This window comes from Polynucleobacter sinensis (genome assembly GCF_001595985.1).
Taxonomy (GTDB): Bacteria; Pseudomonadota; Gammaproteobacteria; order Burkholderiales; family Burkholderiaceae; genus Polynucleobacter; species Polynucleobacter sinensis.
The window spans coordinates 1-114,555 of the sequence record NZ_LOJJ01000009.1; the positions used below are offsets into that span (position 1 = coordinate 1).

At 45.7% G+C, this 114,555-nt stretch carries 111 protein-coding genes, 1 tRNA gene, 1 other RNA gene and 1 pseudogene (1 of these 114 only partly in view); 56 read left to right on the top strand and 58 right to left on the bottom strand.

Going from position 1 to position 114,555, the window contains the following annotated elements:
- The 4 genes and pseudogenes from AOB49_RS12170 to AOB49_RS08785 form a co-directional block, all read left to right on the top strand.
- Positions 1-236 (top strand): annotated as a pseudogene (locus AOB49_RS12170) (efflux RND transporter periplasmic adaptor subunit); the annotation flags it as partial.
- Positions 233-1,423 carry an ABC transporter permease gene (locus AOB49_RS08775; protein WP_062310078.1) on the top strand — a complete coding sequence of 397 codons (1,191 nt, stop codon included), beginning with the start codon at positions 233-235 and terminating at the stop codon, positions 1,421-1,423. The pseudogene AOB49_RS12170 and the gene AOB49_RS08775, both read left to right, overlap by 4 nt.
- Position 1,424: 1 nt before the next feature.
- Positions 1,425-2,126 (top strand): ABC transporter ATP-binding protein, encoded by a 702-nt coding sequence (locus tag AOB49_RS08780; protein WP_062310079.1) that lies wholly within the window; start codon positions 1,425-1,427, stop codon positions 2,124-2,126.
- Positions 2,127-2,279: 153 nt separating this feature from the next.
- On the top strand, positions 2,280-2,903 hold the full coding sequence (locus AOB49_RS08785; protein WP_062310081.1) for a tyrosine-type recombinase/integrase: 624 nt from the start codon (positions 2,280-2,282) through the stop codon (positions 2,901-2,903).
- A 160-nt stretch (positions 2,904-3,063) separates the two neighbouring features.
- On the opposite strand, the gene AOB49_RS08790 is transcribed toward AOB49_RS08785, so the two are convergent.
- From AOB49_RS08790 to AOB49_RS08850, 13 genes are all read right to left on the bottom strand, one after another.
- Positions 3,064-3,294 carry a DUF2789 family protein gene (locus AOB49_RS08790; protein ID WP_062310083.1) on the bottom strand — a complete coding sequence of 77 codons (231 nt, stop codon included), beginning with the start codon at positions 3,292-3,294 and terminating at the stop codon, positions 3,064-3,066.
- A 2-nt stretch (positions 3,295-3,296) separates the two neighbouring features.
- Positions 3,297-5,645, bottom strand: coding sequence for a heavy metal translocating P-type ATPase (locus tag AOB49_RS08795; protein WP_062310085.1), 2,349 nt, complete (start codon positions 5,643-5,645; stop codon positions 3,297-3,299).
- Positions 5,646-5,662: 17 nt separating this feature from the next.
- Complete coding sequence (locus AOB49_RS08800) at positions 5,663-6,157, bottom strand: TPM domain-containing protein (RefSeq protein ID WP_342667200.1); 495 nt, start codon at positions 6,155-6,157, stop codon at positions 5,663-5,665.
- 8 nt (positions 6,158-6,165) lie between these two features.
- Positions 6,166-7,041: a TPM domain-containing protein gene (locus tag AOB49_RS08805; RefSeq protein WP_062310090.1), complete on the bottom strand. Its 876-nt coding sequence runs from the start codon at positions 7,039-7,041 to the stop codon at positions 6,166-6,168.
- Positions 7,042-7,046: 5 nt separating this feature from the next.
- The gene (locus AOB49_RS08810) at positions 7,047-7,649 is read right to left on the bottom strand and encodes a LemA family protein (protein WP_062310092.1); all 603 of its coding nucleotides are present in this window, start codon (positions 7,647-7,649) and stop codon (positions 7,047-7,049) included.
- 86 nt (positions 7,650-7,735) lie between these two features.
- Positions 7,736-7,996 carry a heavy-metal-associated domain-containing protein gene (locus AOB49_RS08815; RefSeq protein ID WP_062310094.1) on the bottom strand — a complete coding sequence of 87 codons (261 nt, stop codon included), beginning with the start codon at positions 7,994-7,996 and terminating at the stop codon, positions 7,736-7,738.
- A gap of 2 nt (positions 7,997-7,998) precedes the next feature.
- On the bottom strand, positions 7,999-8,253 hold the full coding sequence (locus AOB49_RS08820; RefSeq protein WP_172793423.1) for a copper-binding protein: 255 nt from the start codon (positions 8,251-8,253) through the stop codon (positions 7,999-8,001).
- A gap of 64 nt (positions 8,254-8,317) precedes the next feature.
- Positions 8,318-8,785, bottom strand: coding sequence for a DUF411 domain-containing protein (locus tag AOB49_RS08825; protein ID WP_082784133.1), 468 nt, complete (start codon positions 8,783-8,785; stop codon positions 8,318-8,320).
- Complete coding sequence (locus tag AOB49_RS08830) at positions 8,766-9,245, bottom strand: cupredoxin domain-containing protein (protein WP_407070234.1); 480 nt, start codon at positions 9,243-9,245, stop codon at positions 8,766-8,768. Before AOB49_RS08830 ends, AOB49_RS08825 begins: the two co-directional genes overlap by 20 nt.
- Positions 9,246-9,598: 353 nt before the next feature.
- Positions 9,599-11,011, bottom strand: a complete 1,413-nt coding sequence (locus AOB49_RS08835; protein WP_062310099.1) for a multicopper oxidase family protein — start codon at positions 11,009-11,011, stop codon at positions 9,599-9,601.
- Between the two features lie 12 nt (positions 11,012-11,023).
- Positions 11,024-12,457, bottom strand: a complete 1,434-nt coding sequence (locus AOB49_RS08840) for a TolC family protein (RefSeq protein ID WP_062310567.1) — start codon at positions 12,455-12,457, stop codon at positions 11,024-11,026.
- On the bottom strand, positions 12,457-12,774 hold the full coding sequence (locus tag AOB49_RS08845) for a hypothetical protein (protein ID WP_062310101.1): 318 nt from the start codon (positions 12,772-12,774) through the stop codon (positions 12,457-12,459). The genes AOB49_RS08840 and AOB49_RS08845 overlap by 1 nt, the downstream gene beginning before the upstream one ends.
- Before the next feature lie 66 nt (positions 12,775-12,840).
- Positions 12,841-13,209 (bottom strand): hypothetical protein, encoded by a 369-nt coding sequence (locus AOB49_RS08850; protein ID WP_156471398.1) that lies wholly within the window; start codon positions 13,207-13,209, stop codon positions 12,841-12,843.
- Positions 13,210-13,420: 211 nt separating this feature from the next.
- On the opposite strand from AOB49_RS08850, the gene AOB49_RS08855 reads away from it, so the two are divergent.
- Entirely contained in the window at positions 13,421-14,689 is a 1,269-nt protein-coding gene (locus AOB49_RS08855) for a hypothetical protein (protein WP_062310106.1), read from the top strand.
- Between the two features lie 519 nt (positions 14,690-15,208).
- On the opposite strand, the gene queF is transcribed toward AOB49_RS08855, so the two are convergent.
- Genes queF through ilvA form a run of 3 tightly spaced genes read right to left on the bottom strand, consistent with a single transcriptional unit; the run spans position 15,209 to position 18,479 of the window.
- A complete protein-coding gene (gene queF / locus AOB49_RS08860) occupies positions 15,209-16,036 on the bottom strand; it encodes an NADPH-dependent 7-cyano-7-deazaguanine reductase QueF (RefSeq protein ID WP_062310109.1) in 828 nt (275 codons plus the stop codon).
- The gene (locus AOB49_RS08865; RefSeq protein WP_062310112.1) at positions 16,036-16,944 is read right to left on the bottom strand and encodes a 5'-nucleotidase; all 909 of its coding nucleotides are present in this window, start codon (positions 16,942-16,944) and stop codon (positions 16,036-16,038) included. Before AOB49_RS08865 ends, queF begins: the two co-directional genes overlap by 1 nt.
- 14 nt (positions 16,945-16,958) lie before the next feature.
- A complete protein-coding gene (gene ilvA / locus AOB49_RS08870; protein WP_062310114.1) occupies positions 16,959-18,479 on the bottom strand; it encodes a threonine ammonia-lyase, biosynthetic in 1,521 nt (506 codons plus the stop codon).
- 134 nt (positions 18,480-18,613) lie between these two features.
- Between ilvA and AOB49_RS08875 the strand changes: the two genes are divergently transcribed.
- The 13 genes from AOB49_RS08875 to rnpB all read left to right on the top strand — a co-directional run bounded on the left by AOB49_RS08875 (position 18,614) and on the right by rnpB (position 34,452).
- A complete protein-coding gene (locus AOB49_RS08875; RefSeq protein WP_062310115.1) occupies positions 18,614-22,453 on the top strand; it encodes a DUF3683 domain-containing protein in 3,840 nt (1,279 codons plus the stop codon).
- Positions 22,453-22,842 (top strand): gamma-butyrobetaine hydroxylase-like domain-containing protein, encoded by a 390-nt coding sequence (locus AOB49_RS08880; protein ID WP_062310118.1) that lies wholly within the window; start codon positions 22,453-22,455, stop codon positions 22,840-22,842. Before AOB49_RS08875 ends, AOB49_RS08880 begins: the two co-directional genes overlap by 1 nt.
- Before the next feature lie 21 nt (positions 22,843-22,863).
- On the top strand, positions 22,864-23,607 hold the full coding sequence (ubiE, locus tag AOB49_RS08885) for a bifunctional demethylmenaquinone methyltransferase/2-methoxy-6-polyprenyl-1,4-benzoquinol methylase UbiE (protein WP_062310120.1): 744 nt from the start codon (positions 22,864-22,866) through the stop codon (positions 23,605-23,607).
- A 56-nt stretch (positions 23,608-23,663) separates the two neighbouring features.
- Positions 23,664-24,569: a Tim44 domain-containing protein gene (locus AOB49_RS08890; RefSeq protein ID WP_062310122.1), complete on the top strand. Its 906-nt coding sequence runs from the start codon at positions 23,664-23,666 to the stop codon at positions 24,567-24,569.
- Positions 24,570-24,621: 52 nt separating this feature from the next.
- Complete coding sequence (locus tag AOB49_RS08895; RefSeq protein ID WP_062310125.1) at positions 24,622-25,239, top strand: ubiquinone biosynthesis accessory factor UbiJ; 618 nt, start codon at positions 24,622-24,624, stop codon at positions 25,237-25,239.
- A gap of 6 nt (positions 25,240-25,245) precedes the next feature.
- On the top strand, positions 25,246-26,838 hold the full coding sequence (gene ubiB / locus AOB49_RS08900; protein WP_062310126.1) for a ubiquinone biosynthesis regulatory protein kinase UbiB: 1,593 nt from the start codon (positions 25,246-25,248) through the stop codon (positions 26,836-26,838).
- Between the two features lie 64 nt (positions 26,839-26,902).
- Positions 26,903-27,556: a DUF502 domain-containing protein gene (locus AOB49_RS08905; RefSeq protein WP_062310128.1), complete on the top strand. Its 654-nt coding sequence runs from the start codon at positions 26,903-26,905 to the stop codon at positions 27,554-27,556.
- A 16-nt stretch (positions 27,557-27,572) separates the two neighbouring features.
- Positions 27,573-29,372, top strand: coding sequence for an aspartate--tRNA ligase (gene aspS / locus AOB49_RS08910; protein WP_062310130.1), 1,800 nt, complete (start codon positions 27,573-27,575; stop codon positions 29,370-29,372).
- Positions 29,373-29,378: 6 nt separating this feature from the next.
- Positions 29,379-29,822, top strand: coding sequence for a dihydroneopterin triphosphate diphosphatase (gene nudB / locus AOB49_RS08915; protein WP_062310132.1), 444 nt, complete (start codon positions 29,379-29,381; stop codon positions 29,820-29,822).
- Positions 29,823-29,846: 24 nt separating this feature from the next.
- The gene (locus AOB49_RS08920) at positions 29,847-31,670 is read left to right on the top strand and encodes an ABCB family ABC transporter ATP-binding protein/permease (protein ID WP_156471399.1); all 1,824 of its coding nucleotides are present in this window, start codon (positions 29,847-29,849) and stop codon (positions 31,668-31,670) included.
- A 9-nt stretch (positions 31,671-31,679) separates the two neighbouring features.
- On the top strand, positions 31,680-33,005 hold the full coding sequence (locus tag AOB49_RS08925) for a glycerate kinase type-2 family protein (protein WP_062310137.1): 1,326 nt from the start codon (positions 31,680-31,682) through the stop codon (positions 33,003-33,005).
- 12 nt (positions 33,006-33,017) lie between these two features.
- Positions 33,018-34,076 carry a dihydroorotase gene (pyrC, locus tag AOB49_RS08930; protein ID WP_062310139.1) on the top strand — a complete coding sequence of 353 codons (1,059 nt, stop codon included), beginning with the start codon at positions 33,018-33,020 and terminating at the stop codon, positions 34,074-34,076.
- Positions 34,077-34,145: 69 nt separating this feature from the next.
- Positions 34,146-34,452: RNase P RNA component class A (rnpB, locus tag AOB49_RS08935), an RNA gene on the top strand.
- On the opposite strand, the gene AOB49_RS08940 is transcribed toward rnpB, so the two are convergent.
- A complete protein-coding gene (locus AOB49_RS08940) occupies positions 34,453-34,875 on the bottom strand; it encodes an OsmC family protein (RefSeq protein ID WP_062310142.1) in 423 nt (140 codons plus the stop codon).
- Between the two features lie 416 nt (positions 34,876-35,291).
- Here AOB49_RS08940 and rplM point away from each other — a divergent pair, with 416 nt between their 5' ends.
- The 4 genes from rplM (at position 35,292) to erpA (ending at position 37,771) form a co-directional block, all read left to right on the top strand.
- Entirely contained in the window at positions 35,292-35,720 is a 429-nt protein-coding gene (gene rplM, locus AOB49_RS08945; RefSeq protein WP_011903721.1) for a 50S ribosomal protein L13, read from the top strand.
- Positions 35,721-35,729: 9 nt separating this feature from the next.
- Positions 35,730-36,131 carry a 30S ribosomal protein S9 gene (rpsI, locus tag AOB49_RS08950; RefSeq protein ID WP_062310144.1) on the top strand — a complete coding sequence of 134 codons (402 nt, stop codon included), beginning with the start codon at positions 35,730-35,732 and terminating at the stop codon, positions 36,129-36,131.
- A 113-nt stretch (positions 36,132-36,244) separates the two neighbouring features.
- Positions 36,245-37,303: an N-acetyl-gamma-glutamyl-phosphate reductase gene (gene argC, locus AOB49_RS08955; protein WP_062310145.1), complete on the top strand. Its 1,059-nt coding sequence runs from the start codon at positions 36,245-36,247 to the stop codon at positions 37,301-37,303.
- Between the two features lie 81 nt (positions 37,304-37,384).
- Complete coding sequence (gene erpA / locus AOB49_RS08960; protein ID WP_062310148.1) at positions 37,385-37,771, top strand: iron-sulfur cluster insertion protein ErpA; 387 nt, start codon at positions 37,385-37,387, stop codon at positions 37,769-37,771.
- Between the two features lie 17 nt (positions 37,772-37,788).
- Here erpA and AOB49_RS08965 read toward each other — a convergent pair whose 3' ends face one another.
- Positions 37,789-38,919, bottom strand: a complete 1,131-nt coding sequence (locus AOB49_RS08965; protein ID WP_062310149.1) for an anhydro-N-acetylmuramic acid kinase — start codon at positions 38,917-38,919, stop codon at positions 37,789-37,791.
- An 88-nt stretch (positions 38,920-39,007) separates the two neighbouring features.
- Between AOB49_RS08965 and tyrS the strand changes: the two genes are divergently transcribed.
- Positions 39,008-40,240 (top strand): tyrosine--tRNA ligase, encoded by a 1,233-nt coding sequence (tyrS, locus tag AOB49_RS08970; protein WP_062310151.1) that lies wholly within the window; start codon positions 39,008-39,010, stop codon positions 40,238-40,240.
- Positions 40,241-40,243: 3 nt separating this feature from the next.
- On the opposite strand, the gene ruvB is transcribed toward tyrS, so the two are convergent.
- The 10 genes from ruvB to AOB49_RS09020 all read right to left on the bottom strand — a co-directional run bounded on the left by ruvB (position 40,244) and on the right by AOB49_RS09020 (position 49,845).
- Complete coding sequence (gene ruvB / locus AOB49_RS08975) at positions 40,244-41,314, bottom strand: Holliday junction branch migration DNA helicase RuvB (protein ID WP_062310153.1); 1,071 nt, start codon at positions 41,312-41,314, stop codon at positions 40,244-40,246.
- Positions 41,315-41,347: 33 nt separating this feature from the next.
- Entirely contained in the window at positions 41,348-41,929 is a 582-nt protein-coding gene (gene ruvA, locus AOB49_RS08980) for a Holliday junction branch migration protein RuvA (protein ID WP_062310155.1), read from the bottom strand.
- A gap of 29 nt (positions 41,930-41,958) precedes the next feature.
- Complete coding sequence (gene ruvC, locus AOB49_RS08985) at positions 41,959-42,477, bottom strand: crossover junction endodeoxyribonuclease RuvC (RefSeq protein WP_062310156.1); 519 nt, start codon at positions 42,475-42,477, stop codon at positions 41,959-41,961.
- Positions 42,478-42,501: 24 nt separating this feature from the next.
- Positions 42,502-44,082 (bottom strand): bifunctional phosphoribosylaminoimidazolecarboxamide formyltransferase/IMP cyclohydrolase, encoded by a 1,581-nt coding sequence (gene purH, locus AOB49_RS08990; protein WP_062310158.1) that lies wholly within the window; start codon positions 44,080-44,082, stop codon positions 42,502-42,504.
- A 46-nt stretch (positions 44,083-44,128) separates the two neighbouring features.
- Positions 44,129-44,368, bottom strand: a complete 240-nt coding sequence (locus AOB49_RS08995; protein WP_062310160.1) for a helix-turn-helix domain-containing protein — start codon at positions 44,366-44,368, stop codon at positions 44,129-44,131.
- A gap of 30 nt (positions 44,369-44,398) precedes the next feature.
- Positions 44,399-45,415: a tRNA dihydrouridine synthase DusB gene (gene dusB, locus AOB49_RS09000; protein WP_062310161.1), complete on the bottom strand. Its 1,017-nt coding sequence runs from the start codon at positions 45,413-45,415 to the stop codon at positions 44,399-44,401.
- Between the two features lie 151 nt (positions 45,416-45,566).
- On the bottom strand, positions 45,567-46,724 hold the full coding sequence (locus AOB49_RS09005) for an FAD-dependent monooxygenase (protein WP_062310164.1): 1,158 nt from the start codon (positions 46,722-46,724) through the stop codon (positions 45,567-45,569).
- Between the two features lie 13 nt (positions 46,725-46,737).
- Complete coding sequence (gene pepP / locus AOB49_RS09010) at positions 46,738-48,111, bottom strand: Xaa-Pro aminopeptidase (RefSeq protein ID WP_062310166.1); 1,374 nt, start codon at positions 48,109-48,111, stop codon at positions 46,738-46,740.
- Entirely contained in the window at positions 48,104-48,829 is a 726-nt protein-coding gene (murU, locus tag AOB49_RS09015) for an N-acetylmuramate alpha-1-phosphate uridylyltransferase MurU (protein WP_062310168.1), read from the bottom strand. Before murU ends, pepP begins: the two co-directional genes overlap by 8 nt.
- Before the next feature lie 11 nt (positions 48,830-48,840).
- Entirely contained in the window at positions 48,841-49,845 is a 1,005-nt protein-coding gene (locus tag AOB49_RS09020) for an aminoglycoside phosphotransferase family protein (RefSeq protein ID WP_062310171.1), read from the bottom strand.
- Positions 49,846-49,878: 33 nt separating this feature from the next.
- Here AOB49_RS09020 and AOB49_RS09025 point away from each other — a divergent pair, with 33 nt between their 5' ends.
- From AOB49_RS09025 to rsmA, 4 genes are read left to right on the top strand one after another with little or no spacing between them, the layout of a single operon-like run.
- A complete protein-coding gene (locus tag AOB49_RS09025) occupies positions 49,879-52,413 on the top strand; it encodes an LPS-assembly protein LptD (RefSeq protein WP_062310174.1) in 2,535 nt (844 codons plus the stop codon).
- Complete coding sequence (locus tag AOB49_RS09030) at positions 52,410-53,864, top strand: peptidylprolyl isomerase (protein WP_062310177.1); 1,455 nt, start codon at positions 52,410-52,412, stop codon at positions 53,862-53,864. Before AOB49_RS09025 ends, AOB49_RS09030 begins: the two co-directional genes overlap by 4 nt.
- The gene (gene pdxA / locus AOB49_RS09035) at positions 53,839-54,855 is read left to right on the top strand and encodes a 4-hydroxythreonine-4-phosphate dehydrogenase PdxA (protein ID WP_062310179.1); all 1,017 of its coding nucleotides are present in this window, start codon (positions 53,839-53,841) and stop codon (positions 54,853-54,855) included. The genes AOB49_RS09030 and pdxA overlap by 26 nt, the downstream gene beginning before the upstream one ends.
- Positions 54,855-55,631, top strand: a complete 777-nt coding sequence (gene rsmA / locus AOB49_RS09040) for a 16S rRNA (adenine(1518)-N(6)/adenine(1519)-N(6))-dimethyltransferase RsmA (protein ID WP_082784141.1) — start codon at positions 54,855-54,857, stop codon at positions 55,629-55,631. The genes pdxA and rsmA overlap by 1 nt, the downstream gene beginning before the upstream one ends.
- Positions 55,632-55,650: 19 nt before the next feature.
- Here rsmA and AOB49_RS09045 read toward each other — a convergent pair whose 3' ends face one another.
- Genes AOB49_RS09045 through AOB49_RS09085 form a run of 9 tightly spaced genes read right to left on the bottom strand, consistent with a single transcriptional unit; the run spans position 55,651 to position 65,599 of the window.
- Positions 55,651-56,385, bottom strand: a complete 735-nt coding sequence (locus AOB49_RS09045; RefSeq protein ID WP_062310183.1) for a lysophospholipid acyltransferase family protein — start codon at positions 56,383-56,385, stop codon at positions 55,651-55,653.
- Between the two features lie 6 nt (positions 56,386-56,391).
- Positions 56,392-56,964 carry a D-glycero-beta-D-manno-heptose 1,7-bisphosphate 7-phosphatase gene (gene gmhB / locus AOB49_RS09050; protein WP_062310185.1) on the bottom strand — a complete coding sequence of 191 codons (573 nt, stop codon included), beginning with the start codon at positions 56,962-56,964 and terminating at the stop codon, positions 56,392-56,394.
- A complete protein-coding gene (gene glyS / locus AOB49_RS09055; protein WP_062310188.1) occupies positions 56,961-59,099 on the bottom strand; it encodes a glycine--tRNA ligase subunit beta in 2,139 nt (712 codons plus the stop codon). Before glyS ends, gmhB begins: the two co-directional genes overlap by 4 nt.
- Positions 59,100-59,115: 16 nt before the next feature.
- Entirely contained in the window at positions 59,116-60,000 is an 885-nt protein-coding gene (glyQ, locus tag AOB49_RS09060) for a glycine--tRNA ligase subunit alpha (RefSeq protein ID WP_062310189.1), read from the bottom strand.
- Between the two features lie 60 nt (positions 60,001-60,060).
- The gene (lnt, locus tag AOB49_RS09065) at positions 60,061-61,536 is read right to left on the bottom strand and encodes an apolipoprotein N-acyltransferase (RefSeq protein ID WP_062310570.1); all 1,476 of its coding nucleotides are present in this window, start codon (positions 61,534-61,536) and stop codon (positions 60,061-60,063) included.
- A 55-nt stretch (positions 61,537-61,591) separates the two neighbouring features.
- Complete coding sequence (locus AOB49_RS09070; protein ID WP_062310192.1) at positions 61,592-62,431, bottom strand: HlyC/CorC family transporter; 840 nt, start codon at positions 62,429-62,431, stop codon at positions 61,592-61,594.
- A 56-nt stretch (positions 62,432-62,487) separates the two neighbouring features.
- Positions 62,488-62,943: an rRNA maturation RNase YbeY gene (ybeY, locus tag AOB49_RS09075; RefSeq protein ID WP_062310195.1), complete on the bottom strand. Its 456-nt coding sequence runs from the start codon at positions 62,941-62,943 to the stop codon at positions 62,488-62,490.
- Positions 62,936-64,279 carry a tRNA (N6-isopentenyl adenosine(37)-C2)-methylthiotransferase MiaB gene (miaB, locus tag AOB49_RS09080; RefSeq protein ID WP_062310197.1) on the bottom strand — a complete coding sequence of 448 codons (1,344 nt, stop codon included), beginning with the start codon at positions 64,277-64,279 and terminating at the stop codon, positions 62,936-62,938. The genes ybeY and miaB overlap by 8 nt, the downstream gene beginning before the upstream one ends.
- Positions 64,280-64,336: 57 nt before the next feature.
- Positions 64,337-65,599, bottom strand: a complete 1,263-nt coding sequence (locus tag AOB49_RS09085) for a putative Na+/H+ antiporter (RefSeq protein WP_062310199.1) — start codon at positions 65,597-65,599, stop codon at positions 64,337-64,339.
- 83 nt (positions 65,600-65,682) lie between these two features.
- Between AOB49_RS09085 and AOB49_RS09090 the strand changes: the two genes are divergently transcribed.
- Positions 65,683-66,093, top strand: a complete 411-nt coding sequence (locus tag AOB49_RS09090; protein ID WP_062310201.1) for a rhodanese-like domain-containing protein — start codon at positions 65,683-65,685, stop codon at positions 66,091-66,093.
- A gap of 82 nt (positions 66,094-66,175) precedes the next feature.
- Positions 66,176-68,077 (top strand): molecular chaperone HtpG, encoded by a 1,902-nt coding sequence (gene htpG, locus AOB49_RS09095; RefSeq protein ID WP_062310203.1) that lies wholly within the window; start codon positions 66,176-66,178, stop codon positions 68,075-68,077.
- Between the two features lie 103 nt (positions 68,078-68,180).
- On the opposite strand, the gene AOB49_RS09100 is transcribed toward htpG, so the two are convergent.
- Both AOB49_RS09100 and AOB49_RS09105 read right to left on the bottom strand, forming a co-directional pair.
- A complete protein-coding gene (locus AOB49_RS09100) occupies positions 68,181-68,468 on the bottom strand; it encodes a glycine zipper domain-containing protein (protein ID WP_062310205.1) in 288 nt (95 codons plus the stop codon).
- 51 nt (positions 68,469-68,519) lie between these two features.
- Complete coding sequence (locus AOB49_RS09105) at positions 68,520-68,882, bottom strand: Rap1a/Tai family immunity protein (RefSeq protein ID WP_062310207.1); 363 nt, start codon at positions 68,880-68,882, stop codon at positions 68,520-68,522.
- 136 nt (positions 68,883-69,018) lie between these two features.
- On the opposite strand from AOB49_RS09105, the gene AOB49_RS09110 reads away from it, so the two are divergent.
- From AOB49_RS09110 to AOB49_RS09120, 3 genes are read left to right on the top strand one after another with little or no spacing between them, the layout of a single operon-like run.
- Entirely contained in the window at positions 69,019-70,221 is a 1,203-nt protein-coding gene (locus tag AOB49_RS09110) for an ammonium transporter (protein WP_062310210.1), read from the top strand.
- Positions 70,222-70,255: 34 nt separating this feature from the next.
- The gene (locus AOB49_RS09115) at positions 70,256-70,780 is read left to right on the top strand and encodes a gamma carbonic anhydrase family protein (RefSeq protein WP_062310212.1); all 525 of its coding nucleotides are present in this window, start codon (positions 70,256-70,258) and stop codon (positions 70,778-70,780) included.
- A 15-nt stretch (positions 70,781-70,795) separates the two neighbouring features.
- Positions 70,796-71,728, top strand: coding sequence for an AEC family transporter (locus AOB49_RS09120; RefSeq protein ID WP_062310214.1), 933 nt, complete (start codon positions 70,796-70,798; stop codon positions 71,726-71,728).
- Here the strand turns inward: AOB49_RS09120 and maiA are convergent.
- Positions 71,696-72,379, bottom strand: a complete 684-nt coding sequence (maiA, locus tag AOB49_RS09125) for a maleylacetoacetate isomerase (protein ID WP_062310217.1) — start codon at positions 72,377-72,379, stop codon at positions 71,696-71,698. The two genes, AOB49_RS09120 and maiA, sit on opposite strands and share 33 nt — an antisense overlap.
- 79 nt (positions 72,380-72,458) lie before the next feature.
- Between maiA and AOB49_RS09130 the strand changes: the two genes are divergently transcribed.
- Positions 72,459-73,088, top strand: coding sequence for a trimeric intracellular cation channel family protein (locus tag AOB49_RS09130; RefSeq protein ID WP_062310220.1), 630 nt, complete (start codon positions 72,459-72,461; stop codon positions 73,086-73,088).
- Here the strand turns inward: AOB49_RS09130 and AOB49_RS09135 are convergent.
- Positions 73,075-74,673: a gamma-glutamyltransferase family protein gene (locus tag AOB49_RS09135; protein WP_172793424.1), complete on the bottom strand. Its 1,599-nt coding sequence runs from the start codon at positions 74,671-74,673 to the stop codon at positions 73,075-73,077. The two genes, AOB49_RS09130 and AOB49_RS09135, sit on opposite strands and share 14 nt — an antisense overlap.
- 211 nt (positions 74,674-74,884) lie before the next feature.
- On the opposite strand from AOB49_RS09135, the gene AOB49_RS09140 reads away from it, so the two are divergent.
- Positions 74,885-76,555: an MFS transporter gene (locus AOB49_RS09140; RefSeq protein WP_062310223.1), complete on the top strand. Its 1,671-nt coding sequence runs from the start codon at positions 74,885-74,887 to the stop codon at positions 76,553-76,555.
- Between the two features lie 64 nt (positions 76,556-76,619).
- Here AOB49_RS09140 and AOB49_RS09145 read toward each other — a convergent pair whose 3' ends face one another.
- The gene (locus AOB49_RS09145) at positions 76,620-77,231 is read right to left on the bottom strand and encodes an MOSC domain-containing protein (protein ID WP_062310225.1); all 612 of its coding nucleotides are present in this window, start codon (positions 77,229-77,231) and stop codon (positions 76,620-76,622) included.
- 46 nt (positions 77,232-77,277) lie between these two features.
- Between AOB49_RS09145 and AOB49_RS09150 the strand changes: the two genes are divergently transcribed.
- Positions 77,278-77,688: a hypothetical protein gene (locus AOB49_RS09150; RefSeq protein ID WP_062310229.1), complete on the top strand. Its 411-nt coding sequence runs from the start codon at positions 77,278-77,280 to the stop codon at positions 77,686-77,688.
- A gap of 76 nt (positions 77,689-77,764) precedes the next feature.
- A tRNA-Met gene (locus AOB49_RS09155) sits at positions 77,765-77,841 on the top strand.
- A 53-nt stretch (positions 77,842-77,894) separates the two neighbouring features.
- Here AOB49_RS09155 and AOB49_RS09160 read toward each other — a convergent pair.
- Positions 77,895-78,893 carry a Bug family tripartite tricarboxylate transporter substrate binding protein gene (locus AOB49_RS09160; protein ID WP_062310232.1) on the bottom strand — a complete coding sequence of 333 codons (999 nt, stop codon included), beginning with the start codon at positions 78,891-78,893 and terminating at the stop codon, positions 77,895-77,897.
- Positions 78,894-79,033: 140 nt separating this feature from the next.
- On the opposite strand from AOB49_RS09160, the gene AOB49_RS09165 reads away from it, so the two are divergent.
- The 7 genes from AOB49_RS09165 (at position 79,034) to AOB49_RS09195 (ending at position 85,023) form a co-directional block, all read left to right on the top strand.
- The gene (locus AOB49_RS09165) at positions 79,034-79,570 is read left to right on the top strand and encodes a DUF2878 domain-containing protein (protein ID WP_062310235.1); all 537 of its coding nucleotides are present in this window, start codon (positions 79,034-79,036) and stop codon (positions 79,568-79,570) included.
- 121 nt (positions 79,571-79,691) lie between these two features.
- Entirely contained in the window at positions 79,692-80,774 is a 1,083-nt protein-coding gene (gene recA / locus AOB49_RS09170; RefSeq protein ID WP_062310575.1) for a recombinase RecA, read from the top strand.
- Positions 80,775-80,781: 7 nt separating this feature from the next.
- A complete protein-coding gene (locus tag AOB49_RS09175) occupies positions 80,782-81,318 on the top strand; it encodes a RecX family transcriptional regulator (protein ID WP_062310237.1) in 537 nt (178 codons plus the stop codon).
- 190 nt (positions 81,319-81,508) lie between these two features.
- A complete protein-coding gene (sucC, locus tag AOB49_RS09180; RefSeq protein ID WP_062310239.1) occupies positions 81,509-82,678 on the top strand; it encodes an ADP-forming succinate--CoA ligase subunit beta in 1,170 nt (389 codons plus the stop codon).
- A 15-nt stretch (positions 82,679-82,693) separates the two neighbouring features.
- Complete coding sequence (sucD, locus tag AOB49_RS09185) at positions 82,694-83,587, top strand: succinate--CoA ligase subunit alpha (protein ID WP_062310242.1); 894 nt, start codon at positions 82,694-82,696, stop codon at positions 83,585-83,587.
- Positions 83,588-83,669: 82 nt separating this feature from the next.
- The gene (locus AOB49_RS09190) at positions 83,670-84,377 is read left to right on the top strand and encodes a TerC family protein (RefSeq protein ID WP_062310244.1); all 708 of its coding nucleotides are present in this window, start codon (positions 83,670-83,672) and stop codon (positions 84,375-84,377) included.
- A gap of 133 nt (positions 84,378-84,510) precedes the next feature.
- Complete coding sequence (locus AOB49_RS09195) at positions 84,511-85,023, top strand: pilin (protein WP_062310247.1); 513 nt, start codon at positions 84,511-84,513, stop codon at positions 85,021-85,023.
- 53 nt (positions 85,024-85,076) lie between these two features.
- On the opposite strand, the gene moaC is transcribed toward AOB49_RS09195, so the two are convergent.
- The gene (gene moaC, locus AOB49_RS09200; RefSeq protein WP_062310249.1) at positions 85,077-85,553 is read right to left on the bottom strand and encodes a cyclic pyranopterin monophosphate synthase MoaC; all 477 of its coding nucleotides are present in this window, start codon (positions 85,551-85,553) and stop codon (positions 85,077-85,079) included.
- Positions 85,554-85,576: 23 nt separating this feature from the next.
- Here moaC and AOB49_RS09205 point away from each other — a divergent pair, with 23 nt between their 5' ends.
- Positions 85,577-87,292 carry a beta-barrel assembly-enhancing protease gene (locus AOB49_RS09205; protein WP_062310251.1) on the top strand — a complete coding sequence of 572 codons (1,716 nt, stop codon included), beginning with the start codon at positions 85,577-85,579 and terminating at the stop codon, positions 87,290-87,292.
- Here AOB49_RS09205 and AOB49_RS09210 read toward each other — a convergent pair.
- From AOB49_RS09210 to AOB49_RS09230, 5 genes are read right to left on the bottom strand one after another with little or no spacing between them, the layout of a single operon-like run.
- Positions 87,289-87,918 carry a DUF2946 family protein gene (locus tag AOB49_RS09210; RefSeq protein ID WP_062310254.1) on the bottom strand — a complete coding sequence of 210 codons (630 nt, stop codon included), beginning with the start codon at positions 87,916-87,918 and terminating at the stop codon, positions 87,289-87,291. The two genes, AOB49_RS09205 and AOB49_RS09210, sit on opposite strands and share 4 nt — an antisense overlap.
- 23 nt (positions 87,919-87,941) lie before the next feature.
- Positions 87,942-88,376, bottom strand: coding sequence for a YybH family protein (locus tag AOB49_RS09215; protein ID WP_062310257.1), 435 nt, complete (start codon positions 88,374-88,376; stop codon positions 87,942-87,944).
- A 17-nt stretch (positions 88,377-88,393) separates the two neighbouring features.
- Positions 88,394-89,431 carry a lipopolysaccharide heptosyltransferase II gene (waaF, locus tag AOB49_RS09220; protein ID WP_062310258.1) on the bottom strand — a complete coding sequence of 346 codons (1,038 nt, stop codon included), beginning with the start codon at positions 89,429-89,431 and terminating at the stop codon, positions 88,394-88,396.
- A 45-nt stretch (positions 89,432-89,476) separates the two neighbouring features.
- Positions 89,477-89,668, bottom strand: a complete 192-nt coding sequence (locus AOB49_RS09225) for a zinc-finger domain-containing protein (RefSeq protein ID WP_062310261.1) — start codon at positions 89,666-89,668, stop codon at positions 89,477-89,479.
- Between the two features lie 14 nt (positions 89,669-89,682).
- Positions 89,683-90,606 (bottom strand): branched-chain amino acid transaminase, encoded by a 924-nt coding sequence (locus tag AOB49_RS09230; protein WP_062310264.1) that lies wholly within the window; start codon positions 90,604-90,606, stop codon positions 89,683-89,685.
- Positions 90,607-90,806: 200 nt separating this feature from the next.
- On the opposite strand from AOB49_RS09230, the gene AOB49_RS09235 reads away from it, so the two are divergent.
- From AOB49_RS09235 to AOB49_RS09265, 7 genes are all read left to right on the top strand, one after another.
- Complete coding sequence (locus AOB49_RS09235; RefSeq protein ID WP_062310268.1) at positions 90,807-92,018, top strand: phosphoglycerate kinase; 1,212 nt, start codon at positions 90,807-90,809, stop codon at positions 92,016-92,018.
- A 2-nt stretch (positions 92,019-92,020) separates the two neighbouring features.
- Entirely contained in the window at positions 92,021-93,457 is a 1,437-nt protein-coding gene (gene pyk, locus AOB49_RS09240) for a pyruvate kinase (protein WP_062310271.1), read from the top strand.
- A gap of 55 nt (positions 93,458-93,512) precedes the next feature.
- Positions 93,513-94,577: a class II fructose-bisphosphate aldolase gene (gene fba, locus AOB49_RS09245; protein WP_062310274.1), complete on the top strand. Its 1,065-nt coding sequence runs from the start codon at positions 93,513-93,515 to the stop codon at positions 94,575-94,577.
- Positions 94,578-94,584: 7 nt separating this feature from the next.
- On the top strand, positions 94,585-95,481 hold the full coding sequence (locus tag AOB49_RS09250; protein WP_062310277.1) for a phosphoribosylaminoimidazolesuccinocarboxamide synthase: 897 nt from the start codon (positions 94,585-94,587) through the stop codon (positions 95,479-95,481).
- 81 nt (positions 95,482-95,562) lie between these two features.
- Positions 95,563-96,057, top strand: a complete 495-nt coding sequence (gene purE, locus AOB49_RS09255) for a 5-(carboxyamino)imidazole ribonucleotide mutase (protein WP_062310281.1) — start codon at positions 95,563-95,565, stop codon at positions 96,055-96,057.
- Positions 96,058-96,061: 4 nt separating this feature from the next.
- Positions 96,062-97,246, top strand: coding sequence for a 5-(carboxyamino)imidazole ribonucleotide synthase (locus AOB49_RS09260; protein WP_062310283.1), 1,185 nt, complete (start codon positions 96,062-96,064; stop codon positions 97,244-97,246).
- Positions 97,247-97,248: 2 nt separating this feature from the next.
- Positions 97,249-98,343: an L-threonylcarbamoyladenylate synthase gene (locus AOB49_RS09265; protein ID WP_062310287.1), complete on the top strand. Its 1,095-nt coding sequence runs from the start codon at positions 97,249-97,251 to the stop codon at positions 98,341-98,343.
- Here the strand turns inward: AOB49_RS09265 and dacB are convergent.
- Genes dacB through AOB49_RS09285 form a run of 4 tightly spaced genes read right to left on the bottom strand, consistent with a single transcriptional unit; the run spans position 98,289 to position 103,784 of the window.
- Positions 98,289-99,848 carry a D-alanyl-D-alanine carboxypeptidase/D-alanyl-D-alanine endopeptidase gene (dacB, locus tag AOB49_RS09270; protein ID WP_245640659.1) on the bottom strand — a complete coding sequence of 520 codons (1,560 nt, stop codon included), beginning with the start codon at positions 99,846-99,848 and terminating at the stop codon, positions 98,289-98,291. The genes AOB49_RS09265 and dacB overlap by 55 nt on opposite strands.
- Before the next feature lie 47 nt (positions 99,849-99,895).
- Positions 99,896-102,325 carry an ATP-binding protein gene (locus tag AOB49_RS09275; protein ID WP_062310290.1) on the bottom strand — a complete coding sequence of 810 codons (2,430 nt, stop codon included), beginning with the start codon at positions 102,323-102,325 and terminating at the stop codon, positions 99,896-99,898.
- 8 nt (positions 102,326-102,333) lie between these two features.
- On the bottom strand, positions 102,334-102,957 hold the full coding sequence (locus tag AOB49_RS09280) for a response regulator transcription factor (protein ID WP_062310292.1): 624 nt from the start codon (positions 102,955-102,957) through the stop codon (positions 102,334-102,336).
- Positions 102,954-103,784 carry a hypothetical protein gene (locus tag AOB49_RS09285; protein ID WP_062310294.1) on the bottom strand — a complete coding sequence of 277 codons (831 nt, stop codon included), beginning with the start codon at positions 103,782-103,784 and terminating at the stop codon, positions 102,954-102,956. The genes AOB49_RS09280 and AOB49_RS09285 overlap by 4 nt, the downstream gene beginning before the upstream one ends.
- A gap of 308 nt (positions 103,785-104,092) precedes the next feature.
- On the opposite strand from AOB49_RS09285, the gene AOB49_RS09290 reads away from it, so the two are divergent.
- Together AOB49_RS09290 and groL are read left to right on the top strand one after the other, a co-directional pair.
- Positions 104,093-104,383, top strand: coding sequence for a co-chaperone GroES (locus AOB49_RS09290; RefSeq protein WP_015421939.1), 291 nt, complete (start codon positions 104,093-104,095; stop codon positions 104,381-104,383).
- A gap of 26 nt (positions 104,384-104,409) precedes the next feature.
- Positions 104,410-106,062, top strand: a complete 1,653-nt coding sequence (gene groL, locus AOB49_RS09295; RefSeq protein ID WP_062310296.1) for a chaperonin GroEL — start codon at positions 104,410-104,412, stop codon at positions 106,060-106,062.
- Positions 106,063-106,265: 203 nt separating this feature from the next.
- Here groL and AOB49_RS09300 read toward each other — a convergent pair whose 3' ends face one another.
- Genes AOB49_RS09300 through AOB49_RS09310 form a run of 3 tightly spaced genes read right to left on the bottom strand, consistent with a single transcriptional unit; the run spans position 106,266 to position 109,162 of the window.
- Positions 106,266-107,633: an NAD(P)(+) transhydrogenase (Re/Si-specific) subunit beta gene (locus AOB49_RS09300; RefSeq protein WP_062310298.1), complete on the bottom strand. Its 1,368-nt coding sequence runs from the start codon at positions 107,631-107,633 to the stop codon at positions 106,266-106,268.
- A 34-nt stretch (positions 107,634-107,667) separates the two neighbouring features.
- Positions 107,668-108,006 (bottom strand): proton-translocating transhydrogenase family protein, encoded by a 339-nt coding sequence (locus tag AOB49_RS09305; RefSeq protein ID WP_011903634.1) that lies wholly within the window; start codon positions 108,004-108,006, stop codon positions 107,668-107,670.
- 25 nt (positions 108,007-108,031) lie between these two features.
- Positions 108,032-109,162, bottom strand: a complete 1,131-nt coding sequence (locus AOB49_RS09310) for a Re/Si-specific NAD(P)(+) transhydrogenase subunit alpha (protein ID WP_062310300.1) — start codon at positions 109,160-109,162, stop codon at positions 108,032-108,034.
- 174 nt (positions 109,163-109,336) lie between these two features.
- Here AOB49_RS09310 and mnmA point away from each other — a divergent pair, with 174 nt between their 5' ends.
- Entirely contained in the window at positions 109,337-110,452 is a 1,116-nt protein-coding gene (gene mnmA, locus AOB49_RS09315; protein ID WP_062310581.1) for a tRNA 2-thiouridine(34) synthase MnmA, read from the top strand.
- A 23-nt stretch (positions 110,453-110,475) separates the two neighbouring features.
- Here the strand turns inward: mnmA and AOB49_RS09320 are convergent, their stop codons facing one another.
- Positions 110,476-111,090 carry a glutathione S-transferase N-terminal domain-containing protein gene (locus AOB49_RS09320; RefSeq protein ID WP_062310302.1) on the bottom strand — a complete coding sequence of 205 codons (615 nt, stop codon included), beginning with the start codon at positions 111,088-111,090 and terminating at the stop codon, positions 110,476-110,478.
- Positions 111,091-111,186: 96 nt separating this feature from the next.
- Here AOB49_RS09320 and purB point away from each other — a divergent pair, with 96 nt between their 5' ends.
- Together purB and AOB49_RS09330 are read left to right on the top strand one after the other, a co-directional pair.
- Complete coding sequence (gene purB, locus AOB49_RS09325; RefSeq protein ID WP_062310304.1) at positions 111,187-112,566, top strand: adenylosuccinate lyase; 1,380 nt, start codon at positions 111,187-111,189, stop codon at positions 112,564-112,566.
- Between the two features lie 71 nt (positions 112,567-112,637).
- Entirely contained in the window at positions 112,638-113,945 is a 1,308-nt protein-coding gene (locus AOB49_RS09330) for a 3-deoxy-D-manno-octulosonic acid transferase (RefSeq protein ID WP_245640665.1), read from the top strand.
- 15 nt (positions 113,946-113,960) lie between these two features.
- On the opposite strand, the gene secF is transcribed toward AOB49_RS09330, so the two are convergent.
- Positions 113,961-114,555 carry the 3' portion of a protein translocase subunit SecF gene (secF, locus tag AOB49_RS09335; protein ID WP_062310310.1) on the bottom strand. Its footprint extends 380 nt past the window's final position, so 595 of the gene's 975 nt are visible here — the last part of the coding sequence; its start codon lies off the right edge, out of view; it ends in the stop codon at positions 113,961-113,963.

Genomic DNA, 114,555 nt, shown 5'->3' on the forward strand with positions numbered 1-114,555 from the left:
TTAGCTTGCCCAACGCAAGCATTAAAAAGAGGGGTGATGAAACTGGGGTATGGGTGCTCAAGGATGGCAAGCCCCATTTTGCTCGGGTACAAATTGGACAAAACGGCTTAAATGGTCAAGTGGTTATTCTGGGCGGACTTAAGAGTGGTGATGAAGTTGTTCTCTATAGCGATGCTGAAATTAAAGAAGGTCAGCGCATTAAGGTGGTAGATGCTTTGTTAAAGAAATCGCCGTGATTAGTCTAGCGGGTCGTGACATTGCTCATTCTTGGGGTAAGTTTGCTCTAACGGGATTGGGTCTCGGACTGCTAATCGGTGTCACTCTAACAATGGCGGGGGTATATCGAGGTATGGTGGATGATGCCATGGCCCTACTAAACAATAGTGGTGCAGATCTTTGGGTGGTACAAAAAGATACTCAAGGCCCTTACGCTGAAGCATCCAGTATTCGAGATGACTATGTAAGGGGTGTGCTGGGAATGCCAGGCGTTGCACGCGCAGCTAACATTACCTATCTCACAATGCAGGTTCGTAAAGGACAGAGTGATACTCGAGTCATGGTGGTTGGGGTAGAAAGTGGGCAGCTTGGTGAGCCGGCCTATTTGATTTCCGGTCGACATATTGTTCAGTCACACTATGAAGCATTGGCGGATGTTAAAACGGGGTTTGAGCTAAACGACCTCATTCAAATTAAGCGCCATCAGTATCGGGTAGTGGGTTTAACTCGCCGTATGGTCTCATCGGGTGGCGATCCAATGGTATTCATTCCAATTAAAGACGCACAAGAGGCGCAATTTCTAAAGGACAACGATGCGATTCTGAATGATCGTGCCAGAAACGTAGCCAATCCCAGTTTGAATCGCCCTATTCCTGGCTTATTAGATGCCATTACAGCATCGCAATCTACCAATCACAGCGTTAATGCCATCCTTGTTCAAATCCAAGCCGGCAGTAGTCCAGAGGAAGTAGCCAAACCAATCCGTCGCTGGAAACATCTTGAGGTGTATACAAGGGCGCAGATGGAAGAAATCCTTGTTGCCAAGTTGATCGCAAATTCTGCGAAACAAATTGGTATGTTTCTAGTGATCTTGGCGGTAGTAAGCGCTGCCATTGTGGCTTTCATTATCTACACCATGACCCTGGGAAAGATCAGGGAGATTGCCGTGTTGAAATTGATTGGCACTCAAAATAGTACTATTGGCAGCATGATCTTGCAGCAAGCCCTTGGCTTGGGGTTAATTGGTTTTGTTGTGGGAAAAACTTCTGCTACTTTTTGGGCGCCGCTGTTTCCAAAGTATGTTTTATTAGAGCCTGTAGACGCAATCATCGGATTCATTTTAGTGATGGTCATATGCGCTTTAGCTAGTACCTTGGCGATTAGAGCTGCTTTGCTGGTAGATCCCGCCCAAGCAATTGGAGGCTGATATGAGTACTTACAGCATTCAATTAGAAGGGCTTAGAAAAACTTACGGACATGGTGACGCTGCTGTAGATGCCCTCAAAAATGTCAATATGCAAATTGCTCCAGGTGAAGTGGTGGGGCTTATTGGCCCATCTGGATCCGGAAAAAGTACGCTACTGAAATGTCTAGGGGCAGTCATTGAGCCCACAGCAGGTCGCATGACTTTGGGTGGTGAAGTGATCTACGAGAATGGTTGGAAGATTAAGGACTTAAGGGCTCTGAGAAGAGACAAAATTGGCTTTATTTTCCAGGCCCCTTATTTAATTCCGTTTCTAAACGTTACCGATAACGTCGCACTATTGCCTATGCTTGCAGGCGTGCCTAATGCTCAGGCTAGAGCGCGCGCTAGAGAGTTGCTAGAGGCTCTAGATGTTGCACATAGGGCTAATGCAAGCCCATCTGAATTATCTGGGGGTGAGCAACAACGAGTTTCCATTGCAAGAGCTTTGGCAAATAGACCCCCAGTGATTTTGGCTGACGAACCTACTGCGCCTCTAGATAGCGAGAGGGCTCTAGGGGTAATGGGGATCTTAAATCAAATGGCCAGTCAATATCAGACTGCGATTATTGTGGTTACCCATGATGAAAAAATTATCCCACTATTTAAGCGCATTTATGCAATTCGAGACGGGCAAACCATTGAGGAATCTAGGCAGGGTCAATGAGTAACCTGAGAATTGCTTAAGTGGCGGCTAAGGGTCGATTTTTGCCTCCAGTAGCTAACTAGCTTGAATGACTGCTTTTGAGATTTCTAGAGTCCTTGCTGATGCCATTAATTCAGCGCAAAGTGGTATTCCCTTTCACATGAGGAGAATGTCATGGAACAGCTTATTGCAACTACGCATAAAGAACCCTGGAACAAAGGCAAACTGACAGGGCAGAAAGCACCACTTAAGTTAAAAGATATTTGGGCCATTCGGGTCCGACTTCAACTAAATGGCAACAAGCGGGATTTAGCTTTATTTAATTTGGCTATCGACAGCAAATTAAGAGCTTGTGACCTAGTGAAGTTAAAAGTTCGAGATATCGCGACTGGTGACCATGTTTCATCTAGAGCCAACATATTGCAACAAAAGACCCATCGACCAGTTCAGTTTGAAATTACTGAATTAACAAGGACTGCAGTTGAGCAATGGATTCAGGCGGATGGTTTGCACTTGGAGGATTATCTATTCCCCAGTCGGATTAAAGAATCCCCACATTTATCGACTAGGCAGTACGCTAGGATTGTGCATAGTTGGGTTAGCTCTATTGGCTTGGAATCAGCAAACTATGGAACGCACACCATGCGCCGCACTAAGGTTTCTTTAATCTATCGCCGGACTAAAAACCTACGAGCAATTCAGTTGCTGCTGGGTCATACCAAGCTGGAAAGTACAGTTCGTTACCTAGGCATTGAAGTGGATGATGCTTTAGAGATGGCAGAACAAACTGAGGTTTGAAATTGGGGGGGGCTGCGTTAATGCCATCGCCGCAGTCTACCCCTCTCTCATAAGCAGACAGTCAGATGGACTTTGGGCGATAGGCTCAATCCGACCCAAAGCAGACCATCAATTCAATAATCTGAGTACGCTAACTCTCACCCAAAACTGAGCGACCTGCTTAACGTAAGTCTTTATTTAACTGATCCACAATCTCGGCCCAATCAGCATCTAAAAGCAACTCATCACGAAGAAGCCTTGCTTGAGATGGTGTCCAGAATGGTGCATCCGCTAATTCAATCGCTTCATCTAAAGGCGCATGCCGATCAATGAATGCCTTAATACTATTACCATCAGAAGGTAGTCCTAATTGAAGGAATAACTCAGAGAATGGATGAAATGACTTTTCCATGATTAATTTCTCCTTAAACGTAACGCATTTGTAATGACCGAGGCTGAGCTCAAGCTCATGGCAAGTGCAGCAATTAATGGTGAGAGTAACCATCCAGTGAAAGGATATAAGAGACCAGCAGCAATAGGAATGCCCAGTGCGTTATAAAGAAACGCAAACACTAGGTTTTGCTTCATATTGCCTACCGTATCGTCTGAAAGCGACTTAGCAATCGCAATACCTCTGAGATCACCTTTAACTAAAGTAATTTGGGCGCTATTCATAGCAACGTCAGTACCGGTGCCCATAGCAATACCAACATTGGCTTTTGCTAAAGCTGGAGCATCATTGATGCCATCACCTGCCATTGCAACAATCCGACCTTCATTTTGTAGTCGAGTTACCAATTCGAGCTTATCTGCTGGCTTAACCTCTCCATAGACCTCTTCAATCCCAAGGCGCTTGCCAACAGATTTAGCAGTTGTTAATCCATCTCCAGTTGCCATCACAATTCGCAATCCCGCATCTCTTAAGGTTTGCAAAGCCTCTGGCGTAGTAGCCTTAATAGGATCAGAGACAGCTAAAAGTCCAGCAAGCTTTCCGTTGATAGCTAAATGCATCACGCTAGCGCCTTCAGAGCGGAGATCCTCTGCTTGGGCTTTCAAAATATCAACAGAAACTCCCAGCTTATCCATCAATGCAGTATTACCCAACGCCAAATGAAACAAGCCAAGGCTACCTTGAACTCCAATTCCTGAACTTGATTCAAAGTTTTCGGGTTTCTCTAATGGCAAATTGCGGTCTCTTGCGGCGCGAACAATTGCATCAGCAAGGGGATGCTCACTGCCCTGATCAAGACTTGCTGCAAGCTTTAAGACCTCATTACCATCAAAGCTGGGCGCAGGAATAACTCTATCAAAAATTGGCTTACCCTCTGTTAAGGTGCCTGTTTTATCAATAATGAGGGTGTTCACCTTACGAAGAGTTTCAATGGCCGCAGCGTCGCGGAACAAAATTCCCTTTGTCGCCCCTTTACCAGTAGCAACCATAATCGACATTGGCGTGGCAAGACCTAGGGCGCAAGGACACGCAATAATTAATACCGAAACCGCATTGATTAAACCAAAGACCCAACTTGGTTCGGGGCCAAAGATCCCCCAAATGAAAAAAGTCAGCAAAGCTATCGCTACAACAGTTACTACAAAATATCCCGCAACAATATCTGCCATTCGCTGCATTGGCGCTCTTGAGCGTTGGGCTTGAGCTACCATTTGTACAATTTGAGACAACATAGTTGATGAGCCAACACGCTCGGCTTTAATAATCAACGCACCGTTGGTGTTCATGGTTGCCCCAATGACACGATCACCGATGCGCTTAGTCACTGGCAATGGTTCCCCGGTAAGCATGGATTCATCAAGTGCGCTAGAGCCTTCAGTAATGACACCATCTACGGGTACTTTTTCACCTGGGCGCACCCTCAATAAGTCTTCAATATGCACATTTGATAAGGGGATGTCTTCCTCGGAGCCATCAGCCTTAATTCTTCTGGCTGTTTTAGGCGCTAAGCCCAACAAGGATTTAATTGCCGTAGAAGTTTGTGAACGTGCCTTTAGTTCCAACACCTGACCAAGCAGAGTCAATGAAATAATGACGGCGGCTGCCTCAAAATACACACCAATCCTGCCCATAGACATAAAGGAAGCAGGAAATACTTGTGGAGCTACCGTAGCAACAACGCTATACAAAAATGCAGCACCTGTTCCCAATCCAATCAAAGTCCACATATTTGGACTACGATTGGCTATGGATTGCCAGCCACGATGAAAAAACGGCCATCCTGCCCATAAAACAATTGGTAAGGATAGGAACAATTCAACCCAGGTTTGGGTTTGAGGCTCTAGTAGATTTAATTTATGACCAAACATCGCAAGGACAGTCACCACTACCGTCAAGGGCAGTGTCCACCAAAATCGCCTTTGAAAATCAACTAATTCTGGATTTTCTTCTTCCTCTAATTCAGGCAGCAGAGGCTCTAAACTCATCCCACAAATTGGGCAATTACCAGGATGATCTTGTCGAATTTGCGGATGCATGGGGCAGGTATAAATTGTGCCAGCCACCGAAGCAGAAGACTCTGAGTCCTGTAGCCCCCCATCTAGATACTTGCTGGGCGCTCCAATGAATTTTTCTTTACAACCATTACTGCAAAAGTAATACGCAACATCCTTAAGCGAGTAATTATGTTTAGACTGAGACGTGACCGTCATGCCACAAACAGGATCCTTTAAGGAATTTTCAACCAAAGAATGTTCGTGATGGGCGTGAGCCGGACCATGCTCATGATGATGGTTCTCATTGTGATTACTCATTCCAAATCCTTGTTTATCTAATCTATTAAAACTGGCGAATCTGGGATTTCATTATCTGAAGATGATTTCCCCGGGAATTGACTTTGCAATAGTTGACTCACCATTTCAATTCCAGACAAAATGCCAGCCTGATATTCATTGAGTGCAAATTTGGATTCGATCTCATGACAAATAACATCCCACGCACTGGCATCTGCGTTTGAATGAATACCTCTATCGGCAATTATCTCTACAGCATGATCGGCTAATAAAACATAAATGAGCACCCCATTATTGTGCTCAGTGTCCCAAACTCTTAGATTGGTAAAGACTTCAATTGCGCGATCTCTAGGGCTTAAGCCTTTTAACAAGGCAAGCGTATCCAGGGCACCTTCAACGGCAAAGCAAATTTGACCCGAATGCTGATCCTCACTATCTCGAATCGCTTTTGTTATAGCGGCGAGGTCTTGCTTAGAAAAGAATTTCCCTACCTTGCGACTATGAGACCAGAGATGTTTTATTAATCGATTCATGCTCATGCTTACCATCTCCCCGAAGAGCCGCCACCACCAAAGCCACCACCGCCACCACTAAATCCACCCCCACCACCATGACCTCCTCCACTGCTATAGCCGCCAAAGCCATGTCTACCCAACCCCATTCCGGATAGAGCAACGACTAATGCCACAACACCGGCGATTAAGGCCATAGAAAACGCACCGAACATAAACCAGGCGATAAGAGCTACAAATCCTCCGGTAACAAGGGAGCCAGGCAACCTGCCGAGCATTGATCGCAAGATTCCGCCAAGCACTAAGGCCACAATAAAGATGATTGGTAAAAATGAGCGAATATTCCCGGGGTCACGAATTTCGGTGTTAGCTGGGGTTGGTGCCGGTAACGCCTCACCATCAACCACGCCAATCACAGCGTTTACGCCATCAGTAATACCACCATAAAAATCCTGCTGCTTAAAGCGCGGCACAATGATTTGGTCGATGATTCGTTTACTAGTTGCATCCGTTAATACTCCCTCAAGGCCGTAGCCCACTTCAATCCGAAGGGTCCTATCCGCTTTAGCAATAATCAGAATCGCACCATCATCTATTTTTTTCCGCCCAATCTTCCATTGCTCAGCTACGCGAATGGCATATTGCTCAATCGCCTCAGGAGCGGTAGACGGCACTATCAACACTATAATTTGACTGCCCTTTTTAGCCTCAAAACTACTTAAGGCTTGATCTAGAGAAGCGATCTGACTGGGTGTAAGAGTGCCTGTTTGATCAATGACCCGCCCTGACAAAGCTGGCACCATCTGCTGTGCCACAGAAAACTGAGGCCAGCAGAGAAGCGCCAAAAGCGACAATATAGCCAAGCAGCGCCTAGGCAATTTGCAGATACGGCCAAAAACAGACATGCTGATTATTTCGGTGCAGGCGTATCAAATGAAACGCTAGGAGGGGTTGCCAGTTCCTTTTCATTCTCAACGGTAAAGTTTGCCTTGGCTTTATAACCAAAGACCATTGCTGTTAAGTTAGATGGGAATGAGCGAATCGTGACGTTGTACTCCTGTACAGATTTAATGTAACGATTACGAGCAACTGTAATGCGATTTTCAGTGCCCTCTAGTTGCGCTTGCAAATCTCTAAACCCTTGATTTGCTCGTAAGCTCGGGTAGTTTTCTGAAACGACTAATAGTCTGGATAAAGCCGAAGTGAGTTGTCGTTGTGCTTGCTGGAATTTCTGGAAAGCTTCTGGGTTATTTACCAAATCAGGAGTAGCTTGAATTGAGGTCGCTTTAGACCTGGCTTCTACAACTTTGGTGAGGGTATCTTGTTCGAACTTAGCCTCACCCTTAACAGTGCTCACTAAATTAGGAATCAGGTCGGCTCTACGCTGATATTGATTTAATACCTCAGACCAACTGGAGGTCACCTGCTCATCTTGAGACTGAATTTGGTTATACCCACAACCCGATAATAATACCGCTGCCATTGCCATCAGACCAATGAGAAATTTACGCATTTGTTACTCCTTCACTTAATTAAAGTTTGAATCTGTAAGAACAATCACCTTTTCAGGTGTCTAAAAATTAGGAATTAAAGAGAGTGTTAACCACAACAGCAACCACCAGATTTTTTCTGTGGCACTTGAACGCTACCATCAAGGTCCAAAGAAGAGGGGTAACCATCCTCATTTAGCGCATGAATCAAATCATCACTCTTCCAGCTCGTCCTATCTAAATGAACTTTGCCGTTTTGCAAGTCAACATGGATATTAGAAACGCCATCTAAAGATTCAAGCGCCTTGGTAACGTGTTTGACACAAGAGCCACAGGTCATACCGGCCACATTTAAATGAATTTGACTCATATTCAGTCTCCTTTTTTTAATTCGATGACATATAGCTTTCCACCTTCGCTTGATGCTACGAATTCCACTTGGTCTCCAGACTTAAGACCATTTAAAAGAGTTTTGTTTTTCACGTTAAAAATCATGGTCATTGGGGGCATATCTAAATTCTTGATTTCCTCGTGACGAATGGTGACTTTGCCTTGCTCCAAATCAACTTTGCGTACCTGACCAGCCGTATATGCACCAGTAGATTGGGCGCTTACTATATGAGTCAAGATTACTCCTGATAGTAGAAAAATAACACTCAAATATTTTTTTAGATTGTTCATAATTTAATTCCTATCGATAAGATTGATAAATTTGGGATTGACCATTTTTAGAGATCAATAAAACGTCATAAGGATCTTTTCTAGATCCATACTCAGGACCATCCATTCCTGGAGAGCCTATGGGCATCGCTGGTACAGCAATCCCTACAGCATTGGGCTTCTCGGCCAATAAACGCTTAATTTCCCTCGCCGGGACATGACCTTCGATTGCATAACCATCAATGACTGCGGTATGGCAAGACCCAAACTGAATGGGCATGCCCATCTTCTTTCTAATCTGGTCATTACCATCGCTGATCACTTTAGTAGCAAAGCCATTTTTCTCCACATACGAAATCCAATCCTTGCAACAGCCACAAGTTGGACTCTTCCATACTGTGATCAATGGTTTTTCACTGACAGCACTGGATGCAAACGGCACTAGCACCAATCCCATTGCTATAGCCCTTCTTGTTAAATTAATGTTGATGGGAGCCATGGCCGTCCCCTTTCTGTGCTGGTGAAACAGATTTAGGTCCAGCTACCGAAATTGATCCCTTCATTCCCGCATCGTAATGGCCTGGTTGTAGGCATGCAAATTGCACTTTTCCAGATTTCGTAAATTGCCAAATAATTTCACCTGTTTGACCAGCGCCTAAGGTAACCATGTTTGGCTCGGCATGCTCCATTTCTGGAAACTTCATCATCTGCTTATAGTGCTCTTGTAGCTCTTGATCTGTACCAAGCACCATTTCATGTTTTGTTTTACCCAGATTCTTGACTACAAAATGGATAGTTTCGCCTTGCTTGACTTGAATACTACTAGGATTAAATCTCATGTTGTCTGTCATGCGAACTCTAATTGTTCGATTTACTTTGGCTGCAATACCCGGCTGTCCAACACTAGAATTTTCGCTGCCATGATCATGACCACCACTAGCGCCATGGTCATGAGACATTGCGCCCATGCCACCCATAGCCCCCATGCCTACGCCTGATCCATGCATCTTGTCATGCATCGCCTTACATTGACTAGCACTCATCTCAGGATGCATTTGTTGACACATTGCCACCCTTTGTTCAGGAGTCATTTTTGCCATATTCTCGTGCATCGCCTTACATTGATCAGGACTCATTTCAGGATGCATTTTTTGACACATCGCTGCCATTGGATCTTGGTTCATGGCCCCTTGATTCATCATCCCCATACCGCCAGGTTGTGTTGCACCTTGCGCAAACACCAAACTAGATGCTGCCATCGCAATTGCTGCCAATGTAAATTGAATATTTTTCATTTTGTTTTCCTTAATTATTAATGTCCAGAATGCCCATTGGGCTTTCTTACTTGCACTTCGATTTCTTTTGTAGAGCTTGGTCTTGTTGATTGCATAGGTTTTGCAGCATTTAGTTGCGTTGGAGCTGTAGGTAATGCGCCTTTGTAAGCCTCTGCCACCGTACCAGCCGGATGCTTATACCAACCCGGATCTGCATAATCGCCAGGCTTTTGATCCTTACGTACTTTTAATACGCTAAACATACCACCCATCTCTACCGACCCAAAAGGACCCATACCCGTCATCATGCGAGCCGTGTTATCGGGAATAGGCATTTCCATTTCAGACATATCGCCCATACCCCTTTCACCCATCACCATATAGTCAGGTATCAGACTGTTAATCTTCTTGCCAACACCCCGGTGATCAACGCCAATCATGGTGGGGAGGTTATGCCCCATTGCATTCATGGTGTGGTGGCTCTTATGGCAATGGATCGCCCAGTCACCCTCTTCATCTGCAAGAAATTCAATTTGCCGCATCTGCCCAACAGCCACATCAGTGGTTACCTCAGGCCAACGAGCAGTTTTTGGAACAGGGCCTCCATCAGTGCCTGTGACCGAAAACTCATGCCCATGAAGATGAATTGGATGATTAGTCATTGTTAAGTTTCCTACTCTGATTCGGACCTTGTCATTTAGGGCGACATTCAAAGAATCTATGCCAGGAAAAACGCGGCTATTCCAGCTCCATATATTGAAGTCAACCATCGTGGCTACTTTTGGTGTGTAACTACCAGGATCAATGTCATATGAGCTCAATAAAAAACAAAAGTCCCTATTAACATCATCAATAAGTGGATTTTGATCTTTAGGATGCGTAATCCACATACCCATCATTCCCATTGCCATCTGTGTCATTTCATCGGCATGGGGATGGTACATAAATGTTCCCGGGCGGCGAGCAACAAACTCATACATGAAGGTTTTTCCGGGTGGAATACCTTTTTGAGTTAAGCCTGTTACACCATCCATACCATTTGGTAATCTTTGGCCATGCCAATGTACTGAAGTCTGCTCTGGTAACCGGTTAGTAACAAATATCCGAACTCGATCACCTTCCACCACTTCGATTGTTGGCCCAGGGCTTTGACCGTTGTAACCCCATAGGTGCGCCTTAAATCCAGGAGTCATTTCTCGCACTACTGGCTCAGCGACTAAATGAAACTCTTTAACGCCTTCATTCATTCTCCAGGGCAATGTCCAGCCATTTAAGGTAACAACTGGATTGTATGGGCGACCTGTACTAGGTGTTAATGGTGGCATCGTATTAGCGTTTACCTGCGTCACTAATTCTGGGGCACCAGATAAGGCATAGCGGCCAACTGCTGCAACCGCGACAGCACCGCCAGCAATACCGGCATATTTAAAAAAATCTCTTCTTGAACTCATTATTTTTCCTTATCAATGTCCGGCAGGGTTTGCTAACATCCCCGCCCCAGTAACGCTAGGCACCTGGAGTATTGTTGGTCTGCCAATTAAGGAGGACTGCAAAGCAGCATCTGTTAACCAAAATTGTTGCTGAGCATTAATTGCTGCAATTACTGCAGAGACCTGATCTCTTGAGTCGGCAATCAACTCAAAGACACCAATAATCATGCCGTTATAGCGAAGCTGACTTTCTTCAGCGATGGCTTTGCGTACAGGTATTACTTCTTTTCGATAGTGTTGGGATATATCGTATGCAGTTCGATAGGCCGAGTAAGTCTCCCTCAAATTGGAACTAGCGTTTCGAGTAACGCCCTCTAGCCGATTAAATGCGGCTAAAGTTTGGGCATTCATGGCATCCCTACTCATATTTCCCCAATCGAAAATTGGTAGTCGAATCGAAATTTCATAGCCCTGCTTTGGGGTACTCTCTCCAGTAGATGAATTAAATTTAGTGCCGCGATCAAAGCCTAATTCAATATCGGTAAAACTAGTGATGTTGTTAAGCCCCTGAGCTTTCGCTGCCGCCTCTAAAGTTGCTGTAGCCAAGCGTATATCTAGCCGCTCTACACCGGCTTGCTGCGCAATAAATTCAGTATTCGGCGGTTGCTTAGGTAGATCAGGTAAGCGATCTGGCAATTTCAGTTCTTTTGCCTGAGCTTCACTTAGCCCAAGAGCACGAACAAGCTCCTCCCTACGGCTTACTGAAGTCTGTTTTGCATTAGCAAACTGCGTGGCCGAGTCTGCATAAAAAGCTTGCTGCCTTGCACGAGTAATCTTATTGAGATTACCTACCGCCTCCATGCGCCTTGCTAGCTCAGCACTTGCTTCTGCACTTCGAAAAACTTGATCGGCATATTTGAGGGATTGCTCTGCTGCAACTGCACGAACCCAAGCCTGGCGAACCAAAGTAACTTGATCAATGATTTCGGTAGTTAAACGCAATTGAGCTTGTTCAATTCGCTTATCAGCTATTCCTTTGCGTTGAGGCAAAGTAATCAGATCTAATAATCCAAATACAAACCAGCGATTAAATTCGATCTCTGGACTAGTAACCATTCGCTCAAAAGCAAAATAAGGATTAGACATTCTGCCTGCTTGGGCAGCAGACGCTGCTTCAGACCAATTCTGGGCAATGAGTGCTTGAACAGCTGGACTATTAATTAAGGCAAGCTGAACAGCATCGCTTTGATTTAAATTCTTTGCCAGTAGCTGCTGGGCTCTTCCCTGAAGAACATCTCGCTCATCTGACGATTTTGCTAAAACAACCTGGCCATTAGTAAATTTACTCGAATCCAGATTCGTTTTTTGTAAGGCCTCATCAATATTGACGCTAGCGCATCCAGTAAGAGCACTCACGAATAAGATTGATACGAGTTTGTATCGCTTAGCGAAAGGAATGGTCATCATCATTTAACCCCCTCGTGATGATTTCTTGAATGCCCTTCGCTTGTTGGCACCGTATCAGCCTGAGCAGCTTCTTTGGCATACGCTTTCCATCCGCCGATCTTTTGGACGGTAGCGTTAGCCTGCTTCCAAGGAATGATCTCCTCCTCCGAATAAGGCTGATAATTTTTAAATACTGACGTGTACTGCAGCGACTCGGCAATAGACTTTGCCGAAGAACCATTTACCGCCGCATCTTGCGCCGATGCAACTGGACTACCTAGTAATGTGAGCGCTAATAGAAACATTCCATTGCCCCACATGCTTTTAAACATGCTCATAATTTCTCCAATAGACAAACGTAGCGACAAGACTTGTCGCCAAAATCTACTTACTACTGAGGAAATTTAAATCCGAGGGGGTTTGTAAATATTGCCTAGCGATTGGCCGAGGGCCAAAGTAGGAGCGTAAGGTAGTAGATTGTCCGCATACTGCAATGGAGCAATCGCGGAAGAAGAGGCTGTTAAATCAGCAATACCAACGCAGCACTGAGAAGCGGTATGGCACTTTGTAGCCACTTTCTTTGCCGACTTTTCTATCGATGAAGTGCAATCGTTACATTGCTTATGCTGCATATGAGAGTCAGCATTATCAGCATGAGTCGCAGCTTGGGACTGGTGCGCATGGTGTAGATCGGAAACGAATACGGGCATACTAGCCGCATGAATCAGGCTAATAAAAAAACTTAAGCATAAGAAAACGCATACTTTCCGCATTTCTTAACATTACACTGAATTTGGCGTTTTGTCAGCCTCACCCTTCACTTTTTTGAGTCTAGGCATTAACTTATTAAGCTATTGAGGCTATAAACCCAAGCAAATTCAAGAAGATGTGAATAATCCATTGGGTTTGGGAAGGTGCGTTTATCGTAAAGTGCTACAAGAAACCCCACCATCCCCACCGAAGAGATAGTAGATACGAAAATCCATGTCAGATAAAGCCACCAAACTCAATGCCCAGTGCAACTGCATCAGCGTTGACAAGCAGAAACTAGATATTGAGGTTCATCGCCTTATTAGTGATCTGGAGCTTGCTGATTCAACCGCTACAACGATAGGCTCGATGCTCTCAAGTAGCGGAGTATTTATTGACAAAGCCGCCTTAGATCAGATGAAAGCATTAGTAAAGGCGGTCTATAAAGTTTGCGAAATGCCTTTATTTCAAAAATTAGTTCTTGAGCAAGCTCCATTGATTGCTAAGCATCAACAAAGTACAAGTGGTGTTTTTTATGGATTTGATTTTCACCTAGGGGTAAATGGCCCGCAATTAATTGAAATCAATACCAATGCAGGCGGCGCTATGATTTCTGCCCTTGAAATTGGGGCATCGAAAAATTGCTGTGAGCCAGTAGAGAGACGCTTGGGAGTAAGAAATATGCCCAATGAAATTTATGAGACTTTTCTGGATATGTTTACCCAGGAGTGGAGGTCCTTCAATAAGGATCCTTCTGCCCAATTAAAGACAATTGCAATCGTTGATGAGAATCCAACTGAACAATTCTTATATCCTGAGTTTCAACTCTTCCAAGCCCTGTTTCAAAAGCATGGAATCACGACAATCATCACCTCTCCAGACGGCCTCACCATTAAAGACAAAAAGGTTTACTTCGGTAAAATTCAAATTGACTTAATCTACAACCGAACGACTGACTTTTATTTTCAAGATTCGTCATACGAAGTGCTTAGAGACGCTTATCTTCAAGATTATGCGGCTATCACCCCAAACCCCTTTAATCATGCAGTATTTGCCAATAAAGATAACCTTTGCATCTTAAGCAATCGGGAACATCTTGACTCCCTAGGGGTTGACTTGTCTATACAAGAAATACTCCTGAGTCACATTCCGGAGACTGTAAAAGTTTCCTCTAAAAACGAAGAATCTCTTTGGACCAATCGTAAAGAGTACTTTTTCAAGCCCAGTCAAGGCTATGGGAGTCGCGCTGTATATCGCGGAGATAAATTAACTAAAGGCGTATGGGGTCAAATTAAGGATAAAAGCTATATTGCACAAAAAGTAATTCCACCAAGCAAACGAACCATCAAGATTGATGGCAATGAGGCTGATCTTAAAGTCGATATTAGGGATTATGTCTTTGAAGGTAACTCACTCATTTCAGTAACACGTATATACCAAGGACAAACTACAAACTTAAGAACCTTGGGGGGCGGCTTCTCGCCTCTTTATAGCATTGACTAAGATTGATACGATTTAAGACACAATTTAAATTTCTATCTTCTTTAATTCTGAAATTGTAATTAAATGAGTTCAGTTACTAGAATTGCAGTGACTACTTCTGGCCGGACTCGGCCGGTCAAATCCCTAAAAATAGTCTCATTTGACTGTCTGCAATAGGTTAAGAAGAAGATGGAGAATAGGCAGAAAAAAGGAGCTGACAGATGCCAAGTTGAATAGATTGATGGGACAGTTAAATTTACTTATCTTTAAGCTTGAAAATGTCTATTGGGAAAAATTTTCTGATTAAGATCAAATACTCTCCCTTTGCGAAAAATGTAAATAGTCGACTGAATTTAGTAAATTTGTTTACAAAAAATTTAATTAATAGTAAAGTACGCTCGTTAAGTTATTGTTGAATAGGGCATTAGATTATTTATTTACATTTTTGGGGTGTATAACCCTTCTAAGTACTGAGTTTTTCAGTTGTGGAAATGTAAAAAGCCCTTCTTACAAGGGCTTTTTATTTATCTGCAAATAGATTTACTGTCTTGCATGTCTAGTGTTATCTGGCCAAGGTGCGTTGTAGTCTGTACGGAAGGGGTTAATGTCTAGCCCGCCGCGACGAGTGTAGCGCGCATATACGGAGAGCTTCTCAGGTTTGCATTGACGCTTGATATCGCAAAAAATAGTTTCGACGCAGTGTTCATGAAATTCACCCTGTTGCCTAAATCCAATGAGGTAACGCAACAAACCCTCCTCCAAAATTGGCCTACCCTGGTAACGAATTTCCACGCTAGCCCAATCGGGTTGTCCAGTAACGGGGCAATTAGATTTAAGTAAATGAGAGACTAGGCACTGCTCAATTGGCCCAAAAGATTCATTTACGACGAGCATTGCTGGATCTGAAATTTCCTGGGGATCAATTTCAATATCGAGGCGATCCATTAACACGCCACTCATTTCTTGAATGCCCTTTTTGGCGGCGATCTCAGGAGAAAGGATGCGAGTTGATATTTTGCTTCCGGCAACTGCTGAAAGATCGGCAATCATCGTTTCGCGTAGCGCTTCCTCATCTTCAAATCGCGCGTTATTTAGGCTATTGAGATAAAGCTTGAATGATTTGGATTCAATCATATTAGGTGAGTCTGCTGGAACTTGAAATTCCGCTAAAGCAATTTGAGGTTTACCTTTTGGATTAAGCCAACTCAGCTCAAATGCATTCCAAATATCAGTGCCTACAAAAGGCAATACTTGATTGGGTTTGATATTGAGTTTGAGACGATTCTCAGAACGCGGAATGGGAAAGAGCAAGCTCGGATCGTATTGATCGGGATATTGAGTTGCCTGGCCAAGTAGGATTGTGGACATTAGCTTTTAGGTTTATTGGAGACGCCAGATACGACGTGACCAGTTGGTGCTACCGATGCGGCTGACTGGCAGTGACCAGTTTGGTCATCAAAAAAGAAGTCAGGTTCAAATTCGCGCAGAAATTCGCTTTTGGAGAGGCCGCCTAAGAACATCGCTTCGTCAACGTCGACACCCCAAGCCATGAGAGTGCGAATGGCGCGTTCATGTGCAGGTGCGGAGCGAGCTGTCACTAGAGCGGTGCGAATGCGCATCCCCTTTTCACTAGTCGTGCGTTGCAAGCGGTGCAATGCCTCTAGTAATGGCTTGAATGGGCCTGGGGGCAGGGGAATATCCGCTTTTTTGCTTTCATGATCTACAAAAGCAACTAAACCCTTACTCTGAAATACTTGTTCTGCTTCATCTGAAAAGAGTACGGCATCGCCGTCAAATGCGATACGGATTTCGTTTGGGTGAGATTCCGCAGTTTTACTAGACTCTGGATATACGCGTGCCGCAGGAAAGCCTGCATCAATTGTTGCACGGACATCATCTTCATTTGCCGAAAGAAATAAGTTGGCATGTAGTGAGCGGAGGTAATGATAGGGTGGACGTCCGCGGGTAAATACTCCACGTTCTAGGCGCAAGCCATGATGCTCGGCAGAGCGAAAAACTCGCAGGCCGCTCACTGGATCATTACGAGACAAAATGACTACTTCAACGCGTTGCTCGCCTTCCTCATTGAATGCGAGTAATTTTTTAACTAGCGGGAACGCTACGCCTGTTTGAGCAGCCTTAGACAGGCGCTCTAATTGCAATTTCATGTAGGCACTGTCATCGGTAGACTCAAAAATGCGGTTCTCTTCTTCAAAATCGAAGAGTGCGCGAGATGAAATCGCTACGACAAGTTTTCCGGTGAGTGTGTATGACATTAACGAATTACATCTTATTTGAGAAACAGTCGATAGGCTGGGTTATCCGTTTCATTCCAGTGCGGATAGCCGAGTGTGGCCAAGAAATTCTGAAATTTCTTCTGTTCATTTTTAGGAACTTGAATTCCTACTAAGATACGGCCATAGTCTGCGCCGTGATTGCGGTAGTGGAAAAGGCTGATATTCCAATTCGGCGCCATGCTAGTAAGGAACTTCATCAGTGCGCCTGGGCGCTCAGGAAATTCAAACCGATAGAGTAATTCGTCTTGCGCCAGAGCTGAGCGACCACCGACCATATGGCGTAAGTGCGACTTCGCTAGTTCATCATGCGTAAGATCAATCGTGGCAAATTTTGCTTTGCGGAAATGCTTTGCGATTGCTGTGCTATCTGCTGCCTTCTGTGTACCAATGCCTACAAAAATATGCGCTTCGCTTTGGTCAGCAATGCGATAGTTAAATTCAGTGACATTGCGATTGCCAAGTAATTCACAGAAGCGTTTAAACGAACCACGCTCTTCTGGAATGGTGACTGCAAAGACTGCCTCACGGAATTCGCCTACGTCAGCGCGCTCAGCAACAAAGCGCAGGCGACTAAAGTTGATATTGGCGCCGCAAGCAATCGCTACCAATGTTTTTTTCTTTAAACGATGTTTTTCAACATACTTCTTCATACCAGCAATAGCAAGAGCGCCAGCGGGCTCTAGGATGCTGCGAGTGTCGGTAAACACATCATTAATTGCTGCGCAGATTTCATCGGTATCGACAGTGACGATATCGTCAACTACGCGCTTACAAATCCGGAAAGTTTCCTTGCCTACGAGTTTGACAGCGGTTCCATCTGAGAAAAGACCGACGTCTTTCATTTCGATTCGTTTATTAGCCTCTAGCGATCTTCTCATGGCATCAGAATCAACGGACTGAACACCAATGACTTTGGTTTTGGGGCTAACCGCTTTGACGTATTCGCCAATACCGGCGATCAGGCCACCGCCGCCAATGGCTACAAAAATGGCGTCAATTGGTTCTTGGTGTTGCTGAAAAATTTCTTGGGCGATCGTTCCCTGGCCAGCAATCACGTCTGGATCATCAAAGGGGTGTACAAAAGTCAAACCCCGTTTTTTCTCTAGTAACTCTGAATACTTAAAGGCGTCGCTATAGGATTCGCCGTGCAGGATGATTTCAACCCACGACCCCCCTCTAGCCCTAACGGCGTCAATTTTGACGCTTGGAGTGGTCAGGGGCATCACGATGACCGCTTTACACTTCATTTTTGCGGCCGCCAATGCGACGCCTTGGGCATGATTGCCTGCAGATGCAGCAATGACCCCCCGTTTTAGGGCTTCCGGGGCTAAATGAGCCATTTTGTTGTAGGCGCCGCGGAGCTTGAAGGAGAAAACCGGTTGGTTATCCTCTCTTTTGAGTAAAACTTGGTTGCCTAAGCGTTTGGTGAGTTCGGGGGCCAGCTGGAGCTCTGTTTCCCTGGCCACATCGTAGACTCGGGCCGATAAAATTTTCTTTAAATAATTCGTTGCCATGCGATGAGCGTACCATGAATGGGCTCTAAGCCCTTAGATTTGCAAGGTTTTATCTGCCTGGCCAACATCTTTCTACGTTTCCTGCCAATATCAAGATCCCTCAATTAAAATGCATATTTATCAAATATGACGCTATGAACGCACCTATAGCTTTGAATCAGTTGCTGGACGCCGAAGCGGGTTCACCCCGACTTCGCGAGATTCCGTACAACTACACCTCTTTTTCCGATCGTGAAATCGTTATTCGTCTTCTTGGCGAGGAGTCATGGCGTGTACTAAATGATTTGCGAGGCGTACGTCGAACTGGCCGTTCCGCTCGGATGTTATTTGAGGTATTGGGCGACATTTGGGTGGTCCAGCGTAACCCCTTTCTGCAAGACGATCTTTTAGATAACGTTAATCGACGTCAATCTCTGATTGATGCTTTGTGGCATCGCCTAGGGGAAGTAAAAAAACGTTCTAGTGGTGATTCTGCTGAACAGGTTCAAGTTTTATTAAATGCGGCACATCGTGCCGTTGAAAACTTTGAGCAAGGTTTTAAAGAGGTTAATGAAATCCGCAAGCGTGCTCGCAAAGAGCTTGGTCGTCATACTGCTTCTGACAATATTTGCTTTGACGGTGTTTCTCGTGCTGCGCATGTAACAGATGCAACCGATTGGCGTGTTGAGTTTCCGCTAGTTGTTCTAAAGCCTGATTATGAATCCGAGATCCCCGGATTGGTGAAGGCTTGTGTTGAATTGGGTTTGACCATTATTCCGCGCGGAGGTGGCACTGGTTATACCGGCGGCGCTATTCCTCTCTATGCAATGTCAGCAGTGATTAACACTGAGAAGCTTGAGCAAATCGATGCTGTCAAGCTGAAACGTTTGCCAGGGGTAGATCATGAAGTGTCTACGATTTTTACTGGCGCTGGTGTTGTAACGCGAAGAGTTTCAGACGCTGCAGAGCGAGCCGGTCTCGTGTTCGCAGTCGATCCAACTTCGGCTGATGCAAGTTGTATTGGCGGCAACATTGCCATGAATGCAGGGGGTAAAAAAGCAGTTCTTTGGGGTACGGCTCTGGATAACTTGGCTAGCTGGCGCATGGTTGATCCAGAAGGTAACTGGTTAGATATTGAACGACTTGATCACAACCTTGGAAAAATTCACGTAGTAGAAAAAGTTCGTTTTCAGTTGACCTGGTCTGATGGTTTAAGTGAGCCAGGTGAGCGTATTCTCAAAACAGAAATACTTGAAGTTGAAGGAAAGCGTTTCCGCAAAGAAGGTTTGGGTAAGGACGTTACTGATAAGTTTTTATCAGGATTGCCGGGGGTTCAAAAAGAGGGTTGTGATGGCTTGATTACAAGTGCCACATGGATTTTGCACCGCATGCCCAAATATATGCGCACTGTGTGTTTAGAATTTTTTGGTCAAGCACAAGAAGCCATCCCGAGTATTGTCGAGATCAAGGCTTACCTCGATGGCTTAAGCAAGGAGGGCGGACCAATTTTGGCTGGTCTAGAGCATTTAGATGATCGCTATTTAAGAGCGGTGGGTTACTCCACTAAATCTAAGCGCAATGCCTTGCCTAAGATGGTGTTGGTTGGTGATATCGCTGGTGATGATGAAGAATCGGTTGCTGCGGCAACTAGCGAAGTCGTGCGGATGGCCAATAACCGTGTCGGCGAGGGATTTGTTGCGGTAAGTGCTGAGGCGCGTAAGAAGTTTTGGTTAGATCGTGCTCGAACAGCTGCGATTGCAAGACATACCAACGCCTTCAAGATTAATGAGGATGTGGTGATTCCCTTGCCACGCATGGGCGAGTACACCGAGGGTATTGAGCGTATCAATATCGAGCTTTCACTCAAAAATAAGTTGCAAGTGTTGGATGGACTTGAATCATTCTTAAAAAAGAGCGCATTGCCTTTAGGTAAGAGCGATGAAGAGTATGAGATCCCAACTACTGAAATCTTGGGTGATCGTGTTCAACAAGCGCTGGAGCTTATTGCAAGAGTTCGGACGCGTTGGTCTGAGTGGCTTGCTCAGATGGATACCTATTTCCCGGATCTTCAGAATTACAGCCTTCGCGCCTCCTGGAAGACTGAAGTTCGTGCAGAGCTCAGAATTATTTTTGGCGGATTGGCATTTGAGTCAATTCTGAATGAATTAGAGGCAATACATAAGAACATTCTACGTAAGCGTGTTTTTGTGGCCTTGCATATGCATGCAGGGGATGGCAACGTTCACACCAATATTCCGGTGAACTCTGATGACTATGAGATGTTGCAAGATGCGCATCGTGCTGTTGATCGGATCATGAAATTGGCTCGCTCTTTGGATGGGGTGATATCTGGCGAACATGGCATTGGCATTACGAAGCTGGAATACTTGACTGAAGAGGAGTTGAGGGATTTCCGTGCCTACAAAAAGCGCGTGGATCCTGAGGGACGATTCAATAAAGGCAAATTAATGCCGCATGCAGACTTGAGTGTGGCCTATACACCGAGTTTTGGCCTGATGGGTCATGAGTCGCTCATCATGCAGCAGAGTGATATTGGCGCTATTGCCGATAGTGTCAAAGATTGTTTGCGTTGCGGTAAATGCAAGCCAGTTTGTTCTACCCATGTGCCGCGTGCAAACTTGCTTTACAGTCCGCGCGATAAAATTTTGGCAACCTCTTTATTGATCGAAGCTTTCTTATATGAAGAGCAAACGCGCCGTGGTGTTTCGATTCGTCATTGGGAAATGTTTGATGATGTTGCGGCACATTGCACTGTATGCCATAAGTGTTTGACTCCGTGCCCAGTTAAGATTGACTTTGGCGATGTCACGATGAATATGCGCAATTTATTGCGCAAGATGGGGCAGCAACGTTTTAACCTAGGAACTGCCGCATCCATGTTCTTCCTGAATGCAACCAATCCTGAAACAATTCATTTGGCTCGCAAAGCCATGATTGGATGGGGCTATAAGTTGCAGCGTTTAGGGAACGATGTGTTCCGTAAGTTAGCGCGCAAACAAACTGCGCATCCACCCGCTACGGTAACCAAGCCAAATATCAAAGAGCAGGTGATCTTCTTTGTTAATAAGAAAATGCCTGGCAACCTTCCCAAAAAGACTGCGCGTGCATTGCTTGATATTGAGGACGCTAATTACGTGCCGATTATTCGGGATCCAAAAACAACCTCTGCTGATACGGAAGCGGTGTTTTACTTCCCTGGTTGTGGATCGGAGCGATTATTTTCCCAAGTTGGTTTAGCGACACAGGCTATGTTGTGGAATGTAGGCGTACAAACAGTGCTGCCACCAGGCTATCTCTGTTGTGGTTATCCGCAGCGAGGTAATGGCGACTTTGATAAAGCCGAGAAAATGATTACCGATAATCGCGTGCTTTTCCATCGCGTTGCTAATACCTTGAATTATTTGGATATTAAAACTGTTGTGGTCTCATGCGGTACTTGTTATGACCAGTTAGCTGGTTATCAGTTTGAGCAGATTTTCCCGGGCTGTCGAATTATTGATATCCATGAGTATTTGCTTGAGAAAGGCGTAAAGCTTTCTAATGTCACTGGGGTGAAGTATATGTATCACGATCCATGCCATTCCCCAATGAAATTGCAAGATCCGATGAAGACGGTGAACGAACTGATTCAGCTCGAAGATGGTAAGGCGATTCAGAAGAATGATCGCTGTTGTGGAGAATCTGGAACGCTAGCAGTAACGCGCCCTGATATTTCAACGCAAGTTCGCTTCCGCAAGCAGATTGAAATGGAAAAGGGTGCCAACGATTTACGTAAAGGTGACTTTACAGGTGACGTTAAGGTTCTCACAAGTTGTCCTTCTTGCTTGCAGGGATTGACGCGCTTTGATGCGGATAGTGATACCACTGCTGATTACATTGTTGTTGAGATGGCCCAGAAATTACTAGGTAAAGATTGGATGCAAGACTATGTAGCTAAGGCTAATCAGGGCGGCATCGAGAGGGTATTGGTTTAATGATTCCGAGCAATGTTGTTGTGCATCAGCAATCTAAGGTATTAGAGCTTAGTTATGAGAATGGCAAGACCTACCGTTTGCCCTTTGAGTTTTTAAGGGTGGTATCGCCATCGGCTGAAGTGCAGGGCCATGGTCCTGGACAGGAAACATTGCAGACGGGAAAGCGCGATGTTTTGATCGCGAATATTGAGCCGGTTGGTCATTACGCACTGAAACCTTCCTTTTCCGATGGCCACGATTCAGGTTTGTATTCATGGGATTATTTGCATTTCTTATGTGAAAACTATGAGCAATTATGGAAAGAGCATTTAGATAAATTAGCTGCCGCCGGTCTAGATCGCGACACTCCCATGAGTGTTGCTGGCGGAAAATCTTGCGGCAGTCATTAGACCTTTTACTAGAGTAAAAATATGAGTAAGACCCATTTTGGATACCAAAGCGTCGATGAGGCTGAAAAGGCTGGCAAGGTAGCGGAGGTATTCCATTCTGTAGCAGGCAAATACGATGTGATGAATGATTTGATGTCATTTGGTCTTCATCGCCTCTGGAAAAAAGTAACGATTGCTCGCGCCCAAGTTCGACCTGGGCAAAAGGTATTGGATATTGCTGGTGGTACTGGTGATTTAGCGGCGGCCTTTGCACGTGCCGCTGGTTGGGGGCATAACACTAGTGCTCAAGTATGGCTGAGCGATATTAATGCCTCCATGTTGGGTGTTGGTCGCGACCGCCTCCTTGATAAAGGTTTGGCCTTACCGTGCGTTCAGTTTGATGCGGAAAAAATTCCATTTCCTGCGAATCATTTCGATGTGGTGACGGTAGCTTTTGGTTTGCGGAACATGACTCACAAAGATGTTGCTTTGGGTGAGATGCGTCGCGTGATTAAACCTGGTGGCCGCGTACTAGTGCTGGAATTTTCTAAGCCAGATGGCTTTTTACAGCCTATTTACGATGCCTATTCCTTTAAGGTATTGCCGTGGTTGGGCGATAAGATTGCCCAAGATTCTGACAGCTATCGCTACTTGGCTGAATCTATTCGCATGCATCCAGACGCTCAGACCCTAAAAGACATGATGTTGGGAGTGGGTTTTGATGAGGTGGAAACCCACAGAATGACTGGGGGTATCGTTGCACTTCATATTGGTATTAAATACTAAAAGTCGCAAAGTTTTTTGCGTTTAAGAATTACAGAAGTCTTATTGGAGATTGGAATATGAATAAGCATTTTTTCAAGGCGGCAATCTTAAGTCTGAGTTTGATATTTGCTTCAGTAGGCCATGCGGATGCTGCTCGTTTGGGCGGAGGAAGAAGTATTGGTAAGGCTCCTAGCGCGCCCATTCAAAAGCAGGCTGCACCTGTGCAAAAACCTGCGCAGCAAGCTCAACCAGCTGCACCTACACCAGCGCCGCAAGCAGCGGCACCTAGCCGTTTTGGAGGAATGGGTGGAATTCTAGGTGGTTTAGCGGCAGGTCTTGGTATCGGCTACTTGTTGTCCCATTTTGGTTTGGGTGATGCAGCAGCGTCCTTGATTACCGGGTTGTTAATTGCGGTTTTGGCTGGCTTTGCCATTATGTTTGTGATGAGAAGATTATTGCCGGCATTGTCTGGAGCTAATGCCAGTATTCCTTCGCAAGGAATGCAGCGCGCCGCCGTAAATTCATCACCTAGGCAGGAGCCAGCATTTACGCCAGCAGCCAGTGCTTTTGGGGGAGTGGCTTCCGAACCGGCTCCATTTCAGTCAACATTGCCGCCAGGTTTTGATGAGCAGGCCTTTTTGGGAAATGCTAAGCAATACTTTGTGGGGCTGCAGAGGGCCTGGGATCAAGGCGACTTGGTTGCATTGCGTGAATACACCACTTCAGATATGTTCGCGACAATCGAGCAAGATCTTGCTGGCCGTGCCGATAGCGCAAATCAAACTGACGTTGTTACATTAAATGCCCAGTTATTGGGAATTGAAACTACTGACAATACTTATTACTGTAGCGTTCAATTCACTGGCACCATTCGCGAGCAGATTGGCGCACCGGCTAATAATTTCTCTGAAATTTGGAATTTAAGTAAGCCGGTAACGGGTCCTGGTGGCTGGGTACTGGCGGGTATTACTCAGTTAGTTTAAGCTTAAGGTACTTTCCATTGAAAGCCCGCACTTGTGCGGGTTTTTTACACTTATGAACGCTGTTTCTCCTGTTACACACAATCTTGCTGCCGGTGTTGCCTGTCGAGGGATAAATCACGTTCTCAGGACTGAGCCCTGGGCAATGGCTGAATTAGCTAAACATGCTAGTAAGGTTATTGCGGTCCAACTTCCAATTGCCCTCCTCTGTTTTGAAATCAAGGCTGAAGGTCTGTTGGGCGCCCTCGAAAGTTGTGAGGCTCCCTCATTGCAATTAGACATATCAGCTAATGCACTCAGCGGCCTAGGCGTTAGCTCTGGAGGGGTGCGAGATCAAGCTATTAAAGCGGTCAAGATCACTGGGGATGCTGAGCTTGCTCAATTGCTAGCGCGCTTGGCGGGTCAGTTGCGCTGGGAATATGAGGAAGATCTAGCTCGAATTGTTGGTGATGGTCCCGCAAATTTTGCTGTACGACAAGGTAAGAAGATGATTTTTGCTGGTAAATCTGCTGCCAATGATTTAGTTGGGAATCTGGTGGAATATGTCACCGAGGAAAGAAAGGTGCTTTTGAATAAGCGGGATTTTATGACTCGTAAGAGTGAATTAAATGAATTGCGTGACACAGTTGATCGCCTTGAGAAACGCATTCAATTTCTAGAGCAAAAAGGGTAGTCTATCGTGCGTCGAATTGCTCGTTTAACTTTTATATTCTTCACCGCCTGGCGCTATGGCCTGCTACCTTTACTACGAGATATTCTCAAGCCTGGATTGAAGCGTGGTTTATTAACTATAGTTTGCTGGACTTCTCCAGGTGAATCTTTGCCTCGGGGTGAGCGCATCCGATTAACTCTTGAGGCGCTTGGACCCATTTTTGTGAAGTTTGGGCAAGTGCTTTCTACGCGCCGCGATTTATTGCCAGAAGATATTGCGAATGAATTAGCAAAATTACAAGATCAGGTGCCTCCCTTTTCAAATGATGAATCATGTTGTTTGATTGAAGAGGCCCTCGGACAATCTATTGAGGAAGTATTCATTAGTTTTGATGCAACTCCAGTAGCAAGTGCCTCTGTGGCTCAGGTACATTTTGGCCGTTTACGTGGGACTGAGAAACATCCGGAGTGGGAAGGTCGAGCTGTTGCAGTTAAAGTGCTGCGCCCAGGCATTTTGCCAGTGATAGAGGGTGATCTTGCTTTGTTGTACGACTTGGCAAAGATTGTAGAGAGAAGCTCGGAAGATGGTCGTCGCTTAAAGCCTCGCGAGAATGTGGCGGAGTTTGACACCTACCTTCACGATGAATTGGATCTCATGCGTGAAGCGGCTAATGCAAGTCAGTTGCGTCGTTATTTTGTTGATTCAAAAAAATTAATGATCCCAGAAATGTATTGGGATTTATGTCATACCAATGTCATCGTGATGGAAAAGATGGATGGCATTTCCATTGGTCGAACTGCGGACTTACGCGCTGCTGGAGTGGACTTTAAAAAGTTAGCTGCAGATGGGGTGGAGATATTTTTCACACAAGTATTTCAGTATGGTTTCTTCCATGCGGATATGCATCCCGGAAATATCATGATCAGCCTAGAGCCAGATACATTTGGGCGATTTATTTCTTTGGATTTTGGCATTGTTGGTGCTCTTAGTCAGTCTGATAAAAGTTACCTCGCATTAAATTTTCTTGCATTCTTTAATCGAGACTATCGACGGGTTGCAGAATTGCATATTGAGTCTGGCTGGGTTCCCGCTAATACTCGTGTGGAAGAATTAGAGGGTGCGGTTCGCTCAGTTTGCGAGCCCTACTTTGATCGCCCGTTAAAAGAGATCTCTTTGGGCATTGTGTTGATGCGCTTGTTTCAAACCTCTCGCCGTTTTAAGGTGGAGATTCAGCCACAGTTAACTTTGTTGCAGAAAACCTTGCTGAATGTAGAGGGCCTTGCGCGCCAATTAGACCCAGATCTAGATCTATGGAAAACTGCTAAGCCAATTTTGGAAAAATGGGTCAGCCAACAATTGGGCTGGAGGGCTCTAGTGGATGGCTTGAAAAATGAGGCGCCAGGATGGGCTCAAATTTTGCCTACTTTGCCGCGTTTGATTGCGGAAAGCCTGGCTCAAGATCGCGGTCGCGCCCAGAAAGAGGGGCGAAACCTGGAATTGGAGGTTTTAAAAAGCCTTTTAGCGCAAGAAAGGCGTACTCATCGCCTCATAGTGGGGACCTTGCTCTTTACAAGCGGGTTTTTGGCTGGAATTTTGATAATTGGCCTAGGTCTTTACTAGTCTGTCGCCGTTCTTCGCTTAAACCGCTAAAATGATAGGTTAAGCAAGACGCAAGCATAGGCACATGAAAAAATACTTTATTGCAGGGATTTTGGTCTGGGCACCAATGTCAATCACGATTTGGGTGATTGCTTGGGGCCTGGGGCTGCTCGACGGTGTTTTTGGTTCAGTAATGCATGCCATTATTGCGGTGTTCCCTAATCAATTTGCTGGCGATTTGCAACATTTCCGCGAATTACCTGGTGTTGGCATACTGATTGTCATTTCAGTCATTATGTTGACCGGCCTTCTAGCCATTAGTTTTGCAGGGCAGTGGTGGACGAAGGTATGGGATCGCTTTATGAATCGCATCCCCATTGTGCGCTCCATTTATTCTAGCGTTCAACAAGTTTCATCTACTTTATTTTCTGGCAGCGGTCAGGCATTTAGTAAGGCTTTGTTAATTCGCTACCCGCATGCTGATTCGTGGGCAATTGCATTTCAGACGGGTATTCCAGCAAAAGAGGTAGCAGCAAAGTTGGGTGAAGATTACGTCAACGTGTTTTTACCTACAACGCCGAATCCCACCTCAGGATTTTTTATGATTGTGCCTCGTGCTCACACGATCGAATTAGAGATGAGTGTTGAAGAGGCGCTTAAGCATATTGTTTCAATGGGATCTGTTCCTCCCACCAGTTCAACTGGTTTGACTGCCATTCAGTCGAGCCATCATTTTTGATTTATAGGAAATTGTTATGTCGATGCGAAGCCATACTTGTGGTCAGGTAACAGAATCACTCATTGGTAAGGAAGTTACTCTTTCTGGTTGGGTGAATCGTCGCCGCGACCATGGCGGTGTGATCTTTATTGATTTACGTGATCATCAAGGTTTTGTGCAAGTAGTATGCGACCCTGATCGCCCAGAAATGTTTGCCTTAGCAGAGCAGGTTCGCAATGAGTTTTGTATTCAGATTAAAGGTTTGGTGCGCGCGCGCCCTGCTGGTACTGAAAACAATGATCTCGTTAGCGGCAAGGTTGAAATTCTTTGTCATAGTCTTGTGATATTGAATGCTTCTATTACGCCCCCATTTCAATTGGAAGATGAAAATCTTTCTGAAACAACCCGTTTAACCCATCGTGTATTAGATTTGCGTCGCCCTCAGATGCAAAAAAATCTGCGCCTGCGTTACAACGTTGCAATGGAGTGTCGCCGCTATTTAGATGCCGCAGGCTTTATTGACATTGAAACTCCGATGTTGACGAAGAGTACGCCAGAAGGTGCGCGTGATTACTTGGTACCTTCGCGTGTTCATGATGGTCAGTTTTTTGCTTTACCTCAATCTCCACAACTCTTTAAGCAATTATTGATGGTGGCTGGTTTTGATCGCTATTACCAAATTACAAAGTGCTTCCGTGATGAGGATTTGCGCGCCGATCGTCAACCTGAATTTACTCAGATTGACTGTGAAACTGCTTTCTTAAGCGAGTTAGAAATTCGCGAATTATTTGAAAACATGATTCGTCATATTTTCAAAACCACAATGAATGTTGAATTACCAAATCCATTCCCAACCATGCCTTATTCCGAAGGTATGGCACGTTTTGGTTCTGACAAGCCAGATTTGCGTGTGAATTTTGAGTTCACCGAATTGACTGACTTAATGAAAGATGTGGACTTTAAGGTCTTCTCTGGAGCGGCTAATCAAGTTGGTGGTCGCGTAGTGGGTCTTTGTGTTCCTGGTGGCGCTGAGATTAGTCGTAGTGAAATCGATGACTACACTCAGTTTGTCAGTATCTACGGCGCCAAAGGCTTGGCGTGGATTAAAGTCAACTCGGTTGCTGAGGGTCGCAATGGTCTGCAGTCTCCCATTGTGAAGAATTTGCATGATGCGGCAATTGAGGGTATTTTGAAGCGCACTGGCGCTAAAGATGGTGACATTATTTTCTTTGGCGCTGATAAAGAAAAAGTCGTTAATGATGCGATTGGTAATTTGCGCTTAAAGATTGGTCATTCCACTTGGGGTAAAGAGCATGGCTTATCAACCGAGGGTTGGAAGCCATTGTGGGTTGTTGATTTCCCTATGTTTGAATACGATGATGACAATGCCCGTTGGGTTGCCTGCCATCATCCATTTACGAGTCCTAAAGATGAACACATGCAGTATTTGGAATCTGATCCAGGCAAGTGTTTGGCTAAAGCCTATGACATGGTTCTTAACGGTAGCGAGATTGGCGGCGGCTCCGTCCGTATTCATCAAGAGGTAGTTCAGAGCCAAGTATTTCGTGCACTGAAAATTGGCGCTGAAGAGGCTCAAGCCAAGTTTGGATTCTTATTGGATGCTTTGCAGTATGGCGCCCCTCCACATGGCGGTATTGCATTTGGCCTTGATCGCATCGTCACAATGATGACTGGTGCCGAATCGATTCGTGATGTGATTGCTTTCCCTAAAACACAACGCGCGCAATGCTTGTTGACTCAAGCTCCTAGTCCTGTTGATGAGCGTCAATTGCGAGAGTTGCATATTCGCTTGCGTCAAGCCACTCCAGCTGCATAAAGCATCTTGAAGATCCCCATCTCGGTTTTGGTTGTTATCTATAAATCGAATGGGGAGGTCTTATTGATAGAGCGGGCTGATAAAGCCAATTTCTGGCAGTCAGTTACTGGCAGTCTCGATTCTTCTGATGAGGATCTTAGTTTGGCTGCTGCGCGAGAGGTGCATGAGGAGACGGGAATTGATGTTAAGCTCCTGCCCTCAGAGTCTTTGCAAAATATGCATCACCAGATTGAGTATGAGATTTATCCTCAATGGCGCCATCGTTATGCTCCTGGTGTAACTCGCAATACAGAACATTGGTTCTCATTGCGAGTGCCCGATACAACTCAAATTACTTTGGCTCCTAGAGAGCATGTTGCTTACCAGTGGTTACCATACGCAGAGGCAGCAAAAGCCTGCTTCTCCCAAAGTAACGGAGAGGCAATCTTAAAACTCTTTTCAGCAGTCTAAGACGGAAGTGTCTAAGATAGAGTGATGAGACATTCATCCAGCCAACATCATGCAGCAGTAGATTCAAGCCCATCCCGTGGTAGCGATTGGAAAGTGATCCGCGATCTCCTTCCATATTTATTGGAATACAAGTTTCGAGTTGCAATTGCTCTAACTTGTCTGATAGCCGCCAAGGTCGCCAATCTGGGTATTCCAATTTTGATGAAGCAATTAATTGATGCTCTCAATATCAAAGCGAATTCCCCGCAAGCCCTATTGGTAGTGCCAGCCGGCTTGATTCTTGCCTATGGCCTCTTAAGAATATCTGCCTCTCTATTTACGGAGCTACGAGAATCTCTTTTCGCGCGCGTGACTCAAAATGCGGTTCGCAAAGTGGCGCTCCAAGTGTTTGAGCACTTGCATGCGCTCGCCTTGAGTTTTCACTTAGCTCGTCAAACAGGGGGTGTGAGCCGAGATATTGAGCGTGGCACTCGTGGTATTCAGTCACTGATTTCATATTCGCTTTACAGCATTTTGCCGACCCTGATTGAGTTTCTTTTAGTGCTCGGTTATTTTGCTTACGCATACGATATTTGGTTTGCCGCCATTACCTTTACTGCTTTGGTGCTTTACATTAGTTTTACAGTTGTCGTGACAGAATGGCGTACGCACTTTCGTCGCACCATGAACGATATGGATTCGAAGGCTAATCAAAAAGCGATTGATTCACTACTCAACTTCGAGACGGTGAAATATTTTGGTAATGAGGCCTTTGAGGCGAGTCGTTACGATCAAAATTTAGTGCGCTATCAAGCCGCTGCCGTAAAGTCTCAAAAATCCCTCGCGATCTTGAATTTTGGCCAGCAAACTATTATCGCAGTTGGGTTAATGATGATCTTGTGGCGCGCTACCCTAGGTGTAATTGATGGGTCGATGACCTTGGGTGATCTGGTGCTAGTAAATACTTTGATGATCCAGTTATATATTCCACTCAATTTCTTGGGGGTGATTTATCGAGAAATTAAACAGGCTCTCACTGATATGGATCGGATGTTTTCTCTTCTGAATACTGAGAAAGAGATTGCTGATGCGCCAAACGCAAAGCCATTACACATTACTAATCAAGGGCGTGGACCAGAAGTACGATTTGAGCATGTCTCATTTCACTATGATGCTAAGCGAGAAATATTGCGTGACGTAAGCTTTAACATTCCAGCAGGAACAATTACTGCTGTGGTGGGTCAGAGTGGGGCGGGTAAGAGTACTTTAGCGCGTTTGCTCTTTCGATTTTATGACGTACAGTCCGGCAAGATCTTGATTGATGATCAAAATATTCAGGATGTTACTCAGGCGAGTTTGCGTAAGGCTATTGGCATCGTGCCGCAAGATACCGTGCTCTTTAATGACACCATTGGTTACAACATTGCCTACGGAAACCCAAATGCCTCTATAGAGGAGGTACATGAGGCAGCGCGTGCCGCGCAAATTGATCGTTTTATTCAACACCTTCCAGATGGATATGACACGCAGGTTGGCGAGCGGGGGTTAAAGTTGTCCGGTGGTGAAAAACAAAGGGTGGCGATTGCACGTACTTTATTAAAGAAACCCGCAATGTTAATTTTTGATGAGGCTACCTCAGCATTAGACTCCAAAACAGAGCGCGCATTTCAGGACGAGTTGCTTGGGCTTGCAAAAAATCGGACCACTTTAATTATTGCTCATCGCCTCTCAACGATTGTTCATGCCGATCAAATTTTAGTCATGGACCATGGTTGCATCGTGGAGCGTGGTACACATGTCGAGCTTTTGGCGGCTGGTGGCCGCTATGCTGAAATGTGGCAGATGCAAGAGCGCGCCACACTTGATTAGAATATTCCGATGAGACATCAAGAGACTATTCTTAAAAATGCATTTGCGGCCGCTTTGGCAGTTGCTGATCCTAAGAAAATTGTTCCAGAGTATCTAAGTACTATTTTTCCTGTTGGGCAAGAGCCCAAAGGAAGATGTTTGGTGGTGGGTGCGGGCAAGGCTAGTGCCGCTATGGCTAGCGCGCTGGAGTCTTATGCAACAGTGTATTGGCCACAAGTGCGCTTGGAAGGCGTGGTATTAACTCGCTATGGACACCGCTCCCCAACAAGTCATCTGAAAATTATCGAGGCAGGTCATCCAGTGCCAGACCAAGCCGGCATGGATGGCGCCAAAGAAATATTTCGCCTGGTGAGCGCATTAAAGCAAAATGATGTTTTGATTGCCCTCATCTCTGGGGGCGGGTCTAGCTTGCTCACCTTGCCTCAGAATGGTATTTCGATTGCGGACATGCGCCAGACTACAGAGGCTTTATTGCGTTCGGGCGCGCCAATCGAAGAGATGAACATTATTCGCAAGCATTTATCAGCGATCCAGGGTGGCAATTTAGCCAGAGTAGCCATGGCGAATGGCGCGCGAGTTGAGGCCTTATTAATCTCCGATGTCACTGGAGATTTGCCATCAGATATTGCTAGCGGTCCTTGTGCTCCTGACTATTCAACTTACCAAGATGCTTTAGATATTTTTTCTAAATATCAACTGGGCGAAGGATCGATCCCCGAGACAGTGCTGCAACATTTGCGCCGAGGGGTGGCTGGAGAGATTCCGGAGACATTAAAAGAGACAGATCTAAGGAATGCCCAAGTACGTAATCATGTGATTGCTACTGCATACAAGAGCCTTGAGGCGGCTGCGGCATATATTAGAACGCAAGGATATGAACCCGTGATCCTGGGCGACACTATCACCGGTGAAGCTCAGGATGTGGGCGTTGATCAGGCGACCCTAGCTCGTGAATATTCGCTTGGAAGTCAGGCCACCAAGTTGCCCTTGGCCTTGATTTCTGGTGGGGAGTGTACCGTCACTTTGCCAAAAGGGATTCAAGGGCGTGGAGGTCGTTGCAGCGAATTTCTCTTAGCCCTATTTAATGCTACAGATGGTATGAATAATATTTCCGCTTTAGCTGCAGACACTGATGGCATAGACGGTAGTGAAAAAAATGCTGGTGCATGGTTTACTCCACTAGTTCGAAAGCTGTCTCAGGAGCAGGTTCTACTTCCTAAGAAATACTTGTTAGAGCATGATTGTTATGGTTTTTTTGCCCAACTGAATGCTTTAGTAGAAACTGGCCCTACACTGACCAATGTGAATGATTTCCGCATCATCTTGCTTGATTGAGATCTTATAAATATGCCTACTACTACAACCCAAATTCAACTGCTTCAGCCAGATGACTGGCATTTACATATTCGTGATGGTGAGGTCATGAAGGATGTATTGGCCGATACCGCACGTCAATTTGCACGTGCCATCATCATGCCGAACTTGAAGCCACCAGTGACTACCGTGAGTTTAGCAAGTGCCTACCGTGCTCGAATTGAAGCAAATCTTAAATCTCTTGGTATCAGTGACTTCACGCCGCTAATGACTTTGTATCTTACTGACAATACTTCTGCAGATGAGGTGCGCAAAGCAAAGGCCGAAGGTATTGCTGCTTTCAAGCTTTATCCCGCAGGCGCGACTACTAATAGTGATGCTGGCGTTAGTGATATCAAGCGGTGCCATAGTGCTTTAGAAGCAATGCAGGCAGTGGGTATGCCCTTATTGGTTCATGGAGAGGTGACTAGTTCTGAAATTGACATCTTTGATCGTGAGGCAGTCTTTATTGATCAGGTTCTAGAGCCTCTACGTCAAAATTTTCCTGAGCTGAAGATTGTGTTTGAGCACATTACTACGAAGCAGGCTGCTCATTATGTGAGAGATGCGCAAACGGGTGGTAAAAATATTTTGGCTGCGACGATTACTCCGCAGCATTTGCTCATGAACCGCAACGCGATTTTTGCTGGCGGTATTCGCCCTCATAATTATTGCCTGCCGGTTTTAAAACGCGAAGAGCATCGTCTTGCTTTAATCGATGTGGCTACTAGTGGTAATTCGAGATTTTTCTTGGGTACTGATAGCGCGCCGCATGCAAAGGGCGCCAAAGAGGCCGCTTGTGGTTGTGCCGGATGCTATAGCGCATTCAATGCCTTGGGCTTATATGCTGAAGCATTTGAAAGCGTTGGTAAGTTAGATAAGTTAGAGGGTTTTGCTAGCCTCTTTGGACCAGATTTTTACTCATTACCGCGTAATACCAAGACGGTTACTTTGGTAAAGCAGGCGCAAAACATTCCAGCGGAATTGCCTTTGGGTGATGCCACTATCGTGCCTTTGCGCGCTGGCGAAACTATTGCTTGGACCCTCGCCTAAGCCATTCTATTTTTCTCTAGATAGCGTTTTCCAAACTAAATTTCTGCGACTGCGTTAGACTGCAGTCGCAGAGTCAATTAGGCAATCGCCGCCTCTTTATTGAGGGGGAGGAAAGTCCGGACTCCATAGGGTAGGGTGATGGCTAACGGCCATCCACGGTAACGTGAGGAATAGGGCCACAGAGACGAGCGTATTTAGTTACGGTGAAACGCGGTAACCTCCACCTGGAGCAATCCCAAGTAAGCAGACGATGAGGCGACCCGCTGAGTCTGCGGGTAGGGAGCTTGAGCCGTCAGGTAACTGCCGGCCTAGAGGAATGATTGCCCCTAGATGCGAATCTAGGCGACAGAATCCGGCTTATCGATTGACTCTGCACTTATTCCGCAATGATCTCAACGCTATAGCTCAGCTCTGCTGTTTTTGCGAGCATAGTGGTAGCCGAGCAGTATTTCTCATGGGATAGCTTGACCGCACGTTCTACCTTTGCGGGATCTAACTCTTTGCCTTTAACCTGAAAATGCAGGTTAATTTTGGTGAAGACTTTGGGGTCTTCGGTGGCGCGTTCAGCCTTTAGATTGACATTGCAGCCGCTGACGGCCTGCCGGGATCTTTGTAGTATTAGCACCACATCGAATGCAGAGCAGCCCCCAGCCCCAGCTAAAAGGAGTTCCATAGGTCTTGGAGCCAGATTTCTGCCGCCAGCCTCGGGTGCCCCATCCATATTTACTAGATGGCCGCTGCCAGTTTCTGCAGAAAAAGCCATGCCATCGGCGCCCAACCAGGAAACTTTACATTCCATATTAGTGATCCCTAACTTCTAAAATTAATCAATATTATCAATAGTTTACCAATTTATCTGCGATTTAGGCGCCTACTTTTTTGACAAAAAGAAGACAAAATCTTGATTTTGGTCAATTTTCTTGCATTGCACCATATTTCTAGATACAATAACCACATTGGTAGTCAGTCTTCTGTATGAGATTGATGTTCCTCCCAGTGTCTCCTCCACTTAAACATAGGTGGATTCCAACCCAGGACTCGTTCCTGGGTTTTTTTTAGGTTACAATTCAAGGCTTTACTGAATTACCGAACCAGTCAGCGGTAATTGTTTTACCAGTTGGATTACAGAAACTGCGAGCTTGCAAACATAAGCAGGGCCAAGGTGGATGAAATTTGATTGGAGTAATTTTTTTGACTATAACAATTTGAGAAATCATGAAAACTTTTTCTGCAAAATCCCATGAGGTAGTGCATGAATGGTTCGTGATTGACGCTACGGACAAAGTCCTCGGTCGTGTCGCCAGTGAAGTGGCACTCCGTCTACGCGGCAAGCACAAGCCTGAATACACCCCACACGTTGATACCGGCGACTTCATTGTTGTCATCAACTCTTCTAAGCTGCGTGTTACAGGCACAAAAGGCTTGAACAAAATTTATTACCGTCACAGCGGATACCCAGGTGGTATTAGCTCGACTAACTTCGACAAGATGCAAGATCGTTTCCCAGGTCGCGCTTTGGAGAAGGCTGTGAAAGGTATGTTGCCAAAAGGCCCACTAGGCTATGCCATGATCAAGAAATTGAAAGTCTACGGCGACGCCAATCATCCGCATGCGGCTCAGCAGCCCAAAGCGTTAGAGATTTAAGGAAACCAAATGGCTATTAATTACGGAAATTGGAATTACGGTACAGGTCGTCGCAAGAGCTCTGTAGCACGTGTATTCATTAAATCTGGCAAAGGTGAGATTACTGTTAACGGTAAACCTATCGATGCATACTTTGCTCGTGAAACATCGCGCATGATTGCTCGTCAGCCTTTGGCTCTCACAGCACACCTCACTACTTTTGATATCAAAGTAAACGTGACCGGTGGCGGTGAAACTGGCCAAGCTGGTGCAGTTCGTCATGGTGTTACACGTGCATTGATCGACTACGACAACGCTTTGAAGCCTACCCTGTCTAAAGCAGGTTTGGTCACTCGCGATGCTCGTGAAGTTGAGCGTAAAAAAGTTGGTCTGCATGGCGCGCGTCGTCGTAAGCAGTTCAGCAAGCGCTAATTTCTTTCAGTCGCTTCAGTTTTATCGAAAGGGTCGCGCAAGCGACCCTTTTTGTTTCTACAATCTAGGTGTTAACGAAATAAAATGGGTCTGTCGGTATTTTGGAGAATGACATGATTAAAGTGGGTATCGTGGGTGGAACTGGTTATACCGGAGTAGAGTTGTTGCGTTTATTGGCGCAGCACCCTGAGGTCAAGATTCAGGCAATTACTTCTCGTACCGAAGCAGGGATGTCTGTAGCGGAAATGTTCCCATCACTACGTGGTCGCATTGATCTTAAATTTACAACACCTGATGAAGCCAATCTCAAGGAGTGTGATGTTGTGTTTTTTGCAACTCCGCATGGTGTTGCAATGGCGCAAGCAAAGGAATTACTCGCTAACAACGTGAAGGTCCTGGATCTTGCTGCTGACTTTCGTTTGCAAGATATCAAAGAGTTTGCCAAATGGTACGGCATGGAGCATGGTTGCCCAGATATTTTGGCTGAAGCAGTTTATGGATTGCCAGAGATTAATCGCGAAGCCATTAAAAAGGCGCGAGTGGTGGGTTTAGCTGGTTGCTACCCAACCTCAGTACAGTTGGGGTTAGCTCCGCTACTATCGCCAAAATCGACTGGCGGTAAACAGCTGATTGATGGAATGCATATTATTTCTGACTCCAAGTCTGGAACTTCGGGAGCGGGACGTAAGGCAGAGATTGGTACCTTGCTTTCTGAGGCGAGCGACAACTTCAAAGCCTATGGTGTTAAAGGTCACCGCCATCTTCCAGAAATCGTGCAAGGATTAAAAGCGATTGCTGGCCATGATCAAATTGGTCTGACATTTGTACCGCATCTAACGCCAATGATTAGAGGGATTCACTCCACTTTATATGTGCGCTTAACTGATGCTGGGATGAATGTCGATTTTCAGAAGCTTTATGAGGAGTTTTATAAAGTAGAGCCATTTGTAGACGTTATGCCTGCAGGCAGTCATCCTGAAACCCGTTCTGTGCGCGGTAGCAATGGCTTGCGGATTGCAATTCACCGTCCCGGGGGTGGTGATACCTTGGTTATTTTGGTGGTTGAGGATAACTTGGTGAAGGGTGCTTCGGGCCAAGGTGTGCAGTGCATGAACCTCATGTTTGGTTTGCCTGAGACAACTGGTTTGACGCAGATTGCCGTTTCTCCCTAATTGGGGCAGGTAAAGACCCTTCAGCAAGCTTGGTATTAAAGGCCTAAAATAGATTATCGCCCTTTAAATTAGGAGTAAATCATGACTGAATTAGCTACACAACAAACTGCACAAACTGCACCAGATTTAGCTGAACCACCTACCCCATTGGTGTTTACGGATAGTGCTGCTGCAAAAGTGGCTGACTTGATTGCTGAAGAAGGTAATCCTGAATTGAAGTTGCGTGTCTTTGTACAAGGTGGCGGTTGCTCAGGTTTTCAATACGGCTTCACATTTGATGATGCCGTAAACGAAGATGACACACTTTTTGAAAAGAATGGTGTGACTTTGCTGGTGGATTCAATGAGCTTCCAGTATTTGGTTGGCGCAGAGATTGATTACAAAGAAGACATCAATGGTTCACAATTTGTGATTAAGAATCCTAATGCCCAAACGACTTGCGGTTGTGGATCCTCATTCTCGGCATAAATAAAAAATTGATTTATTTAAGCGGGGTAGTAAGCACCTAAAATTCTAGGTCCTTTCGCTCCTGTAACGGCTGGCAAATTTGCTGGCCGTTTTTCTTTGTGGGCCCACGCAAGCCATGCAAATGCAAGTCCTTCTACTAGCTGTGGATCAATGCCAAGCACATCACTTGTCACTACTTCAAGAGAGTTTTTAAATACACTATTTTTGCTCAATTCAAATAGTTGCATTAATGTCGTGTTGCGTGCTCCGCCTCCACAAACAATGAGCGTTTTTGTTTCTGGTGCATATTGTTTCAAGGCTTGAAGAGCAGATTGAACGGTGAGGTGCAGTAAGGTCGCTTGCACATCTTCGGGGTCGATATTGTCAGTGCCAATGTATTTCTGTAACCATTCAAGATGAAAGTCATCCCGGCCGGTACTTTTAGGCGGCTTCTTAGTAAAAAATGGGTCTGCCAACATTCTGCTCAGAAGTGCCTGATTGAGTTGACCTTGTGAGGCCCAAATACCGTTTTTATCAAAGGCATGTCCTTGCTGCTCTGAAATCCAAGCATCCATCAGCATATTGCCAGGGCCGCAATCAAACCCAGTAACCTCCCCATTTTTGGGCAATAGTGTGAGGTTTGCAATGCCTCCTAGATTGAGTACGGCAACATCCTGTTTTGAGCCAAATTGCTGCGCATGAAAAGCGGGAACGAGAGGGGCGCCATGGCCACCTGCCGCCATATCGCGACTCCTAAAGTCGGCAATGACATCGATCCCGGTAAGCTCGGCAAGTAATGCTGGATTGAGAGTTTGATGGGTATAGGCAAGATGCTCAGATAGGCCTGCTTGATGGCGAATCGTTTGTCCATGGGCGCCAATCGCACTGATATCAGACGGCTCAAGCTTGGCCTGTCCCAGCAATTGCTTCACGGCATCCGCATAAGCAACGGCAAGAGCATTGGACGCCTGATTTTCCCGATGAATCTCATTTGCCCCTGGAATTTGCAGGTCTAGTAGGGCTTGGCGTAATTCGGGGCTAAAGGACGTGCTGACGGCCCCCAAAAGACTTGCCTCGCCATCCGTATCGAGCTTTGCAAGGACAGCATCAATCCCGTCTAGGCTAGTACCAGACATGAGGCCGATATAGAGGGAATGGGACTTATTCATGCAGTATCAGGGCTTTGTTCTCAGGAATGCGACAATTATGCTTTAGCAATTTAAATATTAATTAACTGTATCAGTTATCCGAATCAGCATGACGGCTAAACCAGAACAAAAATATCCACTTACTCCTGAAGTTTTCGCAGCCCTTGAGGTGACCAAGCGGGGGTGCGAAGAGCTATTGGTGGAGTCAGACTGGATCCAAAAGCTAGCTAGAAGCCAAGCTACCGGTATCCCTTTGCGGATTAAGTTAGGCCTTGATCCTACTGCGCCAGATATTCATTTGGGGCATACGGTAGTTTTGAATAAATTGCGCCAGTTGCAAGACTTGGGACATACAGTCATTTTCTTGATTGGCGACTTTACTAGCATGATTGGCGACCCTTCTGGGCGCAATGCTACTCGTCCACCATTAACTGCTGAGGAGATCGCTGTTAATGCCCAAACGTACTATCGTCAAGCAAGTATGGTGCTTGATCCCGCCAAAACTGAAGTGCGTTACAACAGTGAGTGGTGTGATCCATTAGGTGCGCGCGGCATGATTCAGTTGGCGGCTAAATATACCGTTGCCCAGATGCTAGAGCGTGAAGACTTTACTAAACGCTATCGCAGTGGAGTGCCAATCTCCGTGCATGAGTTTTTATATCCCCTGATGCAAGGTTATGACTCGGTAGCCCTAAAGAGTGACTTAGAGCTTGGTGGCACTGATCAAAAATTTAATCTTCTCGTTGGCCGTGAACTCCAGCGCGAATACGGTCAAGAGCCGCAGTGTATTTTGACAATGCCACTCCTTGTTGGTTTGGATGGCGTAGATAAGATGAGTAAGTCCAAAGGCAATTACATTGGTATCAGTGAGCCTGCTAGCGAGATGTTTGGTAAGCTCATGAGTATCTCTGATGACTTGATGTGGGATTACTTTACATTGCTCTCTTTCCGCCCAATGTCAGAAATTGATTTAATGAAGCAAGAAGTTGCTACTGGTCGTAACCCGCGCGATTGCAAGGTTTTACTGGGTCAGGAAATCGTAGCGCGTTTTCATTCGCAAGCTGCGGCAGAAAAAGCATTAGAAGACTTCAATCACCGCGCCAAAGGTGGTGTGCCTGATGAAATTCCAGAAGTGAATTTGACTGGTGCCCCTATGGGGGTGGCTAATCTACTTAAGGCTGCAGGACTTGCCCCATCGACATCAGAAGTGAATCGTAATATTGAACAAAACGGTGTGAAGATTGATGGCACTACGATTGCTGATAAGCAGTTAAAGATTGAAGCGGGTACTTACGTTGTGCAGGTGGGCAAGCGTAAGTTTGCTAAGGTAACCCTAAGTTAATACTTAAAGATCTAGACTGGCGGAGCTGTTTGGCGGCGTCAGCCCAAAGTGCTCATACGCTTGTCTAGTAGCTACTCGACCACGTGAGGTGCGTTGCAAGTAGCCTTGCTGAATAAGGTAGGGCTCTAGGACATCCTCAATGGTGTCACGTTCCTCGCCAATCGCAGCGGCTAAGTTATCAATGCCGACTGGGCCACCATCAAATTTATGCAAAATGGCTTCAAGTAGTTTTCTGTCCATGACATCAAATCCGCTTGGATCTACATCGAGCATTTTGAGTGCGGCATCGGCCATGGCTTTAGTGATGGTGCCAGTTCCCTTGACTTCAGCGTAGTCGCGTACACGACGTAATAAGCGATTGGCAATACGGGGAGTGCCACGCGCGCGCTTGGCGATTTCTACAGAACCTTCTGGATCAATATTTGCTTTTAATAGGTTGGCTGAGCGCTCGATAATTTTGGTCAGTTCTTCGGTTGTATAAAACTCGAGACGAGCAACAATACCGAAGCGATCACGTAATGGATTGGTGAGCATGCCGGCACGAGTAGTGGCACCAATCAAGGTAAATGGTTTGAGATCAATTTTGACGCTACGCGCTGCAGGTCCTTCGCCAATCATGATATCGAGACTGTAATCTTCTAAAGCGGGATAGAGAATTTCTTCTACGACTGGTGAGAGGCGATGGATCTCATCGATAAAAAGAACGTCATTCGCCTCTAAATTCGTTAGCAAAGCTGCCAAATCGCCCGGTCTGTCTAATACAGGGCCGCTAGTTTGTCGCAAATTAACCCCAAGCTCTCTGGCAATGATGTGAGCCAGAGTTGTTTTGCCAAGCCCGGGAGGGCCAAATAGCAGGACGTGGTCAAGGGCTTCTTGCCTTGCCCTAGTTGCTGAGATAAAGATTTCTAGCTGGGCGCGTGCTTTAGTTTGACCCACGTACTCGTCAAGTTGCTTGGGGCGTAAAGCTCTTTCGAAGATAGCTTCAGAATTACCAGCTGCACCACTGACAATGCGGTCATTACCATCTGGTAAATCTTCAGGAATAGCGCTGAGGTCTTCGGTATGTATTGCCATGCTACAAGTGTAGTGGGTTTGAGTTACTAGTGTTTAAGACTTTGAAAGGTATTTCAAGCCCATGCGGATGCCGTCTGAAACAGTAGTGTCAGGCGGTATTTGCTTGAGGGCAAGATGTGCCTCTTTTTCTGAATAGCCTAGTGCCAACAGCGCCTGCAAAATTTCACTACTAGCTTCAATAACCTGAGGTTTCCCGGAGGCGATTCCTAAATCAGGTGCTAATTTGCCTTTGAGCTCGAGACAGAGTCGTTCGGCGGTTTTTTTGCCGATGCCTGGAATTTGGGTTAGGCGCCCAGCTTCCTGCATGGCGATGGCTTGAGCTAATTCATTAACGCTCATACCGGAGAGAATTGCTAGTGCTGTGCGTGAGCCAACGCCGCTAATTTTGATAAGCTGCCTAAAAGCCTCGCGCTCAGTTTCAGTAGCAAAGCCAAATAATTGCTGAGCGTCTTCACGCACTTGGAAGTGCGTCAATAAGGTGATTTTTTGATTGGTTTCTGGCAGTTGATACAAAGTACTCATTGGCACGTCAATCTCATAGCCAACGCCTTGGCAATCTACCAGGAGGCGCGGAGGGTGAACTGAGACGAGAATTCCTTGAATGCGACCAATCATGTGAAGATCTTAACCTGTGATGTGTATTTTTACTTAATGCGTTTCTTGGGGGTGAGTACTGCGCTGATTGCTTTAGGAATTTGAGCGTGATGCGCGGCGCAAATAGCTACCCCCAGTGCATCTGATGCATCCGTGCCTGGTGCGCGATTAAGGCGCAACAGTCGCTTCACCATTTCTTGAACTTGGGGTTTAGCAGCACGCCCTGTGCCAACAATGGCTTGCTTTACTCGCAGAGCGCTATATTCAGCTACGGGTAGTTTTTCAGAAACCAGGGCGGCAATGACTGCTCCTCGCGCTTGCCCTAACATGAGTGTCGAGCGTGGATTGACGTTGAGGAATACTTCTTCGATAGCAGCTGCCTCTGGGTGATAGGTCTCTAAAACTTCTTTGACGCCGGCATAGAGGGCGCCCAGTCGCTCTGGTAATCCTTTGGCTGGATCACCGCTTTCAATCGTGCCGGAAGCTACGTAACTGAGTTTTTGACCGTCAACATCAATGATGCCAAAGCCTGTTGTTCGCAATCCCGGGTCGATTCCTATCCAGCGCATGGGTGCTTTTTAACTCTATATCTTTTAGTGGCGGAAATGGCGTGTGCCAGTGAAGATCATGGCAATGCCATGCTCATTAGCTGCCGCAATGATTTCATCATCACGCATACTGCCACCAGGCTGGATGGCGCAACTTGCGCCACCATTTACCACCACATCTAGGCCATCTCGGAACGGAAAGAAGGCATCACTAGCAACTGCAGAACCTTTGAGGCTTAAGCCAGCATTTTCTGCTTTGATGCTTGCCATGCGCGCAGAATCCACTCGACTCATTTGGCCTGCGCCAATTCCGAGTGTCATACCGTTAGCACAATAGACAATCGCATTGGACTTCACAAATTTTGCTACCCGCCATGCAAACATCATGTCATGCATTTCACTTGGAGTTGGCAAACGCTTGCTTACCACGCGCATTTCATTTTCGAGCACATTCTTCGCATCTGGTGATTGAACCAATAAACCGCCGCCAACACGTTTGAAGTCAAAGGTATTAAATGCTGTGCCAAGAGGAATTTCTAAGAGACGTACATTCTGCTTTTGTGCAAAGATCGCTTTTGCTTCGGAACTAAAACTCGGAGCAATCAATACTTCCACAAATTGCTTAGAAATAGCCTCAGCCGCAGTACCATCACAAGGTACATTAAAAGCGATGATTCCGCCGAATGCAGAGCTTGGGTCAGTCTTAAATGCCTTTTGATAAGCCTCGAGCGCGTTAGCACCAACAGCTACTCCGCAAGGATTAGCATGCTTAATGATCACGCAGGCTGCCGCGCCACCCGTGTTGCCTGTAAAGCTCTTGACGCATTCCCAGGCTGAATCAGCATCAGCAATATTGTTGTAAGAAAGTTCTTTGCCTTGTAGCTGCTTGTAGTTGGCAAGCGCGCCCTCTACTGGTTCAATATCCTTATAGAAGGCGGCAGATTGGTGTGGATTTTCACCGTAGCGCATCTCTTGCACTTTTTCAAAGGCAAGGTGCAATGTTTCGGGGTACGCTGAGCGAGTCTTATGATCTAAATCACTACCTAACGCAGACAGGTAATTGGCAATCGCACCATCATATTGGGCGGTATGAGCAAATACTTTTTTAGCAAGCCCAAGATTAGTTTTGTAAGAAACTACATTTTGATTCGCCTTCATTTCCTCTAGTGCTGGTGCGTAATCTTCTGGAGAGATCAGTACAGTCACATCTTGATGATTCTTAGCTGCTGCACGCAACATTGCTGGACCGCCAATATCAATATTTTCAACGGCATCTTCAAAAGAGCAATCCGCTTTAGCAACGGTTTCATTAAACGGATAAAGATTGATCACCAGCATATCAATCGTATCAATGCCATGCTTTTTAAGAGCAGCCATGTGCTCCGGAAAATCTCTACGGGCCAGTAAGCCGCCATGCACCATGGGGTGCAAGGTCTTTACACGGCCATCAAGCATTTCTGGGAATTTTGTTAATGAAGAAACCTCTACTACTGGTAAGTGATTTTCAGCCAATAGTTTTGCTGTTCCGCCGGTAGAGATTAGCTTAACGCCTTGCTCATGGAGCGCTTTGGCAAAGGGTACGATGCCATTTTTATCGGATACGGAGAGAAGTGCTGTACGGATCATATTTTTAGAGGGTGTAATTAAAAAGAATTTGGTATGAGGGTCTGGCTTATTTCAGTAGTTGGTGTTCGACCAACTTCTTGTGTAGGGTATTACGATTAATGCCGAGATATTGAGCGGCTAAAGATTGATTCTGTTTAGCATGATTCATGACTAATTCCAGCATGGGTTTTTCTACTACAGCCAATACCATTTGATAGAGGTCTGACGGTGGCGTACCTTTAAGGTCGTCTAGGTAACGCTGTAGTTGAGTTTCGATGCATTCGGTGATGGGGTGCTTATTGGTCATGGGTAAATTCAATAACTAAAAGACTAAAAATTAGGCTGCTTCTAAAAACAGTAAGTGATCTGAATGAGATTTCATTTCATCAAAAAAATCATTCACCATTGCGAGTTGGGTTTTGCAGTCATCTGCAGTATTCATTCTTTGGCGGAATGCATGAGAGTTACGTAAACCCTTGCAATACCAGCCAATATGTTTTCGCGCCGTGCGAAGACCAATGTACTCACCATAGAACTCATAGTGATCTATGAGGTGGGCATTCATAATGCTTTGAATTTCATTAATTTGCGGAGTGGGTAATTTGCCTCCCGTGTCCAGGAAATGGCTAATCTCCCGAAAGATCCATGGGCGACCTTGAGCTGCGCGTCCAATCATGATGGCATCTGCCCCAGTTTCTTTTAAAACAAAAGCAGCTTTTTCTGGGGTATTGATATCGCCGTTCGCTACCACTGGAATGGAGACATTGCTTTTGACTGCAGTAATCGTTTCGTACTCCGCTTCGCCATGGTAGAGATCTGCTCTAGTGCGACCATGAACGGTCAGCATGGAGATGCCAGCTTTTTCTGCAAGCCTTGCTATATCGATCGCATTTTTATGCTCACGATCCCACCCTGTACGAATTTTCAAGGTGACTGGAACGGCATCGGGGCCAATACCAACTGCCTGCACTACAGCTTCCAAAATTTGCTGTACTAATGGCTCATCTCTGAGAAGTGCTGAGCCAGCGGCAACATTGCAAACCTTTTTAGCTGGACAACCCATATTGATATCGATAATTTGAGCGCCATGATCAACATTGAGCTTGGCAGCTGCTGCCATCATCTGGGGGTCGGCACCGGCAATTTGGACGGCAATCGGCTTAAATTCGCCTTGGTGATTTGCACGACGCTGGGTTTTTTCGCTCTTCCACAACAAAGCATTGGATGCGATCATTTCAGATACGGCATACCCCGCTCCTAGCTTTTTGCACAGCTGCCGAAAGGGACGGTCCGTTACCCCAGCCATGGGCGCAACAAAGAGTCTATTTGCGAGAAGGTGTGGGCCAATCTTCATTTTTATCTGGCTGGGTGTGAGAGGCTTTGAGTGTTTAATAGGAAGGGTGACACTTTAGCACAATCGAGCCTAAATCTGCCTAAAAAATAGGCAGATCACTTGCTTTGGATTAAACGGGTACGACTAGGGTTTAAAGGGCGATTTGAGCCTATTAGCGCCTGCCAAACATCATCTGCCTGGCTAAGGCTGTTTTCGCTGGAGGAAGCCATTGAAGGGCCGATAAAGCCAATCCTCGAGCAAATACAACTGGTAAGAGGTTTGATGTAAAAATTCTGGCCATAAAGTCGGTAAGGCCAATGGTGGCAGTACGGTCAGCTTTTCGGCTTTGAGCGTAATCCTTTAGCGTTGCTTCAATCGCGGCGGGTGATTTTTCTTCTTCCGATCTCGAGAAAAGTGCGCTGAGTTTTTCGGAGAGAAGGTAGGCATCTCTTAATCCTAGATTCAGACCTTGTCCTGCCACGGGATGAAGGGTTTGTGCTGCATTACCAATCCAAACTTCATTCTTCAGCGCAATCTCTTTGCGGTAGTTGAGTCCCAATGCATAAAGGCGACGATCTTGTACCTTCAGAAATTGTCCAATGCGTGTACCAAATTTGGCTTGCAGACTTTTAAGGAAGTCCGCATCGCTTAATTGAAGCCTTTCTTGAGAAGACTCCGGTGATCCACACCAAACCAGATTCAGAATATTGGGCCCATAGTGGCTGGGTAAAACTGCCAAAGGACCCTCAGAGGTAAATCGTTCCCAGGCTTGATGTGGAGTTGCATTTTCAACTTCAACCAAACCGACTAGCGCTGATTGCTCATAGTCACGACCCGATTCCACCCAATCCTGAGCCTTAAACAATCCGCCCTCAGCATGCACGATGCACTTTCCCTGAATATGGCTCAGGGCAGTATTGTCATCAATATGTTGCCAATTAAAATTTGAGGTTTGGATTTGAATAACTCTCAAAGCTTTGCGCAGTGCGAGGTGAATATCGCGATAACGAACAATGTGACCTAAGGCCTCTTGCTTGAGTTCTTCACGGGTCATTAGCGCTCTACCAAAGCGTCCTGCTTGCGAGACATGCACCTGATGAATTTCGGCATGATCTTGAGGCCATGCTTGAATCGTATCGAGCAATAACTTACTGCCATGTGAAAGAGCAATGCCTCTACTATCGGCTGCAGCTAGATCAGCATCATCTACTGGGTTTCGATCTAGTAATGCGATTTTGGCTTCGGGAAATTTTTGCAAGCACCAGGCTGCACAAGCTAGGCCAACAGGCCCACCCCCTTGAATCAAAATATCATAGCTATCGTTATGCATACTCAGTTGGATATTAATGATTCTTCATCAACGATTCGATTTCATCGGCTTTGACTGGAACTCCACGAGATATCAACTCGCATCCAGATTGATTCACTACCGCATCATCTTCAATGCGAATACCGATATTCCAAAAAGCTTTATCAATATCTTCGGCAGGACGAACATAAAGTCCGGGTTCAATTGTGAGTACCATTCCGGGTTGAAGAGTGCACCATGGCTTTTCCGCGGCAACAATTCTTTCGCTTTCTACAGGTTCACGATAAGAGCCCACATCATGAACATCCATACCAAGCCAGTGTGAGGTACGGTGCATATAAAAACGACGGAAGGCACCAGTTTCAATGGCATTGTCTAGAGAGCCTAGCTCAGAGAGTTTGAGAAGTTTTTCATCTAGCAGGCCTTGAGTTAATACTTTAAGCGCTGCTTCATGAGGCTGCATGAAGGTGTTGCCGGGTTTTGTGGCGGCAATTGCAGCTTCTTGTGCTGCAAGCGTAATGTCGTAGAGGGCGCGCTGAGCCCCGGTAAATTTTCCATTGACTGGAAATGTGCGTGTGATATCAGATGCATAACCATCAAGTTCACAACCAGCATCTATCAGGCAAAGTTCGCCACTTCGTAATTCTGTAGAGCCGGCACGATAGTGAAGGATGCAAGAGTTGGCGCCGCTAGCGACGATGCTATTGTAAGCAACGCTTTGCGCGCCGCTATATCGAAATTCGTGCAAAAGTTCCGCTTCAAGGTGGTACTCGCGCATGCCAGGTTTGCAAGTTTGCATTGCGCGAATATGGGCGCGCGCGGAAATTTCTGCAGCCCTTCGCATGATGTCAATCTCATGTGCGTCCTTAAATAGACGCATTTCATGAATTAAGCTCTCTACATCATGAAATTGTGAGGGAGCATTCACACCCGATCGCGTTTGTTGTCTGACTTGTTTCATCCAATGGCGCAAACGACGATCAGTCTCCGCGCTTTCTGAAAGGCGAACATAGACTGCATCTTGATCCGCCAAGAGCTCACCCAATTTGTTATCGAGTTCTTGGTTGCTATGGGCGTATTCCACGCCAAGCATCTCAGGGGCAGCATCCGGCCCTAAGCGAATGCCATCCCAAATTTCTCGTTCAGGATCTTTGGGCCTACAAAATAGATGGGATTCAAGTTGAGCTTGCCCATTGTTATTAGAAACATGGAGTACGAGCGTCGCCCCTGGCTCCTCAAAACCGGTGAGGTAGAAAAAATCGCTGTCATGACGATAGGGAAATTCACTATCGCGATTGCGTGCGGTTTCAGGAGCGGTGGTAATAATGGCAATTCCCCCGCCAGTTTGGGAGCAGATTTTTTTTGCCAGGACAAGGCGTCGTTGTTGATAGATATTCGGTTTATTCATAGGCTGCATTGAGCTCTGTTAATCGTTGTGGCGTACCTACATCGTGCCACGGTCCCGTATATTTTTCACCGGTCACGCGATTTTTGGCCATGGCCTCTCGAAGTAAAGGAGCCAGTTTTGTAGGAATGTTGATTTCCAGATCCTGAAATAGATCTCGATGGTAAAGACCGATCCCTGAAAAAGTCAGCTTTTCGGCTCCTGACATTGACGCATTAGATAACTTGGATTCTTTAAGGTAAAAGTCCCCCTCGGGATGTTGAGGTGGGTTTGGCACCATGATGAGGTGAGCCAATATTGGACTGGGATTCTTGCGAAGTTGGGAGATCTTGCCCACTAAATCCTGAATTGGAAAGTTTGGCGAAAAGACATCTCCGTTGATGGCCAAGAAATAATCATCGGGAGCCAGCTTTGGCAGGGCCTTGCGAATCCCGCCAGCAGTTTCAAGGGCACTGACTTCAGGGGAGTAGGTAATTGTGAGTCCAAATTGACTGCCATTGCCTAAGGCATCCTCAATTTTTTGCCCAAGCCAGGCATGATTAATAACGATCTTCTGAATGCCGGACCTACTAAGCGCTTCAAGGTGCCAAGCTAGTAACGATTTATTTTTAATGGAGAGTAGTGGCTTTGGTAAGACATCAGTGAGTGGCCGCATGCGCTCACCCCGACCCGCGGCCAGTAAAAAGCATGGCACAGAAATGGGATCAATTGATGAAGTCATATGAATGATCGTTACTCAGATTTGGGCTGGCGCGTCGACTCAAGAATGCGCGCTAATGGCTTTAACTCAATGTAGCGATTGGCCGTAGCAATGGCGTATTCCAGTACTAAAGGGATGTCCTTGAGGTATCCATCCTTGCCGTCACGATGGAACAATCTTGCAAAAATACCAAGAACCTTGAGGTGACGTTGGAGACCCATCCATTCAAAGTCACGATAAAACTGACCAAAATCATCTGGCATTGCTAGCCCGGCTTTGCGACCAGCTTCCCAAAACTTAATAACCCAATCAATCACACGTTCTTCAGGCCATGCAATATAGGCATCGCGCCATAAAGAAGATGCATCATAAGTAATGGGGCCATACACTGCATCTTGAAAATCTATGACGCCTGGATTATTCAGTGTTGTTACCATGAGGTTGCGTGAATGAAAATCGCGGTGCACATACGCTTTTGCTTGAGCTAAATTATTTTCAATAATGAGTGTAAAAGCTTGTTTGATTTGTGAGTCCTGCATCTCGGTCAATGTCATTTGCAGGTGCTTCTTGAGATACCACTCGGGAAATAAATCCAATTCACGCTGAAGCAGGGTTTCATCGTAGTTTGGCAGCACATTTGGTTTGCTTGCTAATTGCATCTGCACCAGGGCATGTGTTGCATCTTTATATAGTGAATCTGCGCTTGCTTCATTAAGCTCCGCAAGATAGGTTTTAGTTCCTAAATCATTTAGCAGCAAGAATCCCTCGGCAATATTTTTTTCAAGGATCTTGGGAACGTTCAAACCCGCATTTTCGAGCAATAAATCAACCTTTAAAAATGCATCTAAAGGTTCGTGTTGGGGTGGAGCATCCATCACGATTAGGGTCTTGAAATTGGGGTTTTTTGACTCAATTCGGAAATACCGCCTAAAGCTGGCATCTGCAGATGCCGGGCTTAGGGAGGGGAGATCTAATTGCCAGCTAGGTTCAAGGCCTTTTAGCCAGTTGCGGAGGGTATTTAAGCGAGAGTCAGTCATGGTCGATTCGTATAATAAGGCTGGTCAGGATCCATGAGTCATTATCGCCGTTGCGCCGGCCTTTGCGCCCCTCTTTTTTTCACTGCCGCCCTGCGCATAATGATGGGGCTTGCATTGCTGCAATTTACTTTTTCAAGTCATGCGCAAGCTCCGGCACCCCTACCGCCTTCTTCTCAATCTTTAGCCAATTCGGCAAATTCTGTTTTGATCCCCGATCGAGGTGAAGTAACCATCTTAAAATTGGATGATCAACTGCGTGTTGGAAAAGCGATTGATGATGGGAAAGCCCTGACATTTACTTCTAGTGACTCTATTGATGGGGTAGTAGATCGTGAAATGCGTTTAAAAGGGCGCGCACAAATTCGTCGCAATGGGGCAGTTATCAAAGCAGACGAAATTCAATACGACCCAGATTCTGATATAGCTAACTTAACGGGTAACACAGAATTTTCCAAAGGTAATGTTACGTTCAAGGGACCAAAGGCGCGCCTTCGAGTCGATGCGCGTGAGGGCGAAATGGAATCACCCAATTATGAGCTACGTGATAATCGCGCAAGTGGTAATGCTAATAAATTAACGATTGAAACATCGGATATTTTTGTATTTGATAAGATCACTTACACCACTTGTACGCCTGAAAATTTAGATTGGTACTTCACTGCGAGTACCTTGGAAATTGATAACGAACAGAAGGAGATGGTTGGTACGCATGCTGTGATGCGCTTCTTCGATGTACCAATTGCCTACACTCCCTATTTCACTGCGCCAACTTCTAATCAGCGTCGTTCAGGCATTTTGGCACCAGTCGCTGGTTACAGCTCGAATAACGGTATTGATGTGACGCAGCCTTATTACGTCAATATCGCCCCTAATCGGGATTTACTATTATTGCCGCGAGTAATGGGGCAGCGTGGCGTCCAGTTGGGCGCCAAGTATCAGTTTTTAGATAAGCAATATGCAGGTAGTTTAGGCGGTGACTATCTTCCTTATGATCGAAAAACCGGAACCGATCGCTGGCGCTATGACTGGCAGCAGAGACAAAACTTTAGTGGCGACCTATTGGGAATGGGTGGAATCCCTATTGCTGGTGCTTGGACGGGGTATGCCAATATGGCTCGAGTTTCAGATAATTTATATCCCACTGACTTTTCTCAGAGTATTGCGGGTGCCGTGACTAGCCAATTTCGGCAAGAGGTTGGGACTACAAAGAATCTCACTGGGGGGTTAAGTAATTGGACTGTTTCTGCTAGAGCGATGACCTTCCAGACTTTGCAACCTGATCCCACCTCGATTGTGCAGTCCCCATACAATATTTTGCCGAACATTACTGCTACATATAACAATCGCTTAAGTCCAGCGGTTGCTGATGCAAGCGGCAAGTACATTAACTTGCCATCAGGTCCAGCAACGACTTTTTCGACAGACTACACTCGTTTCGCATACAACATTGGCGCCAACCTGGCGGCAACTGCGCCAGGTATTTATAGTCAGGCCGATCGAACTGTAATCAAGGGGGCTATAGCACTTCCCCAGGTAACGCCGGGTTACTACGTTACCCCTAAAGTGAGTTTTCAGTCTAATACCTATAACGCCACCCCATACAACCCAGTTGGCGCGCCAAACGCGCAGGGTTTTACTGTTCCAACATTTAGCTTGGATTCAGGCCTAGCCTTTGAAAGAGAGGCTACTGAATTAAAAGGTTTTTTTGGGCGGGATATGTTGCTCACTATGGAGCCAAGGGCTTTTTATGTTTATACCCCCTACCAAAATCAAGCCCTAACCCCTTTATTTGATACCGCTGATGCGGGTTTTGGCGTCACCCAAATTTTTAGTGAAAATACATTTATCGGTAATGACCGCGTCGCTGATAGCAATAAATTAACTGGTGGTTTAACGAGTCGAATGATTGAGGCAAATACTGGTGCTGAGCGTGCCAATGTGACTCTTGCTCAGCGGCAAGCCTTTACTGGCCAAAGAGTAGGTCTTAATGGCAATATTGCCAATCCGACAACTTACTCAGACACATTGGGTTCGGCTTCAGTACGATTACTTGGAAACTTTAGCGCTGACATGTTTGGTCAGTACAACACTCAGCTCAACAAATTTGTACAAACAACAGTTGGGGGTAGTTGGCGCCCTACCCCTGGTAGAAGTTTGAATTTTGGATACCGCAACGTCTGGACCCCGCCAACACAAGCTTCAGTACAAAACAATACCGCAGGTACTTTGGCGCAAACCACTACAGATCAATACAATATTTCAGGTCAATGGCCTCTTACTCGAGAGGTCTCTGTATTAGGGCGCTGGGGGTACGATGCTTTGAGTACTAAAACATTAAATACCTTGGTTGCTTTAGAGTGGATGAGGGATTGTTGGACTTTGCGTGGGGCCTACTCCCAAATGGTCAACACCTCACAAATCACCACTACCCAAGTTTTATTCCAAATAGAGTTTAGGGGTTTTGGTAGCGCTGGAAGCAATCCAGTTGATATCATGAGGCTTAATGTGCCTGGATATATGCCTACTTCTAAGCCTATTCCACCCTCAATATATGAGAACTATCAATGATGCGTAGGAATTTATTCAAACAAGCCCTACTAGCTACTACGTTGGCTGGGCTGACTTTGCTGTCACAATTTGCTCATGCACAAGGCAATACAAAGACGTCTCCAAGTACGGATAGCAAAATTCGTAATATCGATGGCGTTGCTGCAGTAGTAAATACAGGATTTGTTACTCGCAAGGAGATCGATGATCGTATTGCCGCCCTTCAGAAGCAGGGGACCAAATTACCTGATGCGACAACCTTGAGAAAAACAGTTTTAGAAAGACTCATTATTGAAAAGATTCAGATACAAAATGCTGAACTCGAGGGTATTACCGTCACCAATAAAGAGTTAGATCAAATTGTTGCAGACATAGCGGCAAAAAATAAATTAACGCTTGCGGAGTTGAAAGTCAAAATCGCGGCTACTGGAAGTAGCTATGAGCGTTATCGTCAAATGCTGCGCGATGATGTCATGATGAGTCGCTATAGGGAGCGCGAAGTTGAGGCTAAGATAAAAATTTCCGATGCAGAAGTTGATAACTTCATCGCTGATCGCAATCGAGCTGCGGCTGGCGGTGGTGTTACGCGTTCGACGCCTGCTGCGAAGGGGGCGCCAGAAGAAATTGATGTGGCGCAAATATTTATACCGGCGGATGCTAGTGCGGGCGCTGGTGCGCAGGCTGAGGCAAAGAAAAAGGCGGAGTCGTTATTGCGAGAGGCAAAAGGCGACGTTGACTTTTTACAATTGGGCGCCATGGCGGCCAAAGATAATCCCAAGATTAAATTTCAGGACTTGGGCTATCGAACTCCTGATCGTTTGCCTCAATTATTTTATGAGGCCATTAGAAATACTGGTGGCGGACAAGTCGCTGGCGCAGTTGTAAAAAGCCCTGCTGGTTATCATGTATTGAAGGTTTTGGATCGTAGGGCTGTAGTTGCCGGTGCGCCAGAGGTACAGCAGCAGCCTGCACAAGACAATACCCCAACAACCCCACAAAATATTATGGTGACTCAGACTTTGGCGCGTCACATTTTGCTGCGGAGTCGTGCGGGTCTATCAGATCAAGATGCTGAAAGGCGTTTAGCGGGTTACCGCGATCAGGTGCGCGCCAAGACGGCAGATTTTGGTGAGCTAGCCAAAAAATACTCTGAGGATGGATCTGCTGCCAATGGTGGAAATTTAGGATGGATGGGCCCTGGTGATTTGGTTCCTGAGTTTGATCAAGCAATGAATCGTTTGCAAATCGGTGAAGTAAGCAACCCAGTGAAAACTGAATTTGGTTGGCATTTAATCCAGGTATTGGAGCGAAGAGAAGCGCAGTTGACCGTAGAAAAGCAACGTCAATTTGCTCGTGCGGCAATTCGTGAGCGTAAGTTTGAGCAAGCCTATCAAGATTGGCTGCGTGAGTTGCGCGATACCGCTACGGTGAAGATTATTAACGCCGATGATCCAGCAGTTAGCCCCCGTTAAGTTAGTCATTAGCTCCGGTGAGCCAGCGGGTATTGGTCCGGAGGTTTCATTCTCGGCTGCACTCGCTTTCTTGAGGGAGCAAGCCGGCGCTCACATTACTTTATTGGGCGATCTTAGTATGTTTCAGGCGTCTAAGATCCCGGCTGAATTGGCTAATAGGCTTACGCTAGAGTCAGTCGCTTTATCGGCGCCAGTTTTAGCTGGTCAATTGAATCCTGCTAATGCGCAATATGTCATCAACATCTTAAATATTGCTACTGAGGGCTGTCTTGAAGGGCGTTTTGATGCCATGATAACTGCGCCACTTCAGAAAAGTGTAATCAATGCTGGAAAGATTGCATCGACACTTTTTACTGGCCATACAGAATATCTAGCACAGCTCTGTAATAAGGACCATGTGGTCATGATGCTATGCGCTTCATTGCCGGTGGGATTTTTAAAGCTTCAACAATCTAATGCGCTTAGAGTGGCTTTGGTAACAACGCATTTGCCTTTAAAGGATGTGCCAGCCGCACTCAAGCAGGAACAGATATTAGAAACAATTCAAATTGTGCACCATGATTTGCAAAAGAAATTTGGTATTGCTAGGCCGGTGATTAGGGTTGCTGGAGTGAATCCCCATGCTGGTGAGTCTGGATATTTGGGGCGCGAAGAAATTGAAGTCATTGCGCCTGCAATTGAAGCGGCTAAAGACTTGGGTATATTGGTGAGCGGTCCTTATCCTGGCGACACCATGTTTGATGCCAATACATTGAATCGAGTTGATGCTTTTATTGCGATGTATCACGATCAAGGTTTAGCCCCTTTTAAGTTTGTCAGTTTTGGGGGTGGCGTTAACGTAACTTTGGGTTTGCCCATTATTCGTACTTCGGTGGATCATGGCACTGCCTTAGAGATAGCTGGCAAAGGAGTTGCTGACTCTAGCAGCATGCTAGAGGCATTGAGATTGGCCTATCAACTGGTAGTGAATTCAAGGAATGTAAATACATGATGCACCGTGCGCGCAAGCGTTTTGGCCAAAACTTTTTACAAGACTCTGGGGTGATTTATTCAATCGTTGCCGCGATTAATCCAAATCCCGAAATGCATGTGATTGAAATTGGACCAGGTCTAGGAGCGCTCACTAGACCTTTATTGAGTGGTCTCAAGCAACTTGATCTTTTGGAGATTGATCGGGATTTGGTGGCTTACTGGAATCATGAGAACCTTCAGGGGCTCAATGTGATCGAAGGTGACGCGCTGCAGTTTGATTTTTTGGAATGGGCAAAATCTAAGCCTTCTACTGGCAGCTTATGTAAAGTAGTTGGTAACTTGCCTTACAACATTTCATCGCCATTATTGTTCCACTTAGTGTCTGCTGCTGATGCCATTGATGAGCAGGTATTTATGTTGCAGGCAGAAGTGGTGGAGCGCATGGTGTCTCAGGCTGGGGGATCAGAATTTAGTAGGCTTTCAGTAATGCTGCAGGCCCGTTATGACATGGAATTGATTTTAGAGGTACCGCCAGAGGCATTTGATCCGCAGCCTAAGGTTAACTCCGCCGTTGTGCGTATGATTCCTCGGAAAGATTTCAGCCTGAATGAATCGCAATGGCGTGCCTTGGAGAGGGTGGTCGCAGCTGCTTTTTCCCAGCGTAGAAAAATGTTGCGCACAAATTTGGCGGCTTATGCTGATCGACTGTTCTTAACGGAGTCTGAGCTCAAAGCCCGCGCCCAGGATATTTCTGTAGAGCGTTATATCGAATGGGCTAAAACTCTGGTGGAATAAGCACTAGAAAATCCAAGGCTTATTGATAAGCGCTTGGGTCAATTACCCGCATTTCGGCTTCAATCCATTTCTCTACTTCTTGATGGAGTTGGCCGCCAGTTTTTCCGGCTGAGGGAATGGCTGGTCCGATTGAGAAAATCACTGTTCCTGGATGTTTCATAAAACTATTCTTTGGCCAGCAACGTCCAGCGTTATGCGCAATCGGTATTACCAGGGCCTCAGTGGCGCTCGCAAGTCTTGCACCACCCTTGCTATAGGGCTTATGAGAGCCAGTAGGGGTTCTTGTGCCCTCTGGAAATAGCAATATCCATTTACCTTCAGCCAATCGCTTACGACCTTGACCCACTACTGATAGTGCAGCAGTTTCCTTGCTATTGCGATTGATGTGAATCATTTTTAGCAGGGCCAATGCCCAACCAAAGAAAGGGATCCAGAGTAATTCTCGTTTGAAGACAAAACAAAGTTGTTTTGGTAGAAGAGCAATATAGGCAATCGTTTCGTAAGCAGATTGATGTTTGCTGAGCACAACAACTGGTTGATCAAGCACCGCCATCATATTTTCCATTCCGCGGATTTCATAGTGAATTCCACACAGTGGCTGCAATATCCAAATGACCACTTTATTCCACAGGCCAATAAAGCGATAACGATTTTCGGGGTTCAAAAATGGGAAAACCAAGATACACAGTACCGACCAAATCGGTGTAAAGATGAGCAGAAATAGGGCAAAAAGAGTCGAGCGCACAAAAGTCATGTGGTCTTAAACCTTATCTTGAAGTAGCGCATTAGCAAATGCCATGAGATCAGCATGAATTTGTGTGCCTTCTGGTAGTTTGCCTTTTTCTAGGGTCTTACTGCCTTTCCCAGTTAATACTAAATGAGGGCTTGCCCCCAGTGCAACTCCAGCTTCGAGATCACGTAAAGAATCGCCCACAATAGGAACACCTGCTAAGGGCGTGGCGCTATGATTTTTTTTGTAGCGCAGGGCGATCTCCTTCATCATTCCTGGCAACGGCTTACGACAGTCACAAGCGTGAGCATCAGTATGGGGGCAAAAGAAAATACTATCGATATGGCCTCCCAAGGGCTTGAGTAATTTTTCCATTTTGCTGTGCATTTCATGCAACGCATTGATATCGAAATAGCCTCGAGCTAAGCCGGATTGGTTTGTAGCAACAGCGATTTGATAGCCCGCTTGATTTAGTAGTGCGATAGCCTCTAGGCTCCCTGGCAAGGGAATCCACTCTTGGCTCGACTTCACATAATCATCTCGATCCTCGTTGATCACGCCATCGCGATCAAGAATAATCAGCTTAGAAGAGCCGGTGCTCATGCTAACTTGCCGAGATCGGCAATCAGATTCATTTTCTGGTGAAGTTGTTGCAGGAGAGCTAGGCGGTTGTCGCGCAACTCTGGATTGGGATCCATCACCATCACATCAGCAAAGAATTGGTCGATAGGCCCACTTAAAGCCACTAGGGCTTTTAAAAATTCGACATACTGACGTTTTTCGAAGGCAGCGGTTAAGCTAGGTGAAATGCTTTCAAGCGCTTGATATAGGGTAGCTTCGGCTGGAGCTTGTAATAGCTTGCTAGCGCAAGATGTTGGAATTGGTGTTGTAGTCTTTTTTAGAATGTTGCTAATGCGCTTATTGGCGGCTGCAAGTTGAGCGGCCTCTGTTAAGGCATTAAATTCTCGTAAGGCTGTGAGGCGATCGAGTAAATCATTAATGTGGCTTGGTGACTGACTTAATACGGCGTCAATTTCTTCGGTTGTAAATGGTTTTCCAGCAACAGATTGATCGCGTAAATAGGCGCGCAAGCGATCAATAATAAAGGCGTAGATATCTTCAGCCTTTGCCTTTTCTTGAACCTCTTTTTGTGGAAATTGTTTACGAGCAAGGTCAATTAAATCGGGAAGACTTAAGGCGAGATTTTTTTCTAGCAAGAGTCGGCATATACCAAGAGCATGACGACGTAAGGCGTACGGATCTTTATCGCCGGTAGGTGCAAGACCAACGCCCCAGATGCCAACTAGAGTTTCTAATTTGTCTGCAATTGCTAGGATGGTGCCGGTTTGGGTCTGCGGTAGCTCATCGCCAGCAAAGCGTGGCATGTAATGTTCACCGCAGGCTGCGGCAACCTCTACATGTTCGCCATCATGGGTTGCATAGTAGCGGCCCATGATGCCTTGAAGTTCAGGAAATTCACCAACCATGTCAGTTAACAAGTCGGTCTTGGCAATTTCTGCGGCACGACCAGCCAAGGCCTCATTTGCCGAGAGGGCTTTTGCCACTCCAATCGCAATACCTTGAACGCGCTTTGTGCGATCCAGTTGATTGCCGAGTTGATTGTGATAAACAACTTTTCCAAGATCGGCCACGCGAGAGGCTAAGGGGCGTTTTTGATCTTGCTGAAAGAAGAAGCGTGCATCTGAAAGACGCGGACGGACTACACGTTCATTGCCGGAAATAATAGCTTCAGGTTTATTGGTTTCAATATTAGATACGATTAAAAAACGATTGCGTAGCTTACCTTGCTGATCTGTCAGGGCAAAATATTTTTGATTGGTTTGCATCGTCAGAATCAAGCATTCTTGTGGAACTTCTAGGAACTCTTGATCAAAGTGACACTCATAAATTGCTGGCCACTCTACTAAGGCAGTAACTTCATCTAAGAGGCTATCTGGCATGAGTACCAGATCGCTACCAGCAGCTTTTAAAAGGGCAGCTTCGATATATTCACGACGTTTATTAAAGCTAGGTAATACCTTTGCTTTATTAGTGAGATCGGACTCATATTGGTCTGCGGTGGTAATGCTAATAACGCCAGGAGCTAGAAAGCGATGCCCCTCGGTTTGATTATTTGCTTCAATACCAAGAGCATTGATATTGAGGGTATTTTTACCATGTAGTGCTAGGATGCGATGCGCTGGTCTTGCAAATTCAACATCAGCTAATCCACCATTTTTTTGTAGCACTTGATAGTGCATCATTTTAGCGATGGGCAGTTTGCTTAGTGTGTGCTCAAGAGCCTGCTGAGCCGTTTGTTCTAGTGCGGCACCTTTAGCAATGACGTTGAGATAGAGCGCTTCGTTCTTTCCTTCACCTGATTTTTCTAAAGCAGCGATATCAATATCGGCATAACCAAGAGATCCCAGTTTCTTTAGTAGCGGTGGAGTAGGTTGGCCATTGGCATCAAATGCAATGCTCACCGGTAGTAACTTTTCACGCACCGGATGATCTGGAGCCTGGCTAAGTACATTGGTAATTTGAACGGCAAGACGTCGTGGCGTGGCGTAGCCAATCGCTACGGAATTTTCCCCAGCGAGCCCTGCTGTTTTAAGGGCGGTAAAGATGCCATCTTTAAAGGCATCGCCAAGGCGACGCAGAGATTTGGGTGGGAGTTCTTCGGTAAATACTTCAATCAGCAAATCATCTGATTGGAAAAGGGAATTCTGTGTACTCATAGTTAGATTGCGCTGCTTATGCTTTAGCTTGACGTTGGCACATTGGGAATCCCAGTTTTTCTCGGGACTCAAAGTAAGCCTGCGCTACTGCGCGAGACAGATTGCGGATGCGCCCAATGTAGGCTGCACGTTCAGTAACAGAGATTGCCCCGCGGGCATCAAGTAAGTTAAATGTATGCGCAGCTTTTAAAACCATTTCATAGGCTGGCAAGGCCAAAGGCACTTCCATTAAGCGTTTTGCTTCACTTTCGTAGTTAGTGAAGTTAGCAAAAAGCAGATCGGTGTTGGAGTGCTCAAAGTTATAGCAAGACTGCTCCACTTCATTTTGGTGATACACATCACCATAAGAAATCCCATCAGCCCAAACTAGGTCATAAACATTGGAGCAATTCTGGATATACATTGCCAAGCGCTCAATGCCGTAAGTGATCTCACCTAAAACAGGCTTGCAATCAAGCCCGCCCACTTGTTGGAAGTAGGTGAACTGAGTTACTTCCATTCCATTGAGCCAAACTTCCCATCCCAGGCCCCAGGCACCTAAGGTTGGATTTTCCCAGTCGTCTTCTACGAAACGGACATCGTTCTGCTGTAAATCGAGGCCTAATGCAGCAAGTGAGCCAAGGTAAAGCTCAAGAATATTTTCGGGAGCCGGCTTGAGCACTACTTGGTATTGGTAATAGTGCTGGAGACGATTGGGATTCTCTCCATAGCGACCATCTTTTGGTCTGCGAGAGGGTTGAACGTAAGCTGCTTTCCATGGTTCGGGGCCAATGGCCCGCAAGAAAGTGGCTGTGTGAGATGTACCGGCACCGACCTCGAGGTCAATAGGTTGCAGTAGGGCGCAACCTTGTTGGTCCCAGTAATCTTGGAGTTTGAGAATGATTTGCTGAAAAGTAAGCATGATTAACCTGGCTAAGCCTTTGATTTTACATGGCTAAGCTCGCAAACCAGGAAATAACGATTAAATTCGTTTTTGGCGCAGAATGCCCAGTATTAACAAGAGGCAAGAAAGACCCAAAATTGGAGCATTTCCCCAAATGACATAAGGGGTTAGGCCGGTATAGGCTTGTATTTTGGAGTTCAAAATACCTTGGGTAAATTTGGGAAGCATTGCCAAGACTTTGCCGTCATGCCCTAAGACTGCGGTAATGCCGGTATTTGTGGCGCGCAGGGCAGGTAGCCCAGTTTCAAGAGAGCGTAATTGCGAAAGTCGCAATTGTTGCTCAGGTGCTTGTGAGTCTCCAAACCATGCCAGGTTAGTCATGTTCACCAAGAGATTAACTGGTTGACTACTAGTGCGAATGCGAGATGCTAATTCGCCACCAAAGACATCTTCATAGCAAATGGTAATCGCGGCGTTAATGGATTTTTGTTGTACGCGTTCAATGCTAAATGGTGGCTGATCACTCCTACCACGCGCAAAGTCGCTCATCGGGACGTGAAAGGCATTCACGAACCAGTGAAAGCCAGGTGGAATAAATTCTCCAAAAGGTACCAAATGAGATTTGTCGTATTGGTAAAGACTTGTTTGTGGAGAAAGGCCGAGTGCGCGATTGGAATACTGAATGCCGTTGGAATTGACTACTTCACCGATAATTCCAAGCAAGATATTGCTAGAGCTACTATCAGCAAAGTCTCGTAAGGATTGAATCAGACCAAGCGGAAGGTTGTTTTGTGGCCAGGGATAGGCTGTCTCGGGAGTAATAATGAGATCAGCTGGCTGTTTTTTGATGGCATCTGTATAAAAAACGAATTGATTTTCAATTGCCTTGGGATTGAACTTCAGGCTTTGTTCAAAATTACCCTGAATTAAACGAACGCTGAGTGGCTCGCCAATAGGGTTTGTAAAACTCCAAATACTTGCTAGTTGCGTAACAGCGATCGTCGCAATAATGTACGCGCCGCTAATAGAGATATTTTTTTTGAGTTGCGTTATTTCCCAAGAAATCCAAACCACTAAAAAAGTGCATGCAAGCCCGCCAAAGAATGGCGCAATTGACGAGAATGGGCCGTTCACTTGAGCTTCAGCAAAACCCATCCACGGAAATCCAGTGAGAAAAACACTGCGCAGGTATTCAATGATCACCCAGGTGCCTGCAAGTATTAGGCCTGTTAAGTGTGTATGTTTTTGCAGGTAGAGTGGTAAGCACGCAAACGAAAAAAATATTGCCATGCCTGCTGCCAGTAAAAATACTGCTAGGGAAGAAAAGATGGGGTTAATACCGCCAACATCGTGAAGGCTAATGTAGATCCACCAAAGAGCAACGACAAAATAGCCCAGCCCAAACGATAGACCTAACGAAAAATTCTTCTTGATGATGGTGGATCGGTTAGCAGTGATTACCCACCAAATCAAACTTAAGATAGGTAACTGAACCCAGCCACCATAAGGGAGTTCAGCGGCACCCGCCATGACCGCCCCAAGCACGAAAAGCATAAGTAGGCCAATACCACTTGAAAATCTGAGTGCCGACTGATGAATCAAGGTGACCTCAGTTAGACTTCTTAGGAAGTTGTCGCGCTAGCAGGATATGAATTTGCCTTGGATCGGCGCGTAGAACTTCAAATTGAATACCTTCAATCTCAATCAGTTCACCAATTTTAGGTACTCGACCTAGATGCTGGATTACTAGGCCTGCAACCGTTTCAATATCTTCAGCATTAAATTGCGTGCCGAGGGTCTCGTTAAATTGTTCCAGCTCAGTAATACCCTTAACGCGAATATCACCATTGTCTAGGGAGATCAGATTATCTGCTTCTTCATCGACATCGTGCTCATCTTCAATATCACCAACAATTTGTTCGAGCACATCTTCAATCGTAATAATCCCGGCAACACCACTGTACTCATCGACAACGATCGCCAAGTGATTGCGGTTATCTTTAAAGTCACGCAGCAAAACGCTTAAACGCTTCGATTCAGGAATGAATACGGCAGGACGCAACCAGTCTCGTACTTGAAAATCTTTTTCGCTTGAGTGACGTAGTAAATCTTTTGCTAGCAATGTGCCAATTACGTTATCGCGACTTCCCTCAAATACTGGGAAGCGAGAATGGGCTGCTGTAATTACGCTTTTGATAATTTCAGAGAGCGGCCGATTAATATCAATCCAATCGATTTGTGCTCTAGGAACCAGAATATCGCGGGCACATAGTTGCCCCACTTGGAAAACACCCTCAATCATCGATAGGGCATCAGCATCAATTAGGCCTTCAGCTTGAGCTTCTCTGAGAGTTTCAATTAGCTCTTGGCGACGTTCAGTGGGGCTAATGGGTTGCGGCGTTAGAAAATCGGCTAAGCGCTCTAAAAGGGATCGATTGGGGTCAGGCATATCGCAAGAATATCTCAGAAATCAGTAATTGCAATGAAGGGGGGTCTCAAAACACTTTAAATAGAGGCGTAGGGATTAGCAAAACCTAAAGACTTTAAGAGTTTAATTTCTTGAGACTCCATTTTTTTTGCATCTTTTTCCACTTCGTGGTCAAGACCTTGTGCATGCAAGCACCCATGAATAATGAGATGGGCTAAGTGCGCCCGAATTGCTTTATTTTGTTCAATAGCTTCTTTTTGAATTACTGGCAGGCAAAAAATAACATCTGCCGCTAAGGTTTTCTTGGTGAGATCGTAGGGAAAAGTCAGTACATTAGTAGGTTTAGATTTATTGCGAAAAGCTGCATTTAGGGCTTTTCCCTCTGCTTGATTTACAAAGCGCAAGGTTAGTTGGCCACTATGCGGAGTTGCTTCCTTAACCCATTTTTTGATTAATGTGGGGGAGGCAATCGAAGCAAGCTTTTTTTCGATCGCCGGACTTGCGTATTGAATATCAATTTCTAATTTAGGCATAGGCCTTCACCAAATCCCCTCTCAGGGTGTAGTTGAGTACTTCGGTGATGTTGATATCCACCATTTGTCCAATTAGAGATTCGATATCGCTTTCTGGTGCGGTAAAGTGAATTACTCGATTATTGGCTGCACGTCCTTGTAGGTTGATGCCATCCTTTGCAAGGCCCTCAACCAAAACGCGTTCAGTGTTTCCTAACATCTTTTGACTAATTTGATTTGCTTGAGACTCAACCAGTGCAAGTAAAGTCTGTAATCGTTTTAGCTTAACTTCGTATGGTGTCTCATCGCTTAGGTTGGCGGCGGGTGTTCCAGGTCTTGCGCTAAAGATAAAGCAAAAGCTATTGTCAAAATTGAGTTCTTCTACCATTTTCAATAACTTGGCGAAGTCCTCATCAGTCTCGCCCGGGAAGCCCACAATAAAATCACTTGAAAGGGTGAGATCGGGTCTGACCGCTCGCATCTTGCGAATAATGCTTTTGTACTCAAGGGCTGTGTATCCCCGCTTCATGGCCGAGAGTACTGAATCAGATGCATGTTGCACAGGAAGATGCAAGTGACTTACGAGTTTGGGAACTCTCGCATATACATCGATAAGGCGTTGTGTAAATTCTTTTGGGTGGCTCGTTGTAAAGCGAATGCGCTCTATCCCTGGAATCTCAGCAACATACTCAATCAGTAATGCAAAGTCGGCAATTTCTTCCGTATTGCCCATTTTTCCAAGATAGGCATTGACATTCTGGCCCAATAAGACAATTTCTTTCACTCCCTGAGCAGCAAGTCCCGCAACTTCAGTGAGAACATCATCGAATGGGCGCGATACCTCTTCGCCACGCGTGTAAGGCACTACACAATAGCTGCAGTATTTTGAACAGCCCTCCATAATCGAAACATACGCAGAGCCACGGGTTTGGCGTGATGAAGGCAGGTGATCAAATTTTTCAATTTCAGGAAAAGAAATATCCACTTGAGATCTGCCAGTTTCACGACGCTGCGTAAGAAGATCAGAGAGGCGATGTAATGTCTGAGGACCAAATACAACATCAACATAAGGCGCTCTGCTGATGATTTGTTGACCTTCTTGGCTAGCTACACAACCACCAACACCGATTAATAGATTGGGTTTAGTTTTTTTGAGTTCACGTAGACGCCCAAGATCCGAGAAAACTTTATCTTCTGCTTTTTCTCGAATGGAGCAGGTGTTCAGTAGAACGACATCTGCATCTTCAGGCGTGTCGGTCATGACCATGCCTTCATCGGCATGTAAGAGGTCGGCCATCTTGCCCGAGTCATACTCGTTCATTTGACAACCAAAGGTTTTGATATAGAGCTTTTTCATATGCCGTTCTCAGGTTTATAGCTGGGGGCGAAGCTCAGATTTTACGGGATAACGCTTTTATAGCAGTCGCAGGGCAATAATCGCCACAATAGTTGGTGGAATGGCTGCTACAAAGAGCAATCCCGCTGAAACAGCTGCATTGGGAAAGTAGCTGCGCAAAATAGCAAGACCAGCAGGATTGGGTGCGTTAGCAATTACAGTTAAACCTCCTCCAGCAACGGCTCCACCAACTAAGGCCAACTTAAATTCAGGGGATGTTCCTTGAACAAGGGATCCTAAGTAGGTTAAGGCAGCATTGTCTGTAATGGCAGTGAGGGCCAGGCTGCCATAAAAGACCGCTGTGGGGCTCATATTTTCTAGAATTGGTTGTAGCCACCAGCCTTGAAGTGCCCCAAGCACAACTAGGCCCCCTAAGAAAAATCCCACCAATAAAGCCTCACGCAATATGAGTGGGTTCTGATGTTTTGGATAAGCCGTTGTGTACCCGATAAAAAATAGCAAGAGCCACATGAAGATTACTGGATCGTGTGCAAAACCGACAATGCCAGCTAAAAACAATAAATGGATTGCGGTAGTGGCAAGCGGTATGCGAGTTGAATTGGACTTGCTTTCTGGTTCAATCAGTTGCCGATGGAATATGAGGGTTGCTATTAAAGCGTTGATAAAGATTGCAATGGCTGCCTCAAGTCCAAAGTTGGCGAACATGAAGGATGTGCTCCAGTTCCATGTTGATGCAACCATGAGTACTGGAGGTGCGGCAAAATTAGTGAGTGTGCCACCAAGAGAGATATTGACAAATAAGACGCCTAAAGTGCCAAAGAGTAAGGCTTTAGAGCATTGGTGACGATAGACAAGGTCACGCAATAGAAAAGCCGCCAAAGTCATTGCCGCGGGCTCGGTGATCAGGGAGCCTAACAGTGGCGTAACGGATAAAGTTAAAAAGTAGAGAGTGGGAGCCTGTTTGGTGCGCAATACTAAGCGTAAAACTTTACCAAGTTGCTGCAAAATTTGAGTGGCAAAATGCAAAATAGGTTTGCTGCCGGCTACCACCATGATGGCAAAAACAAATAGCGGCTCTGTAAAGTTGCGTTTATTGGCGTAATCCTTTGCTGTGGCGAGGTCATTTGCAAGCCACATAAAGACAATCAAAATTGCCGCCCAAAAGCCAAAGACAATTTCTACTTCGCCGAGTAAATGCCATAAGCCTGCATGCCGTGGTGATTTTTTGGCAAGGGATTCAAAATAAGATGTACAAAAAGTATGCACAACTGCGATTGCAAAAATAATGCTGGCGCCAAGTTCTGTAGGGGTAAAGTTCATAGGCGGATAGTATCAGTAAGCAATAGCAACCATAAACCCTAAGAATTGCTATATTAAAAGTACCAGCACTTTAGGAGATTTCGATGAAACTTAAGTTAGGCTATCAGGATTTAATTGCACGAGCCATGGCGGAGATTGAAACGGTTCCCGTAATTGAAGCTCAGAAATTGTTGGACGATCAGGACACGGTTTTTGTGGATATCCGAGATATTAGGGAGCTTGAGCGCGAGGGAATGATTCCGAGTGCGTTGCATGCCCCTCGTGGAATGTTGGAATTTTGGGTTGATCCAGAGAGTCCTTATTACAAGCCAATCTTTGGGGAGGGAAAGCGTCTAGTGCTCTATTGCGCCTCCGCCTGGCGCTCTGCATTGGCTACTAAAGCTTTGCAAGATATGGGGGTGCCGCGCATTTGTCATTTGGAGGGCGGGTTTAGCGCCTGGAAAAAGGCGGAGATGCCCGTGGCAGAGAAACATTCAAAACCCCACTCCGGGTAATTCCTCTTTGAAATAGCCCTTGAAATTGTATAAATAGTCCCCATGTAGAGGGGGTTAAATACTTTTAAGAGGGTGTCTTCACATGACTGTAGCTAGCAAAGAAACTTTAGGCTTTCAGGCTGAGGTAAAGCAACTTTTACAACTCATGATTCATTCCTTGTATTCGAACAAGGAAATTTTCCTGCGCGAATTAATCTCAAATGCTTCAGATGCATCAGACAAGTTGCGTTTTGAGGGTATCGAGCATCCCGATTGGTATGGTGATGACTCTGAGTTAAAAATTAAAGTCAGCTTTGATAAGGCTGCTAGAACCGTAACCATTTCAGATAATGGTATTGGCATGAGTCGCGATGAGGTAATCGCCAACCTGGGAACGATTGCGCGCTCTGGCACAAAAGAATTTTTCTCAAAACTCTCTGGGGATCAACAAAAAGACGCCGCCTTAATTGGTCAGTTTGGCGTAGGTTTCTATTCCGCTTTTATTGTGGCTGATCGTATTACCGTTGAAACGCGCCGTGCAGGTTTGCCAGCTTCAGATGGTGTCCGCTGGGAGTCGGATGGTTCTGGGGAATTTACAGTAGAGAATATTGATCGCCCTCAGCGTGGCACATCAATTACCATGCACTTGCGCGAAGGTGAGGATGACTTCCTCTCTACCCATAAGCTCAAATCGATTATTCGCAAGTATTCCGATCATATTTCCCTTCCTATTCAGATGAACAAAGAAGAATGGGATGCAGATAAAAAAGAGCATGTCATCAAGGACGAGCTAGAAAGCATTAATCAATCTAGCGCATTATGGGCGCGCACAAAATCAGAGATTACCGAAGAGCAGTACAACGAGTTTTATAAACACCTTTCGCATGATTATGAGAACCCTTTGTGCTACTCATTAAATCGCGTGGAAGGTCGCAGTGAGTTTACTCAACTTTTATTCGTGCCAGCTCGTGCCCCATTTGATTTATGGGATCGCAATAAGCGTGGCGGAATTAAGTTGTACGTCAAGCGAGTTTTTATCATGGATGATGCAGAGCAATTAATGCCCATGTACCTCCGTTTTGTAACTGGCGTCATTGATTCAACAGACTTGCCTTTAAATGTCTCGCGTGAGATTTTGCAAGAATCCCGCGACGTTAAAGTAATTCGTGAGAGTTCTACCAAGCGTGTGCTGAGTATGCTTGAGGATTTGGCAAATAGTGATGATGAAACTAAAAAAGAAAAGTACCGTAATTTTTGGACTCAATTTGGTCAGGTATTAAAAGAGGGCGTTGGCGAAGATCAGCCAAATCAAGAGCGTATTTTGAAGCTCTTACGCTTTGCAAGTACCCATACTGATTCTGCTGAACAAACTGTATCTTTAGCTGAATATATTGCTCGCATGAAAGAGGGTCAGGATAAGATTTATTACGTTACTGGTGATACTTTTAACGCTGCTAAGAATAGCCCACATCTAGAGATTTTCCGTAAAAAAGGTGTTGAAGTTCTTTTGTTATTTGATCGAGTGGATGAGTGGATGCTCTCCTTCTTTGCAGAGTTTGATGGCAAGCAAATGACTTCAGTAGCCAAGGGTGGTTTAGATCTTGGCAGTCTAAGTGATGAAAAGGAAAAGAAAGAGCATGAAGAGACTGAAAAGAGTTTTAAAGATTTGCTCGAGCGTATGAAGGCGGCATTAGGTGACAAGGTTAAGGATGTGCGTGTCACCTTCCGTTTGACTGATTCACCTGCTTGCTTGGTTTCAGATGAAAATGAGCTTTCTGGAAATTTATTGCGAATGCTTAAAGCGGCTGGCCAACAAGCACCAGATATGAAACCGATTTTGGAAATTAACCCAGAGCATCCTTTGTTGGTGAAATTAAAATCAGATGACAAACAATTTGATGAATGGACTCAGGTACTATTTGATCAGGCGATGTTAGCTGAGGGCGGTCAATTGAATGATCCAGCTGCTTATGTAAAACGCATTAATCAGTTGTTATTGAATTGATCTAACTACAACGTTGAAAGAAAAACCCGACTTGTATCGAACAAGTCGGGTTTTTTATTGCAACTTTTTAAACTACAACCATGCCATTAATGGCAGGCAATAACTAGTTTGGCGCTTTTGCAGGCTGATTATTTTTGCCTGCGTTGTAGCCCGAGTTGTATTCAGAAGCCTGCTCTTTTTTGTAGGCGTCATAGACATAACCAGAAGCTGCGCCAACAGCCGCGCCGCCTACTGCACCCCAAATTGGATTGCCGTGGAAGATTGCTGTGCCGATGGCACCAGCAGCTGCGCCAATGCTAGCGCCAGATAATGTACGTTGTTCTGTGTTGCTCATATTAGAGCAGCCCGCAATTGCTAAGGTAGCAGCGGTAATGGCGATAATTTTTTTCATATCAACTGAATCCTTAAGTCTGAGTGGGTTGAGTTAGTTAAATTGCGTGAATTATTTTCGAGCACAAGGAAAGCGTGAAGCCATGAAACCAAGAAAAACTCCTGCTGCAGGCTTATCCAAAGTCTGTTGGTTTGCTTGACTAAATTTCACAAATTCACTAATAACCTCATCGCGTGTTGGAGCTGGTTGTTTTACACAAATATAGGGTTTTGCGCGCTGAGGATGACGCGTAGCTAAATAGGTGTCATAAATTGCTGTTGTATAGCCTATGCAAAAACTGCGAGATTCTGGGCTTGAAGGAAATTTACAAACATTAACGAGTTCCTGCGTGCTAAGTACTTGTACTTTTTCTTGAGCTTGTGCAAGGCCAGTAAATGCGCACAAAGTAGCTAAAACGGCTAAAACTTTTTTCATGGGTTCCCCTTTGTATCAGTGTGATTTGATAATAAACCAAAGTATGGGGGTAATTTGCACTAAATAGGTGCGCAGTTTGAAAAATTGACCCTCCGAATTCCCCATAATGTGCCAAAAATATTAAGGGGTGAAGTCAATGGACGTGTTGAAATCAGGTAGCGATGTCCTGTTTATATTACTTGGTGCCATTATGGTCTTGGCAATGCATGCGGGATTTGCTTTCCTAGAGCTAGGTACTGTTCGCAAAAAGAACCAGGTCAATGCTTTAGTCAAAATTCTGGTTGATTTTGCTGTCTCTACAATCGCTTATTTTTTCATTGGCTATAGCATTGCGTACGGGGTAAATTTTTTCTCAGGCGCTGAATTGTTGGCTCAGAAAAATGGCTATGAACTAGTGAAATTTTTCTTTTTATTGACATTTGCCGCTGCAATTCCCGCAATTATTTCTGGTGGAATCGCAGAGCGGGCAAAGTTCAATCCCCAGTTGATTGCAACCTTTATCTTGGTTGGCTTTATTTATCCTTTCTTTGAGGGCATTGCCTGGAATCAGCATTATGGTATTCAGGCCTGGATCAAAGGGCTTACTGGCGAAGAGTTTCATGATTTTGCTGGATCAGTAGTGGTCCACGCTGTTGGCGGTTGGATTGCATTGCCCGCAGTGATTCTGCTGGGCGCCAGAAGGGGTCGATACACCAAGGAGGGGCACGTTGCAGCACATCCTCCTTCTAGCATTCCATTTCTAGCTTTGGGTGCCTGGATCTTAGCGGTAGGTTGGTTTGGATTTAACGTGATGAGTGCGCAAACGATTGATAAGGTCAGCGGTCTCGTAGCAATCAATTCCTTGATGGCGATGGTTGGCGGCACTTTAGCTGCCTGGATTGTTGGCCGTAATGATCCTGGTTTTACGTATAACGGCCCATTGGCTGGTTTGGTGGCTGTTTGTGCTGGCTCGGATTTGATGCATCCCATGGGTGCATTGCTTGTAGGACTCATTGCTGGTGCTCTATTTGTATATATGTTTACCTTGGTGCAAAACCGCTGGAAGCTTGACGATGTTTTAGGTGTTTGGCCTTTGCACGGCTTATGCGGTTTATGGGGTGGGTTGGCTGCAGGCATCTTTGGGACAAAAGCGCTGGGCGGTATCGGTGGGGTCACGTTTACGGGCCAATTGATAGGTAGCGCCTTAGGTGTTTTGATTGCATTGGTGGGTGGTTTTGTAGTTTATGGCCTTCTAAAGCTGATTTTCGGAATTCGGATGTCTCACGAAGAGGAATACGACGGTGCAGACCTCAGTATTCACCGGATTTCCTCTACTCCAGATCGAGAGCCTAACTGGTAAGCCTTCCTGATATGGCTATTACTTATAATGGGTTATGGCTATATTTGAACTTGACGGAAACGCCCCCCAATTAGCGGAGGGGGCTTGGGTTGCCGAGAGCGCGGAAGTAATCGGTAGAGTAGAACTTCATCGGAACGCGAGCGTTTGGCCCCAGGTGGTTATTCGGGGTGATAACGACCTCATTCAGATTGGTGAAGGTAGTAATGTGCAGGATGCATCCATATTGCACACTGATCCTGGTTACCCTCTCGTATTGGGCAAGAATGTTACTGTCGGTCATCAAGTGATGTTGCATGGTTGTAATGTAGGCGATGGCAGTTTAGTTGGCATTGGCGCGGTTATCCTAAACGGCGCAAAAATTGGCAAAAATTGTTTGGTCGGTGCTGGTGCATTAGTGACTGAAGGAAAAGAGTTTCCCGACGGCTCCATGATTCTGGGTTCGCCTGCCAAAGTTGTGAAGTCGCTCACTCCGGAGCAGATGGCTGGTATTGAGGATATCGCAGGTCGTTACGTCAAAAATGCACAGCGCTATCAAAAGACATTAAAAAAGATCGCCTAAAAGGCGGCCATAAAATTGCTCTACGTATTTAATGTTGTCTTCCCCGTATTCGCGCTCATTCTAATTGGTTACATTTGCGGTAGAACGGGTAAGTTGGGCGAGAGCGCCTCTGTTGAACTAAATCGATTTGTTGTCTGGCTTGCATTGCCAGCACAATTATTTAGCTTTGCATCAAGTAGTAGTTGGCAGACGCTTTGGCAGCCAGGATTTATTACGGCATTTTTTCTCAGCTGCCTAGCAATATTTATTCTCATCTTTATGTTTAGCTGGTTTCGTAATCGCGATCTGGCAGTTGCTAGCTTTGCTGGCTTAAGCGCTTCTTATTCAAACACCGGTTATATGGGCATTCCTTTGTGTGTTCTCGCCCTTGGAGAAGACGGTTTAGCGCCAGCAATCATTTCAACTTTTATTGTTATGACCATGTTTGCTTTTTCCACTGTATTAATAGAAATTAGTATGCTTTCTAGAAAGAGGCCCCATGAAATTTGTTGGAGCGTAGGCAAGTCTCTTTGCTCAAACCCATTATTACTTGCGCCTGTAGTTGGGTTGCTATGGTCCTCAACGGGTCTGGTTTTATATGAGCCACTAATGCAAGTAATTTTATTTCTGGCGGCAGCGGCGACGCCGTGTGCCCTGGTGTCGATCGGTTTATTTTTAATGAAAAAAGAAGATTCCGCTCCTCAGCAAGCGTGGGCGATTAGTTTTGCAAAACTGATATTACAGCCCTTGTTGGCCTGGTCGATTGCTGGCCCCATCTTGGATTTACCTTCACTGTGGGTGGGGGCGGTAGTGATTCTATCGGCGCTTCCTACTGGGACTGGACCATTTATGTTGGCTCAATATTTCAAGGCAGATGGTCGGGTCATTTCTAGGGTGGTCTTAATTACCACGGTAGGATCTTTGTTAACGCTCTCACTATTTTTGTGGTGGAGTGGTAGTGGGATTTGATCCCTCTGCGTCTATTTGATTTTCCCAAGAGGCGTCAATAAATGCTGGTAGCGTCATGCACTCATTAAATATCTTTATGAGCGTTGGATAAGTATTTATATCTAGCTTTGCGCTAAGCGCATTAAAGATTTGCGGAACTAAGCAAATATCAATCAAGCCAGGCTCATCGCCATAAGCAAAGCGACCCACCCTTGAATCTGTACTCAATTGTTTTTCTAGGCTCGCTAAACCCAAATTCATCCAATGTTGATTCCAGGTATCTTTTGCCTCCGCACTGATACCCAAGGTTTTGATGAGATAGCGCAATACTCTTAAATTATTTATCGGGTGAATTTCAATCGCAATATCCATGGCGACAGCGCGCACCCATGCACGGTCGATTGCAGTTTTTGGTAGCAGGGCTGGAGTTGCTTGAATCTCTTCGAGGTACTCAATAATCGCAAGAGATTGATGAATGGTATGACTACCATCGGTATAAAGGGGCACTAAGCGATTGGGATTTTTGTTGGTATAACTTGAGGAGGATTGTTCGCCGCCCTCCTTGAGAAGGTGAACTGGAATTACTTCGTAATCCATTCCTTTTAGGTTCAAAGCAATGCGCACCCGAAAGGCTGCAGAGCTTCGCCAAAAACTATAAAGCTGAGGTTTCATAAAAGATTCCTGATGTCATATCCCTCAGTATATTGGGGCTTCATTGAGTCTATATCTGCGGTGATTTAGACTAGATGCTATGGATCAAATTAATTTCTGGATTGGCATCATCGCGACAATTGCTTTTGCGGTTACTGGAGTATTGGCTATCGCCGATCGTGGCGTAGACCTTTTTGGGGTGCTAGTTCTAGGTGTGATCACTGCAATTGGCGGCGGAACCCTACGTGACATCATCCTGGAGGTGCCTGCATTTTGGTCAATCGCGCAGATTTATATTTGGGTAGCTTTGGGCGCATGTGTCGTCACTTTCGTGGCCGAGTCTTTTTTTACTCAACCGCAGATTTATCGTTGGATGCTATATATCGATGGATTGGGCGCAGCTTTGTTTGGAATTCAAGGTGCGGATAAGGCTTGGAATTTAGGTTTTGGGTTGCCAGTTGCTCCAGTCATTTTGGGTGTGGTTACTGCAATTGGCGGCGGCCTCTTGCGCGATATTTTGGCAGGTAGAAAAACACTGCTGATGTCGCATGAACTATATGCCATTCCAGTAACGCTAGGATGTTTTTTATACATCCTGATTTTGAATTTCTTCCCCGAGTTCACGCTTGAGGGCTCAGTGATTTGTATGTTGGCTATCTTTAGTTTGCGGGCAGCTGCTATCTACTGGGATCTAACCGTACCCAAATTATTCATTACTAAAACGCGCTAACTGCCCCGTCACTACGAGGATCCCAGCCGCCGTGCAATGTGCCTGATGGGTCACGAATAATGCAGCCAGCATGGCCCATGTTTTCATCAAAGGCATCGAGTATTTCAATCTCGTGACCTAAAGAGTGCAGCTCTTTGGCAACCCACGGACTAAAGCGTGACTCTAACTTTAAGCTGTCGCTAGTTTGTCCCCAGGTTCTGCCAAGTAGCCAGCGTGGGCGGCTGATCGCATCTTGCGGATCAAGTCCATATATTGCTGTACGAGTAAAGACGGCGCACTGTGTTTGGGGTTGACCATCGCCCCCCATCGTGCCGTACACCATAGACCGACCATCCTTAAATAAAGCCATCGCTGGATTCAATGTGTGGAATGGTTTGCGATAAGGTTCAAGATGATTGAGGGTTTTTGGATCAAGCGAGAAACTACATCCTCTGTTTTGCCAATTGATGCCTGACTTTGGCAAAACAATTCCAGCCCCAAACTCGTGATAAATGCTTTGAATAAAGGAAACACAATTTCCATTGCCATCAACCACACCCATCCAAATCGTATCGGCCGGTCCTTTGCCTTGGCCCCAGGGCAACGCTTTTTCAGCATCAATATTTTTTGCTAACTTCTTTAAGAAAGCAGGGGCTAGGAAAGACTGCGCATTTTTTTTCATGTACGCTGGGTCGGTGACAAATTGATCGCGCACCTTAAATGCTTGTTTAGTAGCCTCAACACAGTGATGAATGTACTCAGCGCTGTCGACCTTGAAGCGCTTGAGATTAAGTTGATCCAGTATGCCAATGATCATCAGAGACACAACGCCCTGGGTTGGTGGCGTCATGTTGTAGACATTCCCCATGCTGTGCTTGAGTTCAAGTGGGTCAATGAGTTTTGCTTGATGGCGATGAAGATCCGATAGCCTTAGAGGGCTGCCGATATCTGTGAGCTCCTTGGCAACTAATTCAGCTAAATCGCCACGGTAGTAATCTTCTGTTCCTTTGCGAGAAATTTGACGCAACGTTTTTGCAAGACGCTCTTGTTTGAAGATGCTGCCTACCTTGGGCGCCTTGCCATCAACTAAAAATGTCTCTGCAAATCCAGGGATAGGGCTTAACTCTGATTTCTTCTTTTCCGTCAAACTGGATTGACTGCGTGTGACTGGCACTCCAGCTTCGGCGTAGTGAATCGCATCAGCCAGTAAGCGAGAGAGTGGAAGCTTGCCACCAAGACCTTGTTGCGAAAGTTTCTGAGCAGCACCCCAGCCAGAAATGGTGCCTGCAACAGTATTGGCTGCAATAGCTCCCCTAAACGGAATGGCAGAAGTAATGCCACGCTCCGCATACCACTGCTTGGTTGCTAGGCCAGCGGTTGCACCGCAGGCATCAATTCCGCCGATTGCCTTACCAGGTGAATGAATCACCCAGAAAGAATCACCACCGATAGAGTTCATATGGGGATAGACGACCGCGATGGTGGCGGCTGCGGCAATCATCGCCTCAAGGGCGTTACCGCCTTCACGGAGCACAGCAAGCGCCGATTCAGATGCCAGCGAGTGGGGCGCCGCTGCCATTCCCCTAATTCCCCATTTTTGTTGCATGGTTATTTTGTCCCCAATAAATATATTGCCGATTCCTTATTAGACGCTAGGAGAATACTTGTTGCTTCATTGCATCTACTTTGACGATTTTTCGGGAAAACCCCGATCTAATTTGATGGGGAATTACCCTAAGTAGTGGATTTCTTTGATTTTTTTCAAGCCATAATCGACCCGTTGTTATTTATTCAATAAAAATAGTTAGGAGCTACTGATGTCAACATCAACTAAAGCAGCCCCAATGACCGCTGAAGAGCGCAAAGTTATTTTTGCTTCCTCTTTGGGTACGGTTTTTGAGTGGTACGACTTTTATCTTTACGGTTCATTGGCTGCCGTTATCGCCAAGCAATTCTTCTCAGGCCTAGATGCAGGTTCAGCCTTCATTTTCGCGTTGCTAGCGTTTGCTGCCGGTTTTATCGTTCGCCCATTTGGCGCTTTAGTATTCGGTCGCTTAGGTGATTTGATTGGTCGTAAATACACCTTCTTGGTGACGATCTTGTTGATGGGTGGTGCCACTTTCATCGTGGGTATTCTGCCTAACTATGCAACTATCGGCGTTGCTGCCCCAGTAATCTTGATCGCATTACGTATGCTTCAAGGTTTGGCTTTGGGTGGTGAGTACGGTGGTGCTGCAACTTACGTTGCTGAGCACGCTCCTCATGGTAAGCGTGGCGCATATACAGCTTGGATTCAAACAACAGCTACTCTTGGCTTGTTCTTGTCCTTGCTTGTGATTTTGTTCACACGTGAATTTACTGGTCCAGACTTTGAAGTTTGGGGCTGGCGTGTTCCATTCATCGTTTCTATCGCTTTGTTGGCTATTTCTGTTTGGATCCGTTTGTCTATGAACGAATCCCCAGCTTTCAAGAAGATGAAAGATGAAGGCAAATTATCTAAGGCGCCTTTGACAGAGTCATTCGGTCAATGGAAGAACTTGAAGATTGTTATCTTGGCATTGTTTGGTCTGGTTGCAGGTCAAGCGGTGGTTTGGTACACAGGCCAGTTCTATGCTTTGTTCTACCTCACACAAGTGTTGAAGGTAGACGCTAAGACAGCGAACTTATTGATTGCTGCTTCATTGGTAATCGGCACGCCGTTCTTCGTAGTATTCGGTAGCTTGTCAGACAAGATTGGCCGTAAGGTCATCATCATGGGTGGCTTGTTATTGGCTGTAATTACTTACATTCCAAATACACCAGTTTCTGTATTTAATGCCTTGACTCACTTTGCTAACCCAGCATTAGAAAAAGCAATGGCAACATCACCAGCAACTATTACTGCTGATGTAAACGAATGTACATTCCAGTTCAACCCAACAGGTACTGCTAAGTTCACTAGCTCTTGCGATATCGCAAAGCAAGTGATGGCTTCCAACTCTGCTAGCTACAGCACTGTTGCTGGTCCTGCAGGCTCTACAGCAGTTGTGAAGATTGGTGATACAGAAATCACTGGCTACTCAGCAAAAGGCTTGGCTCCAGCTGATGCGAAAGCAAAAGATGCTGAGTTCAAGAAAGCGATTCGTGAGGCATTGAATGCCGCTGGTTACCCAGCTAAAGCAAACCCAGCTGACGTGAACTATGTTGCTGTATTGCTCTTGTTGGTGTACTTGGTGATTTTGGTGACCATGGTTTATGGCCCAATCGCGGCGATGTTGGTTGAGATGTTCCCAACCCGCATTCGTTACACCTCTATGTCTTTGCCATACCATATTGGTAACGGTTGGTTCGGTGGCTTGTTGCCAACGATCTCCTTCGCCTTGGTAGCGCAAAACGGTAACATTTACTACGGTCTCTGGTACCCAATCATCATCGCTGCGATGACATTGGTAATCGGTGTACTGTTTGTACGTGAAACAAAAGACGTAGATATCTACGCAAAAGACTAAGTCGTTTTAGTCTGCATCAAATAAAAACCCGATCAGAAATGGTCGGGTTTTTTTATTCCTCAAATTAATCCCAAAGATTTTTCTGATTGCTGCGATTAAAAAGCGCTTGATTCTGATTGGCTATAGAAGTCATTCTTAGACCTGGCACCACTTTAATCTCAGCGCCCGCTGTGAGTATGCCGGTTTGATTTACGCGTAAGTACCACCCACTAAATCCTGATTGCAGCATCGCTTTTGCCGCACCTTTGTACCCCATCTTGGCATTGAACTTAAAGCAGGGTTCGCGCAATTTGACTACGGTAAATTCCAAATCGCCAATGTGAAGTCTGTCGCCAATAAATACTTCAGTCTCAAGTAGGCCCTCAATCGTGAAGTTCTCACCTAAAGCGCCCAGCGGAAGACTAACTAACTTTTTTGTTTCTCGTGTGAGTAGTTCATTCCAAAAACCGTAATGCTCTATTGGGTAAGCATAGATTGCTTTCTCGATCCCCCCATGTACCGATGGGTCGGCCTGCTCGTCACCCGAGACGCCTAGACGAGTAATTTCAATTGGAAGTGGGTGATCTAAATTGCTGATAGATTCTTTATTAATGGCCGATGCTACCCGTTGATAGTTTGGATGATGTGAGCCAAAGAGCGGCACAACTTTACCGGTAGAAATAGATATTAAGCGCATAGACTCAGATGACTGATAAGATGAATTGATCAAATTGAGAAAGTAAATGATGCATCTTTTTAGGCTAGTTGTGACAATTGTTCTTTGCGGACTTGCTGTTCAATCAGCCTATGCGAAGTGGGATGAGGAGCGCGATATTACGACCAACGGCAAGGATGAGTTGGTTTATTACTATAAGACCAATGATCAGGGTCAGAAGTTGGTCTTGGATAAATACGTCAAGCGTCTGATTTTTATTCGGCCTGATCGCCTCCATAAGCGCACCATTCGCCTGATCAAGGTAGATGGTCAGGCGATTGAGGTGATTAGCGACCCTTTTTCTCATTACCCCGAGCAAACGGCCATTGTTTTTGAAAATAAGGACGAGGTCCTGAAAAAGCTCTTTTTAGCCAAAAAAATCGAGGTTTTCGTGCGCTATAACCGAGATGAAGCAATGAGTAGCTTCCAAATAAGGTAAGTCTTAGGGCCGCAGTCTGCGCCTTCCCCTGACTGATTTAGACAGAAGGCTTTTCATCATTTACAATAGTGAGTTCGGCGAATTAGCTCAGCTGGTTAGAGCGACGGAATCATAATCCGCAGGTCCGGGGTTCAAATCCCTGATTCGCCACCAAACTTAGGGCTAGAGAAGATATTCTCTAGCCCTTTTTCTTTTATGTTGCGGGATTAGTCTGCCCGAATGTTTGCCTTGAGGACAACATTCTTCCAGACTCGTTGTTGTTGGGCAATGAGGGCTGCAAATTCAGCGGGAGATCCACCGCCAATAACGGCATCTTCACTTGCAAATCGTTCTGCAACGGCTGGTGTTCTAAGGGCTTTATAAGACTCTTCTTGAATACGCTTAATCACGCTCTCAGGTGTATTTGCAGGCACCAGAATTCCATACCATTGGACGGATTCAAAGCCCTTGTAACCCGATTCAGCTACTGTTGGAAGATTTGGTAGAGAGGAAATTCTCTGCGGAGTTCCGGTAGCAATCGCCCTTAACTTTCCCGAGCGAATATATTGAAGTAGAGCTGGAGTACCTGCGGAGAATACTTGGATTCTGCCTGCCAATAGATCGGTTAACGCGGGGCCGGTTCCTTTGTAAGGGATGTGTGTGATTTCCATTCCCGTAGTGAGTTTGAGATACTCCATTGCGAGATGGCCAGCGCTGGCATTACCGGCAGAACCGTAATTTAATTTACCTGGATTATTTTTAGCATAGGCCACTAATTCTTTGAGATTCTCTACCGGTAAGTCTGGGTGCACTACGAAGAGGCTTGGTACTTTGGCTAAAAGCGTGACGGGTGCAAAGTCTTTATTCACGTCATACCCAGTATTGGTGAAGATGTAGGGATTGACTGCCATTGATCCAACGTGCCCAAGAATCATGGTGTAACCATCCGCCGGCGCTTTTGAAACCTCTAACATTGCGGGAACGCCGCCTCCCCCTGCTTTGTTTTCAAGGATGACTGGAAACGGCAATTGCTTCGATAGTTCTTGGCTAACTGTTCGAGCCACAATGTCAGATGTTCCTCCGGGAACAAACGGCACAATAAATCGCATTGGCTTTTGCGGCCAATTCGATTGCGAAAGGCTGGTGTTCAAGTAACTTGCTAGACCCATTGCTAAGCAGCCTTGCAATATTGAGCGACGCTGTTTGTTAGCAGTATTGTTTTCCATGCTTTGTCTCTGATTTTTTAACTTTGTTTTTTTGACGAATTCATGCTGATTTCAAATGATATTTGATTGGAACGCTTATGGTTTCTTTGTAGGTATATTGAGGGTTTGGTAGTTTATGGTTGGCTACATGGAATCAATGTATGACTAAATTTTGGAACTTTTTGTTCTTTCAGCTAGGCTGGTTTGCGTGTGTCATGGGCGCTGCTAACCACCATGTTTTTTGGCCAGCAATCGGCACCTTCTTTTATGTTGCCTTCTATATTTGGCGTTCGAATCAGTCACTATTGGAACTGAGGCTTGTGATTAAGACCGTTATATTAGGAGTGAGTGCTGACACACTTTTATCCCATTTGGGGTACTTAAGCTTTGAGAATGCGTGGCCAAGCTCCTACCTATCTCCGTTTTGGATGTGGGCGCTGTGGGCGCTGGTAGCCAGCACCATCAATTCTTCTCTATCTTGGCTTCAAAATAGACCAATATTGGGCGCGATGCTGGGTGGGGTGGCTGGGCCCATGTCTTATGAGGCGGGAATCAGAATGGGCGCTGGAGCTTGGGGTACAGGAGGTCAAGTTTGGGGATTGGTGTTTATTGGAGTGACCTGGGCACTGGCGATCCCGCTCTTATTGCATTGGGCTCGACCGACTGTAGGAAGTGGAATTGTCAAAAATCAGACATAAGCCTTGAAAAGTATCTTGCAAATAGTACTGTTTTTATATACAGTAAACTCTAAGTTGTTAAAAAGTACAGAAACTACGGGAAAAAGCCCAATACATAGCGAAAAGGAATTAAAAAATGGCCTTGGATGATAAGAAAAAATCAGCCTCATCAGAGTTTGATGGCATGAGCGGAGACAAACAAAAGGCACTGACTGCGGCCTTAGCGCAAATTGAGAAGCAATTTGGTAAAGGCTCAATCATGAGATTGGGCGATGCAGAGATTCATCAAGATATTCAAGTGGTTTCAAGCGGATCTTTGGGTTTAGATATTGCTTTGGGAGTTGGCGGTTTGGCACGTGGGCGCGTAATCGAGATTTATGGCCCAGAGTCTTCAGGAAAAACAACCTTAACTTTGCATGCAATTGCAGAGATGCAAAAGATTGGCGGCACTTGCGCCTTTATTGATGCTGAGCATGCTTTAGATGTTCAGTACGCCTCACGTCTGGGTGTGGATGTAAATAATTTATTGATCTCGCAGCCTGATACGGGTGAGCAGGCATTGGAAATTGCTGATGCCTTAGTACGCTCTGGTTCCATTGATTTAATTGTCATCGACTCTGTAGCGGCTTTGGTTCCAAGAGCGGAGATCGAGGGCGATATGGGCGATTCATTGCCAGGCCTTCAGGCCCGCTTGATGAGTCAAGCCTTACGTAAGTTGACTGGTGCAATTAAACGTACGAATACGACAGTTATTTTTATTAACCAGATTCGTATGAAGATTGGTGTGATGTTTGGATCTCCTGAAACTACCACTGGTGGTAATGCGCTGAAGTTCTATGCATCAATGCGTTTAGACATTCGTCGTATTGGTAGCATTAAGAAGGGCGATGAGGTTGTTGGTAATGAGACCCGTGTCAAAGTAGTGAAGAACAAAGTATCTCCTCCGTTCCGTGAAGCGATCTTTGACATCATGTACGGCGCTGGAATTTCTAGAGAAGGTGAGATTATCGATATGGGCGTCGAGGCTGATATCGTCGAGAAATCAGGCTCTTGGTACAGCTATAACGGTGACCGTATTGGCCAAGGAAAAGACAATGTGCGTGAGTTCTTGAAGGAGAACCCAGCAATTGCTCAAGATATTGAGGCCAAAATTCGCGAGAAACTCGGAGTTAAGGCTGGAACAGCCGTAGTTAGCGACGTTGTCAGCGAAGAAGAGGAAGTGTAATAGTTCGATGTCAGAACTAGGTAGCGAAGTAAAAAAAGGTAAGAAACAAAGCCCGAGTCTCAAAGCTCGGGCTTTGCGCCTTCTATCAATGCGTGAATATAGCCGCAAAGGTTTAGCCGCCAAGCTTGAAGAAGCTTCGGCCCGGATGCTCAAGTTCAACTTGCCAGAGGCAGAGCCTGAGGCACCCCCTCCTGGAAAGTCTCTTGCCGTTCAGATTGAAGAGGTTTTGGATGATTTTGAGGCTAGGGGTTGGCTTTCTGATGAGCGCTTTGCTGAAGCTTTAGTTCGACGACGCAGCGAGCGTTTTGGAGTGCGGAAAATAGCAGATGAGCTCCAGCAGGCTGGGGTAGATAGCGAGAAAGCTGCAAATCTCATTAAAAGCCTAAAAGAGACTGAATATCAGCGTGCGCAAGAGCTTTGGATGCGTAAATTTGGGGTAGTAGCCACCGAACAGAAGGAGCGTGCTCGCCAGTATCGGTTTTTGGCATCTAAGGGTTTTAGTGCGGCAGTCGTATCTAAGGTGGTTGCTGGGCGCCCTGACTAGGGCAATTACGGAGCAAATATACCCGGTTGACGCATTGCAGCATGATAGACTTATGGAGTCGGTCAAGCCGTTCACATTTATTCAAATTCGCTGAGATTTAGCAAATCATTGGGTAAGTATGACATTACGGTGAAATCGGTTTGACTAATCCTCATCGCTTGCTAAAAAAGATACCGTTTCGGGAGTAATAATGAAAATTCACGAGTACCAAGGCAAAGAATTACTACGCCAATTTAATGTGCCAGTTCCAAATGGCATTCCTGCATTTAGTGTTGATGAGGCAATTAAAGCTGCCGAAAAATTGGGTGGTCCAGTTTGGGTCGTCAAGGCGCAAATTCATGCGGGTGGTCGCGGCAAAGGCGGCGGTGTGAAACTGGCGAAGAGTATGGATGAAGTCAAGAAATACGCTTCTGAAATTCTGGGTATGCAATTAAAAACCCATCAAACAGGACCAGAAGGTCAAAAAGTTAATCGTCTTCTCATTGAAGATGGCGCCGATATTAAGAAAGAGTACTACTTCAGTATCGTTACCGATCGTGGTACGCAGAAAAATGTGATCATGGCGTCCAGCGAAGGCGGCATGGATATTGAGGAAGTAGCCGAATCACATCCTGAAAAAATTATTAAAGTATTTGTTGATCCATTAATTGGGTTAACAGATGCCGATTGCGACATTATTGCTAAAGGCATTGGTGTTCCAGATGCCTCTATCCCAATGGCGCGTGACGTATTTAAGAATTTGTATAAGACTTATTGGGAGACTGATGCCTCATTGGTCGAAATCAATCCATTGATTCTTGAAGGTAATGGCAAGATCAAAGCGCTTGATGCCAAATTCAATTTTGATCCAAATGCTCTATTCCGTCATCCAGAGATCGTTGCTTATCGCGATATTGATGAAGAAGATGCTGCTGAGATCGAAGCGTCTAAATTTGATTTAGCCTACATTTCACTTGACGGCAATATTGGTTGTTTGGTCAATGGCGCGGGATTGGCAATGGCAACGATGGATACGATCAAGTTGTTTGGTGGCGAGCCAGCGAACTTCTTAGACGTTGGCGGTGGTGCTACTGCAGAGAAAGTAACCGAAGCATTCAAGATCATGCTCAAGAACAAGAGTGTTCAAGCAATTTTGGTCAATATCTTCGGCGGCATCATGCGTTGTGACGTGATCGCTGATGGCGTAGTGACGGCATGTAAAGCGGTGAACTTGACTGTACCTTTGGTAGTGCGCATGAAGGGTACCAATGAGGAGTTGGGCAAGAAGATTCTTGCGGATTCCGGTTTGCCAATCATTAGTGCCGATTCAATGGCTGAAGCTGCTACTAAGGTAGTTGCTGCTGTTGCAAAAAACAAATAATCAAGGAACTTCAATATGTCTATTTTGGTAAATAAAAATACTAAAGTAATTACTCAAGGTATTACTGGTAAGACCGGCCAATTCCACACTGAGAAATGTCAAGAATACGCAAACGGCAAAAACTGTTTTGTAGCTGGTGTAAATCCTAAAAAAGCGGGCGAGTCTATCTTCAATATTCCAATTTATGGAACTGTTAAAGAGGCTGCTCAGCAAACTGGCGCTACCACTTCAGTGATTTATGTTCCGCCTCCTGGCGCTGCCGCGGCAATTTGGGAGGCTGTTGAAGCAGATCTAGATTTTGTGATCTGTATTACCGAGGGCATTCCAGTCAAAGATATGTTGGAAGTGCGCAATAAGATGCATGCAAAAGAGGCTGCTGGAGGCAAGAAGACTTTGTTGCTTGGCCCTAACTGTCCAGGCATTATTACTCCAGACGAAATCAAGATTGGTATCATGCCTGGTCATATTCATAAGAAGGGCCGCATTGGTGTTGTTAGCCGTTCTGGTACTTTGACTTATGAAGCAGTTGGCCAATTGACAGCAATCGGTTTAGGTCAGTCCACGGCGGTTGGTATTGGTGGTGACCCAATTAATGGTTTGAAGCACATTGACGTTATGCGTATGTTCAATGAAGATCCAGAAACTGATGCGGTCATCATGATTGGTGAAATCGGCGGCCCAGATGAAGCTGAGGCAGCTCGCTGGTGCAAAGACAATATGAAAAAGCCTGTAGTTGGCTTTATTGCTGGTGTGACTGCGCCTCCTGGAAAGCGTATGGGCCATGCAGGCGCATTGATTTCTGGTGGGGCGGATACTGCTGACGCTAAGCTTGCTGTCATGGAAGAATGTGGATTTAAAGTGACAAGAAATCCATCTGAAATGGCGGCTTTGCTTAAAGCTATGTTGTAATCAAAAAAGCATGCTGATTCGTCAGCATGCTTTTGTATTACCTTGTTGTTAAAATTAAAATATAAAAAAGTACGGAGACATTATGGATTTTTCAGCATTTTCTGACGCAACATTTTGGGCTGCATTGCTCTCAATCATTGTTGCAAACATCTTGTTATCTGGTGATAACGCTGTTGTGATTGCGTTGGCATCCCGCAATTTGCCGCCTGCCCAACAAAAGAAAGCCATTTTCTGGGGTAGTGCTGCTGCAATTATTTTGCGAGTTGTACTGACAATTACCGCAGTTGCATTGCTGACCCTGCCGTATTTGAAAATTGTTGGCGGCTTACTTTTGCTTTATATCGGCATTCAGCTATTGTCTGATAGCGGCGGTGAAGAGCATATGGAAGCCAAGACCAGTATTTGGGCTGCAATTCGCACGATCTTGATTGCTGACTTGGTAATGAGTTTAGATAACGTTTTAGCTGTTGCGGCTGCCGCTCAAAAAGGGCCTGAAGAAACCCGTCTCTTGCTACTCATTATTGGTTTAGGTATGTCTATTCCATTGATTATTTTTGGTAGCGCGATGCTTTTAAAGGTTATGGAGCGCTTCCCAATCATCATTACCTTGGGTGCCGGCTTGCTGGGTTTATTGGCAGGGGGAATGTTGGTTGATGACCCTGCAATTAAGGACAGTATCCAAGCTGCATTAGGTGATGCTAAGTTAGCCTTTGAAATTATCGGCGTGGCCATCGTGATTCTTGTTGGAACCTACTTGAAGAAAAAGAATTCTTCCAAAGAAGCGCATTAATTTTCTTTTGCATGATTCGGAAAAAGCCGGCCTTTAAAGCCGGCTTTTCTTACTTATAGGCATCTTGAATGTATTGGGTATAGACTGGATGATGAGGGATTCAACCTCAGGAGCCAACAGAATGAGAATGCGCATGAATGATTCACAAATTACCCAAGTTGATCAGCAGCATGAGTCTGGATTTACTTTAATAGAGGTGATGGTAGTTGTTGCCATCATTGGGATTCTGGTTGCTGTCGCAGTGCCTCAGTATCAAGACTATATCGCTCGAAGTCGTATCGTGGAGGGGATGAACCTTTCTTCAAGTGCAAAGTTGGCTGTAACTGAGGCATTTGCAAGTAAGGGTACGGTGGCGATGGATGAAGCCACGCAGGGATCATTTACTTTTGTACCAACTAGAAGCGTGAAACTAATTGAAATCACACCCTCCGGAACAATCGTGATTGATTTTCAGAATAATGTCGCGCCTGATAATAAAAACACATTACATCTGATCCCAACCAATAATCCCGATGCAAACATTCCAAAGCCGATTGATCTATCTAAGCCAGAGGGATCGACCTGGGCGGGTGGATGGTCTTGTCGTTCAGCTGAAACGAATTTGCTTCCTCAGTTATTACCTTCGGAATGTCGTATCAGTAAATAGTATTCATGTGGAAGCCGCCTAATGGCGGCTTCAAGCAAAAAAAAGACTGCTGATTATGCAGACTTCCATTCCCCGCTTTTGCCGCCACTTTTCTCTAGTAGTTGAATGTCGCTCATGACCATGCCGCGGTCTACTGCTTTGACCATATCGTAGATTGTGAGAAGGGCAACTTGGACGGCAGTCAAGGCTTCCATTTCAACGCCGGTAGGACCGGTAGTTTCGGCTTGTACTTGGCAAGTAATGCTATTTTTAGAGGTATCTAGCTTAAATTCTAGGCTGACGTGAGTCAGCGCCAATGGGTGACACAGGGGGATCAGATCCGAAGTTTTTTTGGATGCCTGAATACCTGCAATCCTGGCGATGCCCAGAACGTCTCCTTTTTTATGGGAGCCCGCTTCAATCATCCTAAAAGTCTCGGGAAGCATCGTAATTTTGCCCGAGGCAATGGCAATGCGGTGTGTATTGGGCTTATCGCCCACATTCACCATATGGGCTTGGCCGCTAGCATCAAAATGAGTTAGTTTGTTCATGGGATAAGTTTTACCATAGAGGGATGGAAGTCATAAAGACATTAAAGAAACCTGCTGTTTATAGGCGCATTTTGACCGCCCAGTTAATTTTGGCCTTAGCCTGGCCAACCCCCAGATTTGCCTACGCTGCAGGAAACAGCGCTTCGCCTGCTGGCGATGTTTCTGTGCAGGGAGATGCTGCAGCAGTCCAAAATTTGGGGAGAGCTATTCAATCCCCAGATGCCCGTTCATCTAATTTACCAACTCGCAATTCAATTTCTAGTCAGCCCACTTTCATTCTTCCTGATATGGGTGACCCTGGGGGAGACACATTAAGTCGGATGGATGAGAAAAAGTATGGCGAGATGATCATGCGCCAAATTCGTCCAGACCCAGATTATTCAAATGATTTACCAATTTATGATTTTCTAAATCAAATGGAACGTCGCTTGCTTCAGGCGGCAAAGCGCTTGCAATTAGGTGGCGCAAATGAGCAGGGTAGTGGAGCTTATAACTTTGAAGTATTTGCGGTCAAAGATAGCAGTATTAATGCGTTTGCTTTGCCTGGTGGGTTTATTGGTTTTCATACAGGACTACTCACTAGCGCCGAATCAGAATCTGAAGTAGCTTCTGTGATGGGGCATGAGACGGGACACGTTCTTCAGCGCCACTTGGCTCGTCAGATGGATAAGCAAACGACCAATACCATGATTGCGCTTGCAGGCATCATATTAGGAGCACTAGCAGCCTCTCGCAACCCAGGCGCAGCTTCTGGGCTAATGCAGGGTGGCCAGGCCGTTGCAGTAAATAATCAACTGTCTTATTCGAGGGATGCTGAGCGTGAAGCGGATCGAATTGGGTTTCAGATTTTGTCTGCGAGTGGATACGATGTAAATGGTGCGCCAGGTTTTTTCCAGCGCTTACAAAAAGCCACTGGAATTATGGATAACGGGATTCCTGCCTATGTCCGTACTCATCCATTAACAACCGATCGTATAGCGGATATGCAAGATCGCGCTCGCAATATCTCGACTCGCAATGTTTCTTCGGGGGTGGAGTTTTATTTCATTAAGGCGCGTGCTCGTATGGAGCAATCAGGAAGCGCAAGCGGGATGTATGACTTAAAAAATGCTTTCGAGGGTTTAAGTAAGCAAACTAATCCAGGCAAGCAAATGGAAGGTTTTTATGGCCTTGCATTGATTGCGCAAAAACAAGGCAAAGTAGACCAAGCAAGTACTTATTTGCAACAAGCTCGTAACCTCGCGAATAGCGCTAGCGCACCTGGATCACCCATTCAAAGGCAAAGCCTCTCACTCGACATTACTTCCTCAGAGTTGGCTTTAGCGAAAGGGAAGAATGATGAGGCACTTCAAATTGCCCAATCAACTTTGAAGGCTTATCCACAATCCTATGCCGCTGGCGTGGCATTGATGAATGCTTACCTCAAATTGGGGCGCACCAATGATGCTATTGCATGGCTAAAGGCTCGAACTAGGGCTCAGCCAAATGAAGTTGTTTGGTGGGGGATGCTGTCAAACGCTTATGACCAGGCAAAAAATATTCCGATGCGACATTACGCACTGGGCGAGAAGTATGCCCTTGATGGTGCTTGGCCTTCAGCAATTGAGCAATTGAAGATAGCAAGAGCATCCGGTGGTGCAGATTTTTATCAGGGCTCTAGCATTGACGCGAGACTTCGTGAAATGCAAAAACAATATCAAGAAGAGCTAAAGGAAAAGGGAAAGAATTTCCCTGGCTAAGTAGTGGCTTGTGGTTTCTTAGTGAAATGAAAGCGTTCGCTTAATTCTGCTGAGTAAATGGGGTCAATGGGGAGTTCTTCACCATTCCACATCCACGATCCTTTGTAGCTGCAAGCATCCTCCAGAATCTTAGATTGATCTGAAAATAAATGAAGGTCATGATCGTGTAATAGGGCAATCGAAATGGATTTTTCCTTAGTAAATAGCTTTTCTTCAGATCTGGTGCAGCTCAATTGATTGATTGCTCCAACAATATAAATATTTCCAGATTCATCACTCAAAGCACCTTGGGGATCAATTGATGTACCGCAATGCGTTAGAAGCTTGAATGGATTTGTGCCGTGATCGCTAGGAATGAATCGTGCAATCCAGGGGGTTGCATCTAGCGTGATAAATACTCTTTGCGGACCATTTTGAAAAAAATACCTCCCTAAGTCATCATGGGCATAGTTTCTAGAAATGGATTCATTAAGAGCGGCATGTTTTATGACTGTTCCTGATAAAGAGTGATTTTGCGCATATTCATCTCGCATGCGCCATTGACCGCGACGATCAAGTGCTAGCCAGCCATAACAATCCGGAACATTAGGCCACTTGACGAGCGATCGGAGTACTTGCTCATCCATGGTTCATGATTTCTGGTAGTGAATTAATGTAGTCCATGAGCGGTTGTGGGCGCATCAAAGGTATCTTCTGTTGAGTGGCTGGCATGTAGATGCGCAATTCTCCAGCCTTGGCTATCTTGAAGCAGTACTAGGGTAATGTTGATAAAAAATGCCGCCTCGATCTGATCTGCTCTAAGGTGAACAGCCTCTGTGGTGTCGTATACCGCGGCACCTAAGACGGAGTGACTAATGCAAGCAATTGGCTCTAAAAACAGCGCCTGCTTAGCTAACAACCTTTCCAATCCAGCGCGTATCTCTGCGTGACCGCTTAAGCGCTGCCCTTCTGGTAGTACGCAAGTGATTGAGTCATCATCTAACCAGATAGCTAAAGCTCCCTGTACATCACGATGCTTTAATGCCTCTCGCCATGCATCAACCACTTCATCAGCATTCTGGAAAAGTCTGGCTAGTTTAGGCATGGCTTACTTTCTTCAGGTTAATAGAGTGTCTGTGTGGCTTGAAATACATCTTCAGGCAAGATATCTTTTAGGCACTTGAGATGTCCAAGTGGGCATTCTCTTTTGTGACAGGGACTGCATGGAAGATTCAACCAAAGTACTTTTGCTTTGTTGGATAAAGGGGGCGTATGGCGCGGATCACTTGAGCCAAAAATGGCTACTTGCGGAACTTTTAATGCTGCGCCAATATGCATCAAGCCAGAGTCGTTAGTAATGAGAGTCTTGCTCATGCCAATCAGTGCAATCGCTTCATCTAATGAGGTTTCTCCGCACCAATTGTGTAAATGCGTAGATTGACCCGCTTGAGTTTGAATGCTTTTTGCCAGATTATGGTCACCCTTGCCGCCCAAGAGGATGATATGAGCCAAGGAATTGGTTGCTATTAAGCGGTTTATAAGATCGGCGAAGTGCTCTGGAGGCCAGCGTTTGGTTACGCCATATTCTGCACCTGGGCAAAGGACATAAATTGATTCCTCGGGGATGGATGCGTGACGCAGTTTGGTCCGAATCGTTTCTTGCGCTATTGCCGACACATTGAGTTTTGGGTCTGCTGGTTCCAAGTTGCCCGATCCCTTGCTTTCAGATAAGACCTGAGCTAGAGCCAGGTAATGATCTGCCATTGGTGGGCGATTAATTTTCTTTGGGTTATCTAGGGAAAAATTAATGAGCCCAAATCTCATTTCTCCGCGATAACCAACTCTGAAAGGAATATTGGCAAGCCAAGGAATTAGCGCTGACTTAAAACTATTGGGCAATACAAAGCATGCTTCGTATTGCCGTGTTTTCAGTTGCGCCGCGATTTTCTTTCTAAGGCCCCATTGCAATTGTTTATGAGCTAGACCGGCCTCTATGATTTCATTGACTTCAGCGCAGGAGCGGTAAATAGATGCGACCCAAGGGCTTGCTAGTACATCAATAGAGGAGTGTGGGTAAATTTCTTTGAGGCTAGCCAATAGCGGCTGGGACATGACTGCATCACCAATCCAATTGGGTGCGATGATCAGAATACGGTTCATATGAGGTATCCCGATACAGCGCCCCATGGCGGGGCGCTGATAGGTTTAATGCCCGTGCGGCTCGGTGCCTGGAATGAGTTTGTACTCAGTGCCACAGTAAGGACACTTTGCTTCGCCAGTTTTTGCGACATCCAAAAAAACTCGTGGATGCGAATTCCAGCTAGGCGTTTTATTAGTTGGGCAATGTAAAGGCAAATCCTTATTGCCATCAATCATCACAACTTGAGATTCACTCATTCTTTAATTTCCTATTACTTAACGTAAGTCAGCCAAGACTTGTACTTATCGCTTCTACCGTAAACGGCATCAAAGTAGGTCTTTTGAATCTTTTCTGTAATGGGACCGCGCTTACCATCGCCAATAGTACGGTCATCGAGCTCGCGAATGGGCGTTACTTCAGCTGCTGTTCCGGTGAAGAAGGCTTCATCCGCAGAGTAGATCTCATCACGAGTGATGCGTTTCTCACGCAACTCAAGACCAAGATCTTTTACGATTTCAATAATGGAATCTCTAGTGATGCCATCCAGGCAGGAAGCCAAATCCGGGGTGTAGACAATACCCTCGCTCACCATGAAGATATTTTCGCCTGATCCTTCGGAAACATAGCCTTCGGTATCCAGCAGCAATGCCTCATCGTATCCGTTGGCCGTTACCTCCTGATTGGCCAAAATGGAGTTGATGTAGTAACCAGAGGCCTTAGCGCGTACTAAGGATGAGTTTACAAAGTGACGAGTAAACGATGAAGTTTTGACCCGAATTCCTTTGTTTAGCCCATCCTCACCTAAGTAGGCGCCCCATTCCCACGCTGCAATAGCGGTATGGATGCTGTTTCCTTTTGGTGAAATGCCCAATTTTTGGGAGCCAATGAAAATAATGGGGCGAATGTAGCAAGACTCTAGCTTGTTGCTGTTAACCACCTCAATAATTCCGTTGGTAATCTGCTCAGGGCTATACGGCATGTTCATTTGAAAAATCTTCGTGCCATTGAATAGACGCTTAACGTGCTCAGGCAGGCGGAAAATCGCAGTTCCTTGGGGGGTTTTGTAGGCTCGTATACCCTCAAACACGCCCATTCCATAGTGGAGGCTGTGGGTTAGTACGTGAATATTAGCTTCACGCCAAGGAATTAGCTTCCCATCGGACCAAATAAAGCCATCGCGGTCGGACATCGACATTTTCTCTACCTTTTGTGTCTGATAAATCGGTTAATCGGGGCACTAAGCCAGTGGAATTTCTGGTCCCTGGGCCTAGAATACGTCCAAGCCTTTATTGTAGAGCAGGCAGGCTAATTTGACCTTCCCATTCCTTGGGGGTAGCTCCCCCAGACGATTTAGAATGGAGCAATCCTCATAAACCACCAAATCTACCTATTCTCATGCCGGAATCGCTATTTAAAGTTAAACGCCTTAGTGAATTAGCCTCATCAGGCCTTTTAAAGGGAAAACGCGTTCTGATACGTGCCGACCTTAATGTTCCCCAGGATGATCTGGGTAATATTACTGAGGACACACGAATTCGGGCTTCGATGCCTGCGGTCCAGATGTGTTTGGATGCTGGTGCAGCCGTAATGGTGACATCCCATTTGGGACGTCCTACTGAAGGTGAATTTAAGCCAGAGGATAGCTTGGCCCCTGTTGCAGACCGAATTGCCACACTCTTAAACCGCAAGGTTCCTCTGATTAGTAATTGGGTAAATGGTGGGTTTGACGTGAACCCTGGCGAATTGGTGTTGCTCGAAAACTGCCGTCTCAATATTGGCGAGAAAAAGAACAATGATGAGCTGGCCAAGAAAATAGCTGCCCTTTGCGATGTGTATGTTAATGATGCTTTTGGTACTGCACATCGTGCAGAAGCTACAACAAATGGTGTTGCAAAGTTTGCTCCGATTGCCTGCGCAGGTCCTTTAATGGCTGCTGAGTTAGACGCATTGAGTCGCGCACTTGCTAGCCCAAAACGTCCTTTGGTAGCGATTGTTGCGGGTTCTAAAGTTTCTTCTAAGTTAACGATTCTGAAGGCACTTGCCGATAAGGTCGATGAGCTCATCGTTGGTGGTGGAATTGCGAATACTTTTATGTTGGCAAAAGGATTGCCTATTGGTAAATCTTTGGCTGAGCCAGATTTAGTGAATGAAGCCAAAGAAATTATGGAGATCATGGAAAAGCGTGGTGCTCATGTTCCAATTCCAGAAGATGTGGTGGTTGCGAATGAGCTTTCGCCACTAGCGCGAGCCAACCGCGTGCCTGCTGACCAAGTAGCAGAAGACGACATGATTTTAGATATTGGACCTAAAACTGCTGCACGTTTATCGATCATGTTGGCGCATGCCGGAACCATTGTGTGGAATGGTCCTCTCGGTGTGTTTGAGATCGATCAGTTTGGCGGTGGAACCAAAATGTTGGCTGCGGCGATAGCTCATTCACCTGCGTTTTCAATTGCTGGTGGCGGTGATACCTTGGCAGCAATTGCGAAGTACGGTATTGAAAATCAAGTGGATTACATCTCTACTGGTGGTGGTGCCTTCTTGGAATTTTTGGAAGGCAAGACCTTACCAGCCTTTGCAGTATTAGCTGAAAGAGCGAAAGACTAAATATGTTGAGAGCAACAAAGATCATCGCCACACTAGGGCCTGCGTCGGAAAAGCCCGAAGTATTGCGCGAGATGATTCGCGCGGGTGTAGATGTGGTGAGAATGAATTTTTCTCATGGCACTGTTGCAGACCACAAAGCGCGTCATGATTTAGTGCGCAGCATTTCAGCGGAAGTAGGTAAAGAAGTTGGCATCATGGCTGACTTACAGGGTCCAAAAATTCGGGTTGGTAAATTTGCTGATAGCAAAATCCTTCTGAAAGAAGGCGAGCAATTTATTCTGGATGTAGCCTGCCAACTTGGTAATCAAGAGCGCGTTGGCTTGGATTACAAGGAGTTACCACAAGACGTAAAACCTGGTGACCGCCTATTGCTAAATGATGGCTTGGTAGTACTTCGTGTTGAAAGCGTTAAGGGTGGGGAGATTTTTACTCTTGTTGAGCAAGGCGGCCCACTTTCAAATAACAAAGGCATCAACCGTGCTGGTGGTGGATTAACTGCGCCGGCTTTAACGGAAAAAGATATTGCAGACTTAGATGCGGCAATTGCAATGGGCGTTGATTTTTTAGCAATTAGCTTTCCAAAAGATGGTGCAGATATGGCTTATGCACGTAAGTTGGCGGATGCCGCAAGTGCAAAGTATGGCGTTGGTAAGGTGCGCACAATTGCCAAGGTAGAGCGTGCTGAGGCGATTGAAACTGAGGCATTAATTAGCATCATCCAAGAGAGTGACGGCATTATGGTTGCTCGTGGCGACTTAGCAATTGAGGTCGGCAACCCCGCGGTTCCTGCTTTGCAAAAGCGCATGATTAAGTTAGCACTAGAGGCTGATAAGTTCACGATTACTGCAACGCAAATGATGGAGTCAATGATTAATGCTCCTGTGCCAACGCGCGCTGAGGTAAGTGACGTTGCCAATGCTGTATTGGATGGTACAGATGCAGTAATGCTTTCAGCTGAGTCGGCTGCAGGAATGTATCCCGTTCAAACTATCAAAGCTATGGCTGAGATTTGTGTTGAGGCTGAGAAGTCTGATCGCGTAAAACTAGATACTGATTTTTTAGATCAAACGTTCTCTCGCATTGATCAAACTATTGCTCTGGGTGCTTTATTTACCGCTCACCATCTCAATGCGAGTGCCATAGCAGCCTTAACGGAGTCAGGCTCGACCGCAGTTTGGATGAGTCGTCACAATATTCATCTTCCTATTTTTGCCTTAACTTCTAAAATTTCAACGCAACGGGCTTTAAGTACATATCGCAATGTTTTCCCGATTGGTCTGAACTACACCAAAGAGCGGGATGCCGCTTTACAGGAAGTGCAAGATTGCTTAAAGCAATTGGGCGCGGTGAAGACGGGTGATGTGGTGGTCTTGACCTCAGGTGAGCCTATGGGCGAGCCGGGTGGCACGAACTCACTCAAGATTATTCAAGTGAAGTAATTCACATTTATTTTTTTAATTTATTTATTACTCATAATTTAATAAAGAGATCATCATGGCTTTAGTATCTTTACGACAACTCTTAGATCACGCTGCGGAACATGGTTATGGTTTACCAGCTTTTAATGTTAATAATTTAGAGCAGGTTACAGCTATTATGGAAGCGGCTAATGAGGCCGATTCTCCAGTTATCATGCAGGCTTCTGCAGGCGCACGTAAATATGCTGGCGAAGCATTTTTGCGTCACTTAATTTCTGCTGCAGTGGAAGCTTACCCTCACATTCCTGTTGTCATGCATCAAGACCATGGCCAAAGCTCAGCGGTTTGTATGGCGGCAATTAAGAGTGGCTTTACCAGTGTGATGATGGATGGCTCTTTGGAAGCTGATGGAAAGACGGTTGCTAGTTATGAGTACAACGTTGATGTCTCCAGAGAGGTAGTGAAGTTCTCTCACTCCATTGGGGTCACCGTTGAGGCCGAGTTGGGTGTTTTAGGCTCCTTGGAAACCATGCAGGGTGATAAGGAGGATGGTCATGGCGCCGATGGCAAGATGACGCGTGAGCAGTTATTAACTGATGTTGAGCAGGCCGCAGACTTTGTGAAGTTGACTCAATGTGATGCATTAGCAATTGCGATTGGTACCAGTCATGGTGCTTACAAGTTCACGAAGAAGCCTACTGGTGATATCTTGGCCATTGATCGTATTAAAGAAATTCATGCGCGCATTCCGAATACACATTTAGTGATGCACGGATCCTCAAGCGTTCCCCAGGAATTACTTGCGGAGATCCGTGAGTTTGGTGGCGACATGAAAGAAACTTATGGTGTGCCCGTTGAAGAAATTCAAGAGGGTATTAAGCATGGGGTACGCAAGATTAATATTGATACCGATATTCGCTTGGCAATGACGGGGGCTATTCGTCGATATTTTGTTGAGAATCCAAGCAAATTTGATCCTCGTGATTATTTAAAGCCAGCGCGCGAAGCAGCAAAAAAGGTCTGTATCGCTCGCTTTAATGCATTTGGCAGTTCGGGCCAAGCATCTAAAATTAAACCAATTCCACTAGAGAAGATGGCGGAGTTATACAAGAGCGGTAAATTAGCGCAGATTGTGAAGTGAGATAAATATGCCAGCCTTGTATGCCACCTCTATTAAGTCATTGCCTTTGCTATCCAAGGGTAAGGTGCGTGATGTTTATGCCCTTGGTGATGACAAGCTATTAATGATTACAACCGATCGTTTATCCGCCTTTGATGTAGTGATGGGTCAACCGATTCCTGAGAAAGGAATTGTGCTCAATCAAATGGCGAATTTTTGGTTTGATAAGTTAGCCAATGTGATTCCCAATCATTTAACCGGTATTGATCCTGAGAGCGTAGTTTCTGCTGATGAAGTTGATCAGGTTAAAGGTCGTGCAGTGGTGGCTAAGCGTTTAAAGCCAATCTTAGTCGAGGCGGTGGTTCGTGGTTATCTTGCAGGTAGTGGCTGGAAAGATTACAAGGAAACTGGCAAGGTATGTGGAATCGCATTGCCAGCAGGTTTAGAGAATGCCCAAAAATTACCTGAGCCCATCTTCACCCCAGCAGCAAAGGCTGAGGTAGGTGAACATGACGAAAACATTTCTTTTGAAAAAGTGATTGAGATGATTGGCGAGAAGTTAGCTAATCAGATTCGTGAAGTCAGCATTCGTTTGTATAAAGAGGCTTCTGAATATGCTGCGACTCGTGGAATCATCATTGCAGATACCAAGTTTGAGTTTGGTTTAGATGACGCCGGTCAGTTGGTGTTGATGGATGAGATTTTGACTGCCGACTCATCGCGATTCTGGCCTGCCGAAACCTATTATGTCGGCGCAAATCCACCCTCATACGACAAGCAGTTTGTGCGTGACTGGCTTGAAACCGCTATGGTTGATGGCAAGCTTTGGCCTAAAACAGCGCCTGCACCTGCATTACCGGCTGATGTGATCGATAAAACTGCAGAAAAGTATCGCGAGGCCCTTGCTCGCTTAACTAAGGCTTAATTTCCTAAACCTCTAAAAAGGCTGGGATAATAAGCGCTTAAATAGAGGCACGTTGTGAAATTAGGGTATTTGGAGAGGTAAATGAGTAAGAAGCCAATTGTCGGAATAGTGATGGGATCCAATTCAGATTGGGATACCATGCAACACGCTGCTCAAATGTTGGAGCAATTTGGCATCGCTCATGAGGCTAAAGTAGTCTCTGCTCATCGGATGCCTGATGATATGTTTCAGTATGCGCAGAATGCTCACGCCAATGGCTTAAAAGCGATTATTGCCGGCGCTGGTGGTGCTGCTCATTTGCCTGGTATGTTGGCATCTAAAACAATTATTCCTATTTATGGCGTACCTGTTCCTAGTAAGTACCTTCGCGGCGAGGATTCGCTGTATTCAATCGTACAGATGCCAAAAGGTATTCCGGTAGCAACATTTGCTATTGGTGAGGCTGGTGCTGCTAATGCAGCTTTGCATGTGATTGCAAACTTGGCGGTAAATGATCCTGCCTTAGCCAAGCAGTTAGAAGAGTTTCGCGCAAAACAGTCTGATACCGCGCGCTCCATGAATTTGCCGGGATATTAATTACATGGCAGATCGTATGGAACCCATTTTGCCGGGTTCGTATTTAGGAATTTTAGGTGGTGGTCAATTGGGGAGGATGTTTACTCAGGCCGCTCAATCAATGGGATATAAAGTTTGCGTCTTAGATCCTGGCGCAGATAGCCCTGCTGGCTCCATTGCTGAAAAATTTATCCAGGCTGATTACACCGACTCTTCCGCTTTAAAGGAAATGGCGAATTTATGCCAATCAGTTAGTACTGAGTTTGAGAATGTTCCAGCTCAAGCACTTGATGAGCTTGAGGCTCTCGGCGTATTCGTGGCACCACGTAGTAGCTGCGTTTCTTTGGCGCAAAATCGAGTTGCAGAGAAAAAATTTTTAGCAACTTGGCGAGCTGAAACCAATATTGGCCCAGCGCCTTATTGTGTGATTGAGCATGATGCTGATATTGAGCATGCAGCGCCCGATCTTTTTCCTGGGATCTTGAAAACTGCACGCATGGGATACGATGGTAAGGGTCAGATTACCGTTTATGAGCCCGCAAGCTTGGCGGCTGCCTGGGCTGAGTTAGGTAAAGTTCCTTGTGTATTAGAAAAGCGGATGGACTTAGACTTTGAGGTGTCTGCGCTTGTAGTGCGTGGATACGATGATGCGGTTGTAGCTTATCCCGTTTCTCAGAATATTCACCGGGATGGTATTTTGCATACCTCTACTGTGCCAGCACCAGCTCTGAAACCTGCGCAAGAAAAGAAAATTATTGAGGCTGCCAAAGCGCTGATTCGTAAGATCGATTATGTCGGTGTTTTGTGCGTTGAATTTTTTGTGCTCAAGAGTGGCGATATCGTCGCTAACGAGATTGCCCCACGTCCGCATAATTCTGGTCACTACACTATGGATGCTTGCGTGAGCAGTCAGTTTGAGCAGCAGGTTAGGGCAATGGCTCGTCTACCGCTGGGCGACACTCGTTTATTAGCCCCAGTCTCGATGCTCAATTTACTCGGCGATCTTTGGTTTGAGGGAAGTGAAGATCGGGCGAGAGAGCCGGCATGGAATCAAGTACTTTCTCATCCTGATGCCAAGCTGCATTTATACGGAAAATCGGATCCGAGGATGGGTCGAAAGATGGGGCATATTAACTGCCTAGGCGAGTCCATTAATCAAGCTCGTCAAAACTGTGCAGCAGTCGCTGTTGAATTAGGGATCGAGCCCTAGAAATGTCCAGCGATAGTAGCTCTTTGCAATCTACAGCAGTAATCAATGAAGCAGTGCAGTCTTTGCGTGAGGGGCGCCTTGTGGCGTTCCCAACAGAAACGGTTTACGGACTAGGCGCAGACGCAAAAAATCCCGAGGCTATCAAAAAGGTCTTCCTCGCAAAAGGCCGGCCTGCTGATCATCCACTCATTATTCATGTGGCGGCTCCTGATAAATTTGATCAGGCTCAGGTGGGTTGGGTACCCGTTCTTTCTCCCTGGGTGAGGGATATCTCTGAAGATGCGCTCAAGCTAATGAATGCATTTTGGCCTGGCCCTCTCACCTTAGTTTTTAGAAAAGATAAAAGTGTTCCGCTTGAGGCAACTGGCGGTCAGGAGACGGTGGCAATTCGTGCGCCGGCTCACCCACTCACTCAAGAGCTCCTGCGTAAATTCAAAGGGGGCATTGTAGGTCCTTCAGCTAATCGGTTTGGTAAAGTGTCGCCTACTAGCGCAGCTGATGTCCGTAGTGAATTTGAGGGGATGTTAGATCTCATGGTTTTGGATGGAGGCGATTGCCAGGTTGGCATTGAATCGACCATCGTTGATTTGTCTTCTAGTGATCACCCAACTTTATTAAGACCGGGAATCATTACTCCAGGAGAGATTCTAGAAAAGACTGGCATCAAAATATTTCTTCCAGGAGAAATCATTCCGGCTGAAGGTGGTGTAGATATTCCAAGGGTCTCGGGTAGTCTGCGTGCTCATTACGCTCCAACTACGCCATTACGTTTGTATGCGCCGGGAAGAGTCTTAGATGCGCTCAGCGAATTTCCAGATATCAAGTCACGCGTTGCTGTTGCCGTATGGGATTCAGATTCCGCATTAGGTGAGGATGGCCATCCTTCGGTACATTTTGAGGAAGTTCTGGTGCCAAGTGATAGCGTGGGCTTTGCAGGTAAGTTATACCGTACTCTTCGTGATCTAGATCAGCAGGGATGGGATTTAATTTTGCTGCCCGAGCCGCCGCCTGGCGAAGAGTGGGATGGTGTAAGGGATAGACTTCAGCGTGCGTGTTTTGGTTCTGGGCCATCATCTAGCAACCACGCCAATAGCTGATCATGCGCCTCTAAACCTCTCCAAGCATTAGGGTGGTTAATGAAGGATGTCACGGCATACATTTTTCCAGATTTACTGATGACATAGCCTGATATTGCTCTCACATCGGCAAGTGATCCAGTTTTGATTCGAGCTTCTGGTTTTTTCTTCAGATGTAGAAATTTCCGTAAATGGGTCATAAGACGATTTCTCATGGTTCCATCGGATCCAGCAATGGGAAGGCTGTTATAAAAAATCTCTCCTACCGGTAGATTTCGGGCGGCTACCAATATTTGATTCAAATTTTTGGCGGAGATTGTTTCATTTCGCGAAAGCCCGGAACCATTTTCGATTACGAGCTCTGGAAATTGCAGTCCTAAACCCTTAAGCCAACCTCGAATAACTAATTCACCATTCTCAATAGTTGCGGGCTTCCCCATTTTTTCCAAAGCCAAGGTAAGAAGGAGTTGGCGTGCCATGACATTGTTTGAGTATTTATTAATGTCTTGTACATCATCGGCCAGATTGATTCCTTCAAACTGAAGTAGCGGTCTTGCGTTAATGGGAACCGCACCATCTCTTCCAGCTGGAGCTTGTGCCCAGGTTCCTCCGGCCAGCTCCCATGCGGCCGCAAAACCTTGAGTTAAGAATGTATTAGCGTCGATTGCAACTACGTTATAGCTCACCCCTTTACAGGTATTTGGGAAGCTTCCCGAGAATTGGGCGGTAAGAGCTTGCTCGGTATTGGCATTTGTACCCTCAGGCTCTAGATTAAAGCGAATGTTGCTTTTCCAGCTATCGCATGCCTTATCTACTAACTGCATTTGATTACTTACTTTCAGGCGCGAAAGAGGAGGGGTGTAGCTAATATCAATGAAGTCAGCAGTGCGAGATTTTCCTATTTGAAAGGATAGGGTTCGAAAAGCATATAACAGAGGATCAGGAGGTACGTTATAGGCGCGTAAAGATTCGCCATCAATCGTATTATGTTCCATGACCCCAGGGGCATATGCGCTTCTATCAAACACAAGATTACCATCAAGCTTCTGGATGCCAAGGTTTTGTAAGGCCCTCATCATTTTGGCCAATTCTTCAGGAACCAGTTTTGGGTCCCCTGTGCCCTGAAGGTAAATATTGCCCTTGAGGGTTCCCTGTTGAATGAGGCCATCCGTGTAGAGATTAGTGCGCCAACGATATCGAGGTCCCAAAATATCCAGACCAGTGAGCGTAGTGAGAAGCTTCATGGTTGAAGCGGGATTCATTGCTTGAGTAGAGCGCCAATCTAACTCTGTTTTTGCTGTGACTTTTCCAGGACGTCCTGGCGTAATTTCAACAACCGAGATGCTAATAGCATCTTTAGGAATTTGATTTTTATCAAGACTTGATGCTACGTCCCTAGGGATATATTGCAAGGCGGTTTCTTGGGATACTAAGTCGGCAGACCATGCTGAATTGGAAATGATGAAGCCCATGGTTAAAACCTGGGCTAATTTATATGCTGTGTATGGGAAATTCCAAGCGCTCATTCCCTAAAGGATAAACTGATATGTGACTATCTGGATAGATTTCCGCGTTATTGACGATAGCGCCTCTGATAAGACTCGATCTTTTTATTTTCTTCATTGAGTAGCTTAATAAATAGCTCAATTCGCTGATGGAGTGGGCCGTCAGCTTCTAGTTCTTGGCATGCCTCAATAAACCCAGACGCTTGCAATAGTTGCGCGCCTCCTTTGACCTTATGTACGAGACTATTGAATTGAGATTCATTAATTGCAGTCCCAGTGAGGCTGAAATTTAATTGCTGTAAAGCATCATCATGGACGCGACGGATTTCTTCCAATATGACAATGATTTGCTTTGGATCATCATGAATGAGGTTACTAAATGCTGCAAAAGAATATTCACTTGATTCGGCGCTGGACGAATCAAAATATCGCAGCAACTCATTTTCTAGGGCACTCAAGCTTAGGGGTTTGATGAGGACACTATTCATGCCAGAGGATAAAAATTGATGGCGAGAGTCTAGGGCGTAAATATCTGCGGTGACGGCAATAATAATGAGATCTCCATTTCCGCTTGACCTAACCTGTTTTGCTAGCTCCGATCCCTGCATGCCAGGCATAGATTGGTCTGTAATAAGGAGGTCGAAGCGACATTCACTCATGAGCTTAGTTGCTTCATGAGCATTTTCACAAACGACCGTATTAACTCCTAGGGCCTCTAACTGGAGTGAGAGGATTTGTCTGCTGGCCGGATGATCTTCAACAACTAGCGCGCGGATCTGGTGGACCCTTCCCTTGACTTTTTTATGGATTAATTTTTTGGTTGATTTCCCCAAAGAGTCGAAGAAAGAAATTTTTGAGGCGGCCATACTAGTTCTTGGTAGTGCTAGTGAAAAATGCACATTGCTCCCAAAGCCGGGGGCGCTCTCAAAATAGAGGTGGCTATTCATAGAGTTCACCAAATGGTTGGTAATAGTGAGACCCAAACCCGTCCCTTGTATTTGTTCGGAGCAATGGGAGTCTTGAGTTGAGATCACTTGCTCAAAAGCCTGTAAGGCTAATTCAATTTGCTCTGGCCCCATACCAACGCCAGTATCAATCACTCTAAACTCAATGAGTTGACCAGCGTGGTCATCAGCTATAACAGTAATTGAGAAGTAGATCTCACCTTGGTTTGTGAATTTAATCGCATTGCTCAGCAAGTTCTGCAATACCTGCCTAAGACGCAGAGAGTCAATCATCAATGCTTCAGCAATTCTAGGATCTATCGAAAGATGCAAAAGTAGATTGTGCTTTTCGGCAACCGTAGAAAATGCCGCATAAATATCCATGGTTAATTGATGAAGATTGCAGGGCTCTAGGTTAAGCGTAAGCTTTCCAGCTTCAATCTTTGAAATATCCAGAACTTGGTTCAACATTCCTAAGAGAGATTCAGCCGATGCTTGCGCACTTTTTAATAAGGTTTTATCTTTTTTAGGAAATTGCGCGCTTCCCAAAAGGAGTTCTTGTACACCAAGTATTGCGTTCATTGATGTTCGGATCTCATGACTCATCGTCGCTAGAAAAGCTGATTTAGCAGCATTCGCTTTTTCAGCTAATTCTTTTGTGCGCAATAGTTCTTGCGATGTTCTCTTCTGGTGAGAATATTTTCTTTGTAGGTAGAGGGATAATGAACTTCCAAAGATGAGTAGTAGTCCAGAGATGATCCATGAGAAATGGCTTGTTGTCGGTCTATTTATCGTGCTTTCGTTACTATAAGTAAAAAGATTCCGAGATTCGATTGGATCTAAATCTGCAAGAAAATGTGCTAATACATTCTGCAGGGGTTCGTCTTGATGAGAGATGAGCCAACGATAGGCAAATGGTTCTCTGTTATAGAGCCCATCCACTTTTAAATCCTCATTTTTGAATGACTGCACCAATTGATGTGCAAGTCGTATTGGCATAACTAATGCCTCAACATCATTTTTGAGGAGTGCCTTAAGTAAATTGCTCGCTGAATCAGTTTGAATATTCTCAGTCGATTCTCCTATTGGGGGGTTCTCAAACCCTCGATCAAAGTGCGCAATTCTTGATTCATTAGCGTTGAAGTTTGAGCTTGTAGTAGTTTTGGTGATGACCGCATCCTGCCCCCAAAATATCGATTCAGAGAGGGTGCCAAACTTCAATACTTCATTAGTAATTCGTGGGGGATCGATGATAAATTTCACTTCACCATCGGCTAGTTGTCTTAATCCATCCTGATCTGATTTTCTCCAAACCGGAACAAATTGCTGTCGAGTGCACCCTTCGAGTTTTGATAAAAGTCCTTTGAAGACGCCGGCCTTACCTAAATTACCAGACTCGCTTAGGTAGGGCGCATACTTTTCATGAATGCTAAATCGTACGATAGGGTTGGCATCGATCCATAATTTTTCTGTGGCATTAAAAGGTTCAGCATGGGAGACCTCCCCGCAATTCCAGCAGATTAAAAGAATACTTTTTAATATGAATCGATGCATTCCTAGAGTTAGCTTTCGATAATGTGATTAATACGGCAGAACAAAATCAAATCAGCAATATTGTTAATGCCCAACTTGTCAAAGACTCTTGTTTTGTAAGTTGCAACGGTTTTATTGCTGATATGTAATAAGTCTGATATCTGCTGGTTAGTATTTCCTTTGCCAAGATATTTCATTACTTGAAGCTCTCTATCGGATATGAGTGCTAATTTGTCACTATCACTCAAGGAGGTATTGCCATTTTTCCCATGGGTAAAGAAGGTATATCCCTGCGATATGGCAACACACGCTGCCAGAATGACATCTGCACCGGCAGTTTTATTAACAAAGCCATGTGCGCCCAGGGATCTCACTCTGCCACCATAAACAGCTTCATCTAGGCTGGATAAAACGAGAATGCGAGTATCGGGATGCATTAGGCTTATTCTCCGGATCACGTCAAACCCATCTGTTTTGGGCATATCAAGATCTAAGATGATCATATTGGGATTCGCCTCCTTCATTGAGCGTAAGCATTCCTCCCCATTCATTGCCTGTCCAACGATTTCAAAAAGCAACTGATCCTGAAGCATGCTTTTTAATGCCATCAACATAGCTGGATGATCATCTACCAACATCACACGTTTTCTCATTTTTTGTCTCCATTTTGGTTTTTATGAGGGTGCAGCGAAAAAATGGCTTTAGCGATACGGCTATCGCTGATATGTAAAGTTTGATGACGGCTCAATGGCGGCATCATGAGTCCTCCGTAGCAGTGATCGGCACTTATGGTTTGAGCATTTTCAAGATCTTTCACTAAAGTGATATTGCTGGCATACAACTGGCTTTGCTGCTTTTTTGCCTGCGATATGCACGCGATTGGCAGGCTGTTATCTCGAAGTAGGCTCATGTCGATGTGCATTCCCTCAGGACGCATCTCTTCTATCAAATTCATTTGGACTTGTGTTCCCGTGAAATTCATTAAGTGAAGCGAAACACCAAGTCGGCGCATACGCAACAAACCTTCTTTGCAGGGGTCTGTGAAGTCAGAGTCTTTTGCTAGTTGCACTCCAAGGCTAACGAGACCAACAGGCAAGCGACAATTTAAAATAAGGTCACTCAAGGCATCCACGCATTCAGCGATGCTTATCAGTGGAGCTGGGGCTGGCAATATGCCTGGAATGAAGCGGCCACTGCGATACCAATACGCAATTGCATCAAGACCCTCCATGAATAATCTGAGGAATTGCGTATCAGTAGCATTGAGTAATGGCCTATATAAAGAGTTCGTTAGTCTTGATCCTTGTGCGTTAAAGATGGGTTCGAAACTAATCGCTTGTCGCTTGGACCAGGATTGGTGTTCTTCTAGCGCTACGCTACTTAGGCCAAGCCAAGGCTCGCCACATGCATCGCGCACTTCTTGGAAGGGTTTATCCTTCCAAGCCTTTACAAGCGTGTACAGCCGGGATTTCGGGCTCATCAGCAATCTCCAATCAGTGACTGTCCAGTCTAGGCAGGACGGAATGGAGTAGTAAGGGCTTAAGACTTATTTATTTGTAGGAATTTGCCTACTAGTTTCCATTATAGAAAATGGGGTTCTACAGAATTTAAAACTTTCCACTCTTGAAATTCCTAGAATCAGGCATATATAATCAGCACTCCCTACACTTGAGTGCTAAAACAGCTTTTTTAGGCTTCAAAATCAGAGCCTCAGGTGAAATGAGAATGCAACATATTGATTTTTATTGGTTTTTTAATTAGTTAACACTTACTAACATAGGAGAAGGAATGAATCTGCGTCCTTTACACGATCGCGTAATCATCAAACGTTTGGATCAAGAATCAAAAACTGCCTCTGGAATCATCATTCCCGATGCTGCCGCTGAAAAGCCTGATCAAGGTGAAGTGCTGGCAGTTGGACCAGGTAAGCGTGATGACAGCGGTAAGTTGAATGCACCTGATGTCAAAGTTGGCGATCGCGTGCTGTTCGGCAAATATGCAGGTCAAACAGTTAAGGTTGGCAGCGATGAGCTTCTCGTAATGCGCGAAGAAGACATCATGGCTGTTGTACAGAAGTAATCGGTACCTAAGAAAGGAATTCAATCATGGCAGCAAAAGACGTTGTATTTGGAGATAACGCCCGCACCAAAATGGTGGAGGGTGTAAATATTCTTGCGAACGCTGTAAAAACAACTTTGGGACCAAAAGGTCGCAATGTAGTTATCGAGCGTTCATTTGGTGGCCCAACCATCACTAAGGATGGTGTGTCTGTAGCAAAAGAAATTGAACTCAAAGACAAGCTCCAGAACATGGGTGCTCAGATGGTGAAAGAAGTTGCTTCTAAAACCAATGACATCGCTGGTGACGGTACAACAACCGCTACTGTATTGGCTCAGTCCATCGTTCGTGAAGGCATGAAGTATGTAGTTTCAGGTCACAACCCAATGGACTTGAAGCGTGGTATTGATAAGGCTGTTACAGCTGCAATCGAAGAGTTGAAGAAAATCAGTAAGCCATGTACCACTACTAAAGAGATCGCTCAAGTGGGCTCTATTTCAGCAAACAGCGACCAAAGCATTGGTCAGCGTATTGCTGAAGCGATGGAAAAAGTGGGCAAAGAAGGTGTGATCACTGTTGAAGATGGCAAGTCATTAGAAGATGAGCTCGAAGTAGTTGAGGGTATGCAGTTTGACCGCGGTTACCTCTCTCCTTACTTCATCAATCAGCCTGAGAAGCAAGTTGCCGTATTGGAAAGCCCATACGTTCTCTTGTTTGATAAGAAAGTTAGCAATATCCGTGATTTACTCCCAGTACTTGAGCAAGTGGCAAAGTCTGGCCGCCCATTATTGATTATTGCTGAAGATGTTGAAGGCGAAGCCTTGGCAACTTTAGTTGTAAATAACATCCGCGGCATTATCAAGACTTGTGCTGTTAAAGCTCCGGGCTTTGGTGATCGTCGTAAGGCGATGTTGGAGGATATCGCGATTTTGACTGGTGGTACTGTGATCGCTGAAGAAATCGGCCTCACACTCGAGAAGACAACTCTTGAGCACTTAGGTCAGGCTAAGCGTATCGAAGTAGGTAAAGAAAACACCATCATCATTGACGGTAGTGGCGATGCTAAAGCAATCGAAGCGCGCGTGAAAAACATTCGCGTTCAGATCGAAGAAGCGACTAGCGACTATGACAAAGAGAAATTGCAAGAGCGTGTTGCCAAGTTGGCAGGCGGTGTTGCGGTGATTCGTGTTGGCGCAGCTACTGAAGTCGAAATGAAGGAAAAGAAAGACCGTGTTGATGACGCATTGCATGCAACTCGTGCAGCGGTTGAAGAGGGTATTGTTCCTGGCGGTGGAGTTGCTTTGTTACGTGCAATGCAGGGCATCAAAGGCTTGAAAGGCGACAACGCCGATCAAGATGCTGGTATTAATATCGTATTACGCGCAATGGAAGAGCCAATTCGCATCATCGTTTCTAATGCTGGCGATGAAGCTAGCGTAGTTGTCAATGCAGTATTGGCTAGCAAGGGCAATAACGGCTACAACGCAGCTACTGGTGAGTATGGCGACCTCGTAGCTCAGGGTGTAATCGATCCAACTAAGGTAACAAAAACTGCATTGGTTAATGCAGCCTCTGTTGCAGCCCTGTTGTTGACAACGGATTGCGCAATCTGCGAAGCCCCTAAGGATGAGTCTGCTGGTGGCGGCATGCCTGATATGGGTGGTATGGGCGGTATGGGTGGTATGGGCGGCATGATGTAATAGCCGTACATTTCCTCAGCCATTCTGCTGTAGAAACTAAAACGCCTGGTTCAAAAGACCAGGCGTTTTTTATTAGGGCGTCGACAGTTAATCTGGCTGGATGTCACCATCTTTAGTGACTGTCTTTATCTAGTGCTTGTTTCTGTAGCCAACCCAATAAAAAACCGCCCGAAGGCGGTTGATTAATCTGAGTCACATAGAGTTTAAGAAACAGCTTTGACCATATCCTCAACAACCTTCTTCGCATCACCGAAGACCATCATCGTTTTATCCATGTAGAACAGTTCGTTATCAAGGCCGGCATAGCCTGCAGCCATGGAACGCTTGTTCACAATAATGGTTTTAGCCTTAAACGCTTCCAAAATTGGCATTCCAAAAATTGGGCTACCTGGTGTGCGGGCTGCAGGATTAACTACGTCGTTGGCACCAAGTACAAGAACAACGTCAGCTTGACCAAAGTCGCTATTGATGTCTTCCATCTCAAACACTTGATCATATGGCACTTCAGCTTCAGCTAAAAGCACGTTCATGTGGCCAGGCATACGACCTGCAACTGGGTGAATCGCATACTTCACAGTCACGCCATGATGAGTTAGTTTTTCGGTTAACTCTTTTAGAGCGTGTTGAGCGCGCGCTACTGCTAAGCCGTAGCCAGGAACGATCACAACAGTATCTGCATTTTCCATGAGGAAAGCTGCATCTTCTGGGGAGCCAGTTTTGTAATTCTTTGGACCGCCATCATCACCACCGCCTGCAGCAGCTTCGGCACCAAAACCACCAAGAAGCACCGCAAGGATGGAGCGGTTCATTGCCTTACACATAATGTAAGACAGGATCGCACCAGATGAGCCTACGCAAGCGCCAGCAATAATCAATACGGGATTGTTAAGTGTGAAGCCAATACCAGCAGCAGCCCAACCAGAATAACTGTTCAGCATGGATACCACTACTGGCATATCTGCACCACCGATTGGGATGATCAAGGTTACGCCTAACACCAAAGCAATCGCACACATGACGAGGAATGCTTCATGACTGCCTGTCATGAAGTAAATGACACCACCAGAAACCATGCCAATAGCAAGAATAAGGTTGAGTAAATGCTGACCAGCAAACGTCACTGGCTTACCGCTAACCTTGCCTGATAATTTTCCAAAAGCAATGACGGAGGCGGTAAAAGTAATTGCACCAATAAACGCGCCAATAAAGAGTTCAATCTTTTGTGCGCCTGTATGGTCATGAGCTGGGTTGTATACCGCTGCAATGGCGATCAACACTGCTGACAAACCAACAAAGGAGTGCATCAGTGCTACAAGCTCTGGCATCTTGGTCATCTGAACGCGCTTAGCTGCCAGTGTTCCAATGATCGCGCCACCAACGATAGCGCCAATAATCAATGAGAATGCTGGCTTAAAGTCGGGAATCATGAAAGTAGTAATGACAGCCAGCAACATGCCGATCATGCCAAAGGTATTGCCTTGGCGGGATGTGGTTGGTGACGACAGTCCGCGCAGAGCGAGGATGAACAATACCGATGAAATGAGATAAGAAATTGCTGTGATGTTTGACATTATTGTGGTCTCTATATAGATCTTGTTCTAGTTTTTATTTAGTCCCAGCCGCATCAGCCTTGGGGGCTTTTTTCTTGAACATTTCAAGCATACGGCGAGTAACCATAAAGCCACCAAAAATATTGATTGAGGCTAAGAAGACCGCAACTGCACCAATGATGCTGGTGAGGGTGATTTCATCGCCGCCAATAACTTCAGTTTGCAAGAGGGCACCCACAATAATAATTCCGGAGATGGCGTTGGTAACGGCCATCAGCGGGGTATGAAGAGCGGGGGTGACATTCCAAACCACGTGGTAACCGACAAAAATAGCCAGAACAAACACGGTGATGTTTTGGACTGTAAGGATGCTTTGAAAAGCAGCGAGATCCATGATGTTTCCTTCGAAAAGATTTCTATTAGTTTTTACGGACGGCTTGGCCATCGCGACACATTAAACAGGCGGTAACGATATCGTCATCACTAGGGATCACTAATTTCGCTTCTTTATCTACGATGAGCTTCATGAAGTCGAGTAAGTTGCGCGCATATAAAGCGGAGGCATCTGCAGCAACCATGCTCGCCAAGTTGGTGTAGCCAATAATCTTCACACCATTTACCTCAACGATTTTGTCCGCTTGAGTCAGGGGGCAGTTACCTGAGCCGTTATCTCCTCGACCTGCTGCCAAGTCGATCACGATTGAGCCGGGCTTCATATTGGCTACAGTATCGCTGTGCAACAAGACTGGCGGTTTGCGTCCAGGGATGAGGGCGGTGGTAATCACGATGTCTGCTTGCTGAGCGCGTTCTGCAACGAGTGCGGCTTGACGCTTCATCCATGCTTCAGGCATTGGACGGGCATATCCACCTACGCCTTGAGCGATTTCACGCTCTTCATCAGTTTCATAAGGGACATCAACAAACTTAGCGCCAAGGGATTCAATTTGCTCTTTGGCGGCAGGGCGTACATCAGAGGCCTCAATCACAGCGCCCAAACGCTTGGCAGTTGCGATGGCTTGTAAGCCTGCAACACCCGCACCCAAAATTAATACGCGAGCCGCTTTAACCGTTCCCGCAGCAGTCATCAGCATTGGCATGAAACGTTGATATTCGTTGGCTGCAACCATCACTGCTTTGTAGCCTGCGATATTTGCTTGTGATGACAAGACGTCCATACTTTGCGCACGTGTAGTGCGTGGCGCTGCTTCTAGAGAGAATGCGGTCACACCTTGACTAGCCATGGCAGCAATATTGTCACTATCAAATGGATCGAGCATGCCAATGAGTACGCTGCCAGATTTAATTTGCTTAAGCTGCGCTGGTTCTGGTGCACGTACTGTGAGAATGATCTCTGCGCCAAAAGCATCAGCTGGGCTACCAATGGTTGCGCCAACCGCTTCATAGGCTGAATCGGGTTGGCTAGCGCGTACGCCAGCATCCTTTTGAATAACGACTGTGTGACCTTGGCCAATCAGTTTCTTGACGGTTTCTGGGGTGGCGGCAACGCGGGTTTCCCCAGGCCTGATTTCCAGCGGTACTCCTATGCGCATGGCATGTCTCCAAATGCAAATTTTTCGAAAAATCTATTTTAGTGAGATAGGTAAAAAACTGCCTATCTATTTACCATTAACGCCATTTATTAGGTTTTGCTCTAAATCTCGTAAATTTGGAGCAAGACTTCTACAATGGGGTTTTCAGCTTATATTGAATTCTCGCATTTTTTGATGATCCCGCTCAATTCTTCAGCAATACCTGCCTCAAAGCCATCTAAAGTCGTCATTGGGATGTCTGGAGGGGTGGATTCATCCGTGGCTGCTTGGATGCTCAAGCAGCAAGGTTATGAGGTTATTGGCCTTTTTATGAAAAATTGGGAGGATGACGATAACGACGAGTATTGCTCCGCACGTCAAGACTGGCTTGATGTGGTTTCAGTCGCGGATTTAATTGGTATTGATGTAGAGGCGGTTAACTTTGCCGCCGAGTACTGGGAGCGTGTTTTTGCTGAATTTCTACGTGAGTATGCTGCTGGTAGAACGCCAAACCCTGATGTATTGTGCAATGCGGAAATTAAGTTCAAGGCCTTTTTGGATCACGCCATGAGTTTGGGTGCCGATGCGATCGCAACCGGCCACTATGCTCGGGTTCGTCATGGGGGCAGTAGGGTGCAGCTGTTAAAAGCCCTCGACGCCAGCAAAGACCAAAGCTACTTCTTGCATCGCCTTACTCAGAGTCAGTTAGCGAACGTTCTCTTTCCTTTGGGGGAAATTCCTAAAACGGAAGTTCGCAAGATTGCCGAGCAAATTGGTCTGCATAATGCCCGCAAAAAAGACTCTACCGGGATTTGTTTTATTGGCGAGCGCCCCTTCCGTGAATTCTTAAATCGCTACTTGCCCCGTACTCCAGGGCCCATCAAAACTCCGGAAGGTAAAACCGTTGGGGAGCATATGGGGCTTGCGTTCTTTACACTGGGTCAGCGCAAGGGGATTGGATTGGGTGGTAGCCAAGACGGTAATGGTGATGCTTGGTATGTGGCTCGCAAAGATGTTGCCAATAACACTTTATATGTTGCGCAAGGCCATGAGCACCCATGGCTGTTGGCTAATCAACTGTCCGCAATTGATGCTAGTTGGATTGATGGTGCGGCGCCTAAGCCAGGTCAGTACTCTGCAAAAACGCGCTATCGACAAACGGATGCGCCATGCACGTTTAGCGCCGGAACCCAGGGAATTGTCAGTTTTGAATTAACCTTTCCAGAGGCTCAGTGGGCAGTGACCCCAGGCCAATCTGCCGTTTTATATGATGGTGATATTTGCTTAGGCGGTGGGATTATTTCCGCCTAAGATTTCATTATCTAGTTGCTTGTTTACGCTACTGGTGGCGCGGTCTCAATGAATGAAGTCCTTTGCATTAATTTTTGATACAGGGTATCTAAGTTAGAGTACTTAGTCTGCCACTGAATGCTTGGAAAACGAAATAGGAGATATCCGAGCGCGCAACCCACAGCGATATCAGCCAAAGTCATTTGATTGCCGTGACACCAAGCGTTTTGCCCCAATTGAGATGCCATTTGAGCGAGGGCAGCGTCGATCTTTCCCATTTGACGATCAACCCACATTGGACTTTGTTGCTCAGTGGGTCTTAGGGTGGCCTCAAGGCGCGCCAAAATTCCAGCATCCAAAATCCCGTCTGCCAGCGTTTCCCAGGTTTTTACCGAAGCCCGTTCGCGACTGTTGGTTGGAATGAGCTTGCCTAAGGGGCTCAGCGTATCCACATACTCGGCAATCACGCGAGAGTCATAGATTGCCTCACCATCCTCTAAAAGCAGGCAGGGAACCTTGCCTAATGGGTTGTTAAGAGCGATTTTTGTGTCTGCAGCCCAGACATTTTCGAGTTCTAGGTCAACATCTACCTTTTTCTCCAGGAAAACGATGCGTACCTTGCGTACATATGGGCTAGTGAGGGATCCGATGAGTTTCATGGAGTTAAGTATAGCCATGCCTGCCTAAAAAGGCTTGACACTGAAGAACGATTAAAATCAGTCTTTATTGACATATTCCATATAAAGGCAATACTCGTGAGTCAGCCGCTTTCCACTCTTAACGCACTTTCCCCCTTAGACGGCCGTTACGCCGGAAAATTAGATGCTCTTAGACCTTGGCTTTCAGAAGCTGCATTTATGCGTCAGCGGGTATTTGTGGAAATTCATTGGCTTTTAGCTTTAGCTGCCGCAGGTTTGCCTGATGTACCAAAAATTAGCCCAGCGGATGAAGCATTTTTACTAGCGTTGCCAGAAAACTTTTCCGATGCTGATGCGCAACGCATTAAAGACATCGAAGCAGTAACCAATCATGACGTCAAGGCGGTTGAATACTTCCTAAAGGAGAAAGTATCTGGTCGCCCTGATTTATTAAAAGCCAGTGAGTTTATTCACTTCGCCTGTACCTCAGAAGATATCAACAATACCTCCCATGGCTTGATGTTGCGTGGTGCGCGCGATGAAGTGCTCTTGCCGCAGCTCAGAAAAGTACTTTCTGTATTAACGCAGATGGCAATTGACAATGCCAAGGTGCCTTTGCTATCGCGCACTCATGGGCAGCCGGCCTCACCTAGTACTTTAGGTAAGGAGTTAGCTAATATCGCTAAACGCTTGGAGCGTGCGATCGCAGCGATCGCAGCTGTTCCTTTGTTGGGCAAGATGAACGGTGCGGTTGGTAATTACAACGCCCACCTCTCTGCCTACCCTCATTTTGATTGGGAAAATTTTTCCAAAAATGTAGTGGAGAAGCGTTTGGGTCTGACTTTTAATCCCTACACTATTCAAATTGAGCCGCATGATGGGATGGCGGAGTTGTTTGATGCCATTGCCCGCGCCAATACGATTCTCTTAGATATGGATCGTGACTTCTGGGCTTACATTTCGATTGGTTACTTTAAGCAACGCACGAAGGCTGGTGAAATCGGCTCCTCGACCATGCCACATAAGGTGAATCCAATCGATTTTGAAAACTCGGAAGGTAATCTGGGTGTGGCGAATGCTTTGTTGCGCCATTTAGCTGAAAAATTGCCAATCTCTCGTTGGCAACGCGATCTCACTGATTCCACGGTACTGCGCAATCTAGGCCCAGCTTTTGGACATAGCGTATTGGCGTATGACAGTGCCTTGCGTGGGCTAGGTAAGCTAGAGGTGAATCATGCCGCGATTGCTGCTGATTTGGATGAATGTTGGGAAGTGCTGGCTGAACCAGTGCAAACCGTTATGCGTCGCTATGGCATTGAGAATCCCTATGAGCAACTTAAAGAGTTGACTCGTGGCAAGGGTATCAATAAAGAAGATCTTCAAGTTTTTATTCGAGGATTAAAAATTCCAGATGATGCAAAAACATTATTGCTCGAGATGACTCCTTCTTCGTATTTAGGTAAGGCGGTCGAATTGACCGAACGTCTCAAAAAGTGAGTTTGATTCCAAACCTCGGGCGCGCACCGCAAGATTCTCAATATGGTGTTCGCCCCAAGTTCTGGTTTGCTATATATCAACTGCTTTGGCATTTCCTTTTGCCTTTTGCATTTATTCGTCTTGCTTGGCGTACTCGCCACTCTAGCCAATACCTCCACCATTTTTCTGAACGCCTTGGTTTTTCCTATGGAAGTTCTGTACAGCAGAATGCCATTTGGGTTCATGCTGTATCCGTAGGCGAGACAAGGGCTGCTCAGCCCCTCATCGAGGCTTATTTGGAGCGTGGCGAGAAAGTATTACTCACGCATATGACTCTGAATGGTCGCTTGACTGGCGCCACCCTATTTGCCGAAGGAATCGCTTCAGGCCAATTGCGCCAAGCTTATTTACCCTACGACCTGTGCTGGTCTGTTGCCAATTTCATGCGTACTTTCAAGCCTAAGTTAGGCTTATTTATGGAAACCGAGGCATGGCCTACCGTAGTGTTTTATTGTGCGGAAATTGGTTTGCCATTGTTTTTGGTAAATGCTCGCTTATCTGAGCGAAGTGCTCGTCGGGTCAATCTATTTGGGAGTGCAGGACGATCCCTATTTCAGGCTTTTGCTGGCATTTTGGCGCAAACTGAACTTGATGCGCAGCGTTATCGTAGCTTAGGTGTGAAGCAAGTTGAGGTTGTTGGTAATCTGAAGTTTGATGTTCCCTTGAATGCGACTTTAGTTCAAGACGGGAAATTGTGGAGGCAAGAGCTCCATGCAACTGGGCGCTTTATGGTTTGCGCTGCAAGCACGCGTGATGGTGAAGAAGAATTAATTTTGAGTGCCTGGAAAGACTTATTGCGGAGTAATGCTTTTGCAAGCGCGCCATTGCTTTGTATGGTGCCGCGTCATCCAGAGCGCTTCTCTGAGGTGGCGAGCCATATTCTCAGTTCGGGTTTAAAGTTTAGGCGCCGTTCTGAGTGGAATAAAGTCCCCAAGGTAGATATGGATCTTGAGGTCATTCTCGGCGATTCTATGGGTGAGATGGCCATGTATTACAGCGCTGCCGATTTAGTAATTATGGGAGGTAGCCTTTTACCATTTGGTGGTCAGAATTTGATTGAGGCGTGCGCTGCTGGCTGTCCGGTGTTGTTGGGCGAACACACCTATAACTTTCAGCAGGCCGCTCTTGATGCTATTGCAATGGGTGCGGCTAAGCGTATTCAAGGTGAGCTGTTGCTCAGCGAGCCAATTGCTTTGATGGAATCCTTAAAACTAATTTTGTCCAACCCTACCGAGCTGGCAAAGATGGCGGATGCTGCAAAAATTTACGCTACTACTCATCAAGGTGCGACCAAAAAAATATTGGCCGCCCTTGAGCATCAGAATTTCACGTTAAATTAACTGCTAAGTGAAAACTTAGACTTGCGCCCCAAAGTTGGGGTCATCATTGCGCGCCTGATCATCTGGTTTGCGCTCACCCTTCACTAAGTCTTCACGTGTGACACCAAGCCACATGGCTAGGGCTGCCGCTACGAATACGGAAGAGTAGATACCAAACAAAATACCGATGGTTAAGGCTAGGGCGAAGTAAAACAGAGTCGGCCCACCAAAAATGAGCATAGCCAAGACCATCATTTCGGTGCTGCCGTGAGTAATGACGGTGCGGCTAATAGTGCTAGTAATCGCGTTATCAATAATTTCACGCGTATTCATTTTGCGGTATTTGCGGAAGTTCTCGCGAATGCGGTCAAAGATCACCACAGACTCGTTTACCGAGTAACCCAGAACAGCCAGTACTGCAGCCAATACAGAGAGTGAAAACTCCCATTGGAAGAATGCAAAGAAGCCCAAGATGATGACAATGTCATGCAAGTTCGCGATGATGCCGGCAAGTGCAAATTTCCACTCAAAGCGGAATGAGAGATACACCACAATGCCGATAATCACAAATATCAACGCTTTTAAGCCATCCAGGGCCAATTCTTGACCTACCTGCGGGCCCACAAACTCA

Bases quoted from the DNA above. Each gene is read 5' to 3' on its own strand.
- AOB49_RS08780 (WP_062310079.1), top strand. From the start codon at position 1,425: ATGAGTACTTACAGCATTCAATTAGAAGGGCTTAGAAAAACTTACGGA.
- AOB49_RS09300 (WP_062310298.1), bottom strand. From the start codon at position 107,633: ATGTCAAACATCACAGCAATTTCTTATCTCATTTCATCGGTATTGTTC.
- AOB49_RS09210 (WP_062310254.1), bottom strand. From the start codon at position 87,918: ATGGATGAGCAAGTACTCCGATCGCTCGTCAAGTGGCCTAATGTTCCG.
- rpsI (WP_062310144.1), top strand. From the start codon at position 35,730: ATGGCTATTAATTACGGAAATTGGAATTACGGTACAGGTCGTCGCAAG.
- AOB49_RS09290 (WP_015421939.1), top strand. From the start codon at position 104,093: ATGAATCTGCGTCCTTTACACGATCGCGTAATCATCAAACGTTTGGAT.
- pyrC (WP_062310139.1), top strand. From the start codon at position 33,018: ATGCCTACTACTACAACCCAAATTCAACTGCTTCAGCCAGATGACTGG.
- AOB49_RS09005 (WP_062310164.1), bottom strand. From the start codon at position 46,724: ATGCATAACGATAGCTATGATATTTTGATTCAAGGGGGTGGGCCTGTT.
- AOB49_RS09110 (WP_062310210.1), top strand. From the start codon at position 69,019: ATGGACGTGTTGAAATCAGGTAGCGATGTCCTGTTTATATTACTTGGT.
- AOB49_RS09260 (WP_062310283.1), top strand. From the start codon at position 96,062: ATGGCAGATCGTATGGAACCCATTTTGCCGGGTTCGTATTTAGGAATT.
- dacB (WP_245640659.1), bottom strand. From the start codon at position 99,848: ATGAGCGCTTGGAATTTCCCATACACAGCATATAAATTAGCCCAGGTT.
- AOB49_RS08995 (WP_062310160.1), bottom strand. From the start codon at position 44,368: ATGACCAATAAGCACCCCATCACCGAATGCATCGAAACTCAACTACAG.
- AOB49_RS08920 (WP_156471399.1), top strand. From the start codon at position 29,847: ATGAGACATTCATCCAGCCAACATCATGCAGCAGTAGATTCAAGCCCA.
- AOB49_RS08855 (WP_062310106.1), top strand. From the start codon at position 13,421: ATGTCAGATAAAGCCACCAAACTCAATGCCCAGTGCAACTGCATCAGC.
- AOB49_RS08880 (WP_062310118.1), top strand. From the start codon at position 22,453: ATGATTCCGAGCAATGTTGTTGTGCATCAGCAATCTAAGGTATTAGAG.
- AOB49_RS08875 (WP_062310115.1), top strand. From the start codon at position 18,614: ATGAACGCACCTATAGCTTTGAATCAGTTGCTGGACGCCGAAGCGGGT.
- AOB49_RS08940 (WP_062310142.1), bottom strand. From the start codon at position 34,875: ATGGAATGTAAAGTTTCCTGGTTGGGCGCCGATGGCATGGCTTTTTCT.
- ubiE (WP_062310120.1), top strand. From the start codon at position 22,864: ATGAGTAAGACCCATTTTGGATACCAAAGCGTCGATGAGGCTGAAAAG.
- AOB49_RS08905 (WP_062310128.1), top strand. From the start codon at position 26,903: ATGAAAAAATACTTTATTGCAGGGATTTTGGTCTGGGCACCAATGTCA.
- murU (WP_062310168.1), bottom strand. From the start codon at position 48,829: ATGACTTCATCAATTGATCCCATTTCTGTGCCATGCTTTTTACTGGCC.
- AOB49_RS09190 (WP_062310244.1), top strand. From the start codon at position 83,670: ATGGATTTTTCAGCATTTTCTGACGCAACATTTTGGGCTGCATTGCTC.
- AOB49_RS08840 (WP_062310567.1), bottom strand. From the start codon at position 12,457: ATGATGACCATTCCTTTCGCTAAGCGATACAAACTCGTATCAATCTTA.
- waaF (WP_062310258.1), bottom strand. From the start codon at position 89,431: ATGAACCGTATTCTGATCATCGCACCCAATTGGATTGGTGATGCAGTC.
- mnmA (WP_062310581.1), top strand. From the start codon at position 109,337: ATGATCCCGCTCAATTCTTCAGCAATACCTGCCTCAAAGCCATCTAAA.
- AOB49_RS08925 (WP_062310137.1), top strand. From the start codon at position 31,680: ATGAGACATCAAGAGACTATTCTTAAAAATGCATTTGCGGCCGCTTTG.
- rplM (WP_011903721.1), top strand. From the start codon at position 35,292: ATGAAAACTTTTTCTGCAAAATCCCATGAGGTAGTGCATGAATGGTTC.
- AOB49_RS08890 (WP_062310122.1), top strand. From the start codon at position 23,664: ATGAATAAGCATTTTTTCAAGGCGGCAATCTTAAGTCTGAGTTTGATA.
- AOB49_RS08795 (WP_062310085.1), bottom strand. From the start codon at position 5,645: ATGAGTAATCACAATGAGAACCATCATCATGAGCATGGTCCGGCTCAC.
- fba (WP_062310274.1), top strand. From the start codon at position 93,513: ATGGCTTTAGTATCTTTACGACAACTCTTAGATCACGCTGCGGAACAT.
- rsmA (WP_082784141.1), top strand. From the start codon at position 54,855: ATGCACCGTGCGCGCAAGCGTTTTGGCCAAAACTTTTTACAAGACTCT.
- AOB49_RS08805 (WP_062310090.1), bottom strand. From the start codon at position 7,041: ATGTCTGTTTTTGGCCGTATCTGCAAATTGCCTAGGCGCTGCTTGGCT.
- pyk (WP_062310271.1), top strand. From the start codon at position 92,021: ATGTTGAGAGCAACAAAGATCATCGCCACACTAGGGCCTGCGTCGGAA.
- gmhB (WP_062310185.1), bottom strand. From the start codon at position 56,964: ATGAGCACCGGCTCTTCTAAGCTGATTATTCTTGATCGCGATGGCGTG.
- erpA (WP_062310148.1), top strand. From the start codon at position 37,385: ATGACTGAATTAGCTACACAACAAACTGCACAAACTGCACCAGATTTA.
- AOB49_RS09140 (WP_062310223.1), top strand. From the start codon at position 74,885: ATGTCAACATCAACTAAAGCAGCCCCAATGACCGCTGAAGAGCGCAAA.
- AOB49_RS09305 (WP_011903634.1), bottom strand. From the start codon at position 108,006: ATGGATCTCGCTGCTTTTCAAAGCATCCTTACAGTCCAAAACATCACC.
- aspS (WP_062310130.1), top strand. From the start codon at position 27,573: ATGTCGATGCGAAGCCATACTTGTGGTCAGGTAACAGAATCACTCATT.
- AOB49_RS09230 (WP_062310264.1), bottom strand. From the start codon at position 90,606: ATGTCGATGTCCGACCGCGATGGCTTTATTTGGTCCGATGGGAAGCTA.
- AOB49_RS09105 (WP_062310207.1), bottom strand. From the start codon at position 68,882: ATGAAAAAAGTTTTAGCCGTTTTAGCTACTTTGTGCGCATTTACTGGC.
- AOB49_RS09310 (WP_062310300.1), bottom strand. From the start codon at position 109,162: ATGCGCATAGGAGTACCGCTGGAAATCAGGCCTGGGGAAACCCGCGTT.
- AOB49_RS09175 (WP_062310237.1), top strand. From the start codon at position 80,782: ATGTCAGAACTAGGTAGCGAAGTAAAAAAAGGTAAGAAACAAAGCCCG.
- AOB49_RS09100 (WP_062310205.1), bottom strand. From the start codon at position 68,468: ATGAAAAAAATTATCGCCATTACCGCTGCTACCTTAGCAATTGCGGGC.
- ybeY (WP_062310195.1), bottom strand. From the start codon at position 62,943: ATGCCTAAATTAGAAATTGATATTCAATACGCAAGTCCGGCGATCGAA.
- argC (WP_062310145.1), top strand. From the start codon at position 36,245: ATGATTAAAGTGGGTATCGTGGGTGGAACTGGTTATACCGGAGTAGAG.
- AOB49_RS09265 (WP_062310287.1), top strand. From the start codon at position 97,249: ATGTCCAGCGATAGTAGCTCTTTGCAATCTACAGCAGTAATCAATGAA.
- AOB49_RS09235 (WP_062310268.1), top strand. From the start codon at position 90,807: ATGCCGGAATCGCTATTTAAAGTTAAACGCCTTAGTGAATTAGCCTCA.
- AOB49_RS09115 (WP_062310212.1), top strand. From the start codon at position 70,256: ATGGCTATATTTGAACTTGACGGAAACGCCCCCCAATTAGCGGAGGGG.
- sucC (WP_062310239.1), top strand. From the start codon at position 81,509: ATGAAAATTCACGAGTACCAAGGCAAAGAATTACTACGCCAATTTAAT.
- AOB49_RS09215 (WP_062310257.1), bottom strand. From the start codon at position 88,376: ATGCCTAAACTAGCCAGACTTTTCCAGAATGCTGATGAAGTGGTTGAT.
- AOB49_RS08965 (WP_062310149.1), bottom strand. From the start codon at position 38,919: ATGAATAAGTCCCATTCCCTCTATATCGGCCTCATGTCTGGTACTAGC.
- AOB49_RS09280 (WP_062310292.1), bottom strand. From the start codon at position 102,957: ATGAGAAAACGTGTGATGTTGGTAGATGATCATCCAGCTATGTTGATG.
- ruvA (WP_062310155.1), bottom strand. From the start codon at position 41,929: ATGATTGGTCGCATTCAAGGAATTCTCGTCTCAGTTCACCCTCCGCGC.
- ruvB (WP_062310153.1), bottom strand. From the start codon at position 41,314: ATGGCAATACATACCGAAGACCTCAGCGCTATTCCTGAAGATTTACCA.
- AOB49_RS09205 (WP_062310251.1), top strand. From the start codon at position 85,577: ATGGAAGTCATAAAGACATTAAAGAAACCTGCTGTTTATAGGCGCATT.
- lnt (WP_062310570.1), bottom strand. From the start codon at position 61,536: ATGCTTTTCGTGCTTGGGGCGGTCATGGCGGGTGCCGCTGAACTCCCT.
- maiA (WP_062310217.1), bottom strand. From the start codon at position 72,379: ATGAAACCTCAGCTTTATAGTTTTTGGCGAAGCTCTGCAGCCTTTCGG.
- htpG (WP_062310203.1), top strand. From the start codon at position 66,176: ATGACTGTAGCTAGCAAAGAAACTTTAGGCTTTCAGGCTGAGGTAAAG.
- AOB49_RS08830 (WP_407070234.1), bottom strand. From the start codon at position 9,245: ATGTCTCATGACCATGGCGCTAGTGGTGGTCATGATCATGGCAGCGAA.
- AOB49_RS09150 (WP_062310229.1), top strand. From the start codon at position 77,278: ATGATGCATCTTTTTAGGCTAGTTGTGACAATTGTTCTTTGCGGACTT.
- AOB49_RS08810 (WP_062310092.1), bottom strand. From the start codon at position 7,649: ATGCGTAAATTTCTCATTGGTCTGATGGCAATGGCAGCGGTATTATTA.
- AOB49_RS09195 (WP_062310247.1), top strand. From the start codon at position 84,511: ATGAATGATTCACAAATTACCCAAGTTGATCAGCAGCATGAGTCTGGA.
- AOB49_RS08790 (WP_062310083.1), bottom strand. From the start codon at position 3,294: ATGGAAAAGTCATTTCATCCATTCTCTGAGTTATTCCTTCAATTAGGA.
- AOB49_RS09045 (WP_062310183.1), bottom strand. From the start codon at position 56,385: ATGACTTTTGTGCGCTCGACTCTTTTTGCCCTATTTCTGCTCATCTTT.
- AOB49_RS08800 (WP_342667200.1), bottom strand. From the start codon at position 6,157: ATGAATCGATTAATAAAACATCTCTGGTCTCATAGTCGCAAGGTAGGG.
- AOB49_RS08865 (WP_062310112.1), bottom strand. From the start codon at position 16,944: ATGTCATACACACTCACCGGAAAACTTGTCGTAGCGATTTCATCTCGC.
- AOB49_RS09090 (WP_062310201.1), top strand. From the start codon at position 65,683: ATGAAACTTAAGTTAGGCTATCAGGATTTAATTGCACGAGCCATGGCG.
- AOB49_RS09070 (WP_062310192.1), bottom strand. From the start codon at position 62,431: ATGCCTGACCCCAATCGATCCCTTTTAGAGCGCTTAGCCGATTTTCTA.
- AOB49_RS09160 (WP_062310232.1), bottom strand. From the start codon at position 78,893: ATGGAAAACAATACTGCTAACAAACAGCGTCGCTCAATATTGCAAGGC.
- AOB49_RS09285 (WP_062310294.1), bottom strand. From the start codon at position 103,784: ATGAGCCCGAAATCCCGGCTGTACACGCTTGTAAAGGCTTGGAAGGAT.
- dusB (WP_062310161.1), bottom strand. From the start codon at position 45,415: ATGAAGATTGGCCCACACCTTCTCGCAAATAGACTCTTTGTTGCGCCC.
- AOB49_RS09025 (WP_062310174.1), top strand. From the start codon at position 49,879: ATGAGTCATTATCGCCGTTGCGCCGGCCTTTGCGCCCCTCTTTTTTTC.
- sucD (WP_062310242.1), top strand. From the start codon at position 82,694: ATGTCTATTTTGGTAAATAAAAATACTAAAGTAATTACTCAAGGTATT.
- AOB49_RS09225 (WP_062310261.1), bottom strand. From the start codon at position 89,668: ATGAGTGAATCTCAAGTTGTGATGATTGATGGCAATAAGGATTTGCCT.
- tyrS (WP_062310151.1), top strand. From the start codon at position 39,008: ATGACGGCTAAACCAGAACAAAAATATCCACTTACTCCTGAAGTTTTC.
- moaC (WP_062310249.1), bottom strand. From the start codon at position 85,553: ATGAACAAACTAACTCATTTTGATGCTAGCGGCCAAGCCCATATGGTG.
- AOB49_RS08815 (WP_062310094.1), bottom strand. From the start codon at position 7,996: ATGAGTCAAATTCATTTAAATGTGGCCGGTATGACCTGTGGCTCTTGT.
- pepP (WP_062310166.1), bottom strand. From the start codon at position 48,111: ATGAATAAACCGAATATCTATCAACAACGACGCCTTGTCCTGGCAAAA.
- AOB49_RS08825 (WP_082784133.1), bottom strand. From the start codon at position 8,785: ATGGCTCCCATCAACATTAATTTAACAAGAAGGGCTATAGCAATGGGA.
- purE (WP_062310281.1), top strand. From the start codon at position 95,563: ATGAGTAAGAAGCCAATTGTCGGAATAGTGATGGGATCCAATTCAGAT.
- ilvA (WP_062310114.1), bottom strand. From the start codon at position 18,479: ATGGCAACGAATTATTTAAAGAAAATTTTATCGGCCCGAGTCTACGAT.
- AOB49_RS09135 (WP_172793424.1), bottom strand. From the start codon at position 74,673: ATGCAACAAAAATGGGGAATTAGGGGAATGGCAGCGGCGCCCCACTCG.
- AOB49_RS09165 (WP_062310235.1), top strand. From the start codon at position 79,034: ATGACTAAATTTTGGAACTTTTTGTTCTTTCAGCTAGGCTGGTTTGCG.
- pdxA (WP_062310179.1), top strand. From the start codon at position 53,839: ATGATCCAGCAGTTAGCCCCCGTTAAGTTAGTCATTAGCTCCGGTGAG.
- AOB49_RS09030 (WP_062310177.1), top strand. From the start codon at position 52,410: ATGATGCGTAGGAATTTATTCAAACAAGCCCTACTAGCTACTACGTTG.
- AOB49_RS08785 (WP_062310081.1), top strand. From the start codon at position 2,280: ATGGAACAGCTTATTGCAACTACGCATAAAGAACCCTGGAACAAAGGC.
- AOB49_RS09275 (WP_062310290.1), bottom strand. From the start codon at position 102,325: ATGCATCGATTCATATTAAAAAGTATTCTTTTAATCTGCTGGAATTGC.
- glyS (WP_062310188.1), bottom strand. From the start codon at position 59,099: ATGAGTACACAGAATTCCCTTTTCCAATCAGATGATTTGCTGATTGAA.
- purH (WP_062310158.1), bottom strand. From the start codon at position 44,082: ATGATCCGTACAGCACTTCTCTCCGTATCCGATAAAAATGGCATCGTA.
- miaB (WP_062310197.1), bottom strand. From the start codon at position 64,279: ATGAAAAAGCTCTATATCAAAACCTTTGGTTGTCAAATGAACGAGTAT.
- AOB49_RS08835 (WP_062310099.1), bottom strand. From the start codon at position 11,011: ATGAGTTCAAGAAGAGATTTTTTTAAATATGCCGGTATTGCTGGCGGT.
- queF (WP_062310109.1), bottom strand. From the start codon at position 16,036: ATGTCCACAATCCTACTTGGCCAGGCAACTCAATATCCCGATCAATAC.
- AOB49_RS08850 (WP_156471398.1), bottom strand. From the start codon at position 13,209: ATGCGGAAAGTATGCGTTTTCTTATGCTTAAGTTTTTTTATTAGCCTG.
- glyQ (WP_062310189.1), bottom strand. From the start codon at position 60,000: ATGCTTACTTTTCAGCAAATCATTCTCAAACTCCAAGATTACTGGGAC.
- AOB49_RS09250 (WP_062310277.1), top strand. From the start codon at position 94,585: ATGCCAGCCTTGTATGCCACCTCTATTAAGTCATTGCCTTTGCTATCC.
- AOB49_RS09320 (WP_062310302.1), bottom strand. From the start codon at position 111,090: ATGAAACTCATCGGATCCCTCACTAGCCCATATGTACGCAAGGTACGC.
- AOB49_RS08845 (WP_062310101.1), bottom strand. From the start codon at position 12,774: ATGAGCATGTTTAAAAGCATGTGGGGCAATGGAATGTTTCTATTAGCG.
- AOB49_RS09130 (WP_062310220.1), top strand. From the start codon at position 72,459: ATGGATCAAATTAATTTCTGGATTGGCATCATCGCGACAATTGCTTTT.
- AOB49_RS09020 (WP_062310171.1), bottom strand. From the start codon at position 49,845: ATGACTGACTCTCGCTTAAATACCCTCCGCAACTGGCTAAAAGGCCTT.
- ruvC (WP_062310156.1), bottom strand. From the start codon at position 42,477: ATGCGCTGGATAGGAATCGACCCGGGATTGCGAACAACAGGCTTTGGC.
- AOB49_RS08895 (WP_062310125.1), top strand. From the start codon at position 24,622: ATGAACGCTGTTTCTCCTGTTACACACAATCTTGCTGCCGGTGTTGCC.
- groL (WP_062310296.1), top strand. From the start codon at position 104,410: ATGGCAGCAAAAGACGTTGTATTTGGAGATAACGCCCGCACCAAAATG.
- AOB49_RS09085 (WP_062310199.1), bottom strand. From the start codon at position 65,599: ATGAACTTTACCCCTACAGAACTTGGCGCCAGCATTATTTTTGCAATC.
- AOB49_RS09145 (WP_062310225.1), bottom strand. From the start codon at position 77,231: ATGCGCTTAATATCTATTTCTACCGGTAAAGTTGTGCCGCTCTTTGGC.